89 protein-coding genes, 1 tRNA gene and 1 pseudogene (1 of these 91 running past the window's edge) are annotated in these 115,343 nt (G+C 65.7%); 43 read left to right on the top strand and 48 right to left on the bottom strand.

The features are described 5' to 3' along the window. Positions 1–1,485 carry the 5' portion of an AMP-binding protein gene (locus Rhe02_RS19050; RefSeq protein ID WP_203909607.1) on the bottom strand. It extends 180 nt beyond the left edge of the window, so the window shows 1,485 of its 1,665 coding nt (coding positions 1–1,485); it begins with the start codon at positions 1,483–1,485; its stop codon lies off the left edge, out of view. 103 nt (positions 1,486–1,588) lie between these two features. Here Rhe02_RS19050 and Rhe02_RS19045 point away from each other — a divergent pair, with 103 nt between their 5' ends. Together Rhe02_RS19045 and Rhe02_RS19040 are read left to right on the top strand one after the other, a co-directional pair. Beyond that, the gene (locus Rhe02_RS19045; RefSeq protein WP_203909606.1) at positions 1,589–4,369 is read left to right on the top strand and encodes an AfsR/SARP family transcriptional regulator; all 2,781 of its coding nucleotides are present in this window, start codon (positions 1,589–1,591) and stop codon (positions 4,367–4,369) included. A 75-nt stretch (positions 4,370–4,444) separates the two neighbouring features. Next, complete coding sequence (locus Rhe02_RS19040) at positions 4,445–5,035, top strand: hypothetical protein (RefSeq protein WP_203909605.1); 591 nt, start codon at positions 4,445–4,447, stop codon at positions 5,033–5,035. A 6-nt stretch (positions 5,036–5,041) separates the two neighbouring features. Here Rhe02_RS19040 and Rhe02_RS19035 read toward each other — a convergent pair whose 3' ends face one another. The 3 genes from Rhe02_RS19035 to Rhe02_RS19025 are packed head-to-tail and all read right to left on the bottom strand — an operon-like array spanning position 5,042 to position 8,057. Continuing rightward, complete coding sequence (locus Rhe02_RS19035; RefSeq protein ID WP_239123910.1) at positions 5,042–5,419, bottom strand: STAS domain-containing protein; 378 nt, start codon at positions 5,417–5,419, stop codon at positions 5,042–5,044. Beyond that, positions 5,416–6,432, bottom strand: coding sequence for a cobalamin B12-binding domain-containing protein (locus tag Rhe02_RS19030; RefSeq protein ID WP_203909604.1), 1,017 nt, complete (start codon positions 6,430–6,432; stop codon positions 5,416–5,418). Before Rhe02_RS19030 ends, Rhe02_RS19035 begins: the two co-directional genes overlap by 4 nt. Then, the gene (locus tag Rhe02_RS19025; RefSeq protein ID WP_203909603.1) at positions 6,429–8,057 is read right to left on the bottom strand and encodes a PP2C family protein-serine/threonine phosphatase; all 1,629 of its coding nucleotides are present in this window, start codon (positions 8,055–8,057) and stop codon (positions 6,429–6,431) included. Before Rhe02_RS19025 ends, Rhe02_RS19030 begins: the two co-directional genes overlap by 4 nt. Positions 8,058–8,214: 157 nt before the next feature. Between Rhe02_RS19025 and Rhe02_RS19020 the strand changes: the two genes are divergently transcribed. From Rhe02_RS19020 to Rhe02_RS18950, 15 genes are all read left to right on the top strand, one after another. Beyond that, positions 8,215–8,709, top strand: coding sequence for a DUF4395 domain-containing protein (locus Rhe02_RS19020; RefSeq protein ID WP_203909602.1), 495 nt, complete (start codon positions 8,215–8,217; stop codon positions 8,707–8,709). Between the two features lie 58 nt (positions 8,710–8,767). Then, positions 8,768–9,499, top strand: a complete 732-nt coding sequence (locus Rhe02_RS19015; protein ID WP_203909601.1) for a DUF7873 family protein — start codon at positions 8,768–8,770, stop codon at positions 9,497–9,499. Positions 9,500–9,910: 411 nt separating this feature from the next. Next, positions 9,911–10,951 (top strand): S66 family peptidase, encoded by a 1,041-nt coding sequence (locus tag Rhe02_RS19010; RefSeq protein ID WP_239123909.1) that lies wholly within the window; start codon positions 9,911–9,913, stop codon positions 10,949–10,951. 289 nt (positions 10,952–11,240) lie between these two features. Continuing rightward, positions 11,241–11,456 carry a hypothetical protein gene (locus tag Rhe02_RS19005; protein WP_203909600.1) on the top strand — a complete coding sequence of 72 codons (216 nt, stop codon included), beginning with the start codon at positions 11,241–11,243 and terminating at the stop codon, positions 11,454–11,456. A gap of 82 nt (positions 11,457–11,538) precedes the next feature. Beyond that, positions 11,539–12,819 (top strand): YcaO-like family protein, encoded by a 1,281-nt coding sequence (locus Rhe02_RS19000; protein WP_203909599.1) that lies wholly within the window; start codon positions 11,539–11,541, stop codon positions 12,817–12,819. Then, positions 12,798–13,427: a TOMM precursor leader peptide-binding protein gene (locus tag Rhe02_RS18995; RefSeq protein ID WP_203909598.1), complete on the top strand. Its 630-nt coding sequence runs from the start codon at positions 12,798–12,800 to the stop codon at positions 13,425–13,427. Before Rhe02_RS19000 ends, Rhe02_RS18995 begins: the two co-directional genes overlap by 22 nt. Beyond that, the gene (locus Rhe02_RS18990) at positions 13,417–15,081 is read left to right on the top strand and encodes a hypothetical protein (RefSeq protein WP_203909597.1); all 1,665 of its coding nucleotides are present in this window, start codon (positions 13,417–13,419) and stop codon (positions 15,079–15,081) included. The genes Rhe02_RS18995 and Rhe02_RS18990 overlap by 11 nt, the downstream gene beginning before the upstream one ends. Before the next feature lies 1 nt (position 15,082). Next, a complete protein-coding gene (locus tag Rhe02_RS18985; RefSeq protein ID WP_203909596.1) occupies positions 15,083–15,691 on the top strand; it encodes a nitroreductase family protein in 609 nt (202 codons plus the stop codon). Continuing rightward, positions 15,688–17,430, top strand: coding sequence for an ABC transporter ATP-binding protein (locus tag Rhe02_RS18980; RefSeq protein WP_203909595.1), 1,743 nt, complete (start codon positions 15,688–15,690; stop codon positions 17,428–17,430). The genes Rhe02_RS18985 and Rhe02_RS18980 overlap by 4 nt, the downstream gene beginning before the upstream one ends. Then, entirely contained in the window at positions 17,427–18,485 is a 1,059-nt protein-coding gene (locus Rhe02_RS18975; RefSeq protein ID WP_203909594.1) for a hypothetical protein, read from the top strand. The genes Rhe02_RS18980 and Rhe02_RS18975 overlap by 4 nt, the downstream gene beginning before the upstream one ends. Beyond that, the gene (locus Rhe02_RS18970; RefSeq protein ID WP_203909593.1) at positions 18,482–19,540 is read left to right on the top strand and encodes a glycosyltransferase family protein; all 1,059 of its coding nucleotides are present in this window, start codon (positions 18,482–18,484) and stop codon (positions 19,538–19,540) included. Before Rhe02_RS18975 ends, Rhe02_RS18970 begins: the two co-directional genes overlap by 4 nt. Then, a complete protein-coding gene (locus Rhe02_RS18965; protein ID WP_203909592.1) occupies positions 19,537–20,097 on the top strand; it encodes a GNAT family protein in 561 nt (186 codons plus the stop codon). The genes Rhe02_RS18970 and Rhe02_RS18965 overlap by 4 nt, the downstream gene beginning before the upstream one ends. A 50-nt stretch (positions 20,098–20,147) precedes the next feature. Continuing rightward, positions 20,148–20,909 carry a cyclase family protein gene (locus tag Rhe02_RS18960; RefSeq protein ID WP_203909591.1) on the top strand — a complete coding sequence of 254 codons (762 nt, stop codon included), beginning with the start codon at positions 20,148–20,150 and terminating at the stop codon, positions 20,907–20,909. Continuing rightward, the gene (locus tag Rhe02_RS18955) at positions 20,909–22,519 is read left to right on the top strand and encodes a thiamine pyrophosphate-binding protein (RefSeq protein ID WP_203909590.1); all 1,611 of its coding nucleotides are present in this window, start codon (positions 20,909–20,911) and stop codon (positions 22,517–22,519) included. Before Rhe02_RS18960 ends, Rhe02_RS18955 begins: the two co-directional genes overlap by 1 nt. A gap of 34 nt (positions 22,520–22,553) precedes the next feature. Beyond that, on the top strand, positions 22,554–24,131 hold the full coding sequence (locus Rhe02_RS18950) for a S8 family peptidase (protein ID WP_239123908.1): 1,578 nt from the start codon (positions 22,554–22,556) through the stop codon (positions 24,129–24,131). On the opposite strand, the gene Rhe02_RS18945 is transcribed toward Rhe02_RS18950, so the two are convergent. Both Rhe02_RS18945 and Rhe02_RS18940 read right to left on the bottom strand, forming a co-directional pair. After that, complete coding sequence (locus Rhe02_RS18945) at positions 24,128–24,874, bottom strand: Hsp70 family protein (protein ID WP_203909589.1); 747 nt, start codon at positions 24,872–24,874, stop codon at positions 24,128–24,130. The genes Rhe02_RS18950 and Rhe02_RS18945 overlap by 4 nt on opposite strands. A 19-nt stretch (positions 24,875–24,893) precedes the next feature. Further along, complete coding sequence (locus Rhe02_RS18940) at positions 24,894–25,682, bottom strand: TrmH family RNA methyltransferase (RefSeq protein WP_239123907.1); 789 nt, start codon at positions 25,680–25,682, stop codon at positions 24,894–24,896. A gap of 38 nt (positions 25,683–25,720) precedes the next feature. Between Rhe02_RS18940 and Rhe02_RS18935 the strand changes: the two genes are divergently transcribed. Beyond that, positions 25,721–26,029: a hypothetical protein gene (locus tag Rhe02_RS18935; RefSeq protein ID WP_203909588.1), complete on the top strand. Its 309-nt coding sequence runs from the start codon at positions 25,721–25,723 to the stop codon at positions 26,027–26,029. Positions 26,030–26,033: 4 nt separating this feature from the next. On the opposite strand, the gene Rhe02_RS18930 is transcribed toward Rhe02_RS18935, so the two are convergent. Continuing rightward, a complete protein-coding gene (locus tag Rhe02_RS18930) occupies positions 26,034–26,468 on the bottom strand; it encodes a hypothetical protein (protein WP_203909587.1) in 435 nt (144 codons plus the stop codon). A gap of 725 nt (positions 26,469–27,193) precedes the next feature. Here Rhe02_RS18930 and Rhe02_RS18925 point away from each other — a divergent pair. Next, positions 27,194–27,266: transfer RNA gene (locus Rhe02_RS18925), tRNA-Lys, on the top strand. Positions 27,267–27,329: 63 nt separating this feature from the next. Here Rhe02_RS18925 and Rhe02_RS18920 read toward each other — a convergent pair. Both Rhe02_RS18920 and Rhe02_RS18915 read right to left on the bottom strand, forming a co-directional pair. Beyond that, a complete protein-coding gene (locus tag Rhe02_RS18920; RefSeq protein WP_203909586.1) occupies positions 27,330–27,569 on the bottom strand; it encodes a hypothetical protein in 240 nt (79 codons plus the stop codon). A 394-nt stretch (positions 27,570–27,963) separates the two neighbouring features. After that, complete coding sequence (locus Rhe02_RS18915) at positions 27,964–28,113, bottom strand: hypothetical protein (protein WP_203909585.1); 150 nt, start codon at positions 28,111–28,113, stop codon at positions 27,964–27,966. Positions 28,114–28,803: 690 nt separating this feature from the next. On the opposite strand from Rhe02_RS18915, the gene Rhe02_RS18910 reads away from it, so the two are divergent. After that, positions 28,804–29,406, top strand: coding sequence for a phosphoribosyltransferase (locus tag Rhe02_RS18910; RefSeq protein WP_203909584.1), 603 nt, complete (start codon positions 28,804–28,806; stop codon positions 29,404–29,406). Positions 29,407–29,521: 115 nt separating this feature from the next. Here Rhe02_RS18910 and Rhe02_RS18905 read toward each other — a convergent pair whose 3' ends face one another. The 3 genes from Rhe02_RS18905 to Rhe02_RS18895 form a co-directional block, all read right to left on the bottom strand. Beyond that, positions 29,522–29,743, bottom strand: coding sequence for a hypothetical protein (locus Rhe02_RS18905; RefSeq protein WP_203909583.1), 222 nt, complete (start codon positions 29,741–29,743; stop codon positions 29,522–29,524). A 377-nt stretch (positions 29,744–30,120) separates the two neighbouring features. Further along, positions 30,121–30,279, bottom strand: a complete 159-nt coding sequence (locus Rhe02_RS18900; RefSeq protein WP_203909582.1) for a hypothetical protein — start codon at positions 30,277–30,279, stop codon at positions 30,121–30,123. A gap of 191 nt (positions 30,280–30,470) precedes the next feature. Then, positions 30,471–31,097 (bottom strand): DDE-type integrase/transposase/recombinase, encoded by a 627-nt coding sequence (locus Rhe02_RS18895; RefSeq protein WP_239123906.1) that lies wholly within the window; start codon positions 31,095–31,097, stop codon positions 30,471–30,473. On the opposite strand from Rhe02_RS18895, the gene Rhe02_RS18890 reads away from it, so the two are divergent. Together Rhe02_RS18890 and Rhe02_RS18885 are read left to right on the top strand one after the other, a co-directional pair. Next, a complete protein-coding gene (locus tag Rhe02_RS18890; protein ID WP_203909581.1) occupies positions 31,086–31,316 on the top strand; it encodes a hypothetical protein in 231 nt (76 codons plus the stop codon). The two genes, Rhe02_RS18895 and Rhe02_RS18890, sit on opposite strands and share 12 nt — an antisense overlap. A gap of 125 nt (positions 31,317–31,441) precedes the next feature. Beyond that, positions 31,442–31,843, top strand: coding sequence for a hypothetical protein (locus Rhe02_RS18885; RefSeq protein ID WP_203909580.1), 402 nt, complete (start codon positions 31,442–31,444; stop codon positions 31,841–31,843). A gap of 527 nt (positions 31,844–32,370) precedes the next feature. On the opposite strand, the gene Rhe02_RS18880 is transcribed toward Rhe02_RS18885, so the two are convergent. Both Rhe02_RS18880 and Rhe02_RS18875 read right to left on the bottom strand, forming a co-directional pair. Continuing rightward, positions 32,371–34,023: a 5'-methylthioadenosine/S-adenosylhomocysteine nucleosidase family protein gene (locus Rhe02_RS18880; RefSeq protein ID WP_203909579.1), complete on the bottom strand. Its 1,653-nt coding sequence runs from the start codon at positions 34,021–34,023 to the stop codon at positions 32,371–32,373. Between the two features lie 879 nt (positions 34,024–34,902). Then, positions 34,903–35,496, bottom strand: a complete 594-nt coding sequence (locus Rhe02_RS18875) for a hypothetical protein (RefSeq protein WP_203909578.1) — start codon at positions 35,494–35,496, stop codon at positions 34,903–34,905. A 1,236-nt stretch (positions 35,497–36,732) separates the two neighbouring features. On the opposite strand from Rhe02_RS18875, the gene Rhe02_RS18870 reads away from it, so the two are divergent. The 6 genes from Rhe02_RS18870 (at position 36,733) to Rhe02_RS18845 (ending at position 46,286) form a co-directional block, all read left to right on the top strand. After that, entirely contained in the window at positions 36,733–37,692 is a 960-nt protein-coding gene (locus tag Rhe02_RS18870; RefSeq protein WP_203909577.1) for a hypothetical protein, read from the top strand. A 17-nt stretch (positions 37,693–37,709) separates the two neighbouring features. After that, positions 37,710–39,476, top strand: a complete 1,767-nt coding sequence (locus Rhe02_RS18865; protein WP_203909576.1) for a hypothetical protein — start codon at positions 37,710–37,712, stop codon at positions 39,474–39,476. A 19-nt stretch (positions 39,477–39,495) separates the two neighbouring features. Next, on the top strand, positions 39,496–40,539 hold the full coding sequence (locus Rhe02_RS18860) for a hypothetical protein (protein WP_203909575.1): 1,044 nt from the start codon (positions 39,496–39,498) through the stop codon (positions 40,537–40,539). 649 nt (positions 40,540–41,188) lie between these two features. Next, positions 41,189–43,177 (top strand): phosphorylase family protein, encoded by a 1,989-nt coding sequence (locus tag Rhe02_RS18855; RefSeq protein ID WP_203909574.1) that lies wholly within the window; start codon positions 41,189–41,191, stop codon positions 43,175–43,177. Beyond that, complete coding sequence (locus Rhe02_RS18850; protein ID WP_203909573.1) at positions 43,177–44,376, top strand: tetratricopeptide repeat protein; 1,200 nt, start codon at positions 43,177–43,179, stop codon at positions 44,374–44,376. Before Rhe02_RS18855 ends, Rhe02_RS18850 begins: the two co-directional genes overlap by 1 nt. Before the next feature lie 539 nt (positions 44,377–44,915). Beyond that, positions 44,916–46,286, top strand: coding sequence for a hypothetical protein (locus Rhe02_RS18845; protein WP_203909572.1), 1,371 nt, complete (start codon positions 44,916–44,918; stop codon positions 46,284–46,286). Positions 46,287–46,589: 303 nt separating this feature from the next. On the opposite strand, the gene Rhe02_RS18840 is transcribed toward Rhe02_RS18845, so the two are convergent. Continuing rightward, positions 46,590–47,255, bottom strand: coding sequence for a hypothetical protein (locus tag Rhe02_RS18840; RefSeq protein ID WP_203909571.1), 666 nt, complete (start codon positions 47,253–47,255; stop codon positions 46,590–46,592). 149 nt (positions 47,256–47,404) lie between these two features. After that, positions 47,405–54,367 carry an FG-GAP-like repeat-containing protein gene (locus Rhe02_RS18835; RefSeq protein ID WP_203909570.1) on the bottom strand — a complete coding sequence of 2,321 codons (6,963 nt, stop codon included), beginning with the start codon at positions 54,365–54,367 and terminating at the stop codon, positions 47,405–47,407. Between the two features lie 1,433 nt (positions 54,368–55,800). Here Rhe02_RS18835 and Rhe02_RS18830 point away from each other — a divergent pair. After that, a complete protein-coding gene (locus Rhe02_RS18830; RefSeq protein ID WP_203909569.1) occupies positions 55,801–56,709 on the top strand; it encodes an LPXTG cell wall anchor domain-containing protein in 909 nt (302 codons plus the stop codon). A gap of 163 nt (positions 56,710–56,872) precedes the next feature. Here Rhe02_RS18830 and Rhe02_RS18825 read toward each other — a convergent pair whose 3' ends face one another. The 8 genes and pseudogenes from Rhe02_RS18825 to Rhe02_RS18790 all read right to left on the bottom strand — a co-directional run bounded on the left by Rhe02_RS18825 (position 56,873) and on the right by Rhe02_RS18790 (position 62,407). Beyond that, on the bottom strand, positions 56,873–57,208 hold the full coding sequence (locus tag Rhe02_RS18825; RefSeq protein ID WP_203909568.1) for a hypothetical protein: 336 nt from the start codon (positions 57,206–57,208) through the stop codon (positions 56,873–56,875). Further along, the gene (locus Rhe02_RS18820) at positions 57,205–57,378 is read right to left on the bottom strand and encodes a hypothetical protein (RefSeq protein WP_203909567.1); all 174 of its coding nucleotides are present in this window, start codon (positions 57,376–57,378) and stop codon (positions 57,205–57,207) included. The genes Rhe02_RS18825 and Rhe02_RS18820 overlap by 4 nt, the downstream gene beginning before the upstream one ends. Continuing rightward, positions 57,375–58,301: a hypothetical protein gene (locus Rhe02_RS18815; RefSeq protein ID WP_203909566.1), complete on the bottom strand. Its 927-nt coding sequence runs from the start codon at positions 58,299–58,301 to the stop codon at positions 57,375–57,377. The genes Rhe02_RS18820 and Rhe02_RS18815 overlap by 4 nt, the downstream gene beginning before the upstream one ends. Positions 58,302–58,440: 139 nt before the next feature. Next, the gene (locus Rhe02_RS18810; RefSeq protein ID WP_203909565.1) at positions 58,441–58,968 is read right to left on the bottom strand and encodes a hypothetical protein; all 528 of its coding nucleotides are present in this window, start codon (positions 58,966–58,968) and stop codon (positions 58,441–58,443) included. Positions 58,969–59,331: 363 nt separating this feature from the next. Next, complete coding sequence (locus Rhe02_RS18805) at positions 59,332–59,841, bottom strand: PLP-dependent aminotransferase family protein (protein WP_203909564.1); 510 nt, start codon at positions 59,839–59,841, stop codon at positions 59,332–59,334. A gap of 34 nt (positions 59,842–59,875) precedes the next feature. Continuing rightward, positions 59,876–60,598: pseudogene (locus tag Rhe02_RS50935) on the bottom strand (APC family permease); the annotation flags it as partial. 250 nt (positions 60,599–60,848) lie between these two features. Continuing rightward, complete coding sequence (locus Rhe02_RS18795; RefSeq protein WP_203909562.1) at positions 60,849–61,970, bottom strand: rRNA adenine N-6-methyltransferase family protein; 1,122 nt, start codon at positions 61,968–61,970, stop codon at positions 60,849–60,851. A gap of 53 nt (positions 61,971–62,023) precedes the next feature. Continuing rightward, positions 62,024–62,407: a hypothetical protein gene (locus tag Rhe02_RS18790; protein ID WP_203909561.1), complete on the bottom strand. Its 384-nt coding sequence runs from the start codon at positions 62,405–62,407 to the stop codon at positions 62,024–62,026. Between the two features lie 234 nt (positions 62,408–62,641). On the opposite strand from Rhe02_RS18790, the gene Rhe02_RS18785 reads away from it, so the two are divergent. The 3 genes from Rhe02_RS18785 to Rhe02_RS18775 all read left to right on the top strand — a co-directional run bounded on the left by Rhe02_RS18785 (position 62,642) and on the right by Rhe02_RS18775 (position 64,964). Then, complete coding sequence (locus Rhe02_RS18785; protein WP_505973676.1) at positions 62,642–64,033, top strand: NsdA family TPR-like regulatory protein; 1,392 nt, start codon at positions 62,642–62,644, stop codon at positions 64,031–64,033. A 3-nt stretch (positions 64,034–64,036) separates the two neighbouring features. Beyond that, on the top strand, positions 64,037–64,477 hold the full coding sequence (ybiA, locus tag Rhe02_RS18780; protein ID WP_203909559.1) for a riboflavin biosynthesis intermediates N-glycosidase: 441 nt from the start codon (positions 64,037–64,039) through the stop codon (positions 64,475–64,477). Positions 64,478–64,712: 235 nt separating this feature from the next. Further along, a complete protein-coding gene (locus Rhe02_RS18775) occupies positions 64,713–64,964 on the top strand; it encodes a hypothetical protein (RefSeq protein WP_203909558.1) in 252 nt (83 codons plus the stop codon). Between the two features lie 874 nt (positions 64,965–65,838). On the opposite strand, the gene Rhe02_RS18770 is transcribed toward Rhe02_RS18775, so the two are convergent. Continuing rightward, positions 65,839–67,839: an AfsR/SARP family transcriptional regulator gene (locus Rhe02_RS18770; RefSeq protein WP_203909557.1), complete on the bottom strand. Its 2,001-nt coding sequence runs from the start codon at positions 67,837–67,839 to the stop codon at positions 65,839–65,841. A 110-nt stretch (positions 67,840–67,949) separates the two neighbouring features. Here Rhe02_RS18770 and Rhe02_RS18765 point away from each other — a divergent pair, with 110 nt between their 5' ends. The 3 genes from Rhe02_RS18765 to Rhe02_RS18755 all read left to right on the top strand — a co-directional run bounded on the left by Rhe02_RS18765 (position 67,950) and on the right by Rhe02_RS18755 (position 73,216). Further along, the gene (locus Rhe02_RS18765) at positions 67,950–69,764 is read left to right on the top strand and encodes an Hsp70 family protein (protein WP_203909556.1); all 1,815 of its coding nucleotides are present in this window, start codon (positions 67,950–67,952) and stop codon (positions 69,762–69,764) included. 1,140 nt (positions 69,765–70,904) lie between these two features. Continuing rightward, the gene (locus Rhe02_RS18760) at positions 70,905–72,149 is read left to right on the top strand and encodes a hypothetical protein (RefSeq protein ID WP_203909555.1); all 1,245 of its coding nucleotides are present in this window, start codon (positions 70,905–70,907) and stop codon (positions 72,147–72,149) included. 176 nt (positions 72,150–72,325) lie between these two features. Further along, positions 72,326–73,216 (top strand): IS481 family transposase, encoded by an 891-nt coding sequence (locus tag Rhe02_RS18755; protein WP_203909636.1) that lies wholly within the window; start codon positions 72,326–72,328, stop codon positions 73,214–73,216. 251 nt (positions 73,217–73,467) lie between these two features. Here the strand turns inward: Rhe02_RS18755 and Rhe02_RS18750 are convergent, their stop codons facing one another. Together Rhe02_RS18750 and Rhe02_RS18745 are read right to left on the bottom strand one after the other, a co-directional pair. Next, positions 73,468–75,939 carry a tetratricopeptide repeat protein gene (locus Rhe02_RS18750; protein ID WP_203909554.1) on the bottom strand — a complete coding sequence of 824 codons (2,472 nt, stop codon included), beginning with the start codon at positions 75,937–75,939 and terminating at the stop codon, positions 73,468–73,470. Between the two features lie 288 nt (positions 75,940–76,227). Then, entirely contained in the window at positions 76,228–76,458 is a 231-nt protein-coding gene (locus Rhe02_RS18745) for a hypothetical protein (RefSeq protein WP_203909553.1), read from the bottom strand. Positions 76,459–76,813: 355 nt separating this feature from the next. Between Rhe02_RS18745 and Rhe02_RS50930 the strand changes: the two genes are divergently transcribed. The 3 genes from Rhe02_RS50930 to Rhe02_RS18730 all read left to right on the top strand — a co-directional run bounded on the left by Rhe02_RS50930 (position 76,814) and on the right by Rhe02_RS18730 (position 77,755). Next, positions 76,814–77,092 (top strand): integrase core domain-containing protein, encoded by a 279-nt coding sequence (locus Rhe02_RS50930; protein WP_373320646.1) that lies wholly within the window; start codon positions 76,814–76,816, stop codon positions 77,090–77,092. A 67-nt stretch (positions 77,093–77,159) separates the two neighbouring features. Next, on the top strand, positions 77,160–77,507 hold the full coding sequence (locus Rhe02_RS18735) for a DUF6924 domain-containing protein (protein ID WP_373320648.1): 348 nt from the start codon (positions 77,160–77,162) through the stop codon (positions 77,505–77,507). Beyond that, on the top strand, positions 77,504–77,755 hold the full coding sequence (locus Rhe02_RS18730) for a hypothetical protein (RefSeq protein ID WP_203909550.1): 252 nt from the start codon (positions 77,504–77,506) through the stop codon (positions 77,753–77,755). The genes Rhe02_RS18735 and Rhe02_RS18730 overlap by 4 nt, the downstream gene beginning before the upstream one ends. A 56-nt stretch (positions 77,756–77,811) precedes the next feature. Here the strand turns inward: Rhe02_RS18730 and Rhe02_RS18725 are convergent, their stop codons facing one another. Both Rhe02_RS18725 and Rhe02_RS18720 read right to left on the bottom strand, forming a co-directional pair. Beyond that, a complete protein-coding gene (locus Rhe02_RS18725; RefSeq protein ID WP_203909549.1) occupies positions 77,812–78,969 on the bottom strand; it encodes a hypothetical protein in 1,158 nt (385 codons plus the stop codon). Positions 78,970–79,324: 355 nt separating this feature from the next. Then, on the bottom strand, positions 79,325–82,264 hold the full coding sequence (locus Rhe02_RS18720; RefSeq protein ID WP_203909548.1) for a BTAD domain-containing putative transcriptional regulator: 2,940 nt from the start codon (positions 82,262–82,264) through the stop codon (positions 79,325–79,327). A 559-nt stretch (positions 82,265–82,823) separates the two neighbouring features. Here Rhe02_RS18720 and Rhe02_RS18715 point away from each other — a divergent pair. After that, entirely contained in the window at positions 82,824–86,132 is a 3,309-nt protein-coding gene (locus tag Rhe02_RS18715) for a protein kinase domain-containing protein (protein WP_203909547.1), read from the top strand. 1,579 nt (positions 86,133–87,711) lie between these two features. Beyond that, positions 87,712–88,299, top strand: a complete 588-nt coding sequence (locus Rhe02_RS18710; protein WP_203909546.1) for a toll/interleukin-1 receptor domain-containing protein — start codon at positions 87,712–87,714, stop codon at positions 88,297–88,299. 822 nt (positions 88,300–89,121) lie between these two features. Here the strand turns inward: Rhe02_RS18710 and Rhe02_RS18705 are convergent. The 18 genes from Rhe02_RS18705 to Rhe02_RS18620 form a co-directional block, all read right to left on the bottom strand. Further along, on the bottom strand, positions 89,122–90,216 hold the full coding sequence (locus tag Rhe02_RS18705) for a hypothetical protein (protein ID WP_203909545.1): 1,095 nt from the start codon (positions 90,214–90,216) through the stop codon (positions 89,122–89,124). Positions 90,217–90,589: 373 nt separating this feature from the next. Continuing rightward, entirely contained in the window at positions 90,590–91,615 is a 1,026-nt protein-coding gene (locus Rhe02_RS18700; RefSeq protein ID WP_203909544.1) for an ArdC family protein, read from the bottom strand. A 630-nt stretch (positions 91,616–92,245) separates the two neighbouring features. After that, positions 92,246–93,343, bottom strand: a complete 1,098-nt coding sequence (locus Rhe02_RS18695) for a hypothetical protein (RefSeq protein WP_203909543.1) — start codon at positions 93,341–93,343, stop codon at positions 92,246–92,248. Positions 93,344–93,709: 366 nt separating this feature from the next. Next, positions 93,710–94,300 carry a hypothetical protein gene (locus Rhe02_RS18690; protein ID WP_203909542.1) on the bottom strand — a complete coding sequence of 197 codons (591 nt, stop codon included), beginning with the start codon at positions 94,298–94,300 and terminating at the stop codon, positions 93,710–93,712. Positions 94,301–94,458: 158 nt separating this feature from the next. Further along, on the bottom strand, positions 94,459–95,619 hold the full coding sequence (locus Rhe02_RS18685) for a GGDEF domain-containing protein (protein ID WP_203909541.1): 1,161 nt from the start codon (positions 95,617–95,619) through the stop codon (positions 94,459–94,461). Positions 95,620–95,788: 169 nt separating this feature from the next. Next, entirely contained in the window at positions 95,789–96,742 is a 954-nt protein-coding gene (locus Rhe02_RS18680; protein WP_203909540.1) for a hypothetical protein, read from the bottom strand. Positions 96,743–96,978: 236 nt separating this feature from the next. After that, complete coding sequence (locus tag Rhe02_RS18675; protein ID WP_203909539.1) at positions 96,979–98,331, bottom strand: hypothetical protein; 1,353 nt, start codon at positions 98,329–98,331, stop codon at positions 96,979–96,981. Positions 98,332–98,698: 367 nt separating this feature from the next. Next, positions 98,699–99,229: a hypothetical protein gene (locus tag Rhe02_RS18670; RefSeq protein WP_203909538.1), complete on the bottom strand. Its 531-nt coding sequence runs from the start codon at positions 99,227–99,229 to the stop codon at positions 98,699–98,701. Between the two features lie 181 nt (positions 99,230–99,410). Next, positions 99,411–99,821 carry a hypothetical protein gene (locus tag Rhe02_RS18665; RefSeq protein WP_203909537.1) on the bottom strand — a complete coding sequence of 137 codons (411 nt, stop codon included), beginning with the start codon at positions 99,819–99,821 and terminating at the stop codon, positions 99,411–99,413. A 258-nt stretch (positions 99,822–100,079) separates the two neighbouring features. Beyond that, positions 100,080–100,742, bottom strand: coding sequence for a hypothetical protein (locus tag Rhe02_RS18660; protein ID WP_203909536.1), 663 nt, complete (start codon positions 100,740–100,742; stop codon positions 100,080–100,082). Between the two features lie 436 nt (positions 100,743–101,178). Beyond that, positions 101,179–102,156, bottom strand: a complete 978-nt coding sequence (locus Rhe02_RS18655) for a replication-relaxation family protein (RefSeq protein ID WP_203909535.1) — start codon at positions 102,154–102,156, stop codon at positions 101,179–101,181. A gap of 339 nt (positions 102,157–102,495) precedes the next feature. Further along, a complete protein-coding gene (locus Rhe02_RS18650; RefSeq protein WP_203909534.1) occupies positions 102,496–105,057 on the bottom strand; it encodes a type IV secretory system conjugative DNA transfer family protein in 2,562 nt (853 codons plus the stop codon). A 108-nt stretch (positions 105,058–105,165) separates the two neighbouring features. Continuing rightward, complete coding sequence (locus tag Rhe02_RS18645) at positions 105,166–106,848, bottom strand: VirB4 family type IV secretion system protein (protein ID WP_203909635.1); 1,683 nt, start codon at positions 106,846–106,848, stop codon at positions 105,166–105,168. Positions 106,849–106,946: 98 nt separating this feature from the next. After that, positions 106,947–107,873, bottom strand: coding sequence for a PrgI family protein (locus tag Rhe02_RS18640; protein WP_203909533.1), 927 nt, complete (start codon positions 107,871–107,873; stop codon positions 106,947–106,949). After that, positions 107,863–108,051 (bottom strand): hypothetical protein, encoded by a 189-nt coding sequence (locus tag Rhe02_RS18635; RefSeq protein WP_203909532.1) that lies wholly within the window; start codon positions 108,049–108,051, stop codon positions 107,863–107,865. The genes Rhe02_RS18640 and Rhe02_RS18635 overlap by 11 nt, the downstream gene beginning before the upstream one ends. Before the next feature lie 115 nt (positions 108,052–108,166). Then, positions 108,167–109,567: a conjugal transfer protein TrbL family protein gene (locus tag Rhe02_RS18630; protein ID WP_203909531.1), complete on the bottom strand. Its 1,401-nt coding sequence runs from the start codon at positions 109,565–109,567 to the stop codon at positions 108,167–108,169. A 1-nt stretch (position 109,568) separates the two neighbouring features. Further along, positions 109,569–109,907 carry a hypothetical protein gene (locus tag Rhe02_RS18625; protein ID WP_239123905.1) on the bottom strand — a complete coding sequence of 113 codons (339 nt, stop codon included), beginning with the start codon at positions 109,905–109,907 and terminating at the stop codon, positions 109,569–109,571. A gap of 130 nt (positions 109,908–110,037) precedes the next feature. Continuing rightward, a complete protein-coding gene (locus tag Rhe02_RS18620) occupies positions 110,038–110,952 on the bottom strand; it encodes a sigma factor-like helix-turn-helix DNA-binding protein (protein WP_203909530.1) in 915 nt (304 codons plus the stop codon). 657 nt (positions 110,953–111,609) lie between these two features. On the opposite strand from Rhe02_RS18620, the gene Rhe02_RS18615 reads away from it, so the two are divergent. The 3 genes from Rhe02_RS18615 to Rhe02_RS18605 are packed head-to-tail and all read left to right on the top strand — an operon-like array spanning position 111,610 to position 114,493. After that, positions 111,610–112,329, top strand: a complete 720-nt coding sequence (locus Rhe02_RS18615) for a hypothetical protein (protein WP_203909529.1) — start codon at positions 111,610–111,612, stop codon at positions 112,327–112,329. Continuing rightward, positions 112,326–112,652, top strand: a complete 327-nt coding sequence (locus Rhe02_RS18610; protein WP_203909528.1) for a hypothetical protein — start codon at positions 112,326–112,328, stop codon at positions 112,650–112,652. The genes Rhe02_RS18615 and Rhe02_RS18610 overlap by 4 nt, the downstream gene beginning before the upstream one ends. After that, the gene (locus Rhe02_RS18605; protein ID WP_203909527.1) at positions 112,649–114,493 is read left to right on the top strand and encodes a recombinase family protein; all 1,845 of its coding nucleotides are present in this window, start codon (positions 112,649–112,651) and stop codon (positions 114,491–114,493) included. The genes Rhe02_RS18610 and Rhe02_RS18605 overlap by 4 nt, the downstream gene beginning before the upstream one ends. A 549-nt stretch (positions 114,494–115,042) precedes the next feature. On the opposite strand, the gene Rhe02_RS18600 is transcribed toward Rhe02_RS18605, so the two are convergent. Next, on the bottom strand, positions 115,043–115,343 hold a 301-nt coding region (locus Rhe02_RS18600), incomplete at its 5' end, for a hypothetical protein (RefSeq protein ID WP_203909526.1).

Genomic DNA, 115,343 nt, shown 5'->3' with positions numbered 1-115,343 from the left:
CGCTTTGCGCAGCGCATCGCTATCCGTGGCACGGGTTTCGACGGCGACCACCAGGCGGTCACCCCGGCCGTCGGAGATGCCGAAAGCCGCCGCGCCGCCCGGACGCACCCCCTGCACCTGCAGCGCTGCCGCCTCAACGTCCTGGGGGTAGATGTTGCGCCCGGCGGAGAAGAGCACGTCCTTGGCGCGCCCGCAGACCACCAAGCCATCCTCGGTCAGATAGCCGAGGTCGCCTGTTCGCAGCCAGCCGCCGGGCCGGGCCGGCTCACCCCAATAGCCGCTTACCACCGAAGGGCCGCTGACCTCGATGTGGCCCACGGTCCGGGCCGCGGCAACGCTTCCCGTCGCGTCGACAATTCTTATCTGGGTACCAGGAACAGCCGCCCCCAGCCGCACCAGGCGAGCGGACCCGCCCGGCTCCCCGGTCTCCAGCGCGTGACCGTCGCGTTCAAGGCGATCCCGGTCGACCTCGTCGACGGCGATCCCGCGCCCGATCGGCGAAAAGCTCACGGCCAGAGTGGATTCGGCCAGGCCGTAGGCGGCCACCACCGCGCCCGGATCCAGCCCGTAGGCGGCGGCCGCCGCGGTGAACCGGCCCATCATCGCGGCATCGATCGGCTCTCCCCCGGAAAACATGTACCGCACGGCGCTCAGGTCGGCGCTCACCCCCGCTTCCAGCAGCTGGGCGAGCAGGCCGTATGCGAAGTTGGGCGCCCCGGTGCTGGTCGCACGATGCCGGGTCAGCAGGTCGAGCCAGCTCATCGGGCGCAGCGCGAAGGCCATCGGGGATTGCAGCACCAGTGGGCAGCCGCGCGACATCGGCAGGCACAGGAAACCGATCAGGCCCATGTCGTGGTAGAGCGGCAGCCAGCTCAGCCAGCGGCCGGTGGCCGGATCGAGCGCGTCAGGGCCAAGCGTGGCTTCGATCGCGTCCAGGTTGGCGGCCAGGTTGGCGTGAGTCACCGGCACCCCGCGCGGGTTCTGCGTCGAGCCGCTGGTGTACTGAAGCACGGCAAGGTCACCCGGCGCGGGCCTGATCGGGGTGGCCGGGGCGGCTGCCGCCGCCCGCTCGCAAAGCTCGCCGAGCCGGCGAACCGGCACCGCCTCGCTCAGCCCCTCGCCCGCCTCGGCGCAACCGTCGTCGACAATCACCAGGCCGAACCCGGCGTCGGCCACAATCGCCAAGAGGTGAGCCAGATTCGCCTGTCTGCCCGAGCGGGTCGGCACGGGCAGCACCGTGAACGCCGCCCCGCGCAGCCATACCGCCTGGATGGCGGTAACCAGCTCCACGCTGGTGTCGCCGAGCAGGCCGACCCGGCTCGACGGCCCGATCCCTTGCGCCGCAAGCACCGAGGCCATCCGTTTGGCTCGCTCGTGCAGGCCGGACCAGGTCACTGCGGCTTCCGGGCGGGCACCCAGCCCGGCCACGGTGAGGGTGGCCGCACCGCCCGCCTGTTCGGTGATCGCGTCTATGACGGTTCTCATGCCCAGCAGCATGGGCGGTGGCCTTCATCCAAAGTGCACACGTTTCTTCACTGGCCATCGGATGACCTGTTCACCCAATCGATGAATCCAATAACATAGATCGGTGAGGTTTCGGATATTGGGTTCGCTCAAGGTCCTGCGCCCGGACGGTCAGCCCCACACCTTCGAGCGGCGGCACAGCCGCATCCTTGCCGTCCTGCTGCTTTCGCCCAACCAGGTCGTCAACCGCGACTATCTCATCGATGCCGTCTGGGACGAGACGCCGCCCGCGACGGCCGGGCGTCAGCTACAGAACTGCATCTCCCACCTTCGCCAGCAGCTGCCCGGCGCCGGTGGCTGGAAGCACGTGATCGCGGCCGAGCCGGCCGGGTACCGGATCCATCTGGACACCGGCGAGCTGGACGCCCAGGTTTTCGAGGCAGCGGTGGCGGCTGCCCAGCACCATCAGGCCGCCGGACATCTCGCCGACGCGGCCACGCGGTTGCGCGAAGCGCTCGCGCTCTGGCAGGGCCCGGCGCTGGCCGGGATGACCGGACGCACCATCGAGGCGGCCAGCGCGCGTCTCAACGAACACCGGCTGACCGCGCTGGAGAACTGCCTCGAGCTGGAGCTGCAGCAGGGTCGCTGCGCCCCGAACGTGCCGGAGCTGGTCGAGCTGGTAACCGCCCATCCGCTGCGCGAACGGATGGTGGGGCTGCTGATGCGCGCCCTGCACGGCACGGGCCGGAAAAGCGAAGCGCTGCAAGCATATGACCGGTTGCGCCGGCATCTGGCCGACGAGCTCGGGCTCGATCCTGGCTCGCAACTCCAGGAGCTGCACACGAGCCTGCTGCGCCACGAACCCGCGTCCGTCGCCATTGGACAGACGGCGTTTCGTCAGCTTCCGGTACCGGCAAAGCACTTCGTCGGCCGAGACAGCGCCCTGGGCGAGCTCGACCGGCTCGCCGCCGAGGCGGGCGGGGAAACCGTCACCATCACGGTGATCCACGGGACCGGCGGCATCGGCAAGACCGCCCTCGGAATCCGGTGGGCGCATCGCGCTGCCGCACAGTTCCCGGACGGGCAGCTCTTCGTCAACCTGCGCGGCTTCCATCCCACTCGCGAGCCGATGCCCGCGGCCGAGGCTATTCGCGGATTCCTTGACGCGTTCGCGATTGCGGCCGAGCAGATCCCGGTAAGCCTTGAGGCACAAGCCAACCTGTACCGCACCCTGCTCGCCGGACGGCGCATGCTCATCGTGCTCGACAATGCCCGCGACGCCGACCAGGTCCGGCCGCTACTGCCCGGGGGTAGCGGGTGCATGGTCATCATCACCAGCCGCAACGAGCTCACCGGTCTGGTCGCCATGGAAGGGGCCCATCCGCTGACCCTTGGTTTGCTTAGCGAGCAGGAAGCACACCATCTGCTTTCCAGCCACCTCGGCCGAGCCCGCCTCGACGCGGAGCCGGGCGCGGTGGCCGATCTGATCACGCGCTGCGCCCAGCTGCCGCTGGCGCTGGCCATCATCGCGGCACGGGCCGCCGCCCACCCCACCTTCCCGCTGGCCACCTTCTCCGCCGAGCTGGCCGACACCCAGCGGCGGCTCGACGCCGTCGACGGCGGGGATCACATCACCGGAGTCCGGCCCATCTTCTCGTGGTCCTACCAGCGGCTGTCCACACCGGCCGCTCACCTGTTCCGGCTGCTCGGGCTGCATCGCGGCCCCGATGTCACCGTTCCCGCCGCCGCCAACCTGGCCGCGATCCCCTCTTCCCTGGCCCGCCAGCTGCTTTCCGACCTGGCCCGCGCACACCTGGTCACCGAGCACAAGCTGGGCCGGTACACCTTCCACGATCTGCTCAGCGCCTATGCCATCGAACAGGCGCAGACCTTCGACGGGGAGGCCGAACGGCGGGGGGCGGTGCGCCGGCTGCTCACCTACGACCTCTACGCGGCGGCCGCCGCCGACGCGCTGGTGGCCCCGCACCGGCGGCGCACGCCGCTGCCCGACCATGCGCCGCCCAGCGACCTGCCCTGCTTCGGCGACCATGCCGAAGCGCTGGCCTGGCTCGAAGTGGAACGCGGCAACCTGGTCGCCGCGGTCCGCCAGGCGTGGGAGGGCGAGGAGTTCGAGATCGGCTGGCGGCTGGCCAATCTGCTGTGGGGTCTGTTTCACCTTGAAAAGCATTGGGGCGACTGGATCGGTACCCACCAAATCGGTTTGGATTGTGCTCGTGCCTGCGGCAACCGCAAGGCCGAGTTCACCATGCTCAGCAGCCTGGGCACGGCTTATCGCGAGCTTGGCCGGCTCGATGACGCCCGCGGTTTCCACGAGCAGGCGCTGCAGGTCAGCCGCGACGACGGCGATCGCCACAGCGAAGCCCAGGCGCTCAACGGCATCGGCGCTGTCCTCGGCGCCGCACAGCTGACCGAACAGGCCCGCCGATATCTGGAGTGGTCATTGGAGATTCGGCGCGAGATCGGCGACCGCTGGGGCGAAGCCATCACCATCTGTAACCTTGGCGAGCAGGATCTCGATGACGGCCTGCTCGACCAGGCCCGCGAACACTTCCTGGAGGCGTTGCGGATCCGGCAGGAGATCGGCGACCGCTGGGGCGAGGCGATCACGCTGAACTGCCTGGGCCAGGCCTGTCACCAGGCCGGCCAGCATTCTGAAGCGGTGCGGCATCTCCACGCCGCGCTGACCATCCACCGGCAGACCCGCGACTTTGCCCTTGAGGCGCTCGACCTGCGCTATCTCGGTATGTCCTATCGCCAGCTCGGGGAAAGAAAGTCGAGCCAGGCATGTTTAAACGAGGCAGCGGCGATTTACGCGCGGCTCGGCATGCCGGAGGCGGAGCAGGTCAGAGCCCTGCTCGCCGACGATTCGGAGTTGATCAATTAATCCTATTCCGGACTGTTATCTCACACCCCCGAAATCTGGCCCTTCCTGTGGAACTTGCCGGGTACCTTCGTCCTCATGGCCCGCTCCCCTCACGAAGACGAGCCCACCAAGGAATTTCCGATCTATATGGGCTCGGCGCCGGTTTCCGCGCCCACCACGGCGATTCCCTACTACGAGCAGGAGCCGCCACCGCGCCGTCCGCGCCGTAGGTTAGGCGTGATGTTGCTGAGCCTGTTCGCGGTCGGTCTCATCGTTCTCGCGGTAGGTGTCATCGCTGGTTACGGCCTGAGCCAGACCGGCAAACCGGCCGGGAATTCACCGGCCGAGCAGGCGCTGCCGGTCAACAAGCCGTCGCCCACACCGCCCAAGGCCGACACACCCAGCCAGGTCACCGACCGTTTCCTCGCCGCTGCCCTCAACGGGCAGGAGGCCACCATGCAGGAGCAGCTCTGTGGCCTGCTCAAGTCCGAGGGAAAGAAGGACGGCACGGGCGGAACCGGGTTGGGCATCTTCGTCGGCTACAAAATCGGCAAAGAGAACATCAACAACCTCGGCGCCACCGTCTCGGTCGAGCTGACGGTGCCCCTGTTGGGCCCAATCAAGTTCGACGTCTACCTGCTCAAGGAGTCCGGCGGTTGGCGCGTCTGCGGCGCCGGGCCGTCCTGACCTTGGCTAGTGGCTGCCCACACCCATTCGCCCGCTGGATGTGGCGGGCGATGTGGTCCGATGGCGCTCTGCGGCGGTGAACAGAATGTGCGCGCCGGTGATGTCGAGGATGCGGCGCGGCTGGCCATGCGCGCCGCGCAATTCCAGGCAGCCCGCGCCGTCAATGAGCTCAGCGCGCAGCTGCAGCAGCAAACCCAGGCCCGTGGAGTCACAGAAATCCAGCCGGCCGATGTCCACCACGAGATGCCGGCAGCCGGCGTCGATCAGCGCGCGCAACTGCTCGCGTGCCTCGGCCACCGACTCGAAGGTGAGCTCACCCACGATGCGCACCGAAGCGGTGTGCGCGGCCTGAATCGCCGCCTCCACATACACAATCCTGCTCACAATTGCCTCCGCCCTGCGCTGAGATGCCGCAGCGCTCGGGGATAGTCGTACAACTCCCGCTGATAAGCCTCGAGCACAACGTCCACTGTGGATATGGGTACCCGGCGAGACTCAAGGATTATGCACAGCCAGCCGATAAATGAGGTGAACATCTCAGCGTCATCGACGAGCAGTGATGCGCTGAGGAAGTCGGCGATGTGGCCCAGGTCTTCCAGCGTCGCCTGCCGCTGGTGCCCGGAATACCTTGCCAGCGCGGGGAAGCGCTCGCCAAGCAGCCGCATCCCGCTGTCCACCAACGATTGCTTGTGTTTGCTCACCATGACGTCTTCGTCGTCGCCGACCAGCAACGGGTGCGGGCTGGATCGCGGTGTGGCCGGCAGCCAGGCGGCCAGCTCCTGCGCCGCCTGCACGGCATCGGTGGCGACCCGGTCGGCGCCCAGCCGCCGTGCCCAGCGCCCATTCTCACCAAATCCCGCACCGCCCGCGAGCACCGCGACGCCCGCTTCCTGAGCGGCCTCGATGGTCCGTTTCGCGGCCGCGAGCCGGGTCGGCAGCGAACAGCTCACGGCCAGCGCGAGCGGATCGTAGGAATGAAGGTAGGACACCAGATGCGGGCCGGGCACACTCGCGCCCAGGAACCTTACCTCCCAGCCGTGCAGCCGGAGCACCTCGGCGAAAAGCCTGGCCGGCAAGGAATGCCACTCGCCGTCCACACACGCCACCGCAATCCGCCCGCGCGACGGCTGCGCCGGCCGGATCGTCGTCGCGACCGCGGCCACCACCTGTTCATTGAGATGGGTCGCGGCGTGTTCCTGGGCGACGCTCCACCGATTCTCGGCCCACCGCCGGCCCACCTCGGCCTGGCTGGCGGCGACCAGCTGCAGCAGCACCTCCTGCGCGGGGACCCCGCGCGCCAACAGCTTCTGGGCGAAGTCCACCGCTTCCGGCTCAGCGGCATCTTCGAGCAGCCGCATATAGTGCTCCCGGTCGGCCTCCGGAATGGTTTGGCTCATTGGTTCGGCACTCCCACGAGGTGACGGCGTTTATGGGCCGGCTTGGCCTGGATGACAAGAACTGCGATGTCGTCGTGTTCACGGCCGCCCAGCCAGTCGCCGACCGTCTGCTCGATGCGCTGCGCCATCGCCGCCGCCGGGGCGCCCGCATAGTTCGCCAGGACGCTCGCCAGGCGGTCTGGTCCGTAAAACTCCAATCCCGTTGGCCCGCCCCGGGCCTCGGTCACGCCGTCGCTGTAGGCGACAAGGCTGTCGCCCGGCTCCAGCCGCACAGCCACCTGGACGAACGTCGCGACCGGGACCACGCCGATGGCCAGCCCGCTGACTTCGACCTCTTCCACCCGGCCGTCGCTTCGCACCACAAACGGCGCCGGGTGCCCGCCCGAAGCCAGCGCGATGTCCAGACCACCCCGAGGGCTGGGCCGCACGCTGCCGATGACGAGCGTGGTCAGCTGCGGCCGCTCCCGGCTGAACACGGCTTGGTTAAGCAATTCGAGCAGCTTCGCCGGCCTGCTTTCCAGCAGCCGCAACGCGTGCACCGTCTGGCGGGCCTGTCCGGTGTGGACGGCCGCCTCCACCCCCTTGCCGCAAACATCGCCCAGCAGGAAAGTCCAATGCCCGTCGGGGCCGGCGAAGACGTCGTAGAAGTCGCCGCCGATCCGCAGCCGCTCGCGGGCGGCTCGATAGGCCGCGCCGAAGGCGACCTCGTCCAGCTCGGGCAGCGCCTCCGGGAGCAGGCTCGCCTGCAGCAGATCCGCGGTCTGGGCCTGTTCGGTGTAGAGCGCGGCCGAGGCGATGGCCGAGCCTGTCCGGACCGCGAACTGCCGGATCAGGTGCTGTTCCACCGGTTCGAAGCCGGCTCGCCCCGCGCTGCGCACGACGGCCAGCACACCCGCCGGCTGCGCGTGGCCGGGCAGCGGCAGCAGCAGGGCCGAACCGGTGCGGCTGAAGTCCTTCGGCAGCAACCATCGCAGGTGTTCGACAAGGCGAGGGTCGTCGCCCACCGGCAGTCCCGCCAGCCCCTCGGTGATGGGTGAGTCCTCGGGCAGGCCGCCGGCCTCGATGACCCCGTGCACGTTGCCCTCCTCACCGGCTTCGCCGGCGAACCTGTACCAAAGCGTGCGTCCGCGCGATCCGGGCAGGAACACGATCGCGCAGTCACCCAGCGCGGGCACCGCGAGCAGGGTTGCCGTCCGCGCGACCCGATCGCGGTTGAGCGACCCGGACAGCCTGCGGCTGGCCTCGGCCAGGAAGGCTGAACGCCAGCGCTCCGCGAGCAGAGCGTCGACCCTCATCGTCTGTTCGGTGACGTCGCGCACATACCAGACGGACAGCCCGCTGAGGGCCACCTTGCGCCCGTGCAGGCGGCGGTCGTCGTGATCGATCTCAAACGCGTTCGCCTCGCTGCGCAACGCCTCCGGCAGCGCTCCGCCGCCGTCGACCACCTTGCCGATCACGATCGGCAACAGCTGCTGCGCCACCACATTCGCGCTGCGAACCACGCCCTGGAGGTCCACGGCCACCACAGCCTCGGCTATCCCGTCGAGCAGGCCGGGCCAGAACCCTTCCGGCGCCTGCCACGGGGGACCGCCGTCGCCCAGGGGCGCAGCGTCAGCACGCGGCACCGCGGCTGCTGCCGCGGCGAGGGTTCGTCCATCGGGGTACACCATAGTTCTGGGCGTTTACCCCCGGCGCTCAGGCGGCAAACGCGTGCGCCACGCCACCGGAAACCAACCATATATCTCCTAGCTGTTTGATAGGACTCTTGGCTATAGTGCCTGCATGGCGAGTTCCTTGTTCAGCTTCCCGAACCCGGTCAACGAGGTGTCGGCCCGGCTGGTGGCCGGTGGCGTGGTGATCCTTTCCGCCGCCTCGATCGCGTTCGACCAGCCCTGGCTGATCGCCGTCATCGCCTACGGCTTCCTGGCCCGCGTCCTGACCGGGCCCACCTTGAGCCCGCTCGGCCAGCTCGTCACCCGCGTGCTGACCCCGCTGCTGAAACTGCCACCCAAGCATGTCGCCGGCCCACCGAAACGCTTCGCCCAGGGCATCGGCGCCGCGGTGTCGGTGACCGCGGCCGTGCTCGCCCTCGGTTTCGGCCTGCACACCGAGGCCTACCTGCTGATGGGGGTGCTCATCGCGGCGGCCGTGCTGGAATCCGTCTTCGCCTATTGCTTGGGCTGCAAAATCTTCGCCGTCCTGATGCGCCTTGGCGTGATCCCCGACTCGGTCTGCGCCGACTGTGCTGACATCTGGAGCCGCCAGGCGCAGGCTTAACCGGTTGCCTGTACCCAGGCCTTCGACTACGGTTTCGCCCGATCGGGAGGAACTACGGATGCCGAAGCTGAATCAGATCATCGCCGTGGAAAAGGGCGTAAAAAGCAAGTCCTATGCGGAGCTCACCGAGGCGCATCACGCGGTCCAGAAGGCCGCGTTGCTGTCCGGCATCGCGCGCACGTACCAAGCCAAGGACGAGGAAGGCGAGCAGTTGCCGCCGGAGTCGACCAAGGTGCAGGTGCGCGCCGAGGAGGTGCTGCGCGACATCTCGGCCAGCCTGACCCGGCTGTTCGACGTCACCGCCACCAAGGACGCCACCAACTGCGTGGCCAGGGCCAACGTGGTGGTTGACGAGCAGACGCTGCTGACCGATGTCCCGGTCAGCTACCTGCTGTTCCTTGAGAAGCAGCTGACCGACCTGCACACCTTCATCAAGAAGCTTCCCGTGCTGGATGCCGCCGAAGCGTGGAGCTTCAACGATTCCGCCGACTGCTGGTCGACCGAGCCGGTGCGCACGCTGCGGACGAAGAAGGTGCCGCGCAACCATGTGAAGGCCGAGGCCACCGAGAAGCATCCGGCTCAGGTCGAGGTCTACTACGAGGACATCACCATCGGCTATTGGACTACGGTCAAGTTCTCCGGCGCCCTGCCCGCCAAGCGGATTTCCGAGCTGCTGGAGCGGGTCGAGAAGCTGCAGCACGCGGTGAAGTTCGCGCGCGAGGAAGCCAATGGCACCACCGCCGTCGACCAGAAGGTCGGTGACAAGGTTTTCGGATACCTGTTCCGATGACAGACTCCCCGGCCGACGCGCCGGGGTGCGCATGAGCGCAAGCTGAAGCTGAGGCTCAAGCTGACCAACCGTGGTAAAAGTGCGGGTTCGAGTCCCGCCCCCCGCACCACTCGGGTGGGGGTAGCCCAACTGGCAGAGGCAGCCACGGATCAAGTTCAGACTCTTGCTCCAGACTCAGCATTCGCCACCGAACACCAGATCAATCGCAGGCGCAACAAGCACTGGGATGCGGGTTCGACTCCCGCCCGCTGCTCCAAACCGTGCAGCGGTAGCTCTAATGGCAAAGCACAGGCTTATTAACCTGACCCGCCTGCTTAAACGTCGCTGGTGTGCGAAATGGGTGGCAAACCGAGGCCCGGGGGACGGACATGATCCCGGGCCTCACCATCTTTCTCACGGTAGTTTGCTCTGGTGAGAACCTACCCACCCAAACCCAAGCCGGGTGACCGGGTCGCGGTGCTGTCGCCCTCGGCCGGAGTGCCTCAGGTGTTCCCCGAGCTACACGAGCAGGGGCTACGCCGCCTGCGCGACGAGCTGGACCTGATCCCGGTGGAATACCCGACCACCCGCGTGCTGGGCGCCCCTGCCGCCGACCGCGCCCGCGACCTGCACGCCGCCTTCGCCGACCCCGACATCAAAGCGGTGCTCGCGGCCATTGGCGGGGAGGACCAGATCACGGTGCTGCCGCACCTCGACGGCGAGCTGCTGCGGGCCAACCCGAAGCCCTTCTTCGGCTACTCCGACAACACCAACCTGCTGCATTTCCTTTGGCGTCAAGGCATTGTGGGCTATCACGGTGGCTCGACCATGGTGCACCTGGGCCGTGGCGGCAGGACACACCAGGACACCATGGCGTCGCTGCGCGCGGCCCTGTTCCACCCGGGCTGGTTCGACCTCACCGCGCCGCTGGCCTTCTCCGACGAAGCCCTGAACTGGAACGACCCGGCGTCGCTGACCACCGAGCCGGTGGCGCGGCGGGCTGCGGGTGGCTGGACCTGGTACCGGCCGGAGAAGGTTATAGAGGCGCCGACCTGGGGCGGCAACCTGGAGATCGTGGGCTGGCTGCTCATGGCCGACCGCGCGGTGCCCACGCCCGACGAGATCGATGGGCACGTGCTGATCCTGGAGACCAGCGAGGAGATGCCAAGCGCGCAGGAGGTATTCCGCACGTTACGCAACATGGGTGAGCGGGGTCTGCTCGGCCGGTTCTCGGCGCTGCTGATGGGACGCGCCAAGGCCTGGGAAATCCGCCGCGAGACCACGCTGCCCGAGCGGGAGGCCTACGCGGCCGATCAGCGAGCCGCAGTGACGCGGGCCATGGCGACCTACAATCCCAATGCCACCATCGTCTTCGATGTCGACTTTGGACACACCGACCCGCAGCTGATCGTGCCCTACGGCGGGCTGGTTCGCATCGACGGCCCTGGACGCACGATTTCCGTCCACTACTAGGAATTCCCCACCTGGCCGCCGTGGCCGCAGCCCGGTTCGCGGGCTCTACATAGGCTCTACGCCTGCTCTACGGCCACGGCGGCAAGCCCTCCCCCAACCCGGACAGATCCCCGTCAATTACCCCCGCATCCGAGTTCATAGTTAGGCTACTTTCCAGAAACTTGGAGACGGGTCTTCCATCCGGCCGGATCGCTTCAGTAGCGTCAGCCACTCGATGCGTCGATCGGTTGCCGGCCGGTGCCGGGACGGGGAAACCGTTGGCGCGCATGAACCGCCACGGAGGGGATCAATGCCCGAACAAAGTCTTGTGTCCGAGCAGATGAGCGTCGATCTCGCCATCGACGAAGCCGAGGGGACCTGGGAGGACATGGTCCGGGAACTCCTCGAGGGACCGATGGACCCGTCCCGCGTCCTGACCGACTGCCTAGGCGGCGGTGGTTGCGGTTGCGCCTGCATGTGCAAACCGGCCTGCATGAGCAACTGCAGCTGCACCAACTGCTGCTGACGGCCGCGTAGGTCGCAGCCCGGATGGTCGCTCCTGGGCACGCATGGCGCGACCATCCGGATTGGACACCCGGAGGGCTGACATGACAACACTTTTGGACCCATTGGTTTCCGCCTATGGCCTGATCGGCTCGGTGAGCGGAGGCGCCTATCATCGCGGGCTGCCCGGCCTGTGGTCCTTCCAATCGGATCTGGGCAGCGGCGTCCCCGGTACCGGGGTGACCGAACACAACCGGCTCAAGGCCGGCGGGCGGTCGACCGAGGATGAGGCCACGGCACGCATGCTTGCCATAGCCGAAGGCGCAGAACGTTATAGCGGCGCTCAATTCACCTCTGACGGCGTGGTGACCGGCACCGCTGCCGAGCTCTCCGGGCGGGTGCTCAACTTCCGCCACATATCGTGCTGTTCCGAGCAGGAGTACGCCAATCCCGGCTGCCCGTTGGTGCCCTTCGCCGAGGAGGCGCCCATCCGCTGGGTCAAAGGTGTCGACCTGCGCGACGGCGTGGACACCTGGGTGCCGCTGGTGATGGCAGGTTACCGGCTGCCCCACCGGGTCAAGGCCGAACATTTCATCATCGGCATCTCAACCGGCTACGCGGTCCACGTCGACCCGGCCGAGGCGCTCTTCGGCGGGCTCTGCGAGGTGGTGGAGCGGGACATGATCGCGCTGGTCTGGCTGCAGAAATTGCCGCTGCCCCATGTGCCAATGGCGGCCTTGGGGGCACGCGAGCACGAGCTCATCGAGTGGAGCCGACGGCATTTCGTGGAGACGGTCGTTCTCGACGCCACCAGCGACATCGGCATTCCCACCGCGTACTGCGTGCAGATCGCGCCGCACGACGAAAAGGCTTACACCATAGTCGGTTGCGGCACCGGACTGACCATCGCGGCAGCGGCCTACAAGGCGCTGCTCGAGTCGATCGGCATTCGCGGCCACCTCCACGAAGACTGGACCGAGCCGGACTCCTTCGCCGACTTTCATGACATCGCCGACGGCGCCCGGTTCATGGGAAAACCAAAGAACAAAGCACACTTCGATTTTCTTCTGGGTACCACACCCGCCCGGCCCTCCTATGTAGACCGCGGAACATACGCCGCAGATCCCGCCTCCGGCCTGGCGCGGGCGGTCCAGCGCTTCACCGAGCTGGACATGCCGGTGATCGCGGTCGACCGGACCACCACTGAGCTGGCGGACGTCGGCCTGTGCGCGGTCACCGTGATCATCCCGGATCTGCAGCCGATGTCGCTGACACCGCTGGCCCAATACCGTGCCCATCCCCGGCTCTACTCAGCGCCGGGCGCGATGGGCTACCGCACCCTGACCCACGAGGAGCTGAACCAGTGGCCCCAACCATTCGCCTAAGCTCGATCGGGGTGCTGTCGGCTGGGCCGTTCGGGCACCGCGTCGCGTCCCTGCTCTCGCCACGCCCGGCCGTTGCCCCGGAGTTCCCCGACGCCGCCTTCGATGACGTGGCTGTGGTGGTGGCCGCGCTCTGGCGGCCCTCACCCGCGCTGACCCAGCGCATCGACGATCTCGCCTGGGCTCTGGGCAAGCCCTGGCTGCTCATCGAGTTCGACCATCCGGTGGTTCGGGTGGGCCCCTTCCTCGCGCCGCCCGAAGGCCCCTGCATTTCCTGCTATCGAGCGCGGCAGAGTCAATTCGACGAGAACCACGAGACCACGTCGGCGATCTGCGCGGCGTTCGACGCCGACCCGGCCCGCGGCTCAGCGGCTTTCCTTCCGCACCACGCACGGATCGCTGCCGGGCTGGCCGAGCTGGCCCTGAGCGGTCAGGTCGCCGGGCAGGTGCTGACGGCAGATCTGCTCGCTGGCTCGATCCGCACCGACCAGGTGCTCGCCTGCCACGGCTGCCCTCGATGCGGCCAAAGCGATGAGCTGACCCGGGTTTCAGCGGGCCTGCACACCCTGTTCCGGTCCTTCGCCGCGAAGGCTGACGCCGATGTCCACTGAAACCCTGCCTCAGTCGCCGCGCCCGCGGATCCGCCGCGGTGTGGCCGTTTTCGCGGTCGATGGCGGGGTCATGTTCGCCGCCGGCCGGTTACAGAAGAAAATCGCCGGGGCGGACGCGCAACGGCTGCTCCTCCCGGTGGCCACCGCCATGACCGGCGAGCACACCATCGCCGAACTCGCCGAGGCGCTCAGCCTGCCCCGCGACGTGGTCGCCCGGGTCATCACCATCCTGCACCGCCAGGGCCTGGTCGAGCCCGAACCTGCCACCTCTGCCAGCCCGCTCAGCTCGGCCAGCTCGATCGGCGAACCGGTTCTCGACTATTTCGCCATGACCGCCGGAGGGTCGGGCCGCTTCGCCACTACGAGTCAGATCCTGGCTGCCCTGAACGATTCCACCGTCCTCACCGTGGCCCCACCGCCGCTGGCGGCAGCCATCAACGCCGACCTCCTCGCCACCGGAGTCGGTGCACTCGCCGCGCCACCGTCGCAGGCGCTTGCCGCGCCAGCGCGGTCGTTGCCGGAGGAGTTGGTGCGGGCGGGGCAGGGGTTGGTGTTGTTGGCGCATTGGCCCGGCCGGGATATGGGGGTCGGCGAGTGGGTGCAGGCGTGCCTGGACGCGGGAGTGGCGGTGCTGCGTTTCGCTGTGGACGGGACCGCTATCGAGGTCGGCCCGCTGCTGGCACCGCACGGCCCGGTCTGCTGGTCGTGCTTCGACGCCAGCCATCAAGCCCACTTCCCCTGTCCGCCAGCGGTTTCCGATGATCCTGCGGGATGGCAGGTGGCCGCGGGCATGGTGGTGGCACAGGCCCTCGCCTATCTGGCCGACCTCAGCATCGCTGCGGGCGAGCAGGCTTTGGTTCGCACCGCCTGGCCCGAGCTGACGTCGCAGCGGTTCCTGGTCGCGCCGCAGCCCGGTTGCGGCGCCTGCTCGACCCCGATCGGTAGGCCTGCCCAGTGGGCTGAAGCGTACGAGGATCTCGTGGCGGCACCGTCTCGGACAAGCTCGGCGGCTGAGCGTCCGGTCAGCACCGGGCGCAACGAGAGCTACCTGGCGCTGCAACGGGTACGGGCCCGGTACGACACCTCACCCCGGGTCCCCTGCCCAGACCCTGGCCCGACACCGGGAGTCCTGACCGGCGACTGGGTCAGACCCACCCGATCGGCCGCCGTGGATGAGGCCGTGCTCGCGGATCTACTCCTTCGGGTGGCGGGTGAACGGCCACCCGAAGGCAACGGCGAGCGTCTCAGATGGACAGCGTCAGGCGGAAACCTCGGCTCGGTCGAGCTTTTCCTGCTCTGCCGGGAGCCCCTCTTCGGCGCGGCGCCCGGGACGGTGTTCAAGTACGACGATCTGAGCCACCAGCTGGTGACCACGATGGCACCGGCCACCGACCACCCGATCGAGCCCGCCGCGGCGCTGCTGATCCTGGTCGGCGCGGTAGGCCGCCAGCGCCCCAAATACGGCGACTTCTCGCTGCGCCTGGCCCATCTCGACGCCGGGTGCGCCCTGGTTCAGCTGCACGCCGCGGCGACCGGCCACGGGCTGCGGGTCACCGTGCGCGACCGGTGGGCGTCAAGCCTGCGTGAGTCCCTTGAGCTCGACGAACACGAGCAGATCACCGCTGTGGCCCAGATCTGGCCCGGGGAAGGATGACATGCCACTGATCGCCGAATCCCAGCTCTGGCCGGAAACGCTTGCGGCGCTGGAGGAACCACCGCACGGCACACCGTTGCACGAGGTGTTCGACGCGCGCAGATCGGTACGCACCTTCAGTCGTGACCCGGTTCCGCGGACCGTCATCGGTTCCCTCCTGCACGGCGCGGCGTGCGCTGACGCCGCGTTGTGGCCGCACGGCACCTCGGCCCCCACACCCGAGGCATGGGTGGCCACCAACCTGTCCGATCCAGCCATCGCGACGCTGGGCCGGTTCGACGACGGCCGCCCGGCCGACGCGCAACCGCTCGGTGAGCTGGCCGCGTTACTGGCCGGCCGCTACGCGGCCGCTCCGGTCCTGCTGCTCGTGTGTGCCGACGTCAGCGCCGCCGTCGTGGCGCAGGGCGGCGCGGGTTACCGGCAGGCGCTCCTGCGCGCGTCCGGGTTTGGTTATGCCGCATGGCTTTGCGCCATCGCCAACGGGCTGTCCGGCTGCCCGTTCGGCCGGGCTTCGGCCGAGGTGACCTCGCTGGTGCGCAAGCGCACCGGCAGCGCCCTGCGGCACCTGTTCACCTTGGCGCTCGGGCGGCCGGAAGGAGACCGGCGATGAGCCTCGGCACGCTGGGCCGCCGTGTCATCGGCCGGTTTGCCCGTTACCGCGGGCGTTTGCTGCTCTCGCTGCTGGCCGTGGTGGTCTCGACCGGCATGGGTGTGCTCACCCCGCTGCTGTTGCGGGCCATCGTCGATGACGCGATTCCCCATCAGGACAGGCGTCTGCTGACCTTGCTGTGCCTGGCGATGCTGGTGATGGGGGTGGCCCAGAGCCTGCTCTTCGTGGCCCAGGGAAGGCTGGCCAACTCCATCGGGCTCAGCGTGGTGCACGACCTGCGCATGGACGTCTATCAACGGGTGCAGAGCATGCCAATAACGTTCCACGCGGGCAAGTCCGGGTCCGAGGTGCAGACCCGGCTCGCCAGCGATATCGGCGGTATATCCGACGTCGTCACGTTCACCGCGCAGAGCGCGCTGGGCTCGGTCACCATAGTGGTCACCATCGGCGTCGCGATGTTCCTGCTGAGCTGGCCGATCGCGGTGGCCGCGATCGGGCTCACCCTAGCCATGGCGCTGGTCAACCGGGCCTATGCCGAGAAACAGCGGATGCTGGCGGTGCAGACCCAGGAGCGCACCTCGGACATGATGCGCCTGGCCGGTGAGCATCTCTCGCTGCCGGGCGTGCTGCTGGGCCGCACGCTGCGCCGGTGGGACCTGCAGCTGGCCCAATTCCGTTGCGTGTCAAGGGCGATCGCCGATCTCACCACCCGTCAGCGCAGCGCCGGGACGACCGCGGGCGCCATCATCGGGGTCTCCTTCGCCGCCATTCCGCCGCTGGTCTACTGGATGGCCGGAGGCGGGTTCACCAGCCTCACCATCGGCACCGCGCTCGTGCTTGTGGTGCTGCAGCTGCAATTGTCGGGGCCGTTGCAGGAGCTGCTCAGCCTGAGCGCCCAGCTGCGCATGTCGCTGGCCCGCTTCGATCGCGTCTTCGAATACCTCGACCTCGGGCCGATCAGCCCGCTGCCCGCACCGCTCGCCTCGGCGGCCTCGCGGGCCTGGCAGGTGCGCCTGCGCGGGGTCGGCTACGAATACCCCGACTCGAGCCGCATCGTGCTGGAGGGCATCGATCTGGACTTTCCCGCTGGTTCCAGCACGATGATTGTGGGGTCGACCGGCTCCGGCAAGAGCACGCTTGGGTACCTCATAGCGGGCTTGCTGGAACCTAGCCAGGGCACCATTGTGGTGCCCGAGGCGGCCTCGTCGCTCCGGTCCGAGCTGGTCATGCTGGTGCCGCAGGAGTCGAGCATGTTCAATGCCACGATCCGCGAGAACCTGCTCTTCGCCCGGCCCGACGCCAGCGAGGCACAACTGCGTGAGGTGCTTTCCCGCCTCGGGCTCGACGACCTCATCACCGCTCTGCCCGACGGTCTGGACACGGCGGTCGGCGAGCGCGGATACCAGCTGTCGGGCGGCGAGCGGCAACGGCTGGCGCTGGCACGTGCGATCCTTTCCCCGTCCGGAGTCATCGTGCTTGACGAGGTCACCAGCTCCCTGGACTGGGCCACCGCGCGCACTGTCCAGGCGGCCATCGACGAGTTTCGCGGCGAGCGCACTCTGATAGTCATCAGCCACCGCCTCTCCGGTCTGCGCGACGACGATCGGGTGGTCGTGCTCGCCGAGGGCCGGGTGGTGGAGACCGGAACCCATGGCGTGCTGCGCAACGCATCGGGCAGCTACGCCGATCTGCTGCAAGTGCGAGAGCAGCAGCTGACCGAAGCGAGCTGGTCGGGATGAGCGAGGCGATCCGGCTGTCCGCCGCGGTGATGACCCATCCCTCGCGATTGCCTGCTGCGCAAGCGCTGTGCGACTTGCATCCTGAGCTCGGGCTGCGCATCGTGGTGGACCCGCTGCCCACCGGCCCTCCGTCGGCGGCGCGGGCGGCCGTCCGGGCCTGGGCGGCGGTCGATCCGGACGCCACCCATCACCTCGTGCTTCAGGATGATGTCCTTTTAGGAGAGTCGTTCGCCGAGCGTCTTTTGGCCGCGATCGCGCAACGGCCGGGCGATGCCATCTGCCTGTTCACCGAGTGGGCCTGCACCACCTCTTATGCGGTCCGCTTGGCGGCCTGGCTCGGGCATCGCTGGGTCGAGGTGTGCGACCCCTACCTGCCGACGGTGGCCTCGGTTCTTCCCGCCCACGTGGCCCGCGTGGCCGGAAACCTTCACCCGGTGATACCGCAAGACGATGTGCTGCTGTCAGAACTGTTGCAGCGTTTGGATATTCGAGCTTTTGCCGTGGTACCCAATATGGCTCAACACGACACCAAACCAAGCCTCACCGGAAACCACTCGATGGGCCTGCGACTGGCCGCATGCTTTTCCGGTGACACCGGCGCCTTCGACACGCCAGCCATCGACCTATTCCCCTGCTTCTCCCGTTCCTATCCACGCCCGTTCTACCTGCACCGCTCCCCTTCCGGCTGGGCCCCGCGCCACCCGATGGAGGTCCTCGCCGAGCGGGCCGTCGATACGGCCTCGCTGCGGCGGCTGGCGGCGCAACGCGCTGCCGCGCTGTGCGCCACCAGATCCGAGCTTCGCCCGGATGTGGCCGCCGGCCTATGGCTGACCGCCTGGGCGCTGGGCGCGGAGGTGGTCAGCTTGCTCGGCGATGACCCGGTAGGCGTATGCGAGGCGCTGGATCGCGACACCGGCTGGCTCGGCGTGACCACTCTTGCTCGCGGCGTCTTCGATCGCTACCTGCCCGCGTGGCAGCTGGAAGCGGCAGGCCCTTTCCTGGACGAATACACGGCTGAAGCTTTCACCGAAGGCGTGCTCAAGGAGAATCTGTGAGAATCAGTTTTGTGTCTCGCGGGCACGGCTTCGGCCATGCCGCCCGCGATCTGCGCATCATCAACGCCATCCGCCGATTGCGGCCGGATGCCCAGATCAGCCTGGCTTCCGCCGGAAGCGGAATGGCCTATTACCGCTCGCGCGGAGTCGACGCCGAGGATCTCGGGTTCGACGATGCCGTCGACAGCGATTACGACGCCGGCTGGCGGGTTTGGCGTTTCCTGTACCAAAGCATGCCTGCGGATCTGGTGGTGAGCGACGAGTTCCTTACCGTGCCTTCGTTCTGCCGCCGGGTGCTGGCCATCCCCAACGTGCTGTTGACCGACTGGTTCTTCGCCGAGCTGGGTCAACCCGAGCTGGATGTGATCATGGATGACGCCGTGGAGATAGTCGTGCCCGACTTCCCGCAGGCGCACCCGGTGCCGCTGGGCACCACCGCCCCGGTCTGGTACTGCGGCCCGATCGTCGACAACTTCGCCGCCCAGCGAGACGCGGCCAGAGCCGAGCTGGGCCTGTCCGACGATGCCCTCGTGTTGCTCGTGGCCGCGGGCGGGCGGCCCGATCGCAAGGCGGCACTGGAGATTCAGCTTCAGGCGCTGCGCGCCTTCACCGCCTACGCGGGCGACAGCGACCAGCTCCTCCTGCTCGCCGACCCGCCCCCGCTGCGCAAGCCCGCGCCGACCACCCCGAACATCAGGTGGGTCGGGCGCACCGATCGTCCCGACCTCTACTACCGCGCCGCCGACGTGGTGCTGGCGGACGCGCTCGGGTTCACCGGTTGCGAGCTGGTCTCCAACGGTGTTCCGGTGATCGCGGCGGTGAATCCGGATCCCGGCCGCACCATCCGCGCCGGCTTCCACGAACGCCTGGAACTGTTGGAGAGCACCGGTTTGCTGATGCGCTGCACCCCTTCCGACGACCCATCGACGCTATGGGCGATGGCGCAAAAGCTGCGCGGCGCCGCCGACGCCACCCATCCCTTGCGGGCGGCCTGGGGCGACGCGGACGAGGTGGCGGCCCGCATCCTCAGCCACGCCGGCGGGGTGAGGCCATGACCGCGGTCGAGTGGCTCCAGCGCTGGGAGAACGATCTGGTCCGCGCCGACCATGCCGACCTTTCTCTTCTGCTGCAGCTGGCGTTCCCGTGGACGAGCGCCTACTTCACCGGCGACCGCAGCTGGGCCTGTACCCGGCCCGAGTTCCGGGTGATCGCCCGGGTCGCGGGTCAGGCCGTTGGGCACGCGGGCATCCTGCGCCGCTTCGTCCGGGTCGACGGCGTGGACCAGCTCGTCGGCGAGGTGGGCCTGCTCGCGATCCACCCGGATTGGGCGCAGAGCGATCTGGCCCGTCAGCTGGCGGTGCGGGTGAGCGGCGCGCTGATCGAGCTGAGGGTCCCGTTCGGCTACTTCACCTGCAACGCCGACACCGCGGCCGCCTATAACGGTGTGGGCTGGACGGCCTTGCCGCCCGAGACGACGATCAGGACGCCGACCGTGCACAGCCCCTTCCAGGCGCTGATGATCGGCTCAGTATCCATGGTGCTTGCGGCGACCGCCGACATCTCGCGCTGGCCTGCCGGGAAGGTCATCGACCGCCACGGCTTCGAAACGTAATAACGTTGTAGGGCGTTGACCGATCTCGATCAGCGTCCTAGCGTCAACCCATGACGCTGCTCTCCCAGCTCGCTGCCGCCGTGGCCGAGGGCCAGATCGAGGTGGTCGACCTGACCGCACCGCTGTCCTCGCACACCCCCATCCTTGCCCTGCCCGACAACTTCGGCCAGACCTGGCCCTTTGCGCTCACCGAGATCAGCCGCTACGACGAGCGCGGGCCCGCCTGGTACTGGAACAACATCACCACCGGCGAGCACACCGGAACCCATTTCGATGCGCCGATCCACTGGGTCACCGGCCAGGATGCCGACGACGTGTCCCAGGTGCCCTCGCAGCGGCTGGTCGCCCCCGCGGCGGTGCTTGACTTTTCGGCCCAGGCCGCCGCCGATCCCGACTTCCTGCTCGAGGTGGAGCACATCAAGGCCTGGGAATCCGAGCACGGCGCGCTGCCCGTTGGTGGCTGGCTGCTCTACCGCACCGGCTGGGACACCAGGTCCGCCGATCCGGAGGCCTTCCTCAACGGCGGCAGCTCGCCGGGCATCTCCGTCGACTGTGCTAAATGGATCGCGCAGGAGTCTGTGGTACTGGGAGTCGGCGTGGAGACGGTCGGCACCGATGCGGGCGCGGCCCACTCCTTCGACCCGCCGTTTCCGTGTCACACCTTCCTGTTGGGCGCCAACAAATACGGGCTCACCCAGCTGCAGAACCTGAGCCAGTTGCCACCCACCGGTGCGGTCGTGATTGCCGCGCCGCTGCCGATCGTGGGCGGATCGGGTAGCCCCTGCCGCGTCCTCGCGCTCGTACAACGCTGATGCTCGTCGCGCAGGCGGTCGGCCGGCTGCTGGCCCAGCTCGGAGTCGATCACGTTTTCGGCCTGGTCGGCAGCGGCAACTTCCATGCCACCAACGCCCTCGTCGCGGCCGGGGCTCGTTTCGTCCCGGCCGCCCACGAGGCTGGCGCGGCCACGATGGCCGACGCCTACGCACGGGTGTCCGGCCAGCCCTGCGTGCTCAGCGTGCATCAGGGTCCGGGGGTCACCAACGCCTTCACCGGCATCACCGAGGCGGCCAAGAGCCGCACCCCGCTGCTGGTGCTCACCCCGGAGGCGACCAATCCGCGCTCCAACTTCCACCTCGACCTGCCGGGCCTGGCGTCCGGGATAGGGGCCGATTTCCTGCGCCTGGAGAAGCCGGCCGACGTGTTCACCGCCTGGCAGGCCGTCACCGGCCCACGGCCGAGGACGGTGCTTCTCGGGCTGCCGCTGGAGGTACAGGCCCAGCAGACCGAGCTGCCCGACCTGCCCCCGCCGCCAGGTGCCGATGAGTCCACAGTGGACATCGAGGAGCTGTTGCACGCCTTGCGCGGTGCCAGCAAGCCGGTCTTCATCGCGGGCCGCGGCGCGACCCGCGCCCGCTATCCGCTGACCCAGCTGGCCGACAGATGCGGTGCGCTGCTCGCCACCTCGGCCGCGGCCAAGGGCCTTTTCGAGGGCGACCCGTGGAATCTCGACGTGTCCGGCGGTTTCGCCTCTCCGCTGGCCGCCTCGCTCATCTCCCAGTCCGATCTGGTCGTGGCCTGGGGCAGCACGCTGAACATGTGGACCACCCGGCACGGCCGCCTCATCCCCGCTTCCGCCAACGTCGTACAGGTCGACCTCGATCCCGCCGCGATCGGCGTCAACCACCGGGCCGATCTGGGTGTCATCGCGGATGTGGCCCGGGTCGCCAGCGAGGCGCTGGCCGCGTTCGGCGACTGGAGCAGCGCGGGCTGGCGCGACGATGACCTGCGGGCCACCATCGCCGCCCAGATCCGGTGGTGTGACGTGCCCTACCCGGATGAGAGCACGCTGTCGAGCATCGACCCGCGTACCTTCACCATCGCGCTGGACGCCCTGCTTCCGCGCGAGCGGATCGTGGCCATCGATTCTGGAAACTTCATGGGTTATCCATCCATGTTTTTGTCGGTACCGGATAACGCCGGCTTCTGTTTCACCCAGGCATTTCAGTCGGTCGGATTGGGCCTGGCCAGCGCGATCGGTGCGGCGCTGGCACGACCCGACCGGCTGCCGGTGGCCGCCCTTGGCGACGGCGGTTTCCTGATGTCGCTCGCCGAGCTGACCACGGTGATCCGGCTGCGCCTGCCGATGGTCATCGTCGTCTATAACGATGCCGCCTTCGGCGCAGAGGTCCACCACTTCGGTCCCGACGGCCATCCGCTCGACACGGTGACCTTCCCCGATTCCGACCTGGCCGCCATCGCCCGCGGCTTCGGCTGCACCGCGATCACCGTGCGCACACTGTCCGATCTGGACGGTGCTCACGCCTGGCTCGCCGGCCCCCGCGACACTCCCCTGCTCATCGACGCCAAGGTGCGCACCGCACACGGCTCCTGGTGGCTGGAGGAGGCGTTCCGCGGACATTGACGCATAGCAATTCATGTGTCTAGTATCGATCGCTATGCATATACTAAATCGTCTCCGGCTTCGTATGGCAGGATTCGGCGCGGTCACCGCCGCCGTCGTCGTCATGACCACCGGCACCGCAGCGATGGCCGCTCCCGAAGGTCAGGTCCTGGGCACCGGCAACCCCAATGCGATCAGCGACAGCTACATCGTCGTCTTCAAGGACGCCTCCACCCGCGGCGTAACCACGCTGACGGGGCAGCTGGCCGCGAAGCACTCGGTCAAGGTCGAGCACACGTATCAGCATGCGCTGCAAGGCTTCGCGGGCACGATGAGCCTGGCCTCGGCGAAGCGGCTCGCCGCGGAGCCGGACGTGGCCTATGTCGAGCAGAACGGCACCGTCCAGGCGCTCGACACGCAACCCAATCCACCGTCATGGGGGCTGGACCGCATCGACCAGCGCAACCTACCGCTGGACAACAGCTACACCTACGCCACCACGGCATCGAACGTTCGCGCCTACATCATCGACACGGGCATCCGCATCACGCACACCACCTTTGGCGGGCGTGCCGTGTGGGGCACCAACACCACCGGCGACGGCAATGACAGCGACTGCCACGGCCACGGCACCCACGTCGCCGGCACCGTCGGCGGGGCTCAATACGGTGTGGCCAAAGGTATCGCGCTGACCGCGGTCAAGGTGCTCGACTGCACCGGATCCGGCAGCTTCGCCGGTGTGGCGGCCGGCGTGGACTGGGTCACCGGCAATCACGCCGCAGGCGCGCCTGCCGTGGCCAACATGAGCCTCGGTGGTCCCGGCTCCAACGCCACCGTCGAAACCGCTGTGCGCAACTCAATCGCCGACGGCGTCGTCTACGCGATCGCCTCGGGCAACAGCAACAGCGACGCCTGCAACTTCACCCCGGCCCGGGTGGCGGAAGCGATCACCGTCAACGCGAGCACCCGTACCGACGCCCGTGCGTCCTTCTCCAACTTCGGCACCTGCACCGACATCTACGCCCCCGGAGCCGAAATCGTCTCGTCCTACAACACGAGCGACACCGCCACCGCCATCCTGAGCGGCACCTCCATGGCCACCCCGCACGTCGCCGGGGGCGCCGCGCTCATCCTTGCCGGCAACCCGGGTCTCACCCCGGCGCAGGTGGCGGCGAACATGTTCGCCAGCGCGACCCTCAACGTGATCACCGATCCGGGCGCGGGCTCACCGAACCGATTGCTGTTCACCGGTACCGGAACCCCGCCACCGGTCACCGTCGCGCTGGGCCGCTACTACGGCACCAACGGCGACCACATCAGCTCCACCACCAACCCCGGCGGCGTCTACCACCTGGAGGGCATCCTCGGCCAGGTCCACACCAGCGCCGTGGCCGGGACGCACGCGCTGTTCCAATGCCGCATCGGTGGCGACCACTTCACGTCGGTGACCGCCAACTGTGAGGGCCAGGTCGTCATCGGTTTGATCGGCTACGCCTATAACGCTCCACCGAGCGCCCCCAACCGGCCCGTGCGCCGATGCGTGGTGCGCGGCAACGGCGAGCACTTCGACTCTCTCGACAGCAACTGTGAGGGCCAGATCGTCGAAGGCATTCTTGGGTACCTGCTGATCTAACCCAGTTTCGCGACCGGCACGTCTCGGCCAGCGGCATCCTTGGCCGTGAGGCGGAACGTGCCGGTCGTATCGACCTGAAACGTCACATGGATGGCCGGAACCCCGCGCGGGGCCCTCTCCAGCAGGCGCACCTCATAGTTGCCGAGCCGCTGTTCCGGCACGACCAATCGGCCGTCTTCGCCCTGGAACACCCGGACCTGGATCACCTCTTGGAAGTCGTCCGCCGTCGTGAACACCTCGGTCCGCTGGCACGGCACGGGCGCACCGCGATAGATGAGCGGCGTGAAGACTCCGCCCTTGGTCTCCAGCCCCACCGCGAGCCCGAGCGCGCCGGCCCGCACCAGCACACTGGCCCCGGCTCGCTCCGCTGCCGGTTCGCCTGCGGTAAAACGTTCCACGAGCTGTGGGCCGGGCATGCTTCCGTCTCTGACGTCCTCGAACTCCACCCCGGGCACGAAACTTTCCCCGCGCAGCAGCAGCGCCGCAATCGGTTTGCCCTGCGCTCGCGCTCGATCCACCTCCCGGCCGACCCACCCGGAAACCTGCGCTTCCGGGGTCATCACCACGATCACCGCCGTACAGGAGTCGACCTGGGCCCGGGTGTAGGTCTCCCACCAGTTTTCCGACATCGGCTGGGTGTCGTAGCGCGCGGCCACTCCCGCCGCCGCCAGGTGAGCGGCCAACCGCGCCGCGTAGCCCGCGTCATGCTCGTGCGAGAAGCTGATGAAGACCTGCCCACTCATGACCCGCACCGTAGCGACGTTATAAAACGTCCATATGCGAGCCGTCATGGCCGCCCGACGCCCAATGGAAAAGTGTCATTGCCACGCTGGTCGCCAGGTTATAGCTGGAAACCCTGGCCCGCATCGGAATGGCGACCAGGCGATCAGCCCGCTGCCGCAGCTCGGGCGAGATACCTTGACGTTCCGAGCCGAACGCCAGCAACCCATTGCCCGGAAACGTGAGGGACCGGATATCGTCCCCGTCGGGATCCAGCGCGAACAGCGGTCCCTCGGGAAGGTCTGTCACCGACGTGGCCACGACCGCGGTCGCGAAGTGCAGCCCGGCACTCCCCCGGATGACCTGCGGATGCCAGGGATCGATGGTGCCGGTGGTCATCACCCCGGTGGCCGCGAACCCCGCGGCCAGGCGCACCACCGCGCCCACGTTGCCGAGATTTCGCGGGTTCTCCAGCACGATCGTCGGGGTCAGCCTCGGCTGGTGATAGAGCGCCTCGCGCAGCTGCGCCCGCGCCGGACGGCGTGCCAGCGACGCGACCCGCGTGACATGCGGCCTGGGCACCAGCTGAACGAACTCCCGCGCGGGCAGCTCGACGAGATCACGGTCGAGACTGCCGGCGATGTCCGGAGCCAGCTTTGCCGCGAGCGCCAAGACACCGCGCTTGTCATCGGTGATCATCAGACGCAGGTCGGCCTCGAAGCGCAGCGCGTGCTTGAGCGGATGGAACCCGTCGAGGAAGGCCTGCTCCCCGCTGCCGGAGAGCTCCTCCCAGTCGCCGATCACATCGCCCATGACCAGAGCTTTCCACACGCCGCGATGTCCTCAAGCCGACACGGTACGGTGCCTTTGTGGACGCCAAGGCCAAACGACGCCAGGCCACCGACAAGGTCTCCGCCTATCACGAGCAATGCCTTTCCGGCCTGGTAAGCCGCGTTGCTGATGCCATCGACCGGTTTCGAGCTGGTGAGGTTGACGCCTTTGCCGTAGACGAAACCATTCACCAGTACCACAAGGCAGCGCGCCAGCTTTGGACGTTCTGCTGGGCAGGCGGATCAGGAGCGCACATCGAGGCGGTCGCCGGCACCATCGACCGCCTCGCCGGCAGCGATCCCGCCGCTGAATGGTGGGACCGCGCCCGGCCCCGCCGCCCTCTCTAACCTGCTACCCCCCGCTCGTCCCTCGCGACAACGGCCAAGGCGGGTCTGCAAACCCGGCATCGCATCCGTCGCACAACGTCAGCTCAAGTGTTCGCCAGTCGCGCAGCCTCGCCTGAGCACCACACCACTCACATACGCTCTCCGACTCACCCTTGACCTCGTCGACAATCCTTTGCAGGCAACAGTATTCGTCCTCCTGCCAGGTCGCCCGGCCGTCGACCCAAGGCGACGGAAACGCTTGATACTCCAGGACAGCCCACTTCTGCTTGATCGCCAGCAGTTCATAATCGGGAAAGGCCGCCACCAGCCGGTCGTGACACTGCTCGACCAGCGCCCGCCATCCCTCGCCCACCCACGCGACCTCGAACCCCACCCGCCGCCCATGCCGCCGCAGCCGAGTGATCAGCTCCGGACTATTGGCCGCATCGAGGCTCCACATACCCTTGAGCCTGCCACGCCCCCGTTGCCCGACTCTCCAAGGCCTGCCACGCTACGCCTGAGCCTCCCCGACGTCGTCGATACACCGTCACCGTCGCCGCCCGGCTCGTGCTGGACATGATCGCCGTGGAACTGGTCCCCTGGTGGGCAGCCCACTGGATTGCCGACGGCCACGACGGTCCAGCCCTGCGCGAACTGGCGGGGCTAGGCCCCCGCGCCATTCACGATCTTCCGCCACCCGCTCTCGCTGAAACCGGCACCACACTGCCAAACTCAGCCGTCGCCGCAGCAACTGAGGCATTCCACCACCTCACTTCCATGTGGCGTAATGGGCCGAAGAAACCCTCACCCGAACCGAGTACAGCGCCGCCGTCATCGCTCTTCCACTCGGCACGCTCTACGGCGTTGAGCACGCCTGGCACGGCGGCTGGGGCCCATCGGTCGCCGAACTGCAAACCGTAGTCACGAGCCGCCTGCGCCCAGCAGCTCGGCAGCACTTAAGCCTGCGCTGCTCCCTAGCCCGTGCCGCCGCCGGGGACACCGTTCGTTCACGCTCGACGGCTGTCTCTCCTGCCAGTTGCCCCGAGAAGGCGGCCGGCAATGCGATGCCCGATTTATACGCGTAACGCACTATTCCGTGAAACGTTTGTCACATTTGCCAGGTCATGGGGATACCGATTGGAGATCCACCGGGCGGCCATGCTAGGGTTTCTCCCGTTGCCATGAGCGCCGCTAGCTCAACTGGCAGAGCAGCGGACTCTTAATCCGCGGGTTCGGGGTTCGAGTCCCTGGCGGCGCACTCAGAAGTTCCCGAACTGCCTCTGAAGAGGCAGTTCGATGGCGTCCTCGTTGTTGAGCAGCGCTACAAGCTAGCAATCTGATCCACCCGCACCCGGAGCATCGCGCCGCGGCCAATGTGCTTGTCGATGGCGCGCTTGAGGAAATCCAGCCACGCTGTGAAGTCGTATTCACTTGGCACGGTTGCAATTCGGCCCTTGACGATGCGCCGCAGACCCCTGGCCTGTCGCTCATTTGCAGGCGTAGACCTCGGCTGGACTAAAATGGAAGAATCCGAGCCGCATTCACGCTGGCCAGAGGTCATCCGAGCAGTGGATCTACGCCGATATCAACATAGTTACCTATGGGACATTAGCGCCGAGGTGCTTCGGCAGCTGATGGTCAGCATCGCGCATCTTGCGGCTGTTGGCGACATGGACACGTCGCGCGGGCGGTCTTCACGTCTGTAGACAAACCGGACCGAGCAATATTCCGAAAGAGCCAGAGTCGAGACGGCTGAGAACCTGATCCAGGAGAACCTGTAGATCTGTAGTTTCGCACCGGCTCGCGCGCACCGATACCAACACCATCTGTCGCAACGAAGCGGCCTGTTGAGCATCGCGCAAATAGGCGGAGACGCAAGGAAGAGGTTGCGGCCGTGATCGCGTTCCTGGCGAGCGACGAGGCGTCCCATATGAGCGGCCGGCGGAACCAGATGATCAGCAGTCCCTGACATCAGGCGCGGGAACGGGCAGGTCCCAGTACAGCGCCGGGAACCATTTCTTGTCGACCGTGCGATACCACACGGTCGAGCTGCTGCCGGTGCTCGGATCGGTGCGCCGTTCGCCGTGCCGCTCCTGACAGATCACACCGACGACCGTGTTCTCGTCGAACCCCGGCCCCAGCAGCTAGGCGGAACTGGGGTAGGCAAAGGTCCGCACACCCATGTGCTTATACTTCGTCGTCGAGTACATGTTGGTGATCCGCGTCCAGCGCACCTCGCCCGTCGATTCAATCTGCGCTCCGGAGCCGCCGAGCGACGTCGATTGCCGATTCGATGATCGCGGTGGTGTCAAGGAATGCGGCAGCATCCCACGCGTCCTCGGATAGGCGGGTAAGCAGAACCGCCAACTGGGCGGCTTGATCTCGGTCGGTGAAGCTGGTGACGGTGCCGCTGTGGTCCTCCCACCCGCCGGCCCAGGTCGCGATGACGGTACTTGGTGCTTGAGTCCAAGACGTTGTAGCTGGTCACGGAATCCTCCGAGGGCGCGGACGAGCGCAATCGCTGCTCACGCAGGGGGCAGCGGCGCATGTAAGGAAGAAGTCCGGTAACCCTGCAGCACAACCCCAACGTCGATCCGTCGGGGCCAGGCCACCGCATGCGGGTGGATTGCGGCTTCCACGCGAGCGGTCAGTCGGCCAGCGGGTGGGGTCTGGCCTGCAGCTCCGCTAAGGTGTTGGCCAGTGGATTTTGGGGCAGAAGCCGCGATCATTCGAAGATACTGATAGGCCATCTGAGGCATCGACTCCATTTGCCAGGGCACCGTAACCTTTGTGCCGTGGAGTTCGTACTCGGCGTGGTCTCAAGTCTCGCCGCCACCGGTCTGGTGGCCTTCCTCTCCCGGGCTCCGCTGATGGGGCGGCGCATTCCATTCCGTACAGTCATCAAAGATGTCCGCCGATTGGCTTCACTCATCAACGCTGACTCGAGCGTGCGACCAGACGCGATCGTGGCTGTAAACCGCAGTGGAGCCATCGTTGCCGCAATGATCTGTGGCCTGCTAACAAATGTGCGGTTGAACGCTCCTTGCGTAGCGTCCCTGGTTTTAGAACGTCGTTCAGGTACACGAGTAACCACCATTGGACCGCACTTGCCTGACCTCACCGCCGCGTCATCGATCCTTGTCGTGTCCTGTGTGAACGACACTGGGGCTGGGCTAGGTGCCGTGATGGACTGGATATCCGGCCAGGAAGGCGGCAAACAAATCTTGAGCGCAGCGGTGTACTCGAGCCCCAAAGCGATTATTCAGCCCGACTTTGTTGGTAGGGAAATAATGGGCAGAGGCCTCAAAGGGGTTGACCGGCTTCTAACCGCGATGCCGTGGATGGTTAGCGGATGGCGCCACGATCTGCCGAACGAGCGCGGGAAGCGCGGAAAATGAGGCCAATCCCCAGCGGCGGGTAGCAGGGGCCGGGCAGCCGCTTGCTAACCCCAGCTGCGCTCGGACATCAGCACAGTTCCGGATGAGTCCGGGCTGGACGTCCCGCGATGGTCTCTCACGTGTCCAGGAAGTCCCATTCGCTTCCTAAAACCCAGCGCAGCGCCGAGAGTTTGCCGTGGACGTAGCCCCAGTTCCAGTCGTCCCAGGGCCCAACAGTTTCGGTGCCGTATCGCTCTTCGATCGCCCGCATGGCGGCGAGGGCTCTGGCTTCGATCTCCGTTGTCGCGGGCTCACCGTCGCCGGCCGCTGCCTTCTCGACTCGGATCAAGCTGCGCACATACCAGATCTTCTCGAAGAACTCCTGCTCAGCCGCCAGAATTCCGTCAGCGTCCGGGGATCTTCGTGCACCAGCCGTATTTCCTCGACTTCCTCGTCAAAGGCTGCACCAAGGGCCTTCGAAAGGAACTGGTGTAGCCCGTCAACCCGTACACGAACTCGGAATTCGCGGCTGCGAACACCGGCGCGAGATCCGGGTGCGGCTCTTGGCGCTCGCTGTTGGGAAGCGAAAAATCCTGATAGTTCGAGGTTACAAACGCGAACTGCTCCGACCCTGCCGCCGCGTCGACTGCGGAGCGGTACAGCTCGATGAGCAGCCTATCGGCGACACTGTTTTCGCGAGGTGAAACGGGGCAAGTTTCTGCAGCGCCCTGTCTATCACGCGGGCCTGTCCTGCACGGTTGGTTCCAGCCGCGTCGCCTTCTCAAGCAACTCGTCGACCTCTTTGAAATTCCGCAGCGTCATCGCGCTCAGCAGCAGCAGCTGGTGCGACATTTCCTCAAGCCACGCATGCCGAGCATCACCGCCAAACTCCATGCAGATCATTTCTCAGAAGCCGGACCTGCTCCTTGACCCCGATACTGGCCTCCACCTCCACGCGTGGACGGTTACGCCGGAACTCCTCGACAACCAGAGACGGAACCAGAAGCTTCAATTTTCTTTTGAAACGCCAAAACCCGCAGCGGCACTATCATCTGAGGCTTACCCCGGGAGGCGGACACCGGGTTTCATGCGGCCAGGGCCAGCATAGCGGTTGATGGTTGGGTTCGGTTCTCGTAGGCTGCTGGGCATTGGTAGCCCAGTGTGGAGTGGCGTCTTTTGTTGTTGTAGAAGGAGATCCAGCCGAACACGTCGAGCCGGGCGCGTTGCGGGGTGGCCCAGCGGGCGCCGTGCGGCAGTTCCCGTTTCAGCCCGCGAACCAGGACTCGGCCACGGCATTGTCCGTGCTCGACCCGATAGCTCCCATCGAGCGGCGGATTCCGTATGCGGCGCAAGCTTTCGCGAAACGCTGCGACGTATACTGACCCGTGGTCGGTGTGAAAGATGACGCCGTCGACCTGGCCGCCCGGTGCGGCGACGGCGTGGCGTAGGGCGTCGATGACCAGGTCGGCGCGCATGTGTTCGGCCATCGCGTATCCGATCAGCCTGCGGGAGTACAGGTCGATCACGGTGGCAAGGAACATCCATGACCGGCCCACCCGCAGGTAGGCGATTTCGCCGCACCACTTCACGTTTGGTTGCTCGGCCGTGAAGTCACCAGCCAGCAGGTCAGCGGCCGACATCGCGGTCTTACCGCGGATCGTGGTCCGGTACCGGCGGCGCAGGTGCAACCCGACGATCTCGTGACGGCGCATCAACCGAGCAACCCGCTTACGGTTGACGCCCCGGCCCTGGTCACGCAGCTCGGCGTTGTGCAGCTGCCGATCTCGTTGCCTCTGCTGTCGGTCGAGCAGGCCGAGGCGTACATCGCGCTGCTGCTATGTCGCAACGCCGGGACACTTACGGGTCCGGAGCTAGCCGACGTCATCGCCGCTTGTAACCAGCGGCGGCGAGCCGGAACGGCCCATATGTGATCTCTTCAGGATCCGATCGGCCAGGCCCTTCGGTACAGCATCTGGTTCTGGCGGCCAGCATCGCCAGGGGTATGTCCGCTGGTGTCTGGCGAAGCCCGTAGGCGATCAAACGGTTCCTCAATGCGTTGGCCGTTCACGATCACCTTGCGCAGGCCGCGGGCGCCGGCCTTGCCACCGAGGTGCTGCTCAAGCTTTACCTGCTGGAGTTGCGGTATCTGCAGGAGTTCCAGCTGCTGACGCGGCTGTCCACCGGGGAGCGGGCAACGCTTGTGACCGCGTGGGAGGAATGGGGACGGGGCGAGGCCCAGACACCACCGGAGGGTGTCGGCGAGGCGACTCGCCTGTGGGCGGGCACGGAGCCGTTTTTGCATGGACGAGGCCCGGAGATCGAGCGCTATCTGAGCATCGCGGCGACCTTGCACAGCGACGTGCGGTTCGGCGGCGCGATCAACGCGAATCAACTGGCTCTAATCGAGAAGCTGACGCCCGCGGCAAGCCTCCGAGAACCCAGGCAATCTCTACAGTGACGGGCATTGGCTTACCCGCAAAGGCTGGCGACGCGGGCACGCACCCCAAGTAATCACCGCATGCGACCTCAAACCGTGGTTCGCTACCAGAGTCCAACCCTGTCTGTGGAGCACCCTCGAGCCCGGAGCCAGCATGCCCCCGCAGCCGCGATGGCTAGCGCCTGTTTCAGTCGACGGTCAGGACCCAACCATTTCGCCAGCGCAGCCGATCAACGAACTCTTCGGTCTACCCGATACCTGAAGCCTCGCACACCACCACGAGGGTTGCTAGGAAAGGCTCGACTATGAACTCCTCCCAGGCCAAGCTGCTGACCTGGCGACATGGGACGATTGCGGAACGTTCACCGGACGACGTGGACCGGGTCGCTACCGCTGCGGGTATGAATAGACATCTTGGTTGGCATACTTGATCGAGCTACCGTCACGACGTGGAGCGCCAGCGAACGAGGCTAGCTGGCGAACGGAGCGGAACCGCACGGCATTTCGGATCGGCCCTGCATGGGCAAGGTCATCAATTCGGAGCCATTTCACCTAACGCTGTGACGATGCACCGCGTCTGCGATAAGGGAGGCAGTTGCAGCGTCGCCGGTTTCGGCGTAAAGCATCACTGAAAAGAGATACTTGCCCGTGGGCCACAACGTCATGATGAACCCGTTCTCAACGTAGGTGGTGAAGATAATGCCGTTCCTTGTCGTGGTGCTTAACACCGTGCCGGCGCCAGTGACATACTGGTCCCGCCGTTTGATGGCCATTGACGCATCGGTGTAGTCGCTGATGCCTACGATCAGCGGAGCGACGTTTCCCGCCCGGGTATCACGAAAAGCTCTGCCGTACTGACAGGTGATTTTTCCTGCTCGATTGAGTTGTTCATTCTCACCATCGGTGGATACCCTTGGCTCACCTTCGATGCTCCCAAGCACTGGTGTGATCTCGGCTAGTGTCAGCACTGCGTCGCAATTGGCCGGTAACCCGAGGCGTAACGAGGAAGGAACAGTGGTCGGTGGAGTGGCCGAGGTCGTATTCGACGGAGATGTTGCCGGTGTAGTTGTCGGCGCCCAGTGAGCGGAGTTGCCGATAAGGTTGATGGCACCAGCGGCGATCCCGATCAGGCCAATCATCGTGGCCCTATGCCACCGGCCCATCGCCCGTCTGGCGACGCTCTCTACCGGTGCGTATTGGTCGGCAACGACCAGCTGATCCAGCAGTTTGAAAAGCACCTCGGCCGACGCGCGGGCGGCGAACCGCATATGTCGATCGTCCTTGTCGGGGCTGGCATGGTCCATCACGCCTTTGACCACCAGCCAGTGCGCAACTTGCAGCTCACGCGCGACCGTGGCAATCGCCGCGGCTTCCATGTCCACCGCCGCGATCTTCCGCACCCCCATGCCCGCCAGCTGCTCCCAGATCCCGCCGTCTTTCATCACCGTGTTGCCCGATGCCATCGGCGCGACCAGCACCCGAAACGGCAACTGCTGCGGCCCGTCAACATCGCCGTAGATCCGCCGCCGCACAAGCCCCGCACCGGCATCCGTGATCACCACCGCCCCGCGGTCGTCACGGGCGATAAGGCCCTTGGCTTCGAACCGGTCCAACCGTGGCTCCCACTCGCCGTCCGGGAAGTACCTATTACGCGCCGGATGCTCACGGGGATTCACATTCTGGTGCAAGCGCTCCAATAGCCATAGCATCGCGTCGTCTTCGGTGGCCAGCCCAAAGCTGGGTAACCCGGCAGGGTTGAAATCCTGAGCTGCCCGAAGCCAACGCGGGTCCAACAGAACCTGTCGATGATCACCTTCGAATCTGGACGGAGAATGCCTACCTTCGTCCCACTGGTAGACCATTGCGGCGACTACCACATCACCCAGCGCGGCATACGCCGGGTTGCCAGCGCACACCCCACACATCGCGAGATACTTCGGCCGGAGGTGGTTCACCAGACTGGTCGCGATCGGAGCCGCCTGCCTGCCACCCATCTCCGTCGGCCTGGCGACCGCCACCGTCCACACCCGACCATCGCCGACTCGATACTCGCCCCTCCAGAACGGGGCCGAACTTCCCGCGTCGCATTCCTCCCAATGCCCCACCCCAGGCCCACCAGGCGACCGAACTCGCCCAGCCGCCTTCGCCGCTTCCAACTCCTCAGGCAACGCCGTAATGATCAATATGTCTACGTGGTCCATCCCATCACCCCCAAGACGTATCCAACCAACTCGCGCGAGGATACAAGCACTCGGGCTCACGCGCGAAACCGGCCAACAGCAACAAGATCCTCGGCGGCCTAGCGGGTAACCAACGTCGGGACGTAGGAATTTCGGCTCAGCCAAGGACGTGTCCACCAAGGGTCGCGAGCCTCAGGGAGATGGCATGTATGCGAATTCCATAATGCAGATACTGCCGTCCTATTTTGCCCTACTTGTTCGCCCACTGACGGCCGGAATCTTGCATCGACGGATCGCTAATCGCGATCTCGACTATCGATGCCAGTGACTCTCCTGCCGAAGTTTCAAACCCCAATCACGAACGGGACAGCGGGCCGACCCGAGTAAGCTACGCCGCGTCTTTCTCGATCGTCTCCCGCATCGGTCTTTATCTCGCCGCTGGGTGCGTACGCAAACCACCTCCGGCCGCCAGATGCCCTGATGTACAGCTGCGACTAGGCCTCATCCACTTCCGCTTCGGGAACCACCTGGCGAAGATCAGCTCAATTGGAGCCACACCAACCACAACTCGGAAGAGCGTATGAAATCGACTCAGATCGATACCGAATTGTTGATCCATCCGCGTGGGACTCGCCGGCGGAAACCGAGCATCGGGCCGTCTGAGCCGTGGCAATGAGCAAGGTCGGATTGCATCCGATCCTTCCACAGCCGCACAACTGATAACCGGCCGGAATCCTCCCAAGATGAAAGTGCGGAGACGTCGTGTGTGAGACCTGAAACATACCGCTCGCGGCGAACCCGGCCGGTCAAGCCGACCGACGCAGCCGTACGCCACCTGGCCGTGGCCAGATCGGTGCATGACAGTCGGCCCCTTGTCGCCACGACGGCGAACGCAGGTTGTCAATCGCGGTTATGGGCGATAGGGAAGACTGCCGCCTCTGTCGCGCTTGATGATCGGCCGCGGCTCAAATCAGCGTTCGCCAGGATTTGCTGGGCAAGCAATAGCACAACAGAAGCCTCGGCTATGACGATCACCGCTGTCACGGTCCCGAAGTTGGGCGACAGGCCGCGAATGACGAGCGCACCTGCTCCGGGTAGGCAGAAGGTCATCAGGTCTATGCACAACTGCGCCACCTTGCGGCTGCGTCGTCGACGATCGGAACGATGTGCTAACTCCCACCCGTACACCGGTGGCTGGGCGTCAAGCAACGCGGCTAGCCGCGGCTCCAGATCAGTGCGGATATACCTCCCAATCGCGGAGATCTTTTCATCGTTGGCCAGGTAGGTCCAGCCGAGCACGACACAGCCAAGTGGCAGCAACAGAAGCAGATCGGCATTGCTTGTCTGGTACATGGCCAGGATGACACCGGCGATCGAGACAAGAGTCGCGTACATCAAATTGTCACGAATCGAGATGCGCTGAGCTTGCTCCTCCTTGAGCCGCTCATATTCCTGTGCCCACAGCATGCCGAGGCTTACGCCTTCCCACTTCATTCGGTCAAACCCTGATCGAAACGCGGCCAATGCAAATCCCCTCCGACAAAACGGGTGGGACCTCAGTGTCTCGTAACGCTCAGCAACTGTATAGTGACATATTCGCCGGACCGCGAGATCAACGAGGATCGCGGATGCGACTGGAAGCACCAAACTCCCCGGGTTACCTATTATCGATCTCCACAATCCGCACCCGGTGCGTACGTCAAGGATAAGGATCAGTCCCTTGAGTTAGGCGCGGTTCGTCCTTTGGCGTCTTGCTTGGGAAATCAGTCAACACCGAAGTGGAGCTAGCTTGAACGGGCCGGCGCGAACGCACTCGGCCAGAATCTGGCCAGAGATGACGCTAGCCTTCAGAAGATCTTCGTCCAAGGCCATAGTCCATGCCAGAGCCTGGGACTAGCGAGTAGTCCGGGCCTTCGGCGAGATCGCTTTGTACCGGTTACGGTTCCCTCCTAGACACGAACTAAAATGCACCGAGAACAACATGGCGATGCGCGGCGACAGATAGCCCCACTTTCATTATCGGATAGAGCTGATCTTGGAGTACGCAGCAAGGATAAACGTTCACGACAAACCCTGCCGAAGGCCGGGACGAAGCCAGCTGGTGTTGATCAATCCTAAGCGACGTTCTATCGCAGCGGCTTGATCGCATAGTGCGGAAGTAAAAGTTGCCCTCCTCTGACGATGTTGCGATCGTCGCAGGGGTGGGGTCAATTTTTACGCGCCGGCGACGGCTACAGGTTGACGACCACTGGCGAAGCGGCTGTCGCGCCGGGGTAATCGGCGGACACATTCACATTACCGATCTCCGGCTTCGTCTATCGCTTCGAAAGCGATGAGGCCGGCGTACCCGTCGCTGCTGGTGGTTCCACCCCCCTACTTACCGTAGACGGCACGGCATGACCGGCGTGAATGAATCCTCGAAGCACGATCGCTCGTTGCTAATCTTCAGTTGCATTGTCATCTTGGTCGCGAGAGAGGTCTGCGGGCGTGGGAATGGCGAATGGTCTGTCGCGCACCTTGTACGCAGCACTTTTAAGCGGACTGCCCGGTCGTCTAGTCGCGCTACTTCAACGAAATGTTGGCACCCCCACGTTGAAGATCCCACAGGACGCTGCGGTTGGCCAACTACGAACGTCATGGCTACGCCTAGGTAAGAGGTGGACAGAAAGACCGATCTTCCATCTAGACTTTTCGGACTCGGAGTTCCACGAGGCGCCTGGCCTGGTATTTGTGATCGCAAAACTGCTAGAGCGAAAAAAGATGGGGCTTCAAACCACGATCGAATTGCCCAAGCATCCAGAGGTACTCAACTTCCTTCGCGATCTTAGATTCCCGGAGGCAATTGAGGATGCATTGGGCATGTCCATAAAGGAAATATTGACGGCAGCAAGCTTCGAGCGACTTCAACGCGCCAAACGACGGCCAGCAAGCAACTCGGCATGGGCGAATACCTCGACAATGCAAAAACTGCCCTTCAACTTCTTCCCGATCGAGACGGTGCCCGTAGCCGATCTTGGTCACATTGCAGCTGCGAACTACGCCACGCGATGGCTATCGAGCGATGTCGTGTCAGCCCTTGATCAAGATCTTCACGGCGCAGGCAAGCAGGTAGCAACTCACGTTGTCCTCGAGGCGCTGATGTACGCAGTCGAACGCCAAGATGCGAGCCTCGTCCTAACGGCAGCACACCATGGGGTCTTGCATCCAAGCGGTCGTCCCCAACTCACACTTATGTTTTGGGACGACGGCAAGAGCATCGCAAAGGACTCAGCTAAACCGCCGCCTGCGCACGGCAACGATCTTTCCACGTGGCTATCATTTACGCGGACATATGAAGTGGAAGTCCACGCCGGCAAGCGCCCCTTGCCCCGACGAGACATCAACAGCAGAGAGCTTTTCGGTCTTGAGAAGAATTCGCCGCTTCAGGTCTTGCAGTCCATCTCCCCTTTTACGGACGGCTCGGAGAGTTTGCCCGGCGGGCTCGAGGTTCTGGCCAACTCGGTACTCGATGTCTTCTCGGGCGAAATGGAGGTGGTGACAAGCAACCTGCGAGTTGTCATCAGCGCCAATCCGAAGACACAAGCATCAGAAGAGCTTTCACGAGCCCGCGCTGTGATCGAGGTAGATCCGGAGGGTTCAGTAGCCTTCTGGGGAAACCTGTTGATACTGCGGATTCCGCTGGCCCGTTAGTTGCTGGAGCCTAGCAGATGAACCCGTGGTCATTTGACGTGGTCAAGTTCCGCCTTGGTGCGGCAAGTGATCCGACCAACCAGGAACGGATGCCGTTTTACGAGGAGATAGCCCGACTAACTTCAGGCGGTCGGCCCGAGTATGTCGGCACCGGAAAACGCTACAACTCGATCTCGGCCGACACAGCGATGAAGAACCCGGCAGCCCTTTACGCCCCCCTCGACAGAGCTCTTCAGGCGGTGGCAGAAAACAGTGACGTCGCCATCTTGGATCTCTCCGAGAAGAGTGGCGCAGTCACGACACTGGCGATTTTTCGTGGCAAAATGTTCCGTCACATCAGCGCGGCAATCGCTACTGCTCTCGCCGACGAGCGTTGGAACAATGAACGCAAACTCATCGTGCTTCTTCCTGAACGGCTCTCCGAACAGGATGAAGCACGTCGGGCTCTGGCAAATCACCTCGCCAGTCGCCGTGTCATCCTTGTCGCTGACGACGGAACATCAACGGACCCCGACTTTCCTTCTGCCGGATACCGGAAGGCGCAGGAGATTGTTGCTCCGCATCCTCCGCTAGAAGAGTTTCGTCGACGCATGATAACGCGCCTTGGGTGGTTCCGATCCGAGGGAACGCACGGCAACTTTTTCCGGCACTATTTCGATGGCTCCGCGGGGGCGAACTATCTTGATGCGGTCCTTGAAGAATACCTCGGTGCCTCCACACCTCTCGAACGACCCGTGTACGTCATCGGCCACCTGTCAATTTCACCGTGGTTGCTCAAGCCCCTTCAAGGTGCATGCAATCGAGTCCGCCTACCGTTTGATATTTATGAAGATGCGCTTAAGCCGGATAACAGTCGCGCTATCAATGCCGAAGGTGGCATCGTTACGCTAGTCGTTCCCATGGTGAGAAGCGGTGGAAGTATCAGTGTGCTGGCTCAAAGCCTCGAGAAACGATTGCGACCAACGAAGCTTCAGATCCTCACGGTGCTAATCGAGCAAAGCAACGCACGGTCCGACGGGTGCCACAAGATCGAAAACGACGATGGTCGTGTGCAGGACATACACTATCTCTTGCCTGTAAGCCAGAAGGTCGTATCTGAGAGCGTGGCGGCGAGATGGCAAGCGGCGTCCGACCCGGACGAGTCGCCTCGCTCGAATCTGACCACTCAGGAGTTTTGGGATCTTGTGCGTGAGTGCGGTGTGAAACCTGAGGACGACGTACCTCCCCGCAGATCGGCATATCCTATTGTGCCTGACTTGCCAATGGCATTGGACAGATATGGACCTTGGTTGGCGGACAAGCTGTGGAGCGCCATCAGAGCACGCACTAGGACTCTTCGGCAGAACATCGTCCTTGCATCTCCGCGAGGCGAGAAAGGGTCCTCGAAGCTAGCCTCATGCCTTACCGCGTCTGTACAGGCGAATGTGGTTCAGATTCCTCGTGAAGCGATAGAGAGCGTCATCGAACACGGCGACGCCAACGCGGTGGTAGATCCTGATGCGGTCTGGTATCAGGAACTCTCCTCTGCATCGGCTGTGGTGCTCATAGATGAGTTCGTGGGGGACGGCAAGACCATGGACGCAATGGCCGCGATTGCCCAGGCAAGCGACGTCAGGATAACCGCGCAATGCTGCTTGTTGGACTTCTCGCCATCCCGCAGCTCCGGCGAGGTGGACTCCCTGTATTCGTGGCAAGCCAGCCGATCACAAATGCCGCCTCCCGCACAGCGCGCCAATTCGATTATTCCGGAGACAGTCAATGAGCCGAGTACCAAAACCGACTGACATCAGCACCCTGCTGCGGATGCTTCGGTTCGAACACGACCCGCGCCTTGCGAAACTCATGGAGGAGGACCTCCGTTGGTCTATCAAGGATATGGACTCCAAGGTGCGAGGACGCGCTTTGAGCGCACTGGCGGCTACGCACATCTACAAAGACGTTGACCCTGAGGACCGAGATGCGCAGGCGGTGTTCGCGGCCCTCGACATGTGGCTATCCGCAGACAGTGTCCGTGAGGTCGATGTCGCGATCGTGGCGGTGAAAGAGGTTGAACTCGACGCGGTAAAGTCCGCCTTTGGTGTCCCCCTTACACAGCGGGAGGACCACTACGTGAACGGTGCATACTTTTTTATGTGCGAGGCGGCACAGCCCGGCGGTCGGCCGCCTCTCAAAGTTGTCATCACGATGGCGGGCAGGTCAGGGAACGACACCATGGCCGCCTTTCTCGCGACAGTATTCACTGCATTTTCCGCTCGCCTATGTTGCCTCGTCGGTATGGCCGCTGGCGACGAAGAGCAAGTGAGCAAGGGCGACGTCCTTTTCGGGCTGGAGGTCGTGGACTTCAAACGAAAAATTATGACCGACGGCGGTGAAGAGCTCGACCCGAAGCCTTTGGCACCAAGTCAGGCGCTCATTCGGGACTTCAGCTTCTTCCGGCCGGAGCGCATGGGTTGGCACGAACTCACGCGCCAAACGATCTTCAACACCGTTGCCGAGTTCAGCGACATAGTGGTGCCTGTGGCCTTCGACCCCGCTACATACTGTCCGGGCTTTAAACGAACCCGCATCATGGCGGCGGACGAGCTCATCGAGGACGACAGCATTTCGGTTCGCGCTGCACTGGCGGGGCCAGCGCGTCGCACCAGTGGGGCTGAGATGGAAGGTTCAGGCTTTGCCGTCGGTTGTTCCGAGTGGGGCGTGCCATGGCTGGTCATGCGAGGCATAGCCGATTACGGCCGAAGGGAACAGGATAGTCGCCCGAAGGATTGGCAATTCGTAAGCACGGTCGCGGCCGCTGCATGTCTTCGCACGTGGCTCGAAAGCAGCCATTTCATGGCACCCAGATAACGATTTCGAGTGAATGGCGTTTACCGATCCACTCCATCTCGCGGCCGAAGTCGATGTGGCATTATCTGACGATCGTTTCAGCCCTGTTTTGCCACAGAGGTACGGCGAATATGCGCACGGGGTAAAGCAAGAGGTCTAAGGCGGGGTAGGGCAAGAGCCTAAGGTGGTTGCCTTAGACTGCATAATCAAGCCGACTGGCGTCGATCGAAGGACTGTAGACGTTCGGCAGGCCGTCCGATCAGAGACAAACTATGAATAGATCGGTTTGAGTTCAGCGTAGGTGTCCTGGTAGACCTTGGTGCGCGACAGAGTCTGCGTCGCATTACGTCGCCGAGTGTCATAGGTGACCGCGTCGTGCCAGGCCAGCTGCTTGGCGGCTGCTCCGAGTCCCGCCTGGACGTTGTTTGCAGCTCGGTGTCTGCGGGGATCCGCATTGGGTGCCCGCCGATTTGCCTGGTCGATGTGGATGATCAAGGTTGGTGTTCTCGTCGAGCTCCGCTATCCCATACACCGATGACCTTGATCAGTTCGGAACGATTTGTGAACCGGCCCATCGCGCCGGGATTTCGTCCCGATACCTGTTTGTCTGTGACAGTCGGCGTGCCTCGTTGCCTGCTCGGAGTACATGAATGGCCGTCTCCTGGTGAGAATGGTTGATGTGACGGCGGAAGAAGTGCTTTCGGGTCAAGAGGTTGATGTTGTCGTTTTGACGGCCTTGGCAGAGGAGAAGGCGGCCGTCTTGGCCGTGGTTGGCGTGGCCAACTGTAGGGTCATTCGCCGGGCTGGCGAGGACGTGCACGTCGCTTCCGTTGGAACGCTGCGGATGGCGGTGGCGTCGCTGCATGGTATGGGCAATGTTGGCGCGTCGGCGACGGCACGCGGGGTGATCGAGGTCTGGCGGCCGCGTTTCCTGGTGCTGGTCGGGATTGCCGCCGGCATCCGGGGGTATGCCGAGGATTTGCGGCTCGGTGATGTCCTGGTTGCCGATCAGGTGGTGGGTTTCGAACTGGCAAGAATCACCAGGGATGGGTTGCAGCGGCGGTATCAGTCCTTTCCTGCGCATTTTGACCTGCTTGCCGCCGCCCGCAGTGTCGCGGCGAGCGAGTGGACCTCGAAGATTGCCACGCCACGGCCCGACGCGTCCGTCGGGCCGGGCGTGCCCGGGGTGCACGTGGGCACCGTGTTGAGTGGAGAAAAGGTCTTCGCCGACGGCGCCACTGTGCGTGAGCTAGGTCGCGTGTGGCCGACTGCAGTCGGGGTGGAGATGGAGGGTCTGGGTGTGGCGATCGCTGCGCATAGGTCCGGCTGCAGTTTCCTCCTGGTGAAGGGGATCAGCGACTTCGCCGACGCAGACAAGAACGACGGGTGGCGGCAGTATGCCGCCGAGGCGGCTGCGCGGTTCGCCGTTGCCGTGCTGCAGCGCAGGCCGACCACGCGGGCGCATGTGTCATGGGTGCGGCCGCGGCAGCTTCCTCGCGATGCGACTGGGTTCACCGGCCGGGCAGCAGAGTTGGAGCGCTTGCTGGCGATAGCCTCGGATGCGCGACCAGGCTACTTAGCAAGCGGGACCGGTGCGACGGTGGTGATCTCGGCGATTGATGGGATGGCCGGGATCGGCAAAACTGCGTTGGCGGTGCACGCCGCTCATCAGACGGCAGGGCATTTTCCGGATGGACAGCTGTTTATCGATCTGCATGGGTTCACCGTCGGCGTCAATCCGCTGGAGCCGGCCGAAGCGTTGGATCGGCTGTTGCGGGACGTCGGTGTGTCCGGAGACCGCATCCCGGCCGGATTGGATGAGCGGGCGGCGCTGTGGCGCACCATGGTAGCGGGGAGACGGATGCTGATCGTCTTGGACAACGCCGCGACAGAGACCCAGGTACGGCCGCTGCTGCCCGGAGCGGCCGGCTGCTTGGTGTTGGCGACTAGCCGCAGGCGCCTGACCTCCCTGGAGGCCACAAGCGTCATGTCGCTGGATACCTTGCCAGATCCAGATGCTGCGCTGTTGTTTGTCAAAGTCGCCGATCGGACTGAACTGACTACTGACATGCCTGAGGTGATGGAGGTGGTGCGGTTGTGTGGGCGGATGCCGTTGGCCATTCGTATCGCCGCCGCTCGGCTACGCCATCGTCCAGCGTGGACGCCAACCGACCTTCTCGCGCGGCTGCGGATTCAAAATGAATTGCTAGCTGCCCTCGATGACGGGCAACGCAGCGTGTACGCCACCCTAGACCTGTCCTACCAGCATTTGGCCGCCGATGCACAACGCCTGTATCGATTGGCGGGGTTACTTCCCGGTACCGACATGGATCCTTATGCTGCTTCGGCGCTCATCGGCAGCACCCAGGACCAGGCGCAGCGGTTGCTGGACAAACTGGTTGACGACCACCTGCTCGCAGAGCCAAACCCTGGTCGATACCGATTTCATGACCTGCTTCGCGCTCACGCCGCCGATATAGCCACCCGTGAAGAATCCCCCGTACAGCAGCGCGCTGCGCTGAACCGGCTGCTGGACTACTACCGGCATGCGGCTGCTGTAGCCATGGACGTGGCCTACCCCTACGAGCGACAGCGCCGTCCAACAGTTCCACCCGCAAGTACCTGCATCCCGAACTGTCTCAACCAAACGTCGCCCTGATGTGGCTGGACACCGAACTTGCCAATGTGCTCGCCGCCGTACAGCATGACTGGCCCGACCATCTGGTACACCTTTCTGCCCTCATGCACCGGTATTTGACCACGCGCGGTCACTACCAAGACGCCGAGACGCTTCATCAGAAAGCCCTCAACGCCGCCGGAAACCTCGGCCACCACCCAGCCAAGGTCAATGCTCTGCTCGATCGCGGCTATGTGCACTGGAGATTCGGCGACTACCAGCGGGCCACCGATCACTACACGCAAGCGTTGCAGATCGCACGTGACCTCGATGACCGCATCTCCGTGGTAACCGCGCTGATCGGTCTCGGCCATACCGACCGGACACTAGGACGCTATGAGCAGGCTCACCATCACTACCAGCAAGCGCTGCAGATTGCCCAAGACATCGGCGACCGCAGCGGCGAACTGAACGCGCTGGACGGTCTCGGCCACGTTTACTGGCGGCTGGGCCGCTACGAACGGGCTATCACCTATCACGAGCACGCCTTACACGCTTGCATAGAGATCGGCGACAGGGGCGGCGAGCTACACGCGATTTACAGCCTTGCCGAAGCACATCGAGCACTGGGCCGCTACGAACATGCCGACGACCACTACAGACAATCTTTGCAAATTGCCCAGGACTTCGGCGACCACCCAGGCGAACTGAACGCGCTAAACGGCCTTGGCCAAACCCGCCTGGCCCAAGGTAACCACGAACAGTCTGCCAACGACCACAGCCTTGCACTCCAGATCGCCAAGGAGGGCGGCAACCGCACCGGCGAACTGATCGCCTTAAACGGTCTCGGCAAAGCTCACCTAGCCCAAGGACACCACGAGCAAGCCATGCAGTGCCATCAACAGGCACTCGACCTGGCACGACAACTGGGCGGAAACTGGCAGTTCGAGGCTCTACAGGGTCTGGGCCGTCTGTATCACGTCATCGGCCAGCCCGATGTCGCGCTGACCCACCACCAACAGGCGCTTCAGAACGCTATCGACTATAACCATCCAGTAGATCAAGCACGCGCGCATGACGGCCTCGCCCGGACCCACCAAGCAATGAGCCAGCAGCACGAGGCCCGGCGGCATTGGCAACGTGCCCTCGACATCCTCAACGGCCTCGGCATCGACTACACCGAAGACATTCAGACCAGCATCCCCAACATCCGGGCCCACCTCGCCGACCTCGACCAATGAGAGCGAGACGGTTGGGCGTCGGCATCACCTTCGTACCGCAGGATCTATACATTGTGGCCCTTAGGGAAGGTGCATCGGACGTTGGGTGCGTTTCCATTCGGGCCGGCCGCGATCTTGCTCCGCGTGCTGGGACTGAATCTAACGATGTTTTCGGCCTGACACGCTGAGCATGGGCTCGGCGAGGAGGGCGGCCGTGATGACCGGCGACACTGGTCGATGTGACATCGATGCGATCAGTTGCCCCACCCGTGCGGACGGTCGGATCTGGTCCGTAGGCTCGCCGAATAACGTGTCGCGCGTCGTCACCGTCGGTGACGACGCGACGCGCCGGGGGCGGCAGTCGTCGGGCCTGGTGCGGAACGCAGTGCTCGCTGGCGAGACGGCGGGCGGCGTTCGGATCGGTAGCTGACGCCACGTTGGGGGCTTTAGCTTACGAATTTCCGCCGCAGCGGCCCGTGTCAGGCATGGGGTATCGGCATGCCGCGTATCAAACGCCATAGTCATCATGGTGATCAATATTGATGGTGTACCTTGCTAGCGTGTTCGATCGTATTCTATGTCGATTCGTCGATCATCTGGTTCGTGGTCTGTTTCCGCCAGATCCCCCTCGCTCCAACCTTTCCCGCTGGTGGTGGTGGCCAGCACTGGCGGTCGTCGCCGGCGCGGTGGCCAGTTTGGGCCGGGTGCCTTACGGCCCAGGGGTGCTCAACAGCATTTGGGCCGAGGACGGCGCCAATTTCCTGGCCGACGCGCTGTACCGCAACGAGTTCAAGATGATTCTGCGCCCTCACAACGGCTACTTCGTGATGGCGACGAGGGCGTTGGCCATCCCGGCGAGCTGGGCGCCGATCGAGTGGGGTCCGGCGGTGCTGACCATCGAGGCGGCGCTGGTCACCGGGCTGATGGCGGTCGGGGTGTACCTGGCCAGCCATCAGCATCTGCGCCATCCGCTGGCGCGGCTGATCGCGGCTGTGCCGGTAGTGGCGGTGCCGGTAGGAGAAAACGTCGCGGCGGCCGCGTCGAACAATGTGGCCACATTGCAGTTTGCCGCCGTCTACACCGCGATGTGGATGGTGTTGTGGGTGCCCAAACGGCGGGCTTCGCAGATCGTCGCGGTGCTTGCGGTGCTCGCGGTGGCGATGAGCACCTTCCTGGCTGTCATCGTGCTGCCGTTGGCTTTGCTGCGCTTGTACGCCCGTCGTGGGCTGGCCGAGGTCACGATGGTGGCGGGCCTGCTGGTGGCGTTGGCGGGCAACCTGGTCGCGTTGGCGCTGGGTCTGACCTGGCGGCCGGGGATCGTGCCATCGAATTGGGATCCGGTGTGGGCGCTGCAGGTCACATCCGATTGGGCGTTGCCGCACTCGATGTTCGGCTACGGCATCACCGGCCAGGGCAGCCAGGCGGTGCAGCCGCCGTGGCTGGCACAGGTGTCCTGGCTGGTACTTGCCTTGTTCGTGGTGGTGGCGGCGGTCGGGCTGACCCGTCCCGCCTGGAAGATCGCCGCCCTGATGGGCCTGACCGCGATCGGGTTTGTGTGCGCCACCGCGATGCAGTACGGCGGAACCGAGCTGCGCTACGTCATCGCCCCCGAGCTGATGCTGTTCTCGGCGCTCGCCGCGCTGATGCTGCCCAAACCCGAAAGCACCCGCCGCACAGCCGTGCTGCCGTTGGTACTCACCTTCATCGGCGTCGGGCTCGTCTTCGCCTTCAGCTACCGCACCGTATCGCCGCGAGCCAACGAGCTCTCACCCTGGGACCAGGCGGTAACCCGAGCCCGGATCACCTGCCAGGACCGCACCAACCGGTCGGTCTTCATCGACCCCGGCAACGGCAGCGTCGAAGCGTTCAACGGCGAGCCATCAGGCCACCCAGGCTGGGCGGTAATCGTGCCATGCAACCGCCTTCGCTAAATGAAATCGCCGATCACGCCACCCTGGCTGGGGTCTCGCTCAACCCGCCCCCAAACAGCCAGCGAATATCAGTAGATGCCACCATCCGCGTACGATCGACCAAGCTCGGTGCACACGAGGGGTCGTACTTCTGAAGACGGGACAACGGTCGCCGCTTGCTATAGCGGCGACCGTAATCGGCGGGATTGGCCGGGGGCTAGGTGTCGGAGCAATGCTCTTGCGGCGGTTGTGGCGCGGCCAAAAAGCATGCAGGCATGCATGAGACAGGCAGCAGCCAGTCCGTTGACGTGCTCGCAACGATCCTTAGGAGTCGAACGTAGGGGCCACCGTCATTCTCGTGTCGTTATCACGATCAAAGAAATGCTCGCGTCCTAGGGTGTCCAGCACTTCAGCGTACGAAGACTCGGCAGCCTGCCAGTTGCCAGGGGAAGCGACCGACACGACGACACCCGAGCCGGCCGGCTCGACGACTTGCGGTTTCAATTGTGCTATCCGACGATCGCCGAAGAGCGTCACATAACGCTCGCCAAAGTAGTTGACAGCGAACAGGCCGGGCAGAAATCGCCCGAAGTCCCGGCCAATGGCCTCAACACTTGGGGTCTGTTGCATGACTTTGAAGTCATATTCCGATTGCCTATAAATCGCCCCCCAGGCAGGGGACGTCCTAGTGCAGGCTTCTTTGAGGAAGTCATAGGCGAACTGCTCTGCAGGTTTGCCATCGACCGTCTTGCGCAAAATCTGCAAACTAAGATCGTTGGGCAAGAGCTGCCGATCCCCTATGCGTGCCACAACATCATCATCAATGCCTACTATCATGATGAATTCGCGATTTCGGACTCTCAGCTCCACCATGCCGACATGGCCCCCTTCGAGTGATCTTGTTTGAGACTCCAACTCTTTGCCGAGGTGCCCGGGTAGCGCCAGATCAATATCTTTTCGATGGGTCGGGCTTGAGTCCCACACTGTCATTGTCGAGTGGGTAGTACTAATAAGCAGCCATTGTTCCAGCCATCGCGCCACGTCGTCGACGACGACGCCACTCGAGTGCTCCGCATCGACATCGGGACTGATTGATCTATCGTAGACGATGTCTACAAGGAGGTGGTCACTGGCCGCCATCACAGTCTGTCCAATCGCGTAATCCTGATCCAACCTCTCGCTATCGCCCTAGCAAGTCCGCCACTGTTTGGAATGATTGTGGTGGGCCTTACAACAATCTCAAGCGGGACGCCCATAGATCTCGCGCTGGCCATCATGGAGCGAAGCTGGCCACGGAATTCTAACTTAGCGACATCTTTCGACTCGAGTATTGTCCCCCGCTGTTTGATCGATTCCTCTATGCGGAAGTCAGGCTTGGTGGCCTTGCCTTTGGGATCTACTAACCTGTCCTGATTGGGTCCTGTATTCCGTGGAAGCCCGGTTTTCTGGGAGATTGTCGCCTCCTGGCTTGCACCGGATTTCGCTGTCGCCGATCCCCCCTTGGGATTAGGTGTTTTGGCCGCCGGCGGGCTTGTACGCATCTGCGGTGGCTTGACAGGCCGTGCTGGCTGCGTTGTGGGATTGACCGGCTGGGTGGCGCCTGGTGCTTTAGGATCTTCTAGCTCCCGCCCCTCCATCTCTCGGAGCCTCGCGTTCTTGAACTTGCTCGGCCCGCCTGAGGTTGATGCTCCTCCGCTCTGCATCTTTGGTGTGCGTCGCACCAGGATCCTGGGAGTGCCCGGTACCTTGCCTGCCTGTAGCCAGGATCCGTTGGGCGATCCACTTGTGCGGTCTCCGCCGTTACCCGGTCCTTGCGAGGAGTTTCCTGTACCGGGGAAGTCGTATGGCAGGTTTTCGAGTCCGCTGGGATCGCTCAGGGTGACCGGTGTGTTTGCAGCGTAGGAGTAGCCGTGCCACGACTGTGGGTCTGCAAGATTGAATATGGGGTCGATGGAGATGAAGCGGCCTAGGCTCTGGTCGTATTCACGGGCGCCGAGATGGATGAGGCCAGTGTCGTCCTTGGTGCCGGTAACGAAAGTGTTGGTGCCGACCCAGCCGGCGGGCTGAGTTCCCCGCAACTCGCCGTAGGGCATGAATCGGCGCCGTACGGAGGCCAGCGTGGTCGAGTCAACCTGGACAGTAGAGGATTGTTGATGGTTGGTGAAGATCCATTTCAGTCCCGACGCGTCGCGTACGGCGACCCCGTAGTTTCGTCGGCCGAGTGGGTTGGCGGTTCCGAGTTTTTCCAGTTCGGTGCCGTCGGGTAGGTAAAGGGTTTTCTTGGTGGGAGTGGCGGAGATGAGGCGCCTGCCGGTGGTGTCGTACACGTAGGTGGTGGTGACGCCTGCCTCGGCGAGGGTGGCGAGGTGGCCCTCTTTGTCCCAGGCGAGGGTTTGGCCGGCGCCGGTGTCGGTGGTGCGCGTCAGAGTGTTGCCCGCGGGGTCGTAGGAGAAGGTGCGGATGGGTGAAGCCAGTGGACCCGTGGAGGTGACCTGCTTGACCTGATGCGGTTTGACCGCTCCTGCGGAACCGACCTGGTAGGTCCAGCTGGAGTCACCGGCGCCGTTCTTGTCGGTCTGGGTGAGTCGGCTGCCGACTGAGTCGAACGTCCATTGCCGCCAGTAGGGATCGGTGCCCGTGCGTTGGGGAGTGGCGCAGGTGGTAGTGGTTTGGGTCCAGGCTTCGGTGAGGCGGCGCAGGTAGTCGTAGCGCAGGCATTCGGCCTGGTCGCGTACGCCGTTGGTGAGTGTGCCGGTGTTGGTGATGTTGCCGGCTGGGTCGTAGGTGTAGTCGTTGTCGTATTTGGCGGTGCCGAAGGTGCCGGGCGTGGTCGGTGATTCGGTGAACAGGCTCTGCATCTGTAGGCGGCGGGTGGCGGCGTCGTATTGGTTGGTCAGCTTGACCTGTTTGCCGGCCGCGCCGAGGCGCTGCTCAAGCACGGCGCCGTCATAGGCGTGGATGGTGTCGGCAAGGTAGGTGGCCTGTCCCGAGGTGACGGTGTCGGGCATGCCCTGGTCGGTGTACGTGGAGGTCAGGGTCTCAGCGGGTAGGCCGCCGACTGAAGGCACGGCCACGGTGTGCGGAGCACCGTTGGCCTTGTACGTGTTGGTGACGGTGTAGGTCAGGGTGGCGCCGCCGGTGCCGAAGCCTGGGATAGTTTCGGTGGTGGACAGGGGCCGGTAGCCGTCGTCGTAGGAGTCGACTGCCGTGGTGTAGGTGTCTGCCCCGTCGAATCGCGACGTGGAGGTCAGCGTGCCTTTGGCGACGGTGTCGTAGGTCCAGGAGGCCAGGATAGTGCCTGCGGCGGTGTCGGCACGGCGTTTGAGTCGGCGGCCGAGGTTGTCGTATTCGTAGAACAGTTTCTGGCCGCGGCCGTCTTCGCTTGAGGTGATCTGGTCGGCGTCGTCGTAGACCGTCTTGGACGTTCCGGAGTCCGGGTCGATGCGCTCGTATTCGCGTCCGAGGAGGTCGTATTTGTAGGTCCAGGTGTTGTTGGCGGGGTCTTTGACGGTGGTGAGCCGGTTGGCGCCGTCGTAGGTGTAGAGGGTTTTGTCGAAAGCGCCGGTGAACGGGAGGCCGGAGAATTGGCGTTTCTCGGTCAGCCGGCCGCGGGCGTCGTAGATCACCTGGGTGGGTGTGCCGCCCGCGGGTGGAACAACACCGACACGGTCACCGAGATAGTCGGTGATGGTCTCGAACTGTTTGACGTTGTTTTTCCACAGCTGCTGGTGGGTTTGCCGTTCGGCGCCGTCGTGGGAGTAGCGCTGTTGCCGTTCGATGGCGGTGTCGGCGGCGCTGTCCAGGCTGGAGGTGGGGACGGAGGCGTTGTAGTAGACGGACTCCTTGACGATCAGGCCGCGGCTGTCGTGGTGGGTGTCGGTGATGGTGCGGTTGCCGTCGGGTGCAGTGTTCTGCGTCTGTCGTGGCCGCAGCAGCCCGTCGTAGATGTCGTAGCTGCTTATCTGGTTTCCGTTGGGGCCCAACGCTTTGGCATGCACCCATGGCACGCCGGTTTTGGTCAGCGAGTAGCCGTACTCGACGTCCGGATTGGTGCCGGTGTTGCCGGGCTGGCGGACAGTTTGGAGGCGACCCAACGGGTCGTAGGTGCCGGTGGTCACCTTGCTGTTGGGGTCGGTGACGTTCAGCGGCAGGCCGCGCAGCACGTCGTAGGTCGTGGTGGTGGTGTGCCGGGCGGCGGCAGCCACCGGTGGCGGGCTGGTTTCGGTGTCTGACTGAAGTAGCCCGGCGCTGTCGTGGGTATAGGTATAGTCGGTTTGGTTGCCCAGCGGGTCTTTGTCCCACAGCGGTCGCCCCCACTGGTCGTAGCCGGATTCGGTGACGACAAATCCGGTCGGAGTGGTGCCGTTGTGGGATTTGACGGTCTCGGTGCGGGTGGGCAGCCCGCGGGTGGGCGCTACGCCGTAGGCGAGCCCGTCATAGCTGGTGCGTTCGTCGTCGAGCAGGTCGGTGGGGTAGGCCGGTGTTGCCGCGCAGCCGACGCCGACGGTTTCGGTGCGTGACAGTGCGCCGATGATCCAGCTGGTGGTGTTGTGGACGTACCACTGCCGGGTGCAGGTTTCGTCGCCGGATAGGGCGCTGTTGCCTTGGTCCTCGGCGGTGTCCAGGGTGCCATAGGTGGTATTCCAGCCGTAGGCGATGGTCCGGGTGCGCCAGGTGGGCTGCCCGAACTCGCCGGTTGACAGCAGAACACGTGAGCGCGCGCCGTCCAGGGCGACCAGATCGGCCTTGCCGTCGCCGCTGACGTCACCGATCAGGTTGGCCAGGGTGCCGATGAACGACATCGCCGACCACGCTGTCGGCGCACCGAACGCGCTGCCGGTGGACAGCATCACCGAGGAGTTGCCAATGTTCTGCGCCACCGGGTCGGCTTTACCGTCGCCGCTGACGTCACCGATCAGGTTCGCTGCCGCACCGGAGAATGCCGCTGACGACCATTGGGCGACCGGACCGAACGACGATCCGGTTGACGGCGCCACAAACGCGTTGCTGGCATTCTGGGCGACCAGGTCGGCCTTCCCGTCGCCGGTGACATCAACGATGTGATTGGCCAGGTTGCCGCTAAAACCCGCGGAGGACCACTGGCTGCCCGGCCCGAACGCTGAGCCGGTCGAGAGCATCACGTAGGCGGCGTTGCCGTTCTGCGCGACCAGATCTGCCTTGCCGTCGCCGTTGACGTCCTTGAGCAGGTTGGTCAGATTGCCGCTGAACGAGGCGGACGACCACTGCGTGCCTGGGGCGAACGACGAGCCGGTGGACAGCATCACAAAGGCGCTGTTGTAGTTTTGCGCGACCAGGTCGGCTTTGCCGTCGCCGTTGACGTCTCCGATGTGGTTTGCCAGGTTGCCACTAAAGCCCGCGGAGGACCACTGGCTGCCTGGCCCGAACGACGAGCCGGTCGAGAGCATCACGTAGGCGGCGTTGCCGTTCTGCGCGACCAGGTCCGCCTTGCCGTCGCCGTTGACGTCGGCGAGGTGGTTGGCCAGGTTGCCGCTGAACCCGACCGATGACCACTGCTTGTCGATGATCAGCCGGGTGTGCTCGGCGGCCGATTGGTCGCGGACCATGTAGGCGATCCGCTCGGGTGGGGTCTGCCAGGTCGGCAGGGTGCCGCCGGCGGTCTGCCACGCCGAGACGGTGTGGATGGTTTTGGAGATTTCGGCCGGCCCGTCGTAGACGATCTCCTCGCGCAGCCGGCCGCCCAGTGCCTGGTGGTCTACGACGCTGCCGCCCAGTGAGTCGACGACCGCGGCGGTGCGGAAGAATTCCTGCCCGGTGTTCAATCCGGTGTCGCGGTCCAGGCCGCGGTAGTACAGCTGCCGCGTGACCGACTGAGTCTGACCGGGCGCGCCGACGGTGGTGATGAGCGTCGGGTAGCCCTTCCACGACGACATGGCCTTCTTAGGCGAGGCCCACACACTGTTGGAGTACCCCCACAGCACCAGCGGCCGGTTCGACGTGGCGCCGTCCATCGTGTACTGGTAGGAGGTCACCACATCGGGTGCGTCGCTGACCAGATCATTCTCGGTGATCTTGTCGACGACGAACTTGTGCCACCACGACCAGCCTTCAACCCCGGACCGGTTCTTGACCCACTGCTGGAAACAACGCGACGGGTTGTCGTTGTAGTTGGGCCACTGCGATTCCAGCTTGCCCGACCACCATGTGCACGCCGATTCGTTGGCCGGCAGGTACGACACCTCGACCCGGCTACCGGACTCGGTGTCGATGTAGTCGATGCGATATTTTTGCGGGTCGGCCATGCTGGCGTTCGGGTCATAGTCGGCCCGGTTGCGGTCGATGCGGCCGTGGGTGGTCAACGCCGGCATGGTGATCGACGCGCCTGTGGCGTCGTAGCCGGTGCGAGTGATCGAGTCCAGCCACAAGGTGGGCACGTCTGTGCCGCCGGGAAACGACTGCCCGAACGCCCACTCGTCCACCGTCTTGTATGTCGTCGCCGACCCGGTCCACACCTTCGACGTGACTTTCGTGAGGCGTTTGGTGGTCCAGTACGACGGGGCCAGGTTGCCGTTGCATGGCGCCGCCGTGCACCGCAGGTCGAACGGGGTGTCGAACCAGTTGGCGGTGTTCGGAGCGGCCTCGGTCCCGCAGCTGGACAGGCAACGGTCGGAGTTGGTGAACTCCACCACCGCCGGGGCGGTGGCGGTGGTCTCGTTGCCCGCTCGGGTGCCGTACTCGATGCGATCCAAGGTGGCGTCGCGGTGATAGCTGTACGTCGTCTGCCCCGAGTTGTTGGAACCGGACAGGTTCGCGTGGCGGGTGTACCAGTACGACATCGAGTTGCCGTGCACGTCGAGCACATAGTCCAGCAGCCACCGGTACGGCTTGGCGCAGTGCGACGCCGTGTACGAGGAGGCGCTGAAACACGGTTCGCCGCTGTGGTTGGCGAACATCTCATGCGACAAGACCGAACCGGTCTCCCGGCCGCCAGAAGTCCAGCCCGGCAGCTGCTGGCGGCCGAAGTAGTACTGCGTCCCGTCCACCGTCGTGACCCGCCAATGCGGCGAAGGCGTTGCCGCCGGTAGATATTCGACCTTCGCCGCGTCGTCATCGGCGATGCGCCACAGGTTCGCCGTGCTCGTCGGCACCAGCTCCGAGGTCTGCCCCGACCACGACAGCTGAAAATTTTCGTGCCGGAAACACGGATCGTCCGTGGCGTTGGTCCACGTTGGACTGTGGTCGTAATCCAGCCGGCACGGCCGAAGCGTCGACTCAATAAATCCCGCCCCGTTCAGCGACCAGCCCTCCCCCAGCGGCCCGTTCTGCAGATGCTGCGCCGCGGTCTGGCCATCCACCGTGGCCGACGAATAATCCACCGATAGATCCGGCACCAGATCACCGGGCACCGGCGGCACATCCAGCGGATAGCCGTACGTGAAATTGCCGCTGGCCCCCGAATGCGACCACGTCGCCGTCTCACTCAAACCCGTCTTGCCGAACGTGCCGACACCGTCGGCCTGGCTGCCCGAGGTCAACAGCACCACCATGCCGCCACCGCCGGACAAGGCTTGCGGGTCCGCCTCCACGCCCAGCAACGCCTGCTGCTTGGCCGACATCGGCGCGGACAGATCCGCCAGCACCGTGTTCAAATCGATGTCGGCCGACACTATCCCGGCCCGGAAGTCCACCGTCGAGTCCACGTCCACACCCGCGCACGCACCGCGCTGCGCCTGCTCGCGCGTGACCGGGGTCAGCCCACACTCCGGCACCAGCCGCAACCACATCCGTGCCGCGAACGCACCACCGAACGCGTCCCGGAACCCGGAGATGTCAGCGCTGAGCCGCACCTGCGCATCCCCCACACCACCATCGGCGCGGGCCAGCCGCAACGCCACCGCCGCACCCGAACGCTGCGCCGTGTCCCGATCCAATACCTGCACCGAAACCTGAGCCGGAGCAGGCAACGTCGTCACGCCACGCCCCGAAAACCCGTCCTGCGACACCACCGGCGCCACCGACACCGGCAACCCACCCACCGACACCGGCGCACGACCAGCCGCCACCTCCACCACCGCCGACGCCGCAGTCGGCCACGACACCGCCCGAGCCGCATGCTCAGGCATTGCCGGTAACACGTCAGCCTTCGCCTCAACGTGGGCCACCGGCACCGACTTATCCGCCGGTGCTGGTTCAGCCTGTACCGCAACCGGTGGCAAACCCACCGTGATGCCAGCCCCCACGACCCACACCACACTCGCCGCCCACAGCCTCCTCGCGAAGCGATCCCGCCGCCCAGCCGACCCAGAGGAACGCATCAACATGCTGAACTCCAATCGCGAGGAAGGTGGCGAGGAAGATAACCCGAGCAGGCCACCACACGCAGGCCCCGCCATGTCCAAACAGGAACAGCACCGATCGATGCGCAGACACGGGATTTCATCAGTGGCCACCGATGACCCGAGTCATTCCACTTCGGATGATCACGGGACGTAGTCACCAACCAAGATCCGCACGCTCGTTCGAACGGGCGGCAATGATGTTCGCCAGTGTTATGCGATCGTAATAATCCAGTAGCGGCACCGCTGCTGATTTTCGGTCAGACGATGCCCGTCCGGACGGAGACGATCAAATCACCGACCGCCGACCGTTTCGGAGTGTTGGACGCTGCTTCGGACGCCACCTCCGAAGCGGCAGTAGACAGCCGAGCTTGAATAAGTACTACGTGGATTATGCGGATTCGGGAGTCGGATGCGCCCGGTCAAGCAGCCCAAACGGCACCCGCTCAGCGATACCTAGGCGGCAATGTCCGAACCGCATGCGACCACGCCCCGGGATGGCTGAACTGCTGCATGACCACTCGCCACCTGCCCAGCGTCTACGCATTCTTCCAGCAGGCAAACATGTCCGCGGATTGGCAGCCGACCGGGGTTGCGGGTGCTGAGCAGCGCCACCTCGTCGGGATACGGCGGATACAGTCTCACCTCGTCACTGGCGTGGACTGCGCAGTCTCCTGGCCTGCGTCGATCACCACCACCAACCCCACAAGATCCCACGGCGGCCGCGTACGCCCCACCCACCGTGGTCGGCATATCGGCGTGCCTCCGCATGCCCGCCGCGCCACAGCACCGCCTGTACAACGAGGACAGTCACGGCTATCCGAATAGGGGGTGGGCGATCGAGAAACAGCCCTGCACAGTCCAGAACGGCCATCAGACACAGAAATATGCCCATCAGTGATCGCCGTTAAGACAACAAATTTCAGGCCTCTATAACACCTGGGCAGAGCCTATCTTGAGTCAAGCTGGTCTCAGTCCAGATCGGATGTCGGTGGTCGAGGCTTGCGTAAGCGCGGTGGCTCGACTTGGTATAGCGTGTGCTGGCTGAGAGGAGCGCCGCTATGCGATCTCGATGGGGTGCTATGGCCGCGGCCGCGGCGATCATGTTTGTTTACACACCCGTTGCTGCACAAGCCGATCCCCCGCCTCCGCCGCGCTACAACCTTGGCGTGTCTGTGTCGCCAGGGAATCTCACCACTGTGGTGGGATCGATTCACCACATGAGGGTCGAGGTCCGCAACAGCGGTCCCGAGTCGACCACGCCGCCGGATGTGGAGCTCAATCCTCCACGCCTCGTCGAGGTGGAGCTTCCCGCGGGTACGCAGGTGGTGGCTGGTTCGATCTCACCGAGCTGCACGCCGGCGGTCGTACTGCCGGCCGATCCTCGCCGTTTCAACTGCCTTCTGGGTACCGTGCCACCAGGCAGTGGCTTGATAGTCGGTTTCGACATGAAGATCACCGTTTCGAGCAGCGGCGGCGTTGGCACGGCTTCGACCAGAACGTTCGGCCCGGGCACCGACCTGGACACCGACCCCACCAACGACCAGGCCTCGTTCGCCATCACCTTGGTCCCCGGTTACGACATGATGGCCCTGGGAACCCGTGTGGAAGGCAAGGTCGGGTCGACGGTGCCGGTGACCGTGGGGGTGAAGAACCTCGGCCCGGACACGTCGGACTCGTCGCTGGGGTCGGGCCAGTCCAAGCACGGCCTGCATGTCCGGTTGCCGGCCGGTACTGAGATGGCTCAAACTGAACCCCCATGCTCTCTGCTTGCCGGTCGGGTCGACCCGACCGGGTTTGTTTGCACGCTGTTCCCGCTGGCGCCGGGCGAAAGCCTGCTGGTCACCTTCCATGTGCGCATCACCGCGCGGCCCACAGGAACCGGGACAGTCATCCGCGCCTGGGACAACATCTTGAGCCATGTGCCTGACCGCGACACCAACCGGGACAACGACGGTGCTCTGATCACGTTCGCTGCCGCGGAGCTGCCGCAAACTGGCACGGATACCTCCACGATCGCCGGGATCGGCGCGGGTACGGCCGCAGTGGGCGTCGTCGTGCTGCTGGTGATCAGGCGGCTGAGCAAACGCCGTGAACAGCGCCTGCGCGCATTGTCACGACCGGAATGACTACCCTGATTCAATTCCTCGCCAACCGATCGCCGGCGCCACACCACGACGGTCGGCGGGGCTCACACTTAGCCGAGCAGCTCGACTGCCGTGCTGGACAGAGGTTGGCGAGTTTGGCGAAGCCCGCCAGGCCGAACACTTCACGCTCTCACCGACCTCGTCATCACCCCATATGCACGACCGTCGCTTCACCACACGTGATCACACCGAGATTGGGATTGGCCATCGACCACCGCGGCCACCGACATCCGGCTAAGACCATCAGCGCGGAAGAGATCGTCACGCACTTGACCTTGCCGGGCTCGCCGTCGGCGTCCGCTGGAGCGGGCGCGGACATCCTGGGCATGTTCCCGGTGCGCGCCCATGCCATGTCACCGACTCCGATCGACATATTTCGCTCCTTTGGTCGGGCCTGATTCATCTGCTCGCGCGGTAACCCGATAATCAGTCCGCCCAAGGGCAGCCTGGTTACCGGGATCGCCAGCATGGCTTCGTTCATCGCAGCGGCCAGTCGGCGTCGGGCAGGTGCGGCGGGTCGACGGGGCCTGCTTGCCCGGGGGCCAGGTGTGTCCAGCCGCTGACCTCGTCCCAGATCACCTGCAGGTCGCAGTGCCGGCATGCGGCGATGCTGTCGATGGGTGGGGTGACCAGTTGCAGTTGCCGGTTCATCGCCCGGTCGGGAGGTGCTGCTGGGTGCCGATGAACATGACGTAGCTTTCGACGCGGCGGTTTCCACCGCCGCCAAGGTAGGAGTGTTCGACGGCGGCGGCGAGGTATCCGGTGTCGGCGTGCAGGTGCAAGGTGATGTGGCCATGGACATCGTCGGTGGTGATGTACAGGCCTGGGGCGGGTGGGCCGACGGCGGTGTAGGTGGGGATGTCGGCCGTACGCACGCTGATGCCGGCGGTGGTGGCCAGCAGGGTGAGTTCGGCGGCGCGGGTTTCGCGGGTGATGAGGTAGCTGGTGTGGGCGGCGGCAATCGCGCGCAGGAGCTGGGCGGGGCTGTCTATGCCGGGTCTGATGGTTTCCAGCTGCCGCAGCATCACGTCGGGTTCTGCGGCCAGGGTGGGCGGCCACTGCCGGTGGGCAGGCAGCTGCCCTGCCGTGAAGGTTTGGCGGCTGGGGGTGGCGTCTGCCCAGAGGTTGGCGCCGACCATGGGGGTGGTGAACGCTGTTGCGGGTATGTCGGGCAGGGTCAGGGTGTGCAGGTACCCGGAGCCGTCCAGATCCCGCCACGACGTGGTGCGCCGGCGCGACATCGCCGCACCCTGGCGTGTCCACAGTTCCAGTTCGCAGAAGACGCTGGCTGAGGTCACCTGAGGGGCGGGGCCGGTGGCCGCCTGCCGCGCCAGCGCGGCCAGAACCTGGTCTGGGAACTCCCGGCGGGGCAAGGGCCGCGGTGGCGGAGTGGTGTGGTCGTGGTCGGTGTCGGCCGGTTTGGCGTACGCGTGGGGCGAGGCGGCGCTGCGGAACACCACGGCTGCGGCGGTCAGCATCAGCAGCACGAGGGTGAACGCGGCCAGCCCGTAAAGCCACGGATGACGCGGCGGTGTCGGATCGGCGGTGACCTTGTCGGATTCGGGACGGGACATGGGTTTCCTTTCAAGGGAGGCGTCGATTACCTAGCGGGCACCCGCGCAACGTCGGGTAGGACGGTGAGGTTTGCTGCGGGCAGGGGGTGGCATGCCGTCCTATCTGGACGTCGCTTGCTGTTGATGCAGGCCCGGGGGGCTAGCCGCGGTGGGCGTGCAGGTAGACGGTGACCGCGGAGGTGGTGTCGAGGTTGAGCATCATCGTGCGCCACGTGCCCCGGCCGGTGGGTTGCCGCTCGCGCAGGCCGGAGACGGCCTGGGCGGTTTCGGGGTCCCACAGGTTCCCGCCGCCCACGTTGTGCGCTGCGGTGATCGTGCGCAGGCCTTCGGTGAGTTCACCGGCGAACTTTGCCGAGGCCAGGAACGTGTCGAGTTCTGTGCGGGGGAGCCGGAACTTGGCTGACAGCATGGTTTCCAGGCCGTTGCTGTAGGCGCCGGACAGCAGGACGGTGCCCGGTGGCAGGGTGACCTCGGCGACTGCCTCCACCTGTGATGCCGATGCCGGTTGAGCTGGTGACTGCACCGGCAGCGCAAAGATGCCCTGTCCGCCTATGATGCCACCCAACAGCGTGATGGTGATCAGACTGACAAGACCGCTGACGGCAGCGGAGATCAGCACGACCCTGGTGGGCCGTTGGCGTGTAGGCGGGCTGACGGTGTCGGCCATACGGGTCCTTGTCTTTCGCAGGCTGATGTGGTGTGGCGGGTGCCCGCCCACAACGCGGCAGCGCGCGGGCACCCGGGTTCTGGTCGTTGTGGTGCGGGGTCCGGCCCTCGGGGTGCGATGCCGAGGGCCGGACGTCATGGGCGCCCCGACGGCTGATGCCGGCGGTTGCCGTGCGGGGCGTGCGGGGTGGCTCGGTGGCGCGGGCGGAGGGTGCGCCACCGAGCCGGGGTGGCCCGCACCGGGCGGTTGTGCAGGCGTTGGCGTGCGCCGGTGCGGACGTGTGGGGTGGGGATGGCCGCGTGGCCATGGGAGAGCACGCGGCCATCCCGTCTTGCGGTGCGCGGGAGGACACCTGTTGGCACATCAGGGGTCTCCTGCGGTCAGCCCCGCAAGGCGGCTGGCAGGCCAGCCCGGCAGGGTCGATGAGGCGGACGGTCCGGCGGCGGTGTGATGCGACGCGGCCAGGTCGGCGATGAACTCGTCGATCTGGAACTGGCCGACGCCGGGCATGCAGCTGACATGCGAACAGCAGCCGTGGTCGGCCAGCACCCATTTGGCGCGCACCACCTGCGGTGGGGTGCGCAGCACGACGGTGAAGGCGTGCGGGTTCAGCCGTGCCTCCCAGCCGAGGTCGAGCAGCCGCTGGAAGGTGTAACGGGCCAGCCGGCGTGACGTGTCGGCGCGGGCGCGCAGCCCGGGTGCGCCCAGGGTGGTCAGCACCTGCCACAGCAGCAGCGGGGTGTGCCCGGAGCGTGAGCCGGTGATCGTCATGTCGGCACTGCCCACATAGGATGGCCGCCCGGCGGCCACAGCGTGTGGCTGGCGGTCGTAGACGAGCACAGCGCAGGGCATCACGGGCGATCGCGAACACATACCTGGCCACGGTGTGATGGAAAGCCGCCATCGCCGCCAGCACGCTGGTGATCAGAAGGACCGTCGCCAACCTCACCACCGGCGTGCCGTAGACGCTGCCCAGCAGCGAAAAAGGCAACCCCGCAGCCGGGTCGCGGGCCACCTGCACCACCCGGCCAGGGCCGACCGCGACAGCCACGGCGAACGCGGACAGCGTGTAGAACGCGCCCAGAAACACCACCGAGGCGAATATCGCGGTGCGGACCTTGCCAGCGCCGCGGGCCTCCTCACCGAACGCCGGGCCGTTCTCGAACCCCACGAAAGCGGCCATCCCCAACGCGAACATGCCGCCGACGCCGTTGACGAACAACCGCGACGGATCCAACGCCGTCCATGACAGCCGCCCACCCGCCGGGTTGGCCAACGCCGCCACATCGAATAAAACGATCATTGCCAACTCCACCGCCAACAGAATTCCCAGCAGCCGGGCGTTGGACGTGATCCGGCCGACCCCCAACACGGCCACCAGCAACCACGCCACTCCCGCCCACACCCACCACACCCCACCAGCCCGATCGGCCATCGTGACCCCGAACAAGGGCAACATCGAGATCTGGATGCAGTCGTACGCCAACAGCACCACCGCTCCGGCCGCGATTCCGGCCAGCGGCCCCAACCCTTGCGCCACATAGGCGTAGAACGGGGCCGGGTGCACCACGTGCTTGGCCATCGCCACATATCCGACAGCCAGCAGTACCAGTGCCCCGGTGATGATCACGAAGCTCAACGGCGCCCCGACCACCCCGGTCAGCGCATACGTGCCAACGATTCCGCCAGCGAGCACTGTCAACGGGGAGCTGGCACCCACTCCGAAAATCCACAGCGCCCCCGCACCCAACGTGCGGCGCGCCAGCACCACCCGCTTCACCCGCGGACTCCCGGCGGCTGTCTTTGGGCGAGCATCATCGACTCTCCTTGCATCGCTTGGGTTTCGAGTGACTAAGACGTTTGCCCCGGGGCGGATGGGTCTAGTTGCGGCTCAGCATGATCTGATGGACGATGTTGGTGGGGTCGTCCAGCCACACCGATTGGCCGTACCGGGATACCGTCACCCCGAACCTTGCGTATTCGGGACAGTCGCGGGAGCGCCACCATTGGTAGGCGACTTCCACCTCATCCCACAGCCGGCGCGGCCCGCCCTGACGAACCTGATACGGCCCGTCGTCCCCGTCGGGGAACTGAGCCCACGCCCACGAACCTGTGCCAGGGGCATCAAGCCTGATGACATGGCCGTGCGGCAATTGTTCGGTCCACCTGTCGACGTCGGGCACCAGCAACGCCACCGCTAGGTGCGCACCGTGATCGTCAAACACCTTGCCGGAGTACAGCACCGTCTGGCGTGTTTCGCCGCCGCGTATCGGCCCTTGTTGCGTGCTGCGCCGCTGCCCGCATAGTGCCGTAAAGGACGCCGAGTCGACGAAACCGCCGCTGGCCGAGCCGTTGCCATGCGATTCCAGCACCAGCAGCAGCCCGTCAAGCATCGCCGTGCGCCACGGCGTAACGACAAGACCCCCGACCTCGGTCTGTTCGATCCACGCCTGCGGCACGCGGTACACCGCACATGTGGCGATCACCCGCTCGAAAGGTGCCGCCAGCTGATAACCAAACCTGCCATCAGCGGCCACCACCGACACACCACTGGACGGGCCGAAACCAGCAGCCGCCAAGGTATCGCGCGCCTTGTTCGCCAGCACCGGATCGACTTCGATACTGATCACCGTGTTGCCTGGCGCATATGCCGCCAGCAGAGCTGGCGTCCACCCCGATCCCGCGCCGATTTCCAAGATGTGGCTTGCGGTTTCCACCCGCGCCGCATCGAGGATCCCAGCCACCACCGAAGGCGCCGACAGACAACCTGCAGGTGAGTTGCCCACGGGTCCACTCACCGGCGTGGCACCGTCGTCGTACAAGGTGATCAGCGGCAGGTCGGCATACGCCGCTTCAGCCCATCCATCCGGATCACCTTGCCGCGACAGCGGCAACTCATTGACCCACAACGTATCTGGCACAAACAGATGACGAGGCACACGCTGCCAAACCGGCCGCCAAGCATCCGGCAGATGACCCCTTGCCAACAGGCTGTCGATCATCGCCTGATTCGCGGCATCCAACTCCCCTCGCCCGCTCACCGCAATCCTTGCCATCATGACTGCCCCGGTTTCGGGGTCTCCTGCGACTTTCCCAACTTCGACGAGTCATGATCGCCTTGATCGGCGACCAGCATTTCATGCTTGGCCAAAGCCGTCCCTCCCAGTCGGCAGCCAAAATGATCACTGCTGGCTGGATGATGGATCAGGTATTCGCGAATGGCCTTTAGGTCGTCCAGCGAGCCACTCCACGACATTCCGCGATCCCAGGCCAGCAAATCGCCATAAGACACAACGCAATCTCCCGTATTGGGTCTTGACGCTCGCACGACTTGTGGATCCACTCCTGAACCTGATGCGTCACGCATGGAACAGGCTCGGCGCAGACCAGAGGCACCTTTGCGGCCCACCGGCAGGTCGGCACGGACCAGATCAGTCATCGCATCCCCCTAGATCAACAATCGGGAACAGCCTTAGACGGTCGTCGGTGGCATGCACGGCCCTCTCCTCGTCCTTCACGCTCCGTAGTCGTGCACAGCAGGTATCACAAACAAGTTTGTTGATTGGTGGTGTCCGTCGAAAGTGCGCCGACGGGACGTATCGAGGACCTCCATCGGACATGCGTCGCCACCGGCAATTCACACCGCCGCACGCAATGCCCTACCGTTGATGTCATGTGGGCATCCAGGCACATCACGTTGCTCAGCCGCCTTGTGCGGGAGGAACGCCGATGGACGATCGAGGAGACCTGCTCGGCATTCGAGCGGACGGCTCGGGAGATGGGCGAGGACGCCACCTTGTCGGTTCGGCAACTCCGTCGTTGGATGGACGGCAAGGTCCAACGACCCCAACCGGTCTCGCGGCGTGTTGCCGAGCAGTTGTGGGGATACCCGTTTGACGTGCTTGTAGGTCCGGCAGAAGTCACGTCGCAGACGCTCGCCGACGGGCGTCAGTACCCCCTACCCTCAGGTGAGGTGCCTCATACGCGAGGCAAGCCCGAGGTAGGTGATCTCACGGACCGGCGGCAGGCCCTCCAGGCGCTTGGGGCGCCCGCACTGGTTGCAGGCATGGTCGTCGTCAACTCCTTCGCGCAGACAACCTCCCTCGCCCAGCAATTCGACATGCCGCACGAGATCATCGAGCGACACCGACGACTGGTCGCAAGTTCACCGGCGCACCTTGACGAGATCGTGGTGCACCTCCGAGACCAATGGCACGCTCTGGTGAGGACCGACAACCTCCTCGGCCCGCGCTTTGCCATCGTCGGTGTACTGAACCAGATCGCGGTGATCGAGGAGCTAGGTGCTGGCCTGCGTGGCCAGAGGCGGCTTGAGATCGTGCGCCTCGGCGCGCAATATGCCGAGTCTGCCGCTTGGCTCTACGAGGACTCCGGCAACATTGCGCAAGCCCGCTACTGGACCAGCCGCGCAATGGAGCTGGCGCACGAGGGCGACGACGAGCGCATGCTGGCATGGACGATCTTTCGACGCTCGCAGCAGGCAGCTACCGCGCTTGATGTCGCGCAGGCAATAGGACTCGCTCAGGCCGCGCGTCGCCATGACGAACGGCTGGCGACGCCGACCCGGGCCGCCATCCGTGTGCAGGAAGCCTACGGCCACGCGCTTGACGGCAACGAGCGAGCCGCAAACACACTCCTTGACGCGGCCCACACCTGGGCAGCGAGTGACGCCGCCGGCGACGCCCACGAAGGGCACGGGTCATATTGCACACCGAGCTACATTGAAATCCAGCGGGCGAACTGCTGGCTAAAGACAGGTAAGCCAGACAAGGCGATCGCCTTGTACGAGGATGCCATCCGCACGCTACCTGTGGTCTACCAACGAAGTCGCGCGGCTGCGCTCAGCCGCCTTGCGGCCGCTTACGTGGCGACCGGGCAGATCGAGCAAGCGGCCGGAACGGCACACGAAGCCCTACCGGTCGCTCGGAACGGTGGGTCGACACGCATCGTGGATGAGGTCAAAGACCTAGGCAGACAGCTAGCGCCACATCGAACGCTTCAACGAGTAGCAGCCCTGCTCGACGATCTAGCGGATGGGGAGCCGTAGACCGTGCCCATTAATTTCTACACCCCAGAATTCTATGTATTCAACAACTTTTCGGCCCATGCAATCGAATTCAGGGGCGTGCTCTACCCGACTGCTGAACATGCCTACCAGGCCGCGAAATGTACCGACTGGCACGGCAAAGAGGAAATTCGCCATGCCCGCAGTCCATATCTCGCCAAGAGCCTGGCCAACGAGAAATACAGAGCAGCTAGGGATCCCGATTGGGACAGCAAGAAACTCGCGGTTGTAGAAGAGATCCTATGGACGAAGCTGGCCCAGCATCCCGAGGCTCAGGAAGCCTTGAAGGCAAGCGGCGGCGAAGACATTGTTGAGGATTCGCCGACTGACTACTTCTGGGGGGCGGGCGCGGACGGCACCGGGCAAAACATGTTCGGCAAGATTTGGATGAAAATCCGTGAAGACAATGAGCTCTTGCAAACCTGAAGGCGATCACTGGCGCGAAGTGTAGGGCGAGCGGCGGTGAGTCGCCCGGGCCTGGGAGAGGTCCTAGGTTGTGACCAGCATGGCCTGGTCGGGGTGGGTTGAGCGTAGAACATCGATTCGCATTCGGCTGGGGTAGGTACCGGATGGCCGAGTGCAGCCGGCGATGGTTGTACCACCAGTCGGCCCATTCGGCGGTGGCCAGGTCGAGCTGTGCCACCCCTGCCCACGTGGACACGTGGGTGAAATCGGCGACCCACCGCTGATGCGGCCGCGTGGCGGTGAAATTGCGCTGCAGCAGGTCACCGGCTCGGTGGTGAGCCGGATCGGCAACGGTGGTGCGGATCTTCTTGCCTCGCCGAGCATCGGCCAGCCAGCCCGTGGCGGGCGCATCAGCCGCCCACAGGGCACCCGGGCCACCTGCACACCTTCCCTACGCAGCGGATGCCAGATCTCGCGGGCCGCGTGCACGCCGGAGTTCACCGTGTGAACGCGCTGGATATGTTGCAGCACTATACTATCGCGCACATCACGCACGGACGGTGGCAGTGTCTTGGCGTTGTAGTAGGTGCTCGCCGCGATCGGGCAGCCGTACTCGGTCAGCACGCGGCAGATCGGCTCGACACCACCGAACCGGTCCCGGTTGTGGTCGATAAAATTCACGATTATCGCTGTGGCCGGTCGAGCTCGGCCGCGAAGAAAGCCGATGTGGCCTTCAAAATCTCGTTGGCACGCTTCAGTTCAGGGCTCTCTCGCCGCAGCGCGCTTGATCTCCGCCGACCCGTCAGTCGACATACCAGGACGTGTACGGCATCGACCTCAGCTTGCCGCACCCACTTACGCAGCGTCTCCGCCCACCCGACCCCGAGCTTCTTAGCGATCGACCCGATCGCTTCCCACTCGGTCCCGTAATCGGCTCAGTTGCTCGATCACCATGTGCACCGCCCGCTCGCGAAGCTCCCTCGAGTACTGCTTAGGTATAAAAAATCCCTCTCAAGGAAGAAGATCTCCACCAGCTCCGGGCCGATTCATTGATGATCATCTTTGCCGACGATGCCGGCTTCATCACCGGCCAGAAGCCCACTGTAGACGACGGACAGAACATGTGGTGGAGGAGCACAGTCGGCTTCAGTACGAGCCGTCAGTGCTGACCGCGAGCCGTTGCCCGGCAGCACATTTACCGATGGGCCAACGCCTCGTCCTGCCGAGCGAGCGTCGAAGCCGACCTGTGTTGACCGCCTTCGTATCCCGTCCTCAACAGGCCGGGCCGCAACCTGTGGTGTTGTCGCGCCCGGATTGTTTCGGCGTTGTCCGTCGGCGAGGTGGGTCTGCGGCGTGCTCGGCGTACGTCGACAAGGTGTCGGTCAGGTCCGGCGCGGCGGCGTTCGGTTGAGGCGCTGCACCATTTGCGCGTGGAGGGTCTGTGCCTGGGCGCTGTGGCCGAGGTGTTGGTGGGCGTCGATTGCGGCTTGGTAGCAGGCTTGTGAGTAGGGGTCGACGGTGATGCCGGCCAGGGCGTGCTCGAGGGCCTGATGGCTGGAGGACGCGGTGTGTGCGAGGCGGGCGTGGGTGTCGGCGATGAGGTGGCGGGCGGTTTGCCGATGTTCGGGCAGCCAGTCCCAGGTGTGCCCGTCGGCGATGGGTCCGAGGTAGCTGGCGACGGCGTGCTCTAGGTGACCGTGCTGCAGGTCGTGCAGGAGCTGCCACCAGTCGACGGTGATCATGTCGGGGTCGAGGCGGTAGCTGTCGTCCAGGCGGGTCAGCACACTGCGGTCGTCGATGGACAGTAGCCTTCTGATCTCGTAGAGGCAGCTGTTGAGGCTGCCGGCGGCGGAGGCTCGTGTCATGTGTCCGAAGATGTGTTCCAGGAGCTCGTCGCGGGTCGCGCCGTCGGGGTGCAGGGCCAGATAGACGGCGATCTGGCGGGAGCCGCTGCGTCGTATGTGCGTGTCGGGGTCCGCCGGTGTGCTCAGCCGCACCCTGCCCAGGACGTGCAGGTGAAACGGCGCCAGGCGGGGCGGCGGTGACGGCGCCGCGGCTGGCGGGATCGTTGCGGGCTCGGTGGTGGGCGGTTGAAGGGTGTGGGCGATCTGGGCCAGGGCGGCGGGGTTGAGGATGTTGAGTCTGCCGACGTTTTCGGAGTTACAGGTGGTGTGGCCGTGGCGGTCTACTGACCATGTGGCGCCGGGCTTCCACGGCCCGGCGACGACGATGCGGATGTTGAGGTCGGCGCCGAGTTCGGCCAGCGCGGCGACCCGGCCGGGCGGGGCTTGCGGTTCAACAATCAGCAGCAGCGGCGGATGGCCGCTGTCCGCGGTCGATTCCGTTGGTGGGGTGCCCGTGGTGTATCGGTGATGGATCTCCATTTGGACGGCGTGCAGCGCGGCGTGCAGGTCGGCCGTCGTGCGCAGGCCGGGCAGGGGCTCTGAAAGCGAGGCCAGGCTGTGCACCAGGTCGCCGGTCACAATGACCGTGCTGGTGGTGCAGGCTGCGGCGGCCAGGATGCCGCGTAACGCGTCGGCGCCGCCGGGTCCGGTGATCCCCACGCCGTGGCGGGGCAGCGCGGCGATGCCGATGGCGGTGCGGTGTTGAACACCGATGGTGTGCGGGGCTGTGGTGGCCGCATCGTGCTCCAACGCGGCGATGTCGTCGCCGCCGGCGGCGGGGTGCTCGTCGGCGGCGGGGTCGATGACCGGATGCCGGGCGGCGCGGATGGCGCGCAGCAGGGCTGATGCCGGTGGGGTGGTGCGCGATTGCAGCAGGTTGATGGCGGTAGCGGCGAGGATCCCGGCGGCCAACGGCCACACCACCCACCCGCCTGGCACCTCAACACCGCGGCTGGTATCGGCCGGCTGGTCGAGGTCGGACGCGGCCGCCCCGCCGCCGTGGTCTGCACCGGCGGGCGGGGATGGCGTGCCTGGCGGTGTAGCTGGGCCGTGACCGGTGGCCGGTCGGGCCGACTGGAGATCGGGTGTGGTGGGCGTGGCCACCGCAGGGGCGGCGGCGTGGGCCGGTGCGGCCAGGGCGATGACGCTGGTGCCCAGCATCCCGGCCGCGAGCACACGCATCGGCGCCGGCAGGATCAGCGGCGGCGGACGGTGCGCCAACCGGGTCCAGGCCTCCAGCCCGATCGAGAAGACCAGCAGCAGCAACAACAGCCAACCCGCCACAGCAACCACAGATTTGATCGTGGGATAGGTCAATGGGTGCTCGGCGAAGCTGGCCCACTGGGCGGCCGAGGGCCAATGCGCCGGCAGCGGCCTGCCTGCCCACCAGATCAGCGCGGCGGCCGCCCCGCCCAGCAGCGCTACCGTGAGCAGTAGCGAGGCGAGCATGCGGAAAGCCCTCGCGATCGGCGCAGTCACGTGCCGTTCACCGCCCCTCGCATACACCCCATGGGGATCTATGGTGTCGAGGATTGGACCGACCGACAAGCAATCGACGTTGATCGACACTTTGGGGCACACTGTCCGCTATGGATTTTCGCCGAACCACGCTGGCGGTCGAGATCGGAGCGGTGAGCACGGTCGCCGCCGTGGACCGTGACGGTCGTCGCACGGCGCTGGTCGTCGGCGACCTGATCACCATGCCCACGCCGATGATCGACGGCTGCGATCTGATCACCGCGGTCACCACCACCCATCGTGAGGCTGCCGGCCCGGTCGTGACAGCGCTGGCGCAGCATCTGCGCGCGGTGGCCGCGCATGCCGGCCGGGTCGACGTCGCGGTGATCACGGCACCGCCGACGTTCGGTCGCCGGCACCGGGAGATGCTCACCGCGGCCGGGCAGGAAGCCGGCCTGGGCGTCGTGCAGGTACTCGACGAGGCCGCGGCGGTGGCAGCAGAGTCGTTTCCCGACGCACCTGAAGACGCTGTCGTACTGGTATGCCATCTGGGTGAGCGGGCCAGCCCGGTCAGCGTGCTACGCCGTCACCGAAGCGGGTGGGAACGCGTTGCCACGCAGCAGATAACGGAGGCGACCGGCGACCGCCTCGATCACGTCTTGGCCCAGCAGGTGGCCCTGCACACACCTTTGGTGAACAGTGTTCGCGACCAGCTGGCACACGCCCGGCCACAGCTGCGCGCCGGCCGCAGCGCCGCCGTAGTCGTGCCCGGCCAACCGGCCCCGATCAGCCTGTCCCCCACCGACCTGCAGCATGCAGCGCAGCCACTGCGGCAAGCCGTGACCGACGCCGTGGCAGACACACTCGACGCCGCCGACGTGCACGCCGACCGGCTGCACGGCGCTGTCGTCTACGGCGACACCGCCGCAGTGCTCTCACCCTCGCAGAACGACCACGATCGGCTCGGTATCCCCGCCACGCTCGCCGCACAGGGTCGCCTCGCCGCCGTCTACGGCGCCCTCGACAGTGTCACCGCCACCCCGTCCACGTTTGGCTTGAGCAGTCCGCGGCCGGGCTGGTCGTGGTATGGCAGTGCCCTGGCCGCACCCATCGTGTGCGCAGTGGCCGGTGGACTGCTGGTATGGCAGCTGTTCGACATCGTGACACGGTCGATGCCCCCACCGTACTCACGCCTGCCCGTGGACTACGAGAAACTGCGCATCTACTTCGACACCGGCATCTTCGCCATCGCCGGCTGCGTGTTGACGTTGGCCTGTCTAGCGATGGGCCGCCAATTCGCGGCGGCGCTGCTTGCCGACCGGTCACATGCGGCCGCCCGGCAAGCCGGTCGACTGTACGCATTCTCCGCTGTGGTGGGCCTGGCCGTCGCCGTCCTGCAGGGATTGCTGGCCCAAGCAGTCATCGGCGGGAACACCATCTACACCCCGCCGTACCTGACCTCGGCGATGGCAGGCGCCGCCGTCCCGGCTGTCACCGCCATGGCGATCGGTCTAGCCGCGCCATGGCTGCACGGCCCACCACCATGGACCGAACGCGTGCACTTCCCCCTCAGCTCAATCGTTCTCGCCGTAGGCGGTGTCCTGGCCATCGAGGCCCAATCCAACAGACTGCTGACCACCACCCTGCCCCGGACCCTGGTCGCGATCCTGGGCATCTGCGGCGCCGCGATGCTGGGCGTGGCCATCGCGTTGGCACTTGTCACCCAACCAGCGGCCCGGCTGGTCCTGGCCACCCTGATGGGCACCGCCTGCATGATCATCGTCAGTTTCGACAATCTGCACAGCACCGCCGTGGTGTACCTGTTCACCGTCGGGCTGTGGTGGGTCCGCCGCGCCAGCCGTGTCGTCGCCGACAACCTGCCCCCACAGTGGCGCAACCCACTCGGCTTAACCCGCAACGACACCGGCGACAGCCATCACCGTTAACGGCCGGCCTTGAGGTAACTGTCTGTTGACAGCCACAACGCAGCCGCGCTGTCCCGCTGTCACCACCAACGTATGCACGCCGACCACAATGGACGGACGCTAGAACGCCGGTCCCGTGCCGGTGCAGGGCTTGATGCGCGCCCTGCTTCACTGCACCGCAAGGTCGAGGACGAAATGCCGACACATCCTGCCGCCTGCTCAACAGCTGCACGCAATCCGCACCCGTGTCCGAGTCGCAGCAGCAACCCTTCAATGGCCCACAATGCGCGTTGCGCGGACCCGCGGATTAAGAGTCACAGCACTGGCCAATGTGGAGAGCTGCTTCTCTTGCTCGGACGAGGCCTGGCGTCCGTAGGCGCTCGGCTAAGTATGAGGCGGTTGCTGTCACGGGATGACGTGGTCGGTGCATGGTTCATGGAGTCTGGACACAACATTGACACGTATGCGTCAACGGTGGGGATATTGAACTCATGGCCCCTTGACCCCCAGCCGAGTCCAAACACGATCCTCACCACTGCTCAGCAGCTGTTTCGCCTGGTAATCCTGTTGGTCTGCGTTGGCCTGACACTGACCGGAATGTCGATATTTGCTAGATCGTCTCCCAGATTTCTCCCCATGATCGTCACAAGGTTGGTCCCCCGAGGCTCTGCGTCCTGTCGCGCAGGCACTGCCCTGCCAGACCTTCGGTGCGCGACAGGTAGCAGCTAGCTGGCAGCCCTGCTTTCAGAGCGCCCGGGTTCCAGGGCGGGTAGCCCTGGCCGCCGGAGGCGCTCTCCGGATCCAACGGGCGGAGCCCTTGGCCGCCGGAGGCCTGCCCTTGGCTCGCCAGCCTTGGGCCGGCACGCATGCCAGCCGGGCACTCCATCATGCTCGGGAAGTTCATCCAGGTCCAGGACGAGTAGTCCTGGCCGCCGGAGGCCCTTACGGGCGGAGCCCTTGGCTGCCGGAGGCGCGGTTTTGGCACTGCTAAACGGCCCTTTAGGGAAAGTTGGATGGTCGGCTTGCCCAGGTCGGCCTAGCAGCGGGTGCGGCTGGAGGACGTGTATGGTCACACTGGCCGTTGTGAATCTGCCAAGTCGCAAGTTCCCGGTACAGAGAAAGCCCAAACGTCCTGCCAGTCCTGATCTTCCGCTCAAACCCATGAGATACTGGCTGGTCGTCACAGCGACCATATTCGTGGTACTAGTTGGCGGCGCAGCGGGCCTGTGGCTTGTGGGCGTCTGGGACCTGCCCCGGCCTGTAACCGAATTTGATCGGTTAAGACTGGATCGTATAAAGACCGGTCTGACCATTGCAGCCGGGCTGGCGGCGGGCGTGACACTATTGGTGGCTTTGCGTCGGCAGGCCATGAGCGAGCGGGCGCAGCGATACGCAGAGCAGGCGCAGCGTTTCGCAGAAAACGAGGCGTTAGAACAGCGCACCACCGCTCTGTATGTAGCGGCAGCGGATCAGCTCGCGAGTGATAAGGCACCTGTACGCCTCGCGGGTCTGTACGCACTGGAGCGACTAGGGCACGGCAACCCAATGCTTCGCCAGACAGTCATTGACGTGTGGTGTGCCTACCTGCGAATGCCCTACACACCTCCGCTTGAGGTACTACGCCAGAACGACAAGAAATCTCCGGCGTTCCCTCAGCCAGACTCGCCGCCGGATCAAGCGCAGGAGACTGAGCGTCAGCAGGAGCTTGAGGTTAGGTTGACAGCTCAGCGGCTGCTGGCTGCACATTTGCGTGGCCATGCTTCAGGCGGTGTGTCAAGCGGCAGTTACTGGTACGCGGAGTCTGGCTCTCGACTGAACCTTGATCTTACTCGGGCCGTCCTCGTGGATTTCGACCTCAAGGGTTGCGTCCTCGGCAGCGTCACCTTCAACTGGGCCCAGTTCCATGGCGCTACTAACCTGATAAGGACGGAGTTCCATGGCAATGCATCGATGCACTCAATACAGTTCCACCGAGCAGCCATGTGGAAAGGGGCGCGGTTCCACAGCGAGGTTTTTATGCGCTGGGGAAAGTTCTATGACACGGCTTTCCTGCATGAGGTCCGGTTTTACAAAGGAACCGACCTGAGCTGGACGCACTTCTACGACATGGCTTTCCTCGACAGTGCCCGGTTCTATGCCGAAGTTGAGCTGCAGGGGGTAGAGTTCCACCAGCCCACGCACATGGACAAGACGCAGTTTCATGCTGACGCCGATCTGGAACAATTGCGGTTCCACGACAATGATCAGCTATTTACAGTGTGGGCAACGAGTCGAGCCACGCTGCCGGCTGGCTACATCCTTTCAAGTACGCCAGTACACGGTTCGCTTCACGCAGTTGTAAATCAAGGCAGGGCTTCTAAGACCGAGCGCACCAGCCAGCCTCCCGAGGATGCCGCGGGACAATAGGCACTCACGCAGGCGAGCCAATGCGAACTCGCCCGTAGAAACAGACGCCCCGCGACGCCGAGTTCGGAGCCTGACACATGTATAAAACTGACGATCATGCTTGACACCTGAGGGATCTTCATTGAACTTGGAGATTCCATGGACACCCACCACTTGATCGTGACGGTAAGCGGCGCCTGGCGATCATCCAGCATGTGGAAGAGGTCACTGGCAACGTGGCCATGACGTGCCGATACTTCGGCATCACCCGGCAGGCCTACTACCTGATGCTGCGGCGATACGAGGCCGAGGGTGTGGAAGGACTGCGTACCCGGTCGAAGCGTCCGAAGACGAGCCCGAACGCCACTCATCCTGAGGTGGTGGGCAAGATTATCTACCTGCGGCAGAACTACCACTTCGGACCCGAGAAGATCAAAATGTATCTGAAGCGGTACCACGACGTGGAGATCAGCAAGTCGGGGATATGGCGCATCCTGGACCGGCTGGGGATGGGCCGGCTACCGGCCTCACAGCGCTACAAACGCCATGACCGACGGTGGAAACGCTACGAGAAGCAGTTGCCCGGCCACCGGGTCCAGATCGACGTCAAGTTCCTTGCCCCGCTACCTGGTGCCCGCAAGCGTTTCTATCAATACACGGCGATCGACGACTGCACCCGCCTACGCGTGCTGCGCGTATATCCGGCGAACAATCAGAAGACCGCGATCCAGTTCGTGGACTATGTGCTGCAACGACTTCCGTTCCAAGTTGAGGTGATCCAGACCGACAACGGTGCTGAGTCCCAGTCCTCATTCCATTGGCACGTCTTGGATAAGGGCATCAGTCACGTCTACATCAAGCCACATACACCGCGGCTCAACGGAAAAGTCGAACGTAGCCACCGCATCGACGAGGAAGAGTTCTACCGGCTACTCGAAGGCGTCGTCATCGACGACGCCAAGGTCTTCAACAACAAGCTCCAGGAATGGGAGGATTACTACAACTACCATCGACCTCACGGCGGCCTCGACGGCCAGACACCCTACGAGCGGCTAAAACAGAAGACCACCAAATCCCTTCAGGTGTAGAGCATCCATGTCAGCTGCACATTTCGGAGAGGGCATTTCGGAGAGGGCTCACGGAGCTCGGAGCGGGACGGAGCTCACGGGAGCTCACGGAGTGTGCAGCCTGAGACCAAGCACTCGAAGCCCGGGCACGGTAGAAGGCAGCCTCGGACACGAGGCGAGATTGACATCCGCCATCACGATAGACACAGACATGCGCCCTGTCCGGGTACATATATTGCCTTTGCACCCACGCATGTCTTCCAATCAAGCCTCTAAGCGCTTGATTGGCTGAGGTGTTCGGCATCACCGGTGCGGCCCGCTGCCCGGTAGCTTGTCACAAGGTTAATGCGTGAGCTCAGGGTGTCGGGATGTTCGGGCCCGAGCAGTCGCTCATGGTCGGCCAGGTTGCGCTCGTGGATGGCGATGGCGTCGCTGTGGCGGCCCGCTGCTTGGTAGCTTGCGGCGAGGTTGTTGCGCGAGATTATGGTGTCGGGATGTTCGGGGCCGAACAGCAGTTCACGATCGGCCAGGTTGCGCTCGTGCATGGCGATGGCATCACCGTGACGGCCCGCTGCTTGGTAGCTCGCCGCAAGGTTGTTTCGTGAGGTCAGGGTGTCACGATGTTGGGAGCCGAACAGCCGCTCACGATCGGCCAGGTTGCGCTCGTGCGCGGCGATGGCATCACCGTGACGGCCCGCATCCCAGTAGCTCGCCGCAAGGTTGTTGCGCGACAGAAGGGTATCGGGGTGTTCAGGGCCGAGCAACCACTCGTTGTCGGCCAGGTTGCGCTCGTGCATGGCGATGGCATCACCGTGACGGCCCGCTGCTCGGTAGCTCTCGGCGAGGTTGTTGCGGGAGCCCCGGGTGTAGGGATGTTCGGGGCCGAACAGCCGCTCACGATCGGCCAGGTTGCGCTCATGCATGGCAATGGCATCACCGTGACGGCCCGCATCCCAGTAGCTCGCCGCAAGGTTGTTGCGTGAGGTCAGGGTGTCGGGATGTTCGGGACCAAGCAGACGCTCACTGTCGGCCAGGTTGCGTTCGTGCATCGCGATGGCATCACCGTGACGGCCCGCATCCCAATAGCTTTCGGCGAGGTTGTTGCGCGAGGTCAGGGTGTCGGGATGTTCGGGACCAAGCAGACGCTCGTAATCGGCTAGGTTGCGTTCGTGCATTGCGATGGAGCGTGAGGTGTCACCAGCCTGGCTCAGCCGTTCTGCCGCCCAGTTGACAATCCGGAGTAGGTCGGTGGTGGGTGGGTCGATGTGCGTGGTCAGGCTGTAGATGTGGGTAACGAGTTCGTCGAGGTCACCGCGCCTGAGAGCGACTTGATGCTCGCCAAGGTCGTCGGTGAGGACTTCCACCATGTTGGTTGCTTGGGTCATCGGGTTGTTGGTTTGCTGCTGTGCGTTGTCGGCGGCATGGTAGCGGACCACTTTGCCGGTGAGGCGGTGCACGGTGACGATAATGGGATCAGGTCGGGAGTCGTGTTGGGCGGTCTGGGCGAAGGTGACCAGCGACAGGTTGGAGGTGGCTGCTAGCGCTTGGTCCAAGCGCTTGCTGTCCATTTCTAAGGCGGCGGCCGCTCGGGGGTCGGTGAGCAGGGCGCGGCTGATGCCTTCTGGAGCCAGTATTGATAGGACCTGGAGAAGACGTTGGGCGTCGCCGTAGGTGTCGTGTCGCTTCAGGGTCTGTAGTGAGATGTCGGTGGCGGCCACCACTCCAGGATGCTGTGCCCCCGCCAGCCGTTGCAGGGCTTGACTGACGTCGACTTGGGCCAGCCGCGACAGGTAGTCGGCATAGGACCATTTGTTCAGCGCGATGGCTGCGGCGGCTTGGGCCAGCCCGAGCGCGAGCCAGCCCACTTCCTGCCCGACTGCGCGGGTGTCGTCGGTGTCGGGCAGGTTGGTGGCCCGGGTCAGGAACGCCCGTCCCTGCTGCGGCGTGAACATGCCGACGTGGACCGGGACGATGCCGGCCATCGCGTTGACTTCCTGCCGGTTGGTTGTAATGAGCACTTTGGCGATGCCTGTGGTCGGTAGGTAGGCGGTGATGCTGTCGGGGTCGTCGACGTTGTCGAACACCAGCAGCCGCCGCTTGCCATCGTTGCCGCCTACCATGCGGATCACGGCTGCAGCGATTTGCTCAGGGGTACGCTCCGCGGTGTCCAGCTGGAGTTCGGCACCTAGCCGAGCAAGTTCGCTGACTGGGCCGAGAAGTCCTTTGGCCTGTTCGCTGCCGTCGTCGGGAATGGTCTGAGCGTTAATCCACGCCACCAGGTCATAGCCCTCCGCGGCACACTGCCGGGCGTGGGCCGCCGCCAGCTGGGTCTTTCCCGCTCCACGCGCGCCGGGCAACGCCACCAAACCGACCCGGTCGCCATCGGCCAGCGCCTGCCGCAGTGCCTGGCTTTCTGCTGGGCGCGGCTGAAACCAGCGCGCCTCACCCGGGATCACGCCAAACCTGATCTGGGCAGCCGGAGCGGCCTCAGCACCCCTGGGAGACTGCACGGCAAGATCTGATTCAGTGGACGCAGCGGGATCGGGCGCCGAGGGCGTCAGCAACCCGATGACGACGGCCGCCAGCAGTGCCACCGCCGCTAACACAGCACCAATTGGACTCCCATAGCGGTCAGCATCTGCCAGCGTCTGCCCGATGAAAAACCGCACCAGCACGACGACGGCCGCCAGGCCGACCACAGCCACGACCGCCGTGACCAACAGCCGCCGCTTCGAATACCGCACGGCCATCATCATCGACTACCAATGCAAGACGGACATCCGCCGATCAACCCAAGGTACGGCGGATATCGATCATAGGCAATCATGAGATCATTCATGATCCGATGTTGCACGTCAACCGCCCCAGAATCATTACGCGTCAATCGGGGCCTGACACGGAGACCTTACCCGGTAGAGGACACCGGCAGAGGAGACCCCGGCCCCAGGCTCGCCTCTCCTTCGCGGGAAGGCCTGGGCGTCTTCGTAGTCACCGATTGCAAACAGGCGTCGCGTTTACCGGCCCCGGGTCCCTCACTTTTCGTGCTGCTCATCGGCTTTCGACCCCAGCGACAGCCTCCCGACCGACCCGACCGAGCGCAACACGGGCGGCAAGCTCCGGAGGATGGCCGGACGATCCTCGGGCGTGGTGCCCTTGAGTGCCATTCGCGCGAGCGCGAGCTTGAATCCGGCGATAGCGACAGCGGCGAACGCAGCAGAACCGACCACAGCTCCTAGCGCTTGCGCCCAGACAGGGAGATTCATTGACCCTCTCAACTCGAACTGTGTTGGTCGAGTTGGGCGCAGAAAGGCTCAGCTCGACCGGTTACTCCAACCGGTTCAGTAGCTGAGCCCTAGCTCGCGTCGGGCGTCAGTTCACGGTGCGGCACGACCATCCCGTTTGGCCGCGCCTCAGTTCTTCGTGATCCAAGTCTTGTCCTGTTTTACGCCCTGTAGGCGGCGAACTACCCGCAATAACGTCTATCGATAGACCACACATGCGGACAGCAAAGATTCTGGCAGACGAGTTGGCAGGGCACAAATCGCCTGGTTAACTATCGAACCTGCGTATCAATATGCTGGCGGAGTGGGTGTGTCCGTTGGCGGGTCATGATCACGTGTGAGAATTGGTTCTTGTCCCGCAGCGCTTCCGCAAGTGCTGCGACAAGAACTGCTCCTCGACCAGCGCCCGTTCGAGTCGCTGGATCAGGCGCAGGCTACCGTTGACAGGTTCGTGCGCCAGTACAACACCGAACGGCCGCACCAGGCCTTGGACATGGACGTCCTGGCATCGGTCTACGGCTGCCGCCCCAGGCTGGCGGCGCAACCCCATCGGCGCCAGCGCTGCCCGCCTTCACCCCTTCAACACCCAGACAGCGCTTGCTCCCCTGCGGGCTGATATCACCATGGTGGATCTGCTGCGCGACGGTAGCCGGATCAAACCGTGCCCTCCCGCGTGAGCGCCGCTGTGCGATCTGGTACGGGCTCCTGTTGAGGGGTTCGAAGCCAGCTTGTCGTGTGTCAGCGACCGGTCGTTCGACGGGCTCACCGCGGCGCAGCTGGCAGAGCTTGCTTCCGACGAGGAAGAGATCACCTTTGCGTTCATGGCCGACGCGGACGCCATTCATGGCCCGGAACACACGCTGTTGGTGGTGGAGTTATGGGACGACCCGGGCCGCACCTTTCGCGTAGCCCCGCACGAAGTCTGGTCAGTCCAGGCCAACCTCGAGATCGCCAACATTGACTTTGAAGAATTCGCCGACGCAGTTGACCACGACGGAGTGTTCCGCGGTTTCACCGACGAGTCCTCATGAACCGGCCCGCCGTCAAGTACGTCCTGCTGTATCGCACGCCAACACGGTGGCGGATCTCCGTAGCCGAAATACCTGACGCCTTCGGATGCGGCCACCTGCCCGGCACCGCGCCCGACGTACCGGTCGAGGACGCCCAGCAAGACCTCCTGCGCCACCTTCGCCGGCATTGGCAATTCACCGGCGGCCTGTCCTGGGAACAGACAGGCCCAGATTCGTGGGCTGCCAACGCCGTTGCCCCCGGCGGATAGTACAAGGATCGGCTAAGCCGCGGCGTTACGCATCATCCGACCCAATCCGCAACACATCAATCGGAGCCTGGCACCGGGTCGGCCGTCATGGCTTGGTCTCGCGGTCTGTGGCCGTTGCTTGCGGCCGGGCGCAGGTGCCGGGTGTTGGTTGGCGCCGGGGCGTCGAGCAGTCCGGCGGCTCCGACCGCGCGGATGCGCTGAACGGTGCGGACGCTGATGTCGTTGTCTTTGGCGAGGTCCTTGTTGGTCACCTCTGGTCGTTCACGGATGGTGATCCACAGTGTGTGCCAGCGTCTGTAGTCGGCCGGCTTGGTCGGGACAATGTTCACCAGATCTGTGCGCAGGTCGGTGAGCCTGTCGAGATCAGGCTCGTCGTTGTGGTTCGCCCTGGATTCCTCTGCCGGCGGGGGTGGGTCGATCGCAAGGTGTGTGGGTGGCTGGATTTTGGCGGCGATCCTTCGCGCCCAGCCGCGCGTGTCGATGATGTGCATGAGATGCTGGGCGACTTCCTCGACCGGGGTGGTGGTCGCGGCGATCGCGGCCAGGATCGGGTCGGCGTGCTGGGCGCGGATCTCGGCGTCGATGTGGCCGGCAAGCGCTGTGCGGCGGACTTCTTCGGCGATCTGAGCTCTGGCTGTGGTGAGGGATTCGACGACGCCATAGCCGTGCTCGAGGGCCAGGCTGCGGGCTCGAGCAGTGACTGCGGGTTCGCGTCGCCATTGGAGAAGGCCGTAGGCGGGTGCGGTGTTGCGCAGTTTCCCGGCGGCACGCAGAGCGTCGCGTCTGCGGGCGGCGGAGTGCAGCAGCCAGACCGCGTAGGCGAAGCAGCCCAGGCCGCCGAATACCACAGCAAGGTAGGCAACGCTGGCATGGCCGACAACATTGATACCCACGCCCACCACGACGGATGCCGCGGATAGGATCCGCCATCCGTAGGCGGACTCGCCCAGCCGTTGCCGCCAGTCCGCCATGCCAGCGGACACGGCGCCACCGAGGTCGATGACGATGGCGAACGGAAGCACCAACACGGCGCGTACCCAGACAGGAACGGTGTCAGGCCACGGAGGAACCTCGACCCCGACCCAGATCTGGCCGATGGACGAGCCGAGTGCGGCGATCGCATAGAAGCACCAGGCCGCACGTTCGACCCCTGCATATCGCATGGTCGGCTCACCGGACACGCCGAGTGGTGTTCGCAGGGGCGGGGCAAGCATTGGCGTGACCTTTCTGCTAGACGCGGTTCATCCGACGTGCAGGGTGAAGGGTGACAGGGCACCCAATGGCCGCAACGGCCCATGTGGCAGCACGGTTTTCGCGGTGGATGCGCGCTGCGGAGTGCCAAAAAGACTAGGGCTGTCACGGCGGCGGCAAATACCCGCACAAGGTCCACCCGTCGCGGTGCGCCCGCCACAGAAAGTTGGCCATGACGAGGACAGTCGCGCGCTTCGCCGTCACCGAACCCGATCCCGGCCGTGAGGACCGTTGCGGGCAGGAGAAGACCAAGGAGGTAGGCACCGTCGCATAATGCGGCCGCATCGCCGATACCCCTGTCAACGCGAACAGACGTGTTCATGAGGGCATTCCCGGGTGTCGCGGATCCTGTTCGGGCCATGGGGGCCGCTGCCGTTGGCGCAGCAGGTCTTTGGCGAAGGCGGCAGTGTCGCCGGCGAGTTCGATGCCTGCCTTGTCGAGAGCGTCGCGCAGGGTTTTGAGCCGGTGCCGGACAGCGTCGGTGTCGCCGCAGCCTGCAGCGGCTCGCATCGCCTGGCACGCAAGCTCTTCGGAAAGCGGATCCAACTCGCACGCCTGCTCGAGCAGATGCCACGCGCGGTGCGGGTCGTGTTCGGCGTGCAGTGCGGCAGCGTGGGTGTGCAGTTTGATTTGGTGACGCCGCACCACTTCCCGGTCGGTGTCGATCCAGTCGTAGTCGGTGCCGTCGGCCAGCGGTCCGCCGCTGGCGTCGAGGGCTGCGGTCAGGTGGGCCAGGCGCTGCAGGTCGTCCGCGGCCCGTGCGACGGTGGCGTAGTGGTCGGTGACTGCCCACCAGTCCACCACCACAATCCGGGGGTCGAGGTGGTAATGCCCGCCAGTGTTGACCACCGGTTCGAGGCGTACTTTCGCGGTGTCCGGGTCGCCGGTTGAGGCGGTGGCGGCGCGGCGGATCACGCCGCGCAGGTTGGCGACCACCGTGGACAGACGCTCGGAGGCCCGGCGCATGGTGGCGTCGGGGAACAGCGATTCCATGATGTCGCCCAGCGCAGCGCCGCCGCGGTGCACAGCGAGATAGACCAACAGTTCCAAGGCTTTGGCCCGCAGGCCGCCTACGGGCTGGCCGTTGTCGCCGATGATGGCGGGACAGCCCAGGACGCGAACCGTCACCGGCGAACTCGCACCCGACGGTGGTGTCGGCGCAGGGGCGTCGCCGTCGGCGCTGTGGACCTTCGCTTCTGCAACAGGCGCGGGTGGATTCGATGGCGGTCCTACTGCAGCAGCGTTGCGTGAGCCGACGGACTCGTGGTCGCCGCAGCTTTCGCGCAGCAGGCCGAGCATGTCGAGGGTGGTCGCGACGTCCAGCACGGCCAGCCGCGGGTCCTCGTCGCTGTCCCCGGTGGTGCCGTCTTCGGCAACGTGCAGGGTGGTCCCCGGCGGCCACGGGCCGATGAACGCGGCGCCGATGTCCACGCTATAGCCCAGCCCGACGGCGGTGGTCAGCCGGTTGATCCACGCAGGGTCCGGCACTTCACTGATCAGCAACACCTGCGGCAAGGGTTCTGCGTGGATGTCGTTGTCGCGTAGCGCGTGCACCGTGGCCGTTTGGGCGTCGGCGGTGAGCCGGGCCCGGCGGATGACCTCCTCTTCGAGGTCAGTGATGGCGTCGGCGACGGTGTCGGTGACAGTCAGGCGGCTGATCGACCCGAACTCGAGCGCAGACACGCCGAGCAGAGTGGCCAGCGTAGCGGCGGGGATGATCGCCCGGCCTTCGGCATCGGGATCGTCGTGGCTACCCGACGTCAGGGTGGCCACCAGCAGCCCGCGGGCAGCGTCGAGCGCGGCCGGCCCTTGCAGCCCCAGACCAGCGGAAAGCGGAAGCGTGCCTGCTCCAGCCAGGTCTGCACCGCTGGGGCCGATAGGCGGCAGCGCGGGTCTAGTCTCCGCGGCATGGTAGTCCCGCACCGTCGGCGCCACAGCTGTGGCGGGGGTAAGGCTTTCCGGTGCGCTGCGGCGCAGGGTCTGCCGAATGCGGGTCACCGCCGCCAGGGGTGGCACTAGATCCGGATCGGCCAGCCGTGGCGCGGTGACCGGGGTGGGACGGTAGCAGTGGCGACGGTGTCGCCACACCATCGCCACCGCGGCTACCAGCCCGGCGCCCAAGCCGACGGGGATCCAGCCGCCCGGCAGATTGATGCCGTCCGACGGGCCGGACCGTGCTGGTGCCTGCTCGCTGCCTGAGGCGATCGGAGCTGGCGACGCTGCAGAAGTCGCCGCCGGCGCAGGCGACTCGCTCGGCGTGGCGAATCCGGACTGGAATGCCCCGGCGGACGGCGGGTTGGAGGCGACCGAAGGTGCAACGTACATCCCATCGTCGCCGTCTGCAGCGGTGCCCGCCGGGGCTGACACCGAAGGGGACAGGTTGCGCGGTGGCGGGGCCGTTGGACTTGCGCTGGTGCTCAGGCTTGGCGAAGGTACGGACGCCGGGGCCAGCGGGTCGGCGGTGACCGGAGGGGCGACCGCTTCTGCTCCGGGCGGCGGCACCGCATCGGCGGGTAAGGTCAGCACCCAGCCTGGAAAGATCAGATCAGGATCGCGGAACCTAGTGTTGCCGGACACCTGCGGCCAAGACCTGCCCTGGTTGAGATCCCAAATCTCTGGCCACCGCTCAGGGTCGCCCAGGCACACCTTGGCGATGCGCCACAACGAATCGTTGTCGACGACCCTGTACGTGTAGCCGCAATCACCGACGACCAGAGTAACGCTGCCCACCGTGAAAGGCGTCTGCACCGTGGCGGCGCGGGTGTCGTAGCGGGCCGGCGCCGTGGCCGGTGACGTCGCCGGCGCCTGGACCGAATGCTGCCCGACCACAGCGACCGCAGCGGCAGCGGGTACCGCGTTGGTGCCGCTGTGGGCGTCGATCTGATTGATCGCGGCGGCTCCCATGGCGGCGCTGGCCGGGGTGAGCAGGCCAGCCGTGTGTCCGGCAATCAGCGCGGCGGCCATGCCCTGGACCGGGCGCAGCACTGGAAGCCGAGGAAGATCGATGCCCCGAACGCGGGCCACGCCCTCGGCGAGCAGCGAGACGACCACCAGCAGCCACAACACCCACAACAAGATGATCACAAGTGGCGTCAGCTGTCGAAGCGACAACAGACCCCCGCCAGGGCCACGCGCCAGTTCCGCCGTGCCCAGCAATGGGTTAGCGCCGAAGTGCAGCAGGGCTATCGGCGCTCCAATGACGAGCGTGACGAGCGTCGTGGCGTTGACCACGACGGCGACTGCACGCCGAAACGCCATCACCACACGCTCACCCCATTCGCGTTACACCTGGACAGATCTGACCCGATCCGAGACTGGCGGCATCCGCATTGATCCATCCGCATACATGGCGAGAACCGGCAGCGGCGGTGATCCATCCCACTTAAAGACAACTTGCTAAAAGACAACCTGCCACTGCGGTCGGCGATCGCGCCAGGCATCAGGCGATGACCCGCGGTGACACGGTCTGACACGTGGTGACACGTGACCGGCATCGGGGGCTATGGCGGGGCGGCGGTAGCGTGTCAGCAGCGCAAGGCACCGTGTTCCCCTGAGGCCAGTTCGGCCCGCCAGCCGTCCCTACTCGCCCGTTGGAGCTGCTGGATCTCCACCAGACGGGAGGATGAACTATTTTCCCAGCCGAGCGCTGTCCACGTCGGTTGAGCCGACTGAATTGTGGCGTACGCATCCATGATCCTACGGCCATGCATTGAGTCGCCCGCGCCACGATTAGCCTGCCATTTTCGCAGTTTGGGTCAGGCAGCGCGAGAATCACACGGTCAGCTACATATCGTTGATGATCTGGTCAGGGGGTTTGGTGAGCAGCGCGAACGTTGGCGGCGTAGATGGTGTGCCCACGCTGATCGCGAGGTATGGCCAGCTTCTCGGCGAGGACCGGGTTGAGCAGGATCGCAGCGAGCTGATGCTGGAGATCATCGGCGATCTTCTGGCAGCCTCGGGTGTCCAGTCACGGCTTGTACGTCCCCTTGTTGGCTCGAGTCCGGTGCTCGGATTGCGTAGCGGTGAAAGAAAGTTTTTCCTGGGTCTGATGTGGAGTGACGGGCCGTTGACTGCACAGGAGGTCATGGCGTGGCAGGAGGCTGCCCGGACGCGAGGTGGACTGCAGGTCGCATTGATCTCTATATCCGGGTTCGACGCCGGTGCCAGCACAGGCGCGGATGCTCAGGGACCAACTGTCGTCTTGCTTGATCGTCAGCATGTGGAGGCTGCGTTGTGTGGCCTGTTGACGCTCGAGGAGGCGATGGACGAGATCGGTGATAGGACCGTCTTCGACGGCGCGGTTCTGACCTCGGTGACTGAGCTTCTGACGACGTCGGCCCCTCGGCAGGATCCGCCGCCGTTCGTATCTTTTACCCGGTCGCCGATGCCATGGGACCTTGAGATTGCTAAGGCCGACGGCGTGTCGCTTCAGCATCTGTTGAGTGGGGACTCCGGATGGCCGGAGATCACAGGCTTCACTGTGGACGGCGCTAGGGTGCTCGTCACGACGGACGAGGGTGTTTTGGAAGTCGATGCCCTGCGCGGCACGACACATTGGCTGCTGCGGCTGGCGGGTTGCGCGGGCAGCGTGCTGGCAGCAGCCGACGGAGGAATTCTGGTCCGCCGCGGTGCGGCAGTCGTCGAGTGGAACAACGGTGTACTCACGCCGATCGCTGGAGATCTTGACGATGCCCGGATGCTGCTGTGGGGTCCTGCAGGCCAGGTGTGGGCGCTCTGTGGAAACGGTGCCGAGCTGGGCGGTTCGACGCTGGGCTTGGTGCGGCTGGGAGGGACCGTGGGCGACCAGCAGCGTCATTCGGTCTCGTTCGACGCGAACGTGCTAAGCGCAGCGTGGTTAGGCGATCTGCGCTTCTTCCTCGGCTCAGATGGATACAGCGCCGTTTTGGACCTTGCACGAACCACTTTGGTGCGTCGGGAAGATTGGATCGAGTCGCCGACGGTCCCTCGGTACCTCACGACATCCAACGGCGACGTGATCATGGCCGGTTCCGACCATCGCGGGTTACGCATCGTTCTTCATCGTTTTGACCTGTCCACCCGCACGTCCAGCCTGATCGCCGAATTGCAGCTCAATCGGGTGCAAGGGCTTTGCGTCACCTCCGCAGGCCGACTGATGTTGCTCGGCGATGTGCGAGGAAATGACGTCTGGGTTCCGCGCCCGGTCCTCATCGAGGTCACTCTTGTCCCCCCTACGACTACTGATCCTCCGACCTTTAGCCCCACGCCGCCGCGTCACCTGGCATCGCCGCCGCCCCGCAAAGCTGATCCGTCGGACGAAAGCGACGAGTGTCCCTCGACCGCACCATCTGCCCCTGCTCGTCCGTACGACGCCGTCCTGCTTGCGGCGCACGGTGAACGGAAGGATTACGCACTAGGCCCCCGCCCGCTCAAGGTGGGCGGCCAAGCCGAGGTCTTCCCGGGCACCCACAAAGGCACCGGCACAGCGATCGCGCTCAAGCGGCTGCGCATCCGAGGAGATGACCAGCGCGCGCGGATGAAGCGCGAGGTCGACGCAGGCCGCATGTTCGGTCAAAACCCTCACGTGATACCGATCCTCGACTCCAGCAACGCCCACGACTGGCTCGTCATGCCGCGGGCTGACCACTCGGCCGAAGACGTGGCCGCCACCTTACGGGACGACTCGGCGCTACAGGCGTTGATCACGGCGATCTGTGAGGGATTGCGTGAGCCACATCAGTACGGTTGGATCCACCGGGATCTGAAGCCAGCCAACATGTTGTGGCTGGACGGCCGTTGGGTCATCGCGGACTGGGGCCTGGGCCGCCGCCCACGCGGCCAAACCACAATGCCCGGGCGCACCAGGGTCGGCGAGTTCTACGGCAGCCTCGGCTACGCGGCCCCTGAGCTGCACACCGACGCACACGCGGTCGGCACGCAAACCGACATCTTCAGCATCGGCCAAATCATCGGCTGGGCACTACTGCAGACCGAGCCCCGCGCAAACGTGCCGCACCTTCCTCCACCAGGCCCATGGCGCGCCATCGTGGAAGCGGCAACACATCCGGACCCACAGCAACGCCCAGCGACCGTGGACGACCTACTAACCTTGATCGTGACTGAACTCGAACCAACCCGCGACCGCAGGCAAGCCACAGTTCAACGCCATCCCGTGACACAGCCCGCAGGAAAGCCTCAGCGCACCAGCACCGGCCCCGCAACAGGATTGGCCTTCTCTCTCGACGTCGACCTCTTGGTCGAAGCTGTCACCGAGATGCTCCGCGCCGACGACGACATCCCGATCCGCCGCCTACTGAGCAAAGGAGTGACCGAAGCCCGGCAGCTCCATCGGGCCGGCGACCGTCAGGCAACCGACCAAATCGTCGATGGTTTGACATGCTTGGCAGCCACCTTCCTTGAACTCGAACGCAACAAGTGGTTCACCCGCAGCGTAGACAGCCTCGTCACCATCTACGGCATCGCCTTCGAAAACGGACCCGAGATCACTAACGAGCCGCCGCGACCAGCAGCGGAACTCTGGCTCACAATCGCCACACACGCCGAAGCCCTCGGTGCCCTCGCCGTCCGCCGCGAACACTGGGCCGCAGCGGCCCACTTGGCATCCCGCAAGCCATCCGGTATGCGCCGCATGTATGCAAGCTGGTTCAAACACGCCACGACCATGGCCAACCGTAGCGACCTGACAAACACCAACGACAACACAGCACAGCACGAAATCTCGCTCGTCAGCCTCGGCCATGACGTCATCCATCGACTGGACTACCTCAGACCAGATCTCGAAGCCAGCGACGACCGCCTACTGACCAGCCTCACACAATTCGACTTCCTCGCCTGCCTACACGCCGTCCACACCTCGGGCAACACCACCCACGCGAGCGGTGTCTTCCACCCGCACTTCGCGACCTTTCACGGAACACGCACTCAGCCCATCGTCCAGCGACTGCTCACTGACCAAACCCTCCGCGAGCACATCCACCCCAGCGACGACACGAAACTCGCAGCTGCCCTAGTACTCATCGACAAATACGCCAAACAGGTCGGGTTCCGCTACGACGGTTGGGAAGAATACACACCCGATGTCATCAACTTCATCCGTGCGAACCTCGCCACCATCGACATCTCATGACAGCCAAGAGCCCATGTCGCGGGCGACACTGATTACGTCACACCACCGTCGCTCACCATCCAGCCAGCTTTGGGGCGGCGGTCTCGGCCGCCCGCGCCGCATCAGTAGCCGCGACCGCTCCGGCCGCCGAAGCCAGCTCCAGAACCTCGAGCAGGACGAAGTCGATGACATCGCCTGGGCGCAGCCCAAATGTCCAATGAGATCAACGCCGTGTTCCACTTCGGAGGCGTATTCCCAAGATCGGCGCTATGGTGGTGCCGGACTAGGACCAATCCTGAACCCTTCGGCGAAGGCGATTTGCCGGGTTGGCCGCTCGTGCGGGGCGCGTCTGGGATCTGCCGTGATCGCGTCGGCTGGCTGCGCGGTCAACTCGTTCGGCTGGAAATGTGACCGCCATAGTGGAACCGTGAACGGGTGGACTGACTCGTGATAGTGCCGATGGCCTGGCCAGCGCTGACAAATCTCTCTTGATCCGTCACGGGACAAGCATCACAGTGCGAGCTATTTGACACATGTCGACTATGCCTAGGATGCGGGCAGGAGTGACCTGTCCGCTTTAAGATCGATGCCGCTTACGCGTTGGGATAGGCTCCCGCTGCTGGCGCGGAACGTTGAGTGCCTCAGATCGGCGGGCGTCGACACCGTCCATTTCGACTTCGGCTTGCGGTACCGGCAGGCCCGGTGGCCGTTTCCGCCATCGCCGGGCGGGGTTCGCGCGTGCCGGACCTCGTCGTCAACAGCCGCTAGCTCAGCGTCCATGGTGGATCCGACTTCCGGTCGGCGACGATCAGGAACGCATCTCCCGTGTGAACGATCAGGTCTGCGGATGGCCTATCCGGGCAGCGCACTCGGTCGCATCGCCATAGGTCGATCACACTGCGAAAGTGGCTCCTCATCCGGCACAAGGCGAAGCCAGTCAGCGCCGTCAACCTTCCTTGATCGGTCAGAGGACAACAGACATCAGGATGCGCAAGAGCCTCGGGTTGCGGGCGATCGCATGACTGCCTGCTTACTTTGCATGTGCCTATCGCGAAGAGACGCAGCAGGTTGCTCGCTGAGGATCGGCATCATCCAGCAACACGTACGGTAAGGGATACCTAGCTCGGGGCCAGGCGCCGCCGGAGGTAGGACATGACTAATATCCCGAACCCCAAGCCCAGCAATGCAGAAGCCTTCGCAACCGTCATGGCTGCTGTGACCTCCCTGCTGTTGGCAGTCGCTACCCTCCTTCAGACCGTCACCGCCCTCATCCAGCTCATGAAATGGCACCCCTGAAACCCGCTAGGCCGTTCACGATCGCTGCAGATTGGCCGCCTCGGGGGCACTCACGGTGGGTGCCGGTGCCGCCATGGCCGCAATCTTGTTGCTGCACTGAGTAAAAACCCGGACCTAGCTTCGCATGGGCACGGGCCTAGCCGACCCTGACTGGGCCTCCTCGTTGTTCTGCGATGACTTAAGTTGAGGTTTCCTTCTTTTAGTTTGTCACCGACAAGGCCGGGGACGAGAGTGTCGGATGGTCGAATGAAGTCTGGACGGTAGGCCTCGCGGCGAGCATCATCACTTAACCAGGAGGCAATCTATGAGTGGGATCTTCATCAGCTATCGGGTTGGTCAGACCGGGGCAGTCGCCCACGTTCTATTCGAACGTCTCGTGGACCACTTTGGACCGGAAGCCGTTTACCTTGACGCGCGGTCTATCGCTCCGGGCGAGGACTTCTCGAGGTCCCTTTACACACGGCTGGTGGGCAGCGACGTTGTTGTAGCGGTGATCGGTCCGGACTGGACTACCGTCTCTGGAACCGACGGTCGGCCGAAGATCATGAACGAGAATGACTTTGTACGCCGCGAACTTGCGGAGGCCCTGGCACGGAACATTCCAGTGATCCCGCTGCTAGTCGAATCCGCGCGTATGCCGGCCAGGGACGAACTTCCTGCCGACCTTCAAAGCTTGGCCCACCGACAATATGTGCATCTAAGGGTGCGAGATGGGGACCAAGCAGTAAATCAATTAGTGGATTCGATCAAGGCACTCGTTTCCGAGCTTCGTCACCGGCAGGGTCCTGTCAACCGTGGGCCGACGCCAGGCACCATCGCCGGAGGTGTGATCGCGAACATCAATGTCGGCGGCATGAACCACATCTCGATCAACGACGTGGAGAGGCGCTAGAGGTGGCCGAGGAACCCGAGCCGGCCAAAGGCCAACCGACCGATTGGGAGCTGGCCCTTGCGGTCGGCAATCTCCCACTCGCCCAAGTGAGGCTGGTACTCCGCGCGATCGAGAGCGATCAAGAACGCTGGCACGAGTATCGTCTACGGGAACTTCACCTCATTCGAGTCCGAGAACTCGAAATCTCTGAGCAGGCCCGGACGAGAACTGATCGCTTGGCGATGATCGGGCTCGCGGCCGGTTTCGTCGTTGCGGTCACGATGTTGATAGTCGCGGTCATAGCGCTCCTAAACGACCAGCCAACAGTTGCTGGGTTGATGGCTGGACCATCCGCGGTCGCTCTGGTAGCAACGTTTGTGCTGCGCAGATCCGGAGACCGCCGGACTGGCGATGAACCTGATGCACGACCGCAACCCAACGCGAGTCCAATCCAGAGGCAGCCGCCTTTGGAGGCAACAGAACGATAGTCGAAGCGCTGCGTAGCTTTCACGCCGCCCGCCGACCACCCCGACACCCAGGCCGCTTGCAGCAGTCTCTGCGGCTCGCGTGGCCGGGCAGGCGGCGTTCATTTGGAGTGGTGGGCTTTGGTCTGTGGTGCTGTATGGTCTCTGCGGCCTCTGCAGGGCAGCGATCGCAGACCGGCGGCGCGCTGCGATCGGGCTCTCGAATTGTTTCCATATTGGATCGTTGAACTCGTTCCTGGGTCAGCCGTGAGGCCTGGACCGATTCGGTCCAGGCCTCACGGGTGGTGGCGCAGGTTCGGTCGCCACCGGCTGCTGGATGGGGCACGGTCGAATAGGCACGCAACGAACGTGGAATCGGCTATCGCCCGCCCGGCCGCCCATCGTTGCGCGTCGGGTCGACGATGCCGATAAGCTTCCAGCCGGTGCCGATCCAGACCTGCCAGACGAATTGGGTCAAGTACGGGTAGTTGGCGGCCTCGTCGGCAGTCAGCTTCTCCGCCAGGCCCCGCAGGTCTCGGGAACTGAGGCGATTGCTGTCCAGCCGGTATTCGGTCGACACCACCTGCGCCTGGCTGTCGCGTAGCACCACGACAGCCAGGCCCCGGGTGGCGGCAGCGGTGATCTGTATGTCGAGTTCGTACTCGGTGATGAGTGTTTCGAGAACGAACTCCTCGCAGACTTCGCGTCCGCGCCACCGGCAGCCGTCGACGAACCTGTCCATGTCGGACTGGCTGAACCTGGGATCGGTGGACTGGAAGACCGTGGGGCCACCCGTACCGGTGTTGTCGGCGGTGCCGACCGGCTGCCCGTCTAGGCACAGCGTGGCGCTGTAGGCAACGCCGGTACTCAACTCCAGATGCCTTATGCAGGTCACCGTGAGCCGGTCGTGCGGCATCCGCAGTGGCTGGTGGGCGGCGATGACGAACTCCTGGTGCTCACCGAACGCCGGGAGTACTCCGGCGATGCGATCGCAGTCGGCCGGGTCGACAGCCGACCAGCACCAGGTGAAGCCCTGGACGCAGTAACGGCCGTCCTCGCCGGGGCTGTGGCGCTGCAGCGCATCTTGGCCGTAGGTCGCGGTTTCGTCGCAGATGAGCTCATCGCCTTCGAACCACATCGGCGCAAGTCTCTCATCGATTCGCCGGTCGAGTTCGGCGTCGGTGATGCCTGCAGCGGTTAGTCGTGTCCGTTCGGCAGCGCGCATGCGCTCCTGGTCGCCGACAATGGCTTGGGCGACCTCACGGGTGCAGCGGAACACTGCCCATCCATTCCAGCGGCCGATCAGGGTGCCGACGAACCCTACGGGGATACGAGGCGGATCGCCGGTCCAGGCCCAATTACCGGCGAACACCCCGACGCTTCCCAGGCGCAACCGATCGGGACGCAGATGGCTCATATCGCCAGCCGCCGGATCCGGCGACAGTGCACGATGGGCGTTACTGTCATTGCTCAAAAGTCTTTCCCTCCTTGAATTGGTGAGTGCCGCCGCCCGATCCGGCGGCGGCTTTCGCGAGTACTGGATGTCGGGCGCTCCCGTTGGAGTTGGTGCCGTTTGGGTTCACCGGCATCGGTGGGCGACCGGGTGCGCGAATCCGCTCGGCCCGGGTCGGCCACAGTCAGATCCATGCAGCCGGCGGCCTTTGGCGTTCGCCTGCTCGTGCAGTGCGCCATGTTGGCCGGCTGGCAGGCCGAACGTGTGACATCGGCACGTGGCGATGCCTCGTGATGAATAGCCGAGTCGAGCGCTGCCGTGAGGCGTGTCCAAAGAGGCCTGTCGTTCTGCGGCTTGGGCCGACCAGAGGCGGCCTACGCATGCGTTGGCTGGGCTATTGATCGGCGAGGGTGTCGCCGTCGTCGGCAGGCTCGGCAGGGCCGACGGCCGGGTTCAGGTCGGCCAGGATGGCTTTGGCCACGCGCAGGACGGTCTGCGCGCATTCTTTGACCAGGTCCATGTCGCCATTGGCCCAGCCGAGCACGTAGGCGTCGGTGTAGGCCCGCGAGTCCAAGCCCAATGCCCGGCAGACCAGGTGGGCGATACTCTCGGCCTCGGTTTCTTTGCGGCCTCTGTGCAGGTTCTCGCCCAGCCGCACGCCGGTGGTGTGCTCGCAGCGGATGTGCGCAAGCTCGTGCAGGGTGGTCTTGGTACGTTGCGCGGCAGAGACGTCGTCGCGGACCAGGACCTGCCGGACACCTGGACCGGTGACGGTCACACCGTTGGCCGATCCCAGATATCCGGTGCCGGGCGCAGCGAGGTCGAAGGCGTACCCGGCGTCCTTGATGAGCTTGACGATGTCGTCGTAGGCGCCGGTCAGGTCGTCGCCTTCCAGCAGTTGCGGCAACAGCCCGCCGCTGACCTTGATGTGGCGGGCCTGCCGGACGCTGGGTACCTCGAACGGGTCCCCGTCCGTCTGGGACAGGTCAAACGTTGGCGAGAGCCGGAATCCGACCACTTGGATGGCCGGGCGGCCACGCTCGTCACGGGCGACCTTGCGTCCCTCGGCCTCCCACCGGGCGGCTTCCTCCTCGCTGGGTCGCCGTTTGATCGGCGCCCACACGTAGAAGGCCTTCTCCCCCTTGCGGACACTACGGCCGTGTTTCCGCCAGCCGCTGGTGGCTTGCCTGTTGCCGAACGGCAGAAAGAACGTGGGGTTCATCTGCCGCTCTTCGGCCTGCATCAGCAGAAGGAACTGGTTGTGCAGGGTGTACTGCGCTCCGAACCGGGCGACGGTCTCGATGAATGTCACCCACTCGTCGGGGTCTGCGGCAAGTTTGGCCAGCCGCGCGTCGAAGTCGGCCTTGATGTTGTCCAGGAGCTCTTCACGCTCCTGCGCGGACTTCTGGTTCTTGGCCATGTCTTTCGGTCCGTCCTTTCTCCGCCATGTGGCGGCGGGCGGACTGGGACCGTGGCCCCAGCCTGCCCGCAGGCACATGGATGGGGCCGTTTCTTCGAAGAGCCGAGCCCCGCGGTCGACGATCGACCGCGTACGGCTCCCCCGCCGGGTGGGTACACGGCATGCACCGACGGGAACCCGGTATCACCTAGACAGATCTGATGAGAACCAGCAGCGATGTAATCATTGGCGCGGCACAGTTTCCGGCAGGGTTCTTTGCAGCCAGGCGCGGTCGGTGCGGCCGCCGCGTAAGGCGCGGGAGATCCGGGCAGGTTTGCTTGCACCGCCCGAGACGATGGTGAGTCAGGGCTTTGCCGACCAAGTGGTAGAGGAAGTGTGCGGGACAAGCCGTTCTCCGCGCCGTGGGCAGCGAGGAGGGCCGCCGACACTCAGCAATCCGATGCCCTCGCTCACGGAGCGGCGATGATGTCGATCATGTGGCCGGTGAAGGCCGGATCCGCGAATCTTTGGGGTGCATGGGTTTGCCCTGCGGGGACGGTCGCCGGAGGTGATGGACCGGCGACCGTCCCGGGCAGCCCGGTCGTGCGGGCGCCGCGTGGTGTGGTCGGGCGTCTCGCTCTATGGGCGGGGTCAGGGCGTTGCCGGCGGATGGCCGTTGTCGGCAGCTAGAGCGGCGAGGCGGGCGACCGGGGTATGCGGTGAGTCGAGCAGCCCGCCGGTGCCGGCGTCGCGGATGCGCTGCGCGGTGCGTGAGGAGACGCCGTGCGCCGCTGCGATGTCCTGATTGGACACGCCGGGGTCGTCGGTCATTGCCTGCCAGATTTCACGCCAGCGGTCGTAGTCGTTTTGCTGGGTGGGGATCTGGCGCAGCACCGCCGTTCCGGGCGACCGCGGCCGGCCACCGTCGCGGCTGTCGCCGGCGCGCAGGGCGTTGTCGTTGTCTGTCGGCTGCTCGGCGTGGGGCGGCTGGATCCGGGCGGCGATGGTCCGCGCCCAACCCGTCGTGTCGATCATGGCCATGAGGGCGTCGGCGACGTCGTCGACCGGGGTGGTGGTGGCGGCGATCGAGGCCAGGATCGGGTCCTCGGCATGTCTGGACCGGATGTCGGCCTCGATGTGGTCGGCCAGTGCTGCCCGCCGGGTTTCGGTGCGCAGCTGGGCGCGGGCCTCGGTCAGCGACTCGTGGATGCTGTAGCCGTTCTGCAGCGCGAGGGTCTTGGCGCGGCGGGTGGCGGCTGGTTCGCGCCACCATTGGACCAGCCCGTAGGCCGGCGGTGTTTCGGCGAGTTTACCTGCGGCACGCAGGGCGTCGCGGCGGCGGGCGGCCGAGTGCAGCAGCCACACACTGTAGGCGAACACGCCGAGACCGCCGAACACGACGGCCAGGTAGGGCACCTGGGCGTGGCCGACGATGTTGATGCTGACGCCCAGGCTCACCGACGCCGCGGACAGGATCCGCCAGCCGTAGGCGGTTTCCCCGAGACGCTGACGGGTGTCGGCGAAACCGGAGCAGACGACGCCGCCGAGGTCGATGACGACAGCGAACGGCAGCACCACCGCCGCACGCAGCCAGACCGGCATGGCATCAGGCCAGGGGGCGACGTCGACGCCGACCCAGATCTGGCCGATCGACGAGCCCAACGCGGCGATGAGGTAGAAGATCCAGGCGGCGTGCTCGGCGGCTTTGCCCAGGACCTGGTCGCTGCCGTCGGTGTTCATCGGGCGCATGTGGCACCTCGCATCGCACTGCGGCGCCTGTCGTTGTGGTGGTAGGGCATGGTTTCCTCCTGCAGGAGTACAGGGGTCCAGCGCCCCGCGGTGCGAGACGCTGGGCCGAATGGGTTTTCGGCGGTGCGTCCCGCACGAACGATGCGAGATCAGCTGTGGTGCTGGAAACGGGCCGAGGCGGCACCCGGTCTGGATGAGGGCCCGGTCATCGGGCCGGGCGCATCTGGTTGCGCCCGATCAGGCCGTGTGAGCGGCCCAACCTTGCCCGGTGCCGACGGAAGGATCAGATAGCGCGGTGTGGTCGCCGGACTGTGTCGGCGGGTCTGTCACGTGGCGCTCTGCCCGGGCGGTCATGGCTGGCGGGTGTCATCGCGGGGTGGCGAACCGGCAGGCCACGTCGTCGCCGTGGTGGCGGCCCGTGCATTCGATGTTGTCGAGTTGCCTTTCGCGGTCGGCGGCCTTGTGACGCATCGTGTTTTCCAGGATGTCGATGTGCGGTCCGTGCAGATGTTCGTAGTGGCTTTGGTTGTCGGCCTGCTCGGCAGTGAGGGGGCGGCCGGGGAACGCCTGCAGCCACATGCGCAGGTACAGGCCGGCCCAGGCTGCGTGCATGGGGGCCAGCTGGCTGGCCTTGGACAGTGCCAGGCAGATCTCGGCCGCGGTGGCCGGCCGCAAATCGTTGCCTGCGGCTACTCGGTCCAGAATTTCGCGGGCGTGGCCGCGGTAGACGAACTCGGTGCCCATGCCGGGCCCGATGTGGCGGGGTGTCAGCACGCTGAAGGCGTGGTAGAGCAGGTCGGCCTGGCCGGGGTGGCGGCGGCCGGCGGCGGCGATCTCGTCGTCGGCCCAGTGCATCGCCTCCAACAGCGGCTGCACGGTGCCGATGATGTGCGCGCACAGTGCGGCGGGGTCGAGGGCGCCTGCGGCGCCGCGGGATTGATGGGAACTGCGGGTCACGAACCGTTCTCCGTCCTGATTGGAGGGACATCGCCGACCTCGCCCGTCAAGGGCGACCGGTGGGTCCGCGATGCCCTTGAGGTGTGGGGGGTTGTGGGCGGCGATGGCGTGGCTGCCCTGTTTGGTGGCAGTGGTGGCAGATCTGGCGGCGACGCCGGTCAGGTTGCGGTGTCCTCGGTCACGTTCGCGGGCGCGTCGACGGTTATCGGTGGTGCCGTGGCGGGCTGGCGGCAGCGGTCGCATCGCTCGGCTGTGCTGTCGGGCTGGTCGCCGGGTCGGGAAACGTATGGGGTTGCTGAGAACAGGTCCATCAGCAGCAGCCGGTCGGCGGTGCGGACGACTTCGTCTGAGTCCAGCACGCTGAACCATGGTTCGGTGGTGGCCTCACGCAGCGCATCAAGCCAGTCGGTGATCGCCTCGGCGGGTGCGTTCGGTCCGGGGTTCGGGTGCTGGGCAAGGAAGTCCGGACTGTCGGCCGCGAAGTGTGCGCCGCCGGTGGTGCCGAAGATGTCTACAGCTGTGCGGCGGACCGCGTCGCGGCAGCAGCCGACGATGACGGTGGGTGTGTAGCTGCCGTCCCACTCGATGAGCCCGTACACGGGGTTCGGTGTGCCGACGATGGCGTCGCGCACCGCATCGCACGGTTTCCCGTCGCGGTGTGCGGTGTGGCGGCTGTCGCGGCGTGGCCGCGGCAGGTCGGGCAGCTGCGGCTGCCACAGGGTTGCGGTGCCGCGGGCGGTGTGTTTGCCGTGCTGCAACGCGGTGTTGGCGCGGGTGAGCAGCAGCCCGGTCGGGTCGCCTGCCGGCTGGGCCAGATCGGCCAGGCCCGCGGTGGCGGTGGTGCGCAGGTGGACGGGGTGTTCGTCGATGAGCAGCTCGACGGGCTCGCGCAGGGCGGCCAGCAGCCGCGTGGCCGCAGCGTGTGCCGTGTCGTGGGGATGTGGCCACACGACGGCGAACTCGTCGCCGGTCAGCCGGTAGGCGGTGGCACCGTGCCGGCCGGCGTGGTAGCGCAGCCGTCCGGCCAGCAGGACCAGTAGCTGGTCGCCGACGCGGTGGCCGAAGTGGTTGGTGTGGGCGAACTTGTCGAGGTTGATGATGGCCAGGGTGATCGGCTGCCTGCTGGCGGCGATCTGGACGACGCGGCTGGTGAGCCGGTTGCGGTTGGGCAGGCCGGTGAGCCGGTCGTGGCCGGCGGCCCGGGTGGCCGCGGCCAGCGCGGCGCACAGCCGCGTCATGCGGCGCGCGGCAAGCCGGTATCCGGCTATGGCGCACAGCGCGGCGAGCCCGGCTGCGGTGATCAGGTGGATGGTAGACACGGCGAGTGCCTCCTCGTGGCACAGGCTGGCAGGTGTGGCAGGGCAGCCGGTAGCAGCCGGCTGCCCTCACCTCACCTACGGGGATGGGTAGCAGGGGCTCGCCCCTGCGGTGAGAGCGGCCCGGCTGGGACCGCGTGTCTGTCGGCGCTGACTCGCTTTCGGCGCTTGGTTAGGCGTCGTCGTCGCGCATCTGCTCGATGGCGTCGCGTTCGGCCTGGTGGTCGTCGGCGGCGGTCACCGAGGTGGCCCACACGCCTTCGGGGAAGTGCTCGCCTTCGTCGCCGCCGCTGACCTCGTGTGCGCCGGCGATGACGCCGACGGGGACCGGCTGGTCGCCGAGCCACACGCCGACAACGGTGTAGACGCCGCCGGTATCGCTGTCGGCGGTGGTGTCGGTGCGGGTCAGCGGGTGGCCGGTGGCGCGGCGCAGGTTGGCGTACTCCCGGTTGGTGCGCGCGACGTGGCCGAGGGCCTGGACCGCGGCGTCGACGCCGCGCACAGTGGGGTCGTTGGTGAATTCGTCGCTGCCTTGGTGCAGGCTGGCCAGCCGCACCAGGGTTCCCATGTAGGTCAGGTCGGCGGTGAGGATGCCTCCGCCGTCGACGCCGTGGCTGTCGGCGGTGCGCCAGATCTCGACGTCGTCCAGGTGGGCCACGGTGCACCAGACGTGCTGGGCGGCCTCGTGGTGTAGCAGGTAGAGCAGTTCCTCAAGCCCTGCGGCGATGGTGAAGGCGTCGCTGTTGAAGCCTTCGTCGATTCCCGCGCGTCGTGCTGCCCCCTGGTCAAGCCAGGTGCGGCAGGCTTGCGGGTCGAAGCGGATCATCGGCTCGTCGCCGGTGAGCGTGGGCAACCGGCCGATGCCGTCGGCCAGGGTGCGCCAGGCACGGACCTGCTCCAGCCGCGGCTGGTGCTGCGCCGTGGTGCAGGCCGACTCGGCGCATGCTGGACAGCCGAGGTCGCGATGGGTGGCTTGCACCGCCAGATGCAGCGCGGCCACCAGATGGTCGCGGTCTGCCGCGTCGGCGGGGATCAGATAAGCGTCCGGATCGGACGTCGGAATCGGTGACCAGGGCCGGTCCGTGGTCGGGATCGCATCATGGTTGGCGGATGGTTGCTGGTTCACGTGGCGTTCCCTTCGAATAGGGGCAGGGACCGCGCCGGACGACGCCGGCGCGGGTCACCATGAGGTGGTGTGCGCCGGCCCGGCTGGCCTCACACACGGGCGCTTGCCGGATCGGTTGGTGGCGAACAGTTAGCCGCACACGACGGCGATGTCCTCGATGGTGGTCTCCTCGCTGAACTCGATGCCGGCTGGTCCCTTGTCGGCGAAACATTGACAGGCCAACGGCTACCGGCGGACTAGTCGTCGGCGGTCAGCGCGGGCAGGGTTGCGGCCAGGATGGCGGTCTTGCCGGCGGTGCGGAACATCGATACGGCGTTGGCCGCGATGTCGGCGATGCCGTCGGCGCGCTCCTGCGCGGTGAACAGCAGTCGCGCGTGGGGACCGACCCGGAATGCCGGCAGGCTGTAATGCCGGCGCGCCATCGCATTGATGCCGGTGAGCGTGTATTCGTCGAACGCCGACAGTTCGAGACCGTCGATGTCTGTTTCCTGGTTGCCGGTGCACACAACCACCAGGTCGTATGCCCGTCCATCGATGAGAGCGTTGTCGGGCAGCGCGACGGGGCGGACCCGGCGATCCACGATGTTCAGGCGCCGCGCACCGAACCGGTCAGGCCGCAGATAGCGGCCGATCCCCTGGTACCGGCCGCGGATGGCTTGCTGCCACCCCTGGCAGGTGTCGGGCAGCTGTTCGGCGTACCAGTCGACACGATCCACACTGTCCAGCGCCGCGGCGGCCATGAAAGGCTGCGGCGCAAGACCCAGCAACGACTCCACGACACACTTCGCCGAGTCACCGCCGCCGACCACGGCCGCCCGCCCCACAGCCCTCAGCGGCCACATGCCGGCCATACGGCCCATGAACTGTGGGAAGGTCAGGATCGTGGTGCCGTTGGCGACATTCTGGTCGACCGGATCGCCCACGCCTCGGGCGTCGATGATCCGCCCCGCTCTCACCTGCCGGCCCCCGTCAAGGTCGATCATTGTGCTGTCGCCGTCGCGGGACACGTACCGCACGTTGGCGTCGGTCACCACGTCGGCGAACTGGGCCAGCGCCAACCGGATCACAAACGCCATGTCGGTGTTGGCCGGATACTCGGCCATCGTGACGTTGGTGGCCTGGATCGGCGCGCCCGGCAGGTAGTTCAGGTTGGCTCCCTGGTCGCCTGCCAGTCCTGCGCCGCCGGGGCGGTTGCGGGAGTTGAGGTAGAACGTCGGCCGCGCGGTGACGGCGAACGCGCCGCCGACGCGCGACGCGCGTTCCAACACCAAAGGCCGGGGATGGCCGCTGCGGACACGGATCGCGGCATATACCGCGGCGTGGAAGCCGCTGCCTATGATGACCTCACGGTCGGGGCCGGCCAGGTTCAGCGCGTCTCGGCGATAGGCCTGCTGCGACCAGTAGGTGTCCAGGAACTCGTCGGCCAGTGCACGGCCGCCCGGGTCCAGCGCGATCCCGGTCAGCTGTGCCTGCCACGGCGTCGCGAACTCCGACGCGCGCTGCATCATCGCCTGCATTCCCGCCGAAGCGTCCGGCCGGCACGCAACCGCGGCCAGCACAGACTCGATTTGCGCAGAGGGCTCGAACATGGATCCTCCAAAGGGGAAATGTCCGAGGCACCACGCCGAAGCCGCACACCTATCCCCCAGGAAACCCCTGTGGGATGCGGCATACGGCCGACGCGGTCCCCGGAAGGGTCACATTGGGTAGGTGGAAGGGCCGGCCATAAGACGGCCCTCGGGAGAGGGCGGCTAGCCGCCGACGACGGCGAAGCTGCCCAGAAATGTTGGCGGGCAAGGGACCACGAGGTGATCGGCATGTTGCGTGCTTCGTCGTTGCCAAGTGTCCGGACATTCCGGCGGCCGACGCACTCACCGTCTCGGGGCTACCGACAGACCTTGTGGCAGCTAGTTGCGCCGTAGGCGATGAAAAGTCGACAGTGAGCGTCGGCGACTTTCAGATGCTGTCTGTGCCGTGGATGGTGTGTACGGCGGCGGCGTCGACGTCGTCCCAGGACCAGCTCCAGCCGATGGTGTAGAGGCCTTCGGCGTCAGCGGTGGTGATCTCGACGTCGGTCTCGTCATCGGAGTAGCGGCGCCGGTCCACGACGATCAGGCTGCCCAGCCAGGTCACCGATGCGAACTCGCCTAGGGTGGCCAGCCACGCATCGGGCATACGTTTACCGCGGCCGGCGTGCTCGGCCATCAGCTGGATGAAGGTGTGCTGCCGGTGAGCGACGATCGCAGCGGCGACGGTGCGGCTGGTGCGGAAGACGGCCCAGCCGTTCCAGCGGCGGATGAGCTCGCCGGCGTAGCCGTCGGTGTAGAGATGGCAGGCGCAGCCGTTGGCGAGCCAGTCGCCGGTGAACACGCGCCAGCGGCCGGGCACGTTGGCCGGTGCGGTGCCGGTCGGCGGCAGGCCGGGCAACCCGGGTGGCGCGATGACGGGCACGTTTGGCTGGTGTTGCGGGGTGAGCAGGTCATGCATGACTCTCCTTAAGGTGGCTGGTGGGCAGACCGGGACAGGTCAGCGGTGTCACGTTCGCGATGGGCCTGGCCGTGTCAGTGACCCGGGTTCGCGCGGCCAGGTGTGAGGCGTGTGCGCGTGAGGTCGGATGACGGGCGTGCCAACGTGTGTGCGGCATCGTGTGTCCTTCTGCTGTGAGGGGTCAGCCGGTGATGGGCAGGCCGTTGACGGTGACTGCCGGGGTACGGTCGACCAGGCGCAGTACCGCGCCGGGCAGGACGAGGGCGGGCTGGCCGCCGTCGGTGAAATGCACGACAAGCCAACCGTCGCGGCCTTTCCAGGCTGCAGCGACGGTGCGGGTGGTGCTGCCGAAGATGACCTCGTCGCCGGCCGCGACGCGGCGGGCAGCGCGCAACAGGGCGCCGTCGGCGGGCCGTACCGCCCATGGCAGGACGGTGTCGCCAAGCGGTGCTGGGCTGGAGGTCTGGTAGGCGACGCCGATTTGCCGCGGGGTCAGGCAGGTCACGGTGGCCGCCAGCCAGCTGGCGCGGTGGTTGACGTGAACGGGCTGGCCGATGCGAAGCAGCTGATGCGGGGCAAGGGTGCTGGTCATGGCGGAACTCCTTGTCGGGTAAGGGATTCCGGGCGCAGCGCAGCGGCCGCGCCCGGAATCTGGGGGTGGCCGGGCGACGGCCGAGAATCGAAAAACGCAACAGCAGGCGGCGGGCCGGTCAGGTCACGGCGGCGCCGAAGCGAGGCCCCGAATGCTGATTGCGGGACTGGGTCGTGGTGCGTCCAGCGGGAAGCCGCGTTGGCGGTCATGGGGTCCATGCCCCGGTGGTCGGTGTGGATGACCCGTGGGTGGCGGTTGTTAGTGGGTGGCGAACGCGACGAGGTGGTCGGTGGCTGCCAAGGCGGTGATGCGTTCGTTGGCCTGCTGCAGGTAGGTGAGTTGGTCGGTGTGGCGGGCGCTGGCGGAGCGCAGCAGCGCGCCGTCGAGGGTGAGCAGCCCTTGGCAGGGCACGGCGGACAGCCAGCCGTACACGGCGTAGGCCTGGGGTCCTGCCTCGAACGCGTCGAGGTGCTCGATGGGCAGGTTGGTCAGCCGGTGGGGGTGGCTGTTGTAGGTGCGCATGCAGGTGATGCGGGGCTGGTTGAGGAAGCCTTGCACGGCGTGGTCCCACGTGTATGTGTCGGGACTGGCCAGGTACCGGTCGTAGAAATGCCACCAGGGGCGGGCGACCGGGGATCCGCCGGTGACCTGCTGCCACAGTTCATGACGGTTCCAATACTTCAGGTGGGCGTCGGCGCGCATGCGCTCAAGGTCGAGCAGCTTGACAGGTCCGCCTGCGGCGGTGCCGTGGTAGGGCTGCACAAGGTTGCTGGTGCGCAGCCGGGCGGTGGTGAAGAAGTGGCCGGCGGGGCCGGCGTCGGTGATGCCGTGGGCGGCCAGGGCAGCGCTGGCCGCGGCGGCAAGGCTGCCGACAGGCACGGCTGCGGGTAGGCAGACGGTCAGGATGGTGAATTCGGGCACGATAGTCCCTCCAATGAGGACAGACACTGATGTGACGGTGCGCGCCACCAGACGAGCTCGCCGCAGCCACCGGCGGTGGATGCGCATGACGGGCACAGCCGCCAACGCGGCAATGCACACGCCGAAACGGCGCGAGTGCTGTAGATGAAGCAGGTGGGTGGGGCGAGTCACGGGCGGTGCAGGCCGACCGGCCGAAGGCGGGTGGGCGGTTGCTACCGCGGTGGTGGGCGCCGGACCCAAAGGGTTGGTGCATGGGGGGTTCTCTAGGAGAAGGCTTCACCGTAGCCCCGCCACCCAACACCATCCCCCACCCGTGAGCGGACCGCAGATGTGTGAACTGCGGTGGCGGGGTTGGCTACGCGTTGTCGGCAATCTGTTGGGGCAGACCGGACGGGTTGTTGGGCAGGGCGGGCGGCTGTTGGGTGCCGCTTACGTCTTAGCCGAGGTGGTGCAGCGGGTGATCGGCGGCGGTGGGCGGGCCGGGGTTGAGTGGTCCGGGTTGTGCATGGCCGGCGGGCAGGTCCGCCAACGCCAGCCGGTGGCGGCCGTTGCCCACCAGCCGCCATACCGGGTCGGCGGGATTGTCGCCGGACTCCGGTGAAGTGGTGGCGACCGCGAGACTGGGTTCGGGACGCTCGGCCAGGCGGCGATGCAGGTTCTGTTCACGGGCGCGGCTGGGCAGCGCGAAAAGCAGCGGATAGGTTGGCCCGCCTTCGGCGCGCAGCCGCCGGTGGGAGCTGAGTTTTTGGGTGAGCTTGCCGATCGGTTCGGTGCCGCGGTCCAGTTCGAGGAAGAACCCGACCTGGCGGTGGCCATCGGCCCAGACGCCGTGCCCGTCGGGGTGGATGCGCTGGCCGAACGCGGCTGCGGTGTGGCGTTCGGACCACCAGCGCAGCAGGCACGTGTGCGGGTTGGTGCGGGCGTGGGCCAACAGGTTGGTGAAGAACCAGTTGGTGGCAATGAGGTGGTCCAGGGCGGGGTTGGCGTAGATGCGGTCTTGTCGTTCGCGTAGCGCCCGCACGGTGGGTGGATTCTCACCGGCGGACAGTGTCGCGAGCCTGGCCGATAGTGGCCCGGCTACCCAGCAGACGAGATTGGGGGTTCCCGGATGGCTGCGGCGGATGAACCGGTCGACGAACCCGAAGGACCGCAACGTGCCCAGCCGGTGCCGGCAGGTGATCGGGTTGCGGAACAGGATCGCGGTGAGCTGGTCGGTGGTCAACGTGGTGTGGTGGTAGAGAAGTGAGGCGATGGCGTAGTCGCGGGGACGCAGCCGGTGAGACATCTCGATCAGCGTGCCGCCGGCCGGCGTCTTGGGGTTGGGGGTGCGCAGCGCGACCATCGGCGGTGGCTGGTTCCCCGGTCGGGAGACTTCCCCTGCAGGGAAGTGTCGGGTCGGGTCATGGCTGGACATGTGGGCTCCTAGCTGGGGTGTCGGGTGGGTGGTGTCGGCCTGGGGTCGGCCGGGCGTGGCGCAGTTCCGGCCGGGCTGCGGGCCGACCCGCTGACCGGGGTCAGGCCGCACGGCACGCGTTCGAGGCAGCGGCATAGAAAGGGCCGCCGAGTACGCAGTACGGTGAGTTTCAGGGCTCTTATCCCGATCCCCCTGTGGCGGTGTGAGAGCGCCACGCCGTCTGCAGGTTGGTCGCCGGCCGCGGCTCGGGTGGACATGGTGGGGTGGCTGTTGGGTGTGCGCAGGGCTCGTTGCTGATCGGTGGTGGACGGAAACGGCGGGCACCGACGCGTCTGTGGATCACGTGGCGCTGTCTGTGTCGGTGGGGTGAGCTTCGCCCGGGTCGTCGGGGTTGCTGCGTGGCTTGACTCTGGCGAGGCGGCCGATGGCTGCCTGGCCGCTGTCCGGATTGGACTGTGTGCCCGACAGGGCGTTGGCCAGTGCGGCTTGCCGCACCGCGGTGCCCTGCCCGGTCAGGGGCTTGGCGGGCAGGGTGTGCAGGGTGAACGCCGGGGTTTCGCGGCCGTCCACCACGAGGCGGCAGGCGGCCTGGAAGGCGTCCAGGTGGCTCAGGTCGTGTTCGGACAGTTCGCGCATGGTGTGGCGGGCCAGCTGGTGGGCGTCTTCGGGGGCGCAGCTGAACAACACCTTGTTGCGGGCGTTGGCCGACAGTGCGAGTTGGGTTTCGCGGGGCATCTGGGTCAGGTTCTGATGCGCCAGCACCAGCCCGAACCGGTAGCCGCGGGCTTCGGCGAGCATGTCACCGACCGAGCCGGGTAGGTTGAGGAAGTTGTGTGACTCGTCGATGTAGGCCACGGCGTCGCGGCGGGCGTCTTGGGCGATGCGGGTGCGGGCGGTGGCGGCCTGCCACGCCGAGGCGAGGATGAACGAGCCCATCAGGCGGCTGGTTTCCTCGCCGATCTGCCCTTTGGGCAGACGCGCGAGCAGGATGCCGCCGTCGAGGACCTTGCCCATGTTCACCGTCGAGCGCGGCGCCCCGATGGTTTGGCCCACGAACGGGCGGGTCAGGAAGCTGCGCAGCCGCGCCAGGACCGGGCCGATGACTTGCGAGCGCAGCGGCGGTGGGGTGTTTTCGAACCATTGCCAAAAGCCCAGCAGGCCTTCCGGGTCGTCCAGGTCGCGGGTGAACGCGGCCCGGAACTGCTTGTCCTGCAACAGCGAGGGCACCAACGTGAGCGTCGCGTTGGCCTTGCGCAGGAGGGTGAGGCAGGCCATGCGCAGCGTGTCGTCGATGCGGGGACCCCAGTGCTTGGCGAAAATTTTGCCGAAGATGCTCACGATGTGGTCGACGACCAGGTCGTGGTCGTTGCCCTGCAAAGGGTTCAGTGTCGCCCCGGCGGGCTGGTCGGGGTCGATGAGCAGCAGCCGCTTGTCGGCGACCTTGGCCGGCAGGCGGTCGATCACGTCGGTCACCAGGTCGCCTTTGGGGTCGATGACGATGACTCCGCGGCGGGCGTGCACATCCTCCAAAATCATGTTGAGCAGGAGGGTGGACTTGCCGGATCCGGTGGAGCCCAGCACATGCACGTGCTGGCGGGCATCGGCTGCTTTCAGCGCGACTTTGTGCCCGCCGACCTGGGCGACGCCGAGGACTTTGGTGGTGCGCCCGCCGGTGGCCACGGCGACGGGCGCCGGCATGGGTTTGGCGCGTGCCCGGTCCAGCCCGGGCACGGCGATGTCGGTGGGCAGCCCCGCCAGGGCGGACAGTTCGGTGTTGTTGAGCAGAAACCCTCGGCGCATGACCCGAGCGGCCAGCACGACGGCCGGGTGGGGCAGGCGCAGGCGGCGCAGCCGGTTACGGCCGGCGTAGACGCCGAACGAGGAGGCGATGCCGAGGGCGAGATTGGACAGCCGCGGCGTGAGGGTGTGCGGGGTGCCGCCGCGGCCGGTGTGGGCCACGGCGTAGCGCAGGGCGACCTCCCACTGCGGCCCGGCGAGTTTGTCGACCGCGGCGCGGGCGTCGCGTTCGTGTTGCGGGTCGGCGCCCGGCAGGTGTGTTTGGTGACGGCCGGTGGCGACGTGAGCGGTCCGGTCGGCGGGGCCGAGTAGTTCCAGGATCAGGTTGAGGGCACCGCGTAGCCAGGTGAGCGGATCGAGCCAGCTGTGGGCGGGCTTGCCGGTGCGCAGTGCCTGCACACCTCGGCGCAGGCCGGTGATCTGCCGGTAGGTGGCGGGGCGGGCCAGCACCTGTACGCAGGCGGCCTCATGGGCGTGCAGGTCGGCGGCGGCCTGAATGAGGGTGCGCAGCGGGTCGGCGTCGTGGCCGGTTTCCAGCGGGAACCACGCCGCCATGACCGGAGCCAAAGCGCCGCCTACGGCCGGCGCCGTCACCGGCAGCGGTGGCGTGGGATCGGTGACCTGGCAGGCCACCCCGGGCCAGGCGCCGCGGATCGCGGCCAGCACCGGACCGTCGGCGACGGTGCCCGGAAGCCAGATACCGATCTGCAGTTGACGGCCAGCCCACCGGTATTCCACGGCCACATGCGCTCGGCCCTCTCGCAGTCGGCGCCGGAGGCCGGGGCGCAAAATCTCGGCCAGGCTCGCCCACAGCACGCCGGCGCCCGCCGCTTCGACCTCCGGCGGCGGGCTGATGGTGATCAGCCGCGCATCCCGCAACAGACGTGCGTGACGGCGGGAGGCGACGATGCCCCGCGCGGCTGCCGCTGCGGCGATCGTCAGCGTGAGAACGGCCAGTAGCCACGGCCGCTGCACGCACCAGCCGACAGCGCCCTGGACGGCGTGCAGCAGCCATTGCGACGGCGCGGGCAAAGAGAACTCGGGAGGCGGCGATGTGGTAGGCGCAGACGGTTGCGGGGCAACGAATACAGCGAACGAGATCATGGCGATCGGCCCTTCTCAAAGTAGGAAACGGGCTGGCCCGGGCACCTGTTTGGGTGCCCGGGCCAGCCCGGTAGAAATATGGAGACGATTCGGCGGTGACGTGCGGTTCTAGGCGTCGTCGACTTCGAGGTCTCCGATGCACAGCCGGTGTTCCTTTTTGGAGGCCACGGCGTGGAAACAGACCCGGTGCGCCCCCGAGATCAGCAGGCCTTCGCCTATGCGTGCGGAGAGCAGGAGGCGGGCTTCGCCGGCGGTCAGGCCGAAGCTGTCGGCGACGGCGTCGACGGACTGTGCGGCCTGGCGCAGCAGGATCTGTGTGGCGGCGTTGGCGATGACGGCCTGGCCGAGATCGGAGCCGAGCAGGTCACCGACGTCTTGGGTGATCACGGCCAGGCCGGCGCGGCGTTTGCGGGCGGATTTGCTGAGCCGGTAAAGGAATTTGGCTCCTTGCCCGTCTTTGAGAAGCATCCAGGCCTCGTCGACGATGACCAGCCTCCGGGGCGGCTGGCCGGTGTTGCCGGGTACGTCCACGTCGCGCCAGATCGCGTCCAGGGCGAGCAGCATCCCGGGGGCGCGCAGCTCGTCGGGGAGGTGGCGGGTCGACCACACCGCCAGCTGCCCGTGCGGCGCATGGGTGGTGGGTCCGTCGAACAGGTCCCGGAAGCTGCCCGACACCCACGGGGTGAGCCGGGCGGCGAGGGTCTCGGCGGCGGCGGTACCTTGCTCGGCCAGGGCGGCGGACACGTCGCGCAGCAGCGGCGCCTGACGGCCCCAGGTGCCGGGATCGTTGCAGATCCCGGCCGCGGTGTAGGCGGCGATGATCGCCTTGTCCAGCGCGGCCCGTTCGGCCGGTGGCGGCTGTTCCCCCAGCAGCACCGCGACCAGGGTGTGCAGGAACAGCGCTCGGCGGGTCAGCGCGTCGCCGCGCCGGTCGCCGGGCGGGATGTCCAGCGGGTTGAGCCGCACCCCGCCCGCGCCCAAAGCGATAGTGACCGCGCCGACGGCGTCGGCGAGGCGGCGGTACTCGTTGTCCGGGTCGATGACCGACACGGCCACGCCGTCGGCCAACGACCGCAGCACCTCCAGCTTGACGAAGTACGACTTCCCGGCCCCCGATCGGGCCAACACGACACTGTTGGCGTTGTGCTGGCTCCACCGGTCCCACCACACGACACCGCCCGAGTCAGGGTTCAGCCCGTACAACAATCCGCCGGCGGGAGCCGGCTGCCCGGGCAGCGGCGCCGGCAAATCCGGGGAAGCCAGCGGGAACATGGTGGCGATGGCCTCGGTGTCCATCACCCTGCGCATGCGCAGGGTGTCGGTGGCCAGCGGCAGGGTGGAGATCCAGCCCTGCAGCTGACGCCACGTCGCCGGCTGGGTGTCCAGCAGCACCGAGGCCGCCACCGCCCGCACCTGCGCGATCGACTCCTGCAGCTCGTCGAGACTGGCCGCGTGCACGCACAGGTAAAGCCCGACGCGGAACAGTTTGCTGTGGCCGCGGGCGATGCGGTCGGCCAGTTCGGCGGCATCGTCGGCCGCGGCCTCGGCGGCCGGGTCGAGCAGCCGGCCTTTGTCGGTATCGGTGCGCCGGTTGGATTCCAGCCTGGCCCGCTGCCGGCGCAACCCGGCCGCCGCAGCCGGCCCGGTGAGCGGGTCGATGTAGACCACCACATCCAGACGGCCCGGCCAGCCCAGCAGCGGGTCGAGCCAGGCCACACCGACCTCGGCCGGGTACCCGGTCACCATCAGCACCGCGGCGTAGCCGTCGCCGACCTGCAGGTAGCGCGGCATGTTGACCACACCGGACGGGCCTAGAACGTGCGACAGCCCGGCCGATGCGGCCGGGCTGTCGGTGTCGTGCGCTATTGGCTTGCGGGGCAACAGATTCTTCACAGCAGATCTCCGTGGCCGGTGACCGCAGCCCCGGGACGTGCCCGGGGCCAGGTCGTGTCGACAGGGGTGTAGGGATCGGTGGCACAGGTCAGCACTGCCGTGGCGGCAGACCCGTCCAGGACGGCGGTCTGTACGCCGAGCGCGGCCAGCGCCGAGGCGGCATGACCGGCGCGGCGCAGGACCTCGATGTCGCGGCCCGTGTCGCTGTCGGCCGTGACGGCGATCGTCACCGTGCGCCACAACGGGTCACAGCGCTCGGCCAGCTGGTCCAAAAATTCGGCGTAGTCGTATGCGGTGTCGGCCAGTGCCGGGTTGCCGATGGCCGAGGCGAGGTCGGCGACGCGCTGGGCGTGGCTGGCCAGGTCGACCCGCTGCGCGGAGATGACCAGCTGCACCGGCCCGGACAGGCCGTGCAGCCACCGCCCGTACGCGCCGATCAGCGCCGCCTGCTCATCGCCGGTGCGCAGGCCGATGTTGACGGTGCTCACCGCCACCAGAGCAACGGCCTTCTCGCCGGTGTCGATCACGCCGGCTTCGGAGATCGCGTGTGCGGGCAGACGCAGCTGCGGCACCGCCATCCCCGGCCCCGGCGCCCAGCCGGGCACAGGCCCGGCCGACGCCGCCAGATGATGCTTTGGTGCGCGGGACTGGCGGATCGCCGCCAGCAGCCACCTGTCCATGCTCATCGCGTCGCGGCGGCCCAGCGCCAGCACCACCGCGACGCCGCCGACTGGCACCAGGATCGCGATGACGACCGGCTGCGGCAGCAGGTCGCCCACACCTTTGATCAGCCCGTAGGCGGCGACGCCGGCGACCGCGAGGATCGCCAGCTGCCGGGCCGTGAACCCATAGAGGATCTTGTCTGGCTGGTCCACGTCGGCGGGGATGCGTGCGCGTGGTGCGGTGTCGGTGTCAGCGCGCATCCGGATCACCGGCCTCGGCGGCTTCGGCCTTGAGGCGGCGTGTGTAGAGATCTACTCCGGCGGCGATTTCGTCGGCGGTGTAGGGGTAGATCGGCCTGCCGGTGGGCCATGCGAGCGCCACAATCGGGCGTTCCGGCCGGCCGGCGGAGGCGATGGTGGAGTTGTTGTCGGTGGTCATAGTCAGGTCCTTTCAGGAGTCCAGGCGGCGGCAGGGCGTGGGTGTTGACAGGGGTGAGGACCGACGCCTTCGGCACCGTTCATGGCATGTGGCAGGCGGCCCAGGGCCGCGACGGTCAGCTGGTGCGCATATGCCAAGGGCCGCGCACCGGTGCCCGGACAGGTCGTTGGCGGGCGAACACGGTGGCAGGGGTGACCCCTGCCGGAACGCCCGCGCGTGGTCCGGCCGGTGACGGATCCGATACGACGCCTGCCGCGCGGATCGGCGGGCGGGATGAACGTGCAAGTGTCGTTGGCGGCTGTCTGGGCACCGTTTTGCCGAACAGGTCGACTCCGGCCGCCAGTTCCTGCCGGGTGTATGGCCTTATCGGGCGACCGGTGGGGTAGGCGACGCCGACCACGCCGGGACCGGCCCCTGACGGAGGCCGGGTCGGCAAGGACGCTGACGCCGAACCGGGCGAGGTAGGTGGCCGGGTCGGCAGGTCGGTGGCTCGCGGCAGCGGCCGGCGGCCCCCGCCGGGCGAGGTGAACGGCCACGGGCCGCCCGCCCGGCGTGATGCGCCCGCCGCACCACCGCTCCCGCGGGCGATGCCGCCGGCGCCTCCAGCGCTGAACTTATGGCGTAGGCCCTTGGTCAGTTGCTGGACCAGCACGACCCGCAGGATCGTCCCGGCGGGGCTGGGCGAGGACTGGGTGACGTAATGGCGCATCATGGCCGGGATCTTCAGGGTTGCCCAGAGCAGGCACACGACGACCAGCAGGTTGAAGATCACGGTGCGGTCGCCGGGAAGCCCCAGCGACGACAGGTTCGCGTTCGGGTCGAGGAAGATCGTCAGCGTGGTGTGCAGGGCGACCGTTTGCGCCACAACGGTTCCCAGCGTGCCGAGCATGGTGCGCCACCACAGTTTCGCGGTGGGCTCGGTCTGCGGGGTGCCGTGCAGCGCCAGCGCGATCGGGGCCACGCCGACCGCAATGATGAGCACACCCAGCCGGATGATCCATTGGATGAGCAGCATGCCGACCATCACGGCGATGACCAGCCCGATCAGGATGAGCAGGACGCCGGCCGGTTCGCTGCCGTTCTTGTCGGCCAGCGCACTGTCAACAGTGATGCGCATCTGCTGCATCGACGCCGGGGAGGTAATGTCCTGCGCAGTCAATGCACCGGTCAGGGCGTTGGCGACCTCGATGAGGGTCGCGCACAGGGGCGTGGCGAAGTTCGCCGCGATCAGTCCGATGACCAGCCGCGGGATCAGTTCGCCTGGCCCGTATCGGATCTGCACCGTGTCGCGGCCCATGATGAGCAGGAACACCGCCAGGAACGCCAGGACGTATGCGGTGTTGACGATGCCAAGCGACGTGCTGGAAAACGTGCGGACCTGCGGCAGCACGGTCACGTCCGGAGAGGTGAACACACTTGCCGCCAGCAGGTCCCACAACACATCCAGGCCACCGACGATCGTCTTGGCGAACCAGTTCAGCATCGCTTCCAGCAGGTCATCGACGACCCAGCCCATGTCAGTCCACGATCCAGCCGCGCACGATCGCGAGCAGAACCGGGGCCAGCAACGCGCCGGCGTAGCCGATGGCGGCGTTCTTGAACGCCGCCTTGGCTTTTTCGACCGAGGTCGGATCGCCGCCGGCACTCAGGTAGAGCAAGAACCCGATGGTGGCGAACAGGGTGGCCACGCCAAAGGCAATGCCACCGACCCAGACGGTGATGTTGTTGATGACAGTCGGCAGGTCGTTGACCGCCGCGATCTGCGGCTGCGCCGCATAGGCGGGAACGGCCACGGCCACCGCCGCGGCGGTGGCCGTGATGAGGGTGAACAGACGGGACATGTGACGTCGCACCATGATGGGCACCTCCCGCCCCTGGCGGGGCGATAGCAGGAAAATTTGAGGCGCGCCACCGGGAATCGCGGGCAAGGCCGTGGGAGCCGGGCTCCTTTCAGCCGTATGGACACACGTTGCGAACACGGACCTGTCAGGCCGGCGTCGCCACGATTCCCAGGGCGCGGCCACCGGCCGCCTTGCGGTCCGATGACTTACCCACCAAAGCTTTCTGTGGGGCGCCCAACACCGCCTCTGCACCGGACCGGGTACCCAACAGTTGCCCAACACCACGATTGGCGTTGCCCCTGTGGGGTTGTCGTCGTCGTGGACGCAGCGCCACGAACGCCAGCTCCCCGTCGTCGATCGCCTTCTTGAGCCGTTGTTCGGCGCGGGCCCGCCACTGCGATGCGGTCTGCTGGGAGATGCCCAGCTCGGCGGCAACTTGCACGAGGGTGCCGTGTTCCAGGCGGGTTTCGGCGATCAGCCGTGCTTCCTCACGGTCCAGGACAGCGGCGGCCACCGCCCGGGCCAACACCAGATCCGGATGGTCCCACGGGCGGATCGGCCACAGCGAACTGGCGCTGCAGCCGCGGATCAGCAACGCGTCCGAATCCGTGTCGCGTAACGCGCGAGCCGCGCGTACCCCGGCGTCGATGAGCCGACCGCAGATACGCCGCTCGTCCAGATCGATGCTGCGCAGCCGTTCCATGAACCCCAGCAGCAACTCCGAGTCCAGATCATGGGTGTCACCGCGCCATCCGGCGGCCAGCATGCCAGCCCGGCGGCGCAGGCCAGGCAACGCCATCCCCACCGCAGCGACCCGCCACGCCGGTCCGTCCCGGCGGGACCGGATCACCAGTTCCCGCCACACGCCATCACGGACCGCCTCCCCCGTGGCCGGGGCGAGCAGCAGCTGACGCAGCTCATCCAGCGGCAGGATCTTGCTAGGCAAACCTTCGCAACCGCGGGCGTCAAACGGTACGTGCGTGGGCGCCTCGGCCAGCATCACAAACGCCTTCTCGGCCGCGTCCAGCGGCGTGGACGGCCAACCAGCAGTATCAGACATCACGGAACTCCCGAAAAATCCGGCGCGCCAACCAGATCCGGCGCGTGAACCGCTATTCAGGCAGCTCAACCCAACAGCAAGACCACTTCATCTGCCGCCGCCGTTGCTGTTGGGCGAAGTCGCTGGTACCCCACGGCAACCGTGGCTCGCCCGTGCGGCGTGGCCGGAAATGAGCCGCCGAGCCAACAGCACCGGTGACAGGCCTGTTGGCCACTGTTCAGCAAGCACATCGGCAGACAGTGTTCTGGCAAATAGAAAGATCAGCCTCGCTGGCAAGGCTTCCAGCTCCCTTCATCGACGCATTGACGCCGTCGACGGCTTCGCCTGGCAGCGCAAGCCCTATCCGGATCGTCAGCGACCCCGAGGTCACCGTGACGAGCAGGGGAACCCGGCACCGCCACCGGGAACGCGCAATAGAACAGCGGACCGCTGGGGCATCGACATCTCGCGCTGACCAACACACGGTCCCACCGAACAGACGATGGGCGCCGCTGTTGGAATGACAGCGTTGCCCTGTTGGGTGCAACCGCCGGTCCCCCACCCGAGGTGTTGGGCAACAGTTGGGTGCCGCGCGCCAGACACAGGCCGCGTTTCTCCCCCGCACGGGGCCTTTAGTGGATTGCGAACACGGATCGTCGGCGCGGGAGCAACCCGCTTATGACAACCGACCTTCCACGGCACAACCCCACCGAGTCCGCGGCCCCCGCCGCGATGCCGTTGCCTGGCACACCCGTCAGGAGCGACACACACGGCGACACGGTACCTGTCATCGTCTGGCGCACCGTCGCGCACGACCCTGACACGTCAGGACAAGACATCGACCTGCCGGCCCGGCTGGCGCACTACCTTGTCACGATCTACACCGCCTTCGGCGACACGATCGCCGACTTCGACGCCGACGACAACCTGCGTGACGCCGCGCACGCGGAGGGACGCGGCTACATCAACGTCGGTGGCCGCGGCGGACTCGACGGGCAGCACCTGACGCCGCCACGCCCCATCACCCTGATCGTGATGCGGTGGCCCCGGCCAGCCCCACACACTTCCGCCCAAGCCCACACCCTGCTCGCAGCCTGCGAAGACGTCCTGGACAGCGACGGAAGCGTCATCGTCGCCGTCACGGCCGCACGCTCCGGCCAGCCCGGCACCACATACACCGACTACGAGCACCAGATCGTGTCCACCGCCCGCGCCGCCGGACTGCGGCACCTGCACGACATCGTCGCGCTCGACGCGACCGACGGCCACGACTCCTTCACCTACCCCGCGACAGACCACGACCTCAACAACGCGGGCAGCGACACCGACGCTGCCACCCCGCGTCGCACCACCGCCACCACAATGATCATCCTTTGCAAAGCGGTGAGGACGCCGTGACACCCTATGACAACCACCACAGCAACGGCGGCGTAGGGCGTCAGAAACCCCCACGGCCACGTGTCACCCGCGACAGGCCGACGACACCCGACGACGCGCACGACAGACCGGTCAGCCCGACGAACGAGACACGTTCCGTCGCCGCCTTCCGGGGGCACCTGTCCGCCGAACCTGATGCACTTGGCGCGCGGGTCGAGTTCGTCGTCGTCGCGTCCGGAACACGGCAAGCACAGGAACTGCTCGAACGACAGGCCATGGCTGTGCGGCGAGCCCTGCGCTGGTTCGCCGAGCATCCCGCCTCCAACGAAGGACCACCTTCATGACCACTCCCCCAGGCCCACTCGACCAGGGCGATGTCAGCTCGCTGGACTGGCTGCGTCACCAGGCCGAACATCATGTGCCCGAGAGTTTCCCACTGGCCTCGATACCGGTGGCGTGGCTTGGCCGCACCTCGACCGACGACGCTCAAGACCCCACCCTGTCACTGCCACGACAGCTGGACACCAGCCGCAAGGCCTTGCCGCCCGGCTTCGTCATCGTTGCCAAGTTCTACGACGTCGAGTCAGGACGTACCACGATGGAGAACCGAGGAAAGGGCAACGCCCACCAGCACCTCGACATCCCCATCGCCCGCGACGGCGGCATCGCCGACCTGCTTGCCGAAGCCGCACGATCCGATCGACGCTTCGTCGCCGTGGTCGTCGAATCCATCGAGCGGGTAGCCCGCGTCACCTACTTCAGCACCAAAATCGAATTCGAGCTGGAAAAGGCCGGTGTCGCCCTCCTGGCCGCAGACGAAGGAATCGATCACCGCTCAATCCCGAACCTCGACAACGGCGACGCACCCTACCGAAAAGCCACCTCCACCCTGACCCGGCGAATCAAGCAAGCCATCTCCGAGTGGTACGTCCTCAACATGCTCGAACTCACCTGGGGCGGGCTGAAGACCCATACCGCCCAGGGCTACAACATCGGCAAGCCGCCCTACGGCTACAAAGCCGACAGGCTCAAGCACCCGGTCAAAGCAAAGGCCCGCGAAGGCAAGACCAAACACCGCCTCATACCCGACGACCGCCAAGGACCAGTCGTCACCCAAATCTTCCTCTGGCGGGCCATCCGGCGACTCGGCTACGACGACATCGCTCATCGGCTCAACCTCGATCCGCGGCGTTACCCGCCACCAGAACCCATCCTCGGCCAAGGCCGACACCGAGTCGGCGCATGGACCGCAGGCACCGTAAGAGAGGTACTCACCAATCCCAAGCATTGCGGGTACATGGTCTGGAACCGGCGTAAACGCGGCCACGCCGATCGCAGCGTCAAAGGACGCGTCAACCCACCCTCGGCGTGGGTCTGGTCGCCCCGACCCACCCACGAGCCGCTCGTCACACGCGAACTGTTCGACGCCGCTAACGCCGTCGGCCGCTACAGACAAGGCTCCCACACCACGCCAGGCAACAGCGCCGAACCAAAGACGAAGCGCAGCTACAGACTCCGGTCCTACGTGTTCTGCCAGATGTGCGGCCGTCGATACGCCGGCGAAATGCAAAAAGGCCACACCTACTACCGATGCTCGCCCGACACCAAACGCCACGCACATCTACCGTGGTTCGCACAGCATCCGCGCGCCGCCTACATCCGCGAGGATCTACTCATCGATCCGGCGCGGCGGTTCTTCCGCGACAGGATCTTCGGCGCCGGCCGCCAGGCCATGCTCACCGCCGCAGCCAAAGCCAGCGACCTCACCGCTCAAAACGAGGCAGCCTCCCACGAAAGAACCCTCGAAGCACACCTGGCAGATCTCCAACACCGCCAGGCCAACCTGATCGGCGAGCTGGAGAAGTTCGAACCCACCGGCGATGACGACGTCGACGCAGCACTGCGCGGCGCCATCAAGAACAGATTTGCGGAGATCGTCGCAAAGCAAAAATCCATCAAAGAGACCCTCGCTGCCAACAAGGACCAAACACGTGCCGCTGCGCTCATGGATCTCACCACACTCGACCAGCTACCCGTCACATCGATCGACATCTCACGCCTCCCCGAGGACGAGATGCGACTACTGTTCGACGCATTTCAACTCGAGATCCGGGTTCACCCAACCGAACAGGAACTCGTCATACACGTAACTGTCACTAGCGAGACAGCCCCAATCCTGGCCTGAACGATCACCAAATTTTGGGCCTATGCGCCGTGGGAGCGCCCCGGCGCAGGTCGAAACGGCTGCCGGGACCGGCTGGACGGAAACGCCTCTCTTCCCAGCGATCATCGCCCGTCAAACGATGCGGCCGGCGGGCGATGCGGCAGATTTGCCACGCATCCTGTTCAGCCGAGCTGTAACGTTTGGCCCCCGGTAACGAAATTCGTTGGCGTACCAGTCATATGAGAATCGCCTGGTCGCGTCACCGCGCCGATCAAGGGCCTGCGTGCCCGGCGTCCTGTGATCGACTCCCAACTGAGAAGCGATCGAAGATTGCTACGTCTGCAATGGACAGAGAGAAATAGCGCCGGGTCTCGAGGCCGAGCTGGCTTTGGACGGCGTCACCGTGGCCTTCAGCCACCGACTCGCTCTTCTTGCAGTGCACACGCTGCAAAAACGCGGCCATGCACTCGCGGCGGTTTTACAGACCGCCACAGGGATCACGTTCACCAGGCAAAACACGCTTCCCCGTGTCGGCTGCGACAAGTATGCGACGTAGCAGCCGCTCTCCGCTCAGCCGGCACCCGCTTCCGTGGTAGCCGCCGTCGTATCTGCAAGCGCCTTGAGGAAGCCGGCGGTAAGCTCGGGCGGGATCACTTCGTCAATGGCTGTTGTGAACTCATTCGGTGGGATAGTCGCCGATATTGCTTGGATTGCGGCCAGGGTCTTTTGCGGCCATGCCTCGACGGCTTCGTACTGGGCGCCAGCGCACTTCAGGAAGGCTGTAAGGGCGTCGTCGGGCCGTTCCAGGGCGACAAGCGTTTCACCAAGTTGCTGGTAGGTGGAGGCGGCGCTGTACTGGTCGCCAAGCTCT

The sequence above is a fragment of the Rhizocola hellebori genome (assembly GCF_016862955.1).
In the GTDB taxonomy this organism is placed as follows: Bacteria; Actinomycetota; Actinomycetes; order Mycobacteriales; family Micromonosporaceae; genus Rhizocola; species Rhizocola hellebori.
Note: the sequence above shows the minus strand (reverse complement) of the source record. Positions and strands in the feature narration are given on the sequence as shown.

Bases quoted from the DNA above. Each gene is read 5' to 3' on its own strand.
- Rhe02_RS19005 (WP_203909600.1), top strand. From the start codon at position 11,241: ATGCCCGAACAAAGTCTTGTGTCCGAGCAGATGAGCGTCGATCTCGCC.
- Rhe02_RS19030 (WP_203909604.1), bottom strand. From the start codon at position 6,432: ATGAGCCAAACCATTCCGGAGGCCGACCGGGAGCACTATATGCGGCTG.
- Rhe02_RS19040 (WP_203909605.1), top strand. From the start codon at position 4,445: ATGGCCCGCTCCCCTCACGAAGACGAGCCCACCAAGGAATTTCCGATC.
- Rhe02_RS18745 (WP_203909553.1), bottom strand. From the start codon at position 76,458: ATGAATCTCCCTGTCTGGGCGCAAGCGCTAGGAGCTGTGGTCGGTTCT.
- Rhe02_RS18965 (WP_203909592.1), top strand. From the start codon at position 19,537: ATGACCGCGGTCGAGTGGCTCCAGCGCTGGGAGAACGATCTGGTCCGC.
- Rhe02_RS18815 (WP_203909566.1), bottom strand. From the start codon at position 58,301: ATGTCCCGTCCCGAATCCGACAAGGTCACCGCCGATCCGACACCGCCG.
- Rhe02_RS18985 (WP_203909596.1), top strand. From the start codon at position 15,083: ATGCCACTGATCGCCGAATCCCAGCTCTGGCCGGAAACGCTTGCGGCG.
- Rhe02_RS18695 (WP_203909543.1), bottom strand. From the start codon at position 93,343: ATGCGCCCGATGAACACCGACGGCAGCGACCAGGTCCTGGGCAAAGCC.
- Rhe02_RS18930 (WP_203909587.1), bottom strand. From the start codon at position 26,468: ATGTGGAGCCTCGATGCGGCCAATAGTCCGGAGCTGATCACTCGGCTG.
- Rhe02_RS18850 (WP_203909573.1), top strand. From the start codon at position 43,177: ATGTGGCTGGACACCGAACTTGCCAATGTGCTCGCCGCCGTACAGCAT.
- Rhe02_RS18840 (WP_203909571.1), bottom strand. From the start codon at position 47,255: ATGACAGTGTGGGACTCAAGCCCGACCCATCGAAAAGATATTGATCTG.
- Rhe02_RS18835 (WP_203909570.1), bottom strand. From the start codon at position 54,367: ATGCCTGAGCATGCGGCTCGGGCGGTGTCGTGGCCGACTGCGGCGTCG.
- Rhe02_RS18620 (WP_203909530.1), bottom strand. From the start codon at position 110,952: ATGTCTGATACTGCTGGTTGGCCGTCCACGCCGCTGGACGCGGCCGAG.
- Rhe02_RS18805 (WP_203909564.1), bottom strand. From the start codon at position 59,841: ATGTGTTCGCGATCGCCCGTGATGCCCTGCGCTGTGCTCGTCTACGAC.
- Rhe02_RS18700 (WP_203909544.1), bottom strand. From the start codon at position 91,615: ATGGCCAAGAACCAGAAGTCCGCGCAGGAGCGTGAAGAGCTCCTGGAC.
- Rhe02_RS18820 (WP_203909567.1), bottom strand. From the start codon at position 57,378: ATGAACCGGCAACTGCAACTGGTCACCCCACCCATCGACAGCATCGCC.
- Rhe02_RS18880 (WP_203909579.1), bottom strand. From the start codon at position 34,023: ATGGACCACGTAGACATATTGATCATTACGGCGTTGCCTGAGGAGTTG.
- Rhe02_RS18655 (WP_203909535.1), bottom strand. From the start codon at position 102,156: ATGTCCAGCCATGACCCGACCCGACACTTCCCTGCAGGGGAAGTCTCC.
- Rhe02_RS18710 (WP_203909546.1), top strand. From the start codon at position 87,712: ATGAGTGGGATCTTCATCAGCTATCGGGTTGGTCAGACCGGGGCAGTC.
- Rhe02_RS18645 (WP_203909635.1), bottom strand. From the start codon at position 106,848: ATGCCGCGCTACCTGCAGGTCGGCGACGGCTACGCCGCGGTGCTGATG.
- Rhe02_RS18790 (WP_203909561.1), bottom strand. From the start codon at position 62,407: ATGACTGATCTGGTCCGTGCCGACCTGCCGGTGGGCCGCAAAGGTGCC.
- Rhe02_RS18665 (WP_203909537.1), bottom strand. From the start codon at position 99,821: ATGACCAGCACCCTTGCCCCGCATCAGCTGCTTCGCATCGGCCAGCCC.
- Rhe02_RS18920 (WP_203909586.1), bottom strand. From the start codon at position 27,569: ATGACCTCTGGCCAGCGTGAATGCGGCTCGGATTCTTCCATTTTAGTC.
- Rhe02_RS18765 (WP_203909556.1), top strand. From the start codon at position 67,950: ATGGATTTTCGCCGAACCACGCTGGCGGTCGAGATCGGAGCGGTGAGC.
- Rhe02_RS18875 (WP_203909578.1), bottom strand. From the start codon at position 35,496: ATGAAGTGGGAAGGCGTAAGCCTCGGCATGCTGTGGGCACAGGAATAT.
- Rhe02_RS18865 (WP_203909576.1), top strand. From the start codon at position 37,710: ATGAACCCGTGGTCATTTGACGTGGTCAAGTTCCGCCTTGGTGCGGCA.
- Rhe02_RS18635 (WP_203909532.1), bottom strand. From the start codon at position 108,051: ATGACCACCGACAACAACTCCACCATCGCCTCCGCCGGCCGGCCGGAA.
- Rhe02_RS18860 (WP_203909575.1), top strand. From the start codon at position 39,496: ATGCTTCGGTTCGAACACGACCCGCGCCTTGCGAAACTCATGGAGGAG.
- Rhe02_RS18855 (WP_203909574.1), top strand. From the start codon at position 41,189: ATGGTTGATGTGACGGCGGAAGAAGTGCTTTCGGGTCAAGAGGTTGAT.
- Rhe02_RS18785 (WP_505973676.1), top strand. From the start codon at position 62,642: ATGTGGGCATCCAGGCACATCACGTTGCTCAGCCGCCTTGTGCGGGAG.
- Rhe02_RS18825 (WP_203909568.1), bottom strand. From the start codon at position 57,208: ATGAACGAAGCCATGCTGGCGATCCCGGTAACCAGGCTGCCCTTGGGC.
- Rhe02_RS18795 (WP_203909562.1), bottom strand. From the start codon at position 61,970: ATGATCGACAGCCTGTTGGCAAGGGGTCATCTGCCGGATGCTTGGCGG.
- Rhe02_RS18670 (WP_203909538.1), bottom strand. From the start codon at position 99,229: ATGCATGACCTGCTCACCCCGCAACACCAGCCAAACGTGCCCGTCATC.
- Rhe02_RS19015 (WP_203909601.1), top strand. From the start codon at position 8,768: ATGCCGAAGCTGAATCAGATCATCGCCGTGGAAAAGGGCGTAAAAAGC.
- Rhe02_RS18640 (WP_203909533.1), bottom strand. From the start codon at position 107,873: ATGCGCGCTGACACCGACACCGCACCACGCGCACGCATCCCCGCCGAC.
- Rhe02_RS18760 (WP_203909555.1), top strand. From the start codon at position 70,905: ATGAGATACTGGCTGGTCGTCACAGCGACCATATTCGTGGTACTAGTT.
- Rhe02_RS18975 (WP_203909594.1), top strand. From the start codon at position 17,427: ATGAGCGAGGCGATCCGGCTGTCCGCCGCGGTGATGACCCATCCCTCG.
- Rhe02_RS18625 (WP_239123905.1), bottom strand. From the start codon at position 109,907: ATGGTGCGACGTCACATGTCCCGTCTGTTCACCCTCATCACGGCCACC.
- Rhe02_RS18830 (WP_203909569.1), top strand. From the start codon at position 55,801: ATGAGGGTCGAGGTCCGCAACAGCGGTCCCGAGTCGACCACGCCGCCG.
- Rhe02_RS18950 (WP_239123908.1), top strand. From the start codon at position 22,554: ATGCATATACTAAATCGTCTCCGGCTTCGTATGGCAGGATTCGGCGCG.
- Rhe02_RS18650 (WP_203909534.1), bottom strand. From the start codon at position 105,057: ATGATCTCGTTCGCTGTATTCGTTGCCCCGCAACCGTCTGCGCCTACC.
- Rhe02_RS19000 (WP_203909599.1), top strand. From the start codon at position 11,539: ATGACAACACTTTTGGACCCATTGGTTTCCGCCTATGGCCTGATCGGC.
- Rhe02_RS18615 (WP_203909529.1), top strand. From the start codon at position 111,610: ATGACAACCGACCTTCCACGGCACAACCCCACCGAGTCCGCGGCCCCC.
- Rhe02_RS18675 (WP_203909539.1), bottom strand. From the start codon at position 98,331: ATGTTCGAGCCCTCTGCGCAAATCGAGTCTGTGCTGGCCGCGGTTGCG.
- Rhe02_RS18990 (WP_203909597.1), top strand. From the start codon at position 13,417: ATGTCCACTGAAACCCTGCCTCAGTCGCCGCGCCCGCGGATCCGCCGC.
- Rhe02_RS18730 (WP_203909550.1), top strand. From the start codon at position 77,504: ATGAACCGGCCCGCCGTCAAGTACGTCCTGCTGTATCGCACGCCAACA.
- Rhe02_RS18960 (WP_203909591.1), top strand. From the start codon at position 20,148: ATGACGCTGCTCTCCCAGCTCGCTGCCGCCGTGGCCGAGGGCCAGATC.
- Rhe02_RS19020 (WP_203909602.1), top strand. From the start codon at position 8,215: ATGGCGAGTTCCTTGTTCAGCTTCCCGAACCCGGTCAACGAGGTGTCG.
- Rhe02_RS18605 (WP_203909527.1), top strand. From the start codon at position 112,649: ATGACCACTCCCCCAGGCCCACTCGACCAGGGCGATGTCAGCTCGCTG.
- Rhe02_RS18725 (WP_203909549.1), bottom strand. From the start codon at position 78,969: ATGCTTGCCCCGCCCCTGCGAACACCACTCGGCGTGTCCGGTGAGCCG.
- Rhe02_RS18900 (WP_203909582.1), bottom strand. From the start codon at position 30,279: ATGGAGTTTGGCGGTGATGCTCGGCATGCGTGGCTTGAGGAAATGTCG.
- Rhe02_RS18720 (WP_203909548.1), bottom strand. From the start codon at position 82,264: ATGGCGTTTCGGCGTGCAGTCGCCGTCGTGGTCAACGCCACGACGCTC.
- Rhe02_RS18810 (WP_203909565.1), bottom strand. From the start codon at position 58,968: ATGGCCGACACCGTCAGCCCGCCTACACGCCAACGGCCCACCAGGGTC.
- Rhe02_RS18630 (WP_203909531.1), bottom strand. From the start codon at position 109,567: ATGGGCTGGGTCGTCGATGACCTGCTGGAAGCGATGCTGAACTGGTTC.
- Rhe02_RS18945 (WP_203909589.1), bottom strand. From the start codon at position 24,874: ATGAGTGGGCAGGTCTTCATCAGCTTCTCGCACGAGCATGACGCGGGC.
- Rhe02_RS18955 (WP_203909590.1), top strand. From the start codon at position 20,909: ATGCTCGTCGCGCAGGCGGTCGGCCGGCTGCTGGCCCAGCTCGGAGTC.
- Rhe02_RS18895 (WP_239123906.1), bottom strand. From the start codon at position 31,097: ATGCGCCGTCACGAGATCGTCGGGTTGCACCTGCGCCGCCGGTACCGG.
- Rhe02_RS18980 (WP_203909595.1), top strand. From the start codon at position 15,688: ATGAGCCTCGGCACGCTGGGCCGCCGTGTCATCGGCCGGTTTGCCCGT.